At 57.1% G+C, this 111086-nt stretch carries 116 protein-coding genes, 1 tRNA gene and 1 pseudogene (1 of these 118 running past the window's edge); 47 read left to right on the top strand and 71 right to left on the bottom strand.

What is annotated here, in order from left to right; translation table 11 throughout:
- Nucleotides 1-467, top strand: the 3' portion of a protein-coding gene (locus Q0932_RS11995) for a pyruvate dehydrogenase complex dihydrolipoamide acetyltransferase (RefSeq protein ID WP_299353015.1). 832 nt of this gene lie to the left of the window's left edge; only the last 467 of its 1299 coding nucleotides appear in the window; its start codon lies beyond the left edge, outside the window; it ends in the stop codon at nucleotides 465-467.
- Between the two features lie 72 nt (nucleotides 468-539).
- Here the strand turns inward: Q0932_RS11995 and cysE are convergent, their stop codons facing one another.
- Nucleotides 540-1343 (bottom strand): serine O-acetyltransferase, encoded by an 804-nt coding sequence (cysE, locus tag Q0932_RS11990; protein ID WP_299353012.1) that lies wholly within the window; start codon nucleotides 1341-1343, stop codon nucleotides 540-542.
- 85 nt (nucleotides 1344-1428) lie between these two features.
- Between cysE and Q0932_RS11985 the strand changes: the two genes are divergently transcribed.
- Nucleotides 1429-1767, top strand: coding sequence for a TraR/DksA C4-type zinc finger protein (locus Q0932_RS11985; protein WP_299353009.1), 339 nt, complete (start codon nucleotides 1429-1431; stop codon nucleotides 1765-1767).
- Here Q0932_RS11985 and Q0932_RS11980 read toward each other — a convergent pair.
- The 10 genes and pseudogenes from Q0932_RS11980 to fabD all read right to left on the bottom strand — a co-directional run bounded on the left by Q0932_RS11980 (nucleotide 1739) and on the right by fabD (nucleotide 9949).
- Complete coding sequence (locus tag Q0932_RS11980) at nucleotides 1739-2056, bottom strand: hypothetical protein (protein WP_299353006.1); 318 nt, start codon at nucleotides 2054-2056, stop codon at nucleotides 1739-1741. The genes Q0932_RS11985 and Q0932_RS11980 overlap by 29 nt on opposite strands.
- Before the next feature lie 5 nt (nucleotides 2057-2061).
- Complete coding sequence (locus tag Q0932_RS11975) at nucleotides 2062-2988, bottom strand: hypothetical protein (protein ID WP_366141411.1); 927 nt, start codon at nucleotides 2986-2988, stop codon at nucleotides 2062-2064.
- A gap of 591 nt (nucleotides 2989-3579) precedes the next feature.
- Nucleotides 3580-3750: pseudogene (locus Q0932_RS11965) on the bottom strand (ATP-binding protein); the annotation flags it as partial.
- Nucleotides 3725-4075 (bottom strand): hypothetical protein, encoded by a 351-nt coding sequence (locus Q0932_RS11960; RefSeq protein WP_299352997.1) that lies wholly within the window; start codon nucleotides 4073-4075, stop codon nucleotides 3725-3727. The pseudogene Q0932_RS11965 and the gene Q0932_RS11960, both read right to left, overlap by 26 nt.
- 206 nt (nucleotides 4076-4281) lie before the next feature.
- Nucleotides 4282-5433: an endolytic transglycosylase MltG gene (mltG, locus tag Q0932_RS11955; RefSeq protein WP_299352995.1), complete on the bottom strand. Its 1152-nt coding sequence runs from the start codon at nucleotides 5431-5433 to the stop codon at nucleotides 4282-4284.
- Nucleotides 5433-6692, bottom strand: a complete 1260-nt coding sequence (fabF, locus tag Q0932_RS11950; protein WP_299352992.1) for a beta-ketoacyl-ACP synthase II — start codon at nucleotides 6690-6692, stop codon at nucleotides 5433-5435. Before fabF ends, mltG begins: the two co-directional genes overlap by 1 nt.
- Nucleotides 6693-6840: 148 nt before the next feature.
- Nucleotides 6841-7584: a 1-(5-phosphoribosyl)-5-[(5-phosphoribosylamino)methylideneamino] imidazole-4-carboxamide isomerase gene (locus Q0932_RS11945; RefSeq protein ID WP_299352989.1), complete on the bottom strand. Its 744-nt coding sequence runs from the start codon at nucleotides 7582-7584 to the stop codon at nucleotides 6841-6843.
- A 196-nt stretch (nucleotides 7585-7780) separates the two neighbouring features.
- A complete protein-coding gene (locus Q0932_RS11940; protein ID WP_073249626.1) occupies nucleotides 7781-8014 on the bottom strand; it encodes an acyl carrier protein in 234 nt (77 codons plus the stop codon).
- 249 nt (nucleotides 8015-8263) lie between these two features.
- Nucleotides 8264-9001 (bottom strand): 3-oxoacyl-[acyl-carrier-protein] reductase, encoded by a 738-nt coding sequence (gene fabG / locus Q0932_RS11935; RefSeq protein ID WP_299352985.1) that lies wholly within the window; start codon nucleotides 8999-9001, stop codon nucleotides 8264-8266.
- 9 nt (nucleotides 9002-9010) lie between these two features.
- Complete coding sequence (gene fabD, locus Q0932_RS11930) at nucleotides 9011-9949, bottom strand: ACP S-malonyltransferase (RefSeq protein ID WP_299352982.1); 939 nt, start codon at nucleotides 9947-9949, stop codon at nucleotides 9011-9013.
- 161 nt (nucleotides 9950-10110) lie between these two features.
- Between fabD and Q0932_RS11925 the strand changes: the two genes are divergently transcribed.
- Nucleotides 10111-11313 carry a cytochrome b/b6 domain-containing protein gene (locus Q0932_RS11925; protein ID WP_299352979.1) on the top strand — a complete coding sequence of 401 codons (1203 nt, stop codon included), beginning with the start codon at nucleotides 10111-10113 and terminating at the stop codon, nucleotides 11311-11313.
- A gap of 72 nt (nucleotides 11314-11385) precedes the next feature.
- Here the strand turns inward: Q0932_RS11925 and Q0932_RS11920 are convergent, their stop codons facing one another.
- Nucleotides 11386-11961, bottom strand: a complete 576-nt coding sequence (locus Q0932_RS11920) for a YceI family protein (protein WP_299352976.1) — start codon at nucleotides 11959-11961, stop codon at nucleotides 11386-11388.
- Between the two features lie 130 nt (nucleotides 11962-12091).
- Nucleotides 12092-12583: a hypothetical protein gene (locus tag Q0932_RS11915; RefSeq protein ID WP_299352973.1), complete on the bottom strand. Its 492-nt coding sequence runs from the start codon at nucleotides 12581-12583 to the stop codon at nucleotides 12092-12094.
- A 264-nt stretch (nucleotides 12584-12847) separates the two neighbouring features.
- Between Q0932_RS11915 and rpsF the strand changes: the two genes are divergently transcribed.
- From rpsF to Q0932_RS11895, 4 genes are all read left to right on the top strand, one after another.
- Nucleotides 12848-13201 carry a 30S ribosomal protein S6 gene (gene rpsF / locus Q0932_RS11910; protein WP_299352970.1) on the top strand — a complete coding sequence of 118 codons (354 nt, stop codon included), beginning with the start codon at nucleotides 12848-12850 and terminating at the stop codon, nucleotides 13199-13201.
- Between the two features lie 27 nt (nucleotides 13202-13228).
- Nucleotides 13229-13456 (top strand): 30S ribosomal protein S18, encoded by a 228-nt coding sequence (rpsR, locus tag Q0932_RS11905; RefSeq protein ID WP_299352967.1) that lies wholly within the window; start codon nucleotides 13229-13231, stop codon nucleotides 13454-13456.
- A 12-nt stretch (nucleotides 13457-13468) separates the two neighbouring features.
- Complete coding sequence (gene rplI / locus Q0932_RS11900) at nucleotides 13469-14104, top strand: 50S ribosomal protein L9 (protein WP_299352964.1); 636 nt, start codon at nucleotides 13469-13471, stop codon at nucleotides 14102-14104.
- A gap of 128 nt (nucleotides 14105-14232) precedes the next feature.
- A complete protein-coding gene (locus Q0932_RS11895; protein ID WP_299352960.1) occupies nucleotides 14233-14706 on the top strand; it encodes a lytic transglycosylase domain-containing protein in 474 nt (157 codons plus the stop codon).
- Here Q0932_RS11895 and Q0932_RS11890 read toward each other — a convergent pair.
- From Q0932_RS11890 to Q0932_RS11860, 7 genes are all read right to left on the bottom strand, one after another.
- Nucleotides 14701-15138: a DUF1330 domain-containing protein gene (locus tag Q0932_RS11890; protein WP_299352957.1), complete on the bottom strand. Its 438-nt coding sequence runs from the start codon at nucleotides 15136-15138 to the stop codon at nucleotides 14701-14703. The two genes, Q0932_RS11895 and Q0932_RS11890, sit on opposite strands and share 6 nt — an antisense overlap.
- A gap of 104 nt (nucleotides 15139-15242) precedes the next feature.
- Nucleotides 15243-15929, bottom strand: a complete 687-nt coding sequence (aqpZ, locus tag Q0932_RS11885) for an aquaporin Z (RefSeq protein ID WP_299352955.1) — start codon at nucleotides 15927-15929, stop codon at nucleotides 15243-15245.
- Nucleotides 15930-16099: 170 nt separating this feature from the next.
- Nucleotides 16100-17434 (bottom strand): trigger factor, encoded by a 1335-nt coding sequence (tig, locus tag Q0932_RS11880; protein ID WP_299352952.1) that lies wholly within the window; start codon nucleotides 17432-17434, stop codon nucleotides 16100-16102.
- 128 nt (nucleotides 17435-17562) lie between these two features.
- Nucleotides 17563-18675 carry a hypothetical protein gene (locus Q0932_RS11875; RefSeq protein WP_299352949.1) on the bottom strand — a complete coding sequence of 371 codons (1113 nt, stop codon included), beginning with the start codon at nucleotides 18673-18675 and terminating at the stop codon, nucleotides 17563-17565.
- Nucleotides 18676-18855: 180 nt separating this feature from the next.
- Nucleotides 18856-18940 (bottom strand) — tRNA-Leu (locus Q0932_RS11870).
- A gap of 52 nt (nucleotides 18941-18992) precedes the next feature.
- Nucleotides 18993-20591 carry an NAD(P)H-hydrate dehydratase gene (locus Q0932_RS11865; protein WP_299352946.1) on the bottom strand — a complete coding sequence of 533 codons (1599 nt, stop codon included), beginning with the start codon at nucleotides 20589-20591 and terminating at the stop codon, nucleotides 18993-18995.
- Between the two features lie 66 nt (nucleotides 20592-20657).
- Nucleotides 20658-21212, bottom strand: a complete 555-nt coding sequence (locus tag Q0932_RS11860; protein ID WP_299352943.1) for a DUF2314 domain-containing protein — start codon at nucleotides 21210-21212, stop codon at nucleotides 20658-20660.
- Between the two features lie 338 nt (nucleotides 21213-21550).
- On the opposite strand from Q0932_RS11860, the gene Q0932_RS11855 reads away from it, so the two are divergent.
- The 4 genes from Q0932_RS11855 (at nucleotide 21551) to Q0932_RS11840 (ending at nucleotide 25072) form a co-directional block, all read left to right on the top strand.
- The gene (locus Q0932_RS11855) at nucleotides 21551-21889 is read left to right on the top strand and encodes a P-II family nitrogen regulator (RefSeq protein ID WP_299352940.1); all 339 of its coding nucleotides are present in this window, start codon (nucleotides 21551-21553) and stop codon (nucleotides 21887-21889) included.
- Between the two features lie 33 nt (nucleotides 21890-21922).
- Nucleotides 21923-23329, top strand: a complete 1407-nt coding sequence (glnA, locus tag Q0932_RS11850; RefSeq protein ID WP_299352937.1) for a type I glutamate--ammonia ligase — start codon at nucleotides 21923-21925, stop codon at nucleotides 23327-23329.
- A 139-nt stretch (nucleotides 23330-23468) separates the two neighbouring features.
- Nucleotides 23469-24500, top strand: coding sequence for a fatty acid desaturase (locus tag Q0932_RS11845; RefSeq protein ID WP_299353437.1), 1032 nt, complete (start codon nucleotides 23469-23471; stop codon nucleotides 24498-24500).
- A 161-nt stretch (nucleotides 24501-24661) separates the two neighbouring features.
- On the top strand, nucleotides 24662-25072 hold the full coding sequence (locus Q0932_RS11840) for a hypothetical protein (protein ID WP_299352934.1): 411 nt from the start codon (nucleotides 24662-24664) through the stop codon (nucleotides 25070-25072).
- 56 nt (nucleotides 25073-25128) lie between these two features.
- On the opposite strand, the gene purB is transcribed toward Q0932_RS11840, so the two are convergent.
- On the bottom strand, nucleotides 25129-26436 hold the full coding sequence (purB, locus tag Q0932_RS11835) for an adenylosuccinate lyase (protein WP_299352931.1): 1308 nt from the start codon (nucleotides 26434-26436) through the stop codon (nucleotides 25129-25131).
- A 78-nt stretch (nucleotides 26437-26514) separates the two neighbouring features.
- Here purB and Q0932_RS11830 point away from each other — a divergent pair, with 78 nt between their 5' ends.
- The 3 genes from Q0932_RS11830 to Q0932_RS11820 all read left to right on the top strand — a co-directional run bounded on the left by Q0932_RS11830 (nucleotide 26515) and on the right by Q0932_RS11820 (nucleotide 27754).
- Entirely contained in the window at nucleotides 26515-26844 is a 330-nt protein-coding gene (locus Q0932_RS11830) for a hypothetical protein (RefSeq protein ID WP_299352928.1), read from the top strand.
- Between the two features lie 74 nt (nucleotides 26845-26918).
- A complete protein-coding gene (locus Q0932_RS11825; RefSeq protein ID WP_299352925.1) occupies nucleotides 26919-27488 on the top strand; it encodes a hypothetical protein in 570 nt (189 codons plus the stop codon).
- 11 nt (nucleotides 27489-27499) lie between these two features.
- Nucleotides 27500-27754, top strand: a complete 255-nt coding sequence (locus Q0932_RS11820) for a hypothetical protein (RefSeq protein WP_299352922.1) — start codon at nucleotides 27500-27502, stop codon at nucleotides 27752-27754.
- 58 nt (nucleotides 27755-27812) lie between these two features.
- Here Q0932_RS11820 and dddP read toward each other — a convergent pair whose 3' ends face one another.
- Nucleotides 27813-29156 (bottom strand): dimethylsulfonioproprionate lyase DddP, encoded by a 1344-nt coding sequence (dddP, locus tag Q0932_RS11815; RefSeq protein WP_299352919.1) that lies wholly within the window; start codon nucleotides 29154-29156, stop codon nucleotides 27813-27815.
- 124 nt (nucleotides 29157-29280) lie between these two features.
- Here dddP and Q0932_RS11810 point away from each other — a divergent pair, with 124 nt between their 5' ends.
- The 6 genes from Q0932_RS11810 (at nucleotide 29281) to Q0932_RS11785 (ending at nucleotide 33485) form a co-directional block, all read left to right on the top strand.
- Nucleotides 29281-30030, top strand: coding sequence for a DUF3445 domain-containing protein (locus Q0932_RS11810; RefSeq protein WP_299352916.1), 750 nt, complete (start codon nucleotides 29281-29283; stop codon nucleotides 30028-30030).
- A 91-nt stretch (nucleotides 30031-30121) separates the two neighbouring features.
- Nucleotides 30122-30298: a hypothetical protein gene (locus tag Q0932_RS11805; protein ID WP_299352913.1), complete on the top strand. Its 177-nt coding sequence runs from the start codon at nucleotides 30122-30124 to the stop codon at nucleotides 30296-30298.
- Between the two features lie 14 nt (nucleotides 30299-30312).
- On the top strand, nucleotides 30313-30480 hold the full coding sequence (locus Q0932_RS11800) for a hypothetical protein (RefSeq protein WP_299352910.1): 168 nt from the start codon (nucleotides 30313-30315) through the stop codon (nucleotides 30478-30480).
- Between the two features lie 308 nt (nucleotides 30481-30788).
- Nucleotides 30789-31331 (top strand): tetratricopeptide repeat protein, encoded by a 543-nt coding sequence (locus tag Q0932_RS11795; RefSeq protein WP_299352907.1) that lies wholly within the window; start codon nucleotides 30789-30791, stop codon nucleotides 31329-31331.
- Between the two features lie 53 nt (nucleotides 31332-31384).
- The gene (locus Q0932_RS11790) at nucleotides 31385-32443 is read left to right on the top strand and encodes a FliG C-terminal domain-containing protein (protein ID WP_299352904.1); all 1059 of its coding nucleotides are present in this window, start codon (nucleotides 31385-31387) and stop codon (nucleotides 32441-32443) included.
- A gap of 127 nt (nucleotides 32444-32570) precedes the next feature.
- Entirely contained in the window at nucleotides 32571-33485 is a 915-nt protein-coding gene (locus Q0932_RS11785) for a lysophospholipid acyltransferase family protein (protein ID WP_299352901.1), read from the top strand.
- Here the strand turns inward: Q0932_RS11785 and Q0932_RS11780 are convergent.
- Both Q0932_RS11780 and Q0932_RS11775 read right to left on the bottom strand, forming a co-directional pair.
- The gene (locus Q0932_RS11780; protein WP_299352898.1) at nucleotides 33482-34180 is read right to left on the bottom strand and encodes a DUF1223 domain-containing protein; all 699 of its coding nucleotides are present in this window, start codon (nucleotides 34178-34180) and stop codon (nucleotides 33482-33484) included. The two genes, Q0932_RS11785 and Q0932_RS11780, sit on opposite strands and share 4 nt — an antisense overlap.
- A gap of 151 nt (nucleotides 34181-34331) precedes the next feature.
- Nucleotides 34332-37121, bottom strand: coding sequence for a bifunctional aconitate hydratase 2/2-methylisocitrate dehydratase (locus tag Q0932_RS11775; protein WP_299352895.1), 2790 nt, complete (start codon nucleotides 37119-37121; stop codon nucleotides 34332-34334).
- Nucleotides 37122-37415: 294 nt separating this feature from the next.
- Here Q0932_RS11775 and acnA point away from each other — a divergent pair, with 294 nt between their 5' ends.
- Nucleotides 37416-40103, top strand: a complete 2688-nt coding sequence (gene acnA, locus Q0932_RS11770) for an aconitate hydratase AcnA (protein WP_299352893.1) — start codon at nucleotides 37416-37418, stop codon at nucleotides 40101-40103.
- 54 nt (nucleotides 40104-40157) lie between these two features.
- On the opposite strand, the gene Q0932_RS11765 is transcribed toward acnA, so the two are convergent.
- A complete protein-coding gene (locus Q0932_RS11765) occupies nucleotides 40158-41306 on the bottom strand; it encodes a serine hydrolase (protein WP_299352890.1) in 1149 nt (382 codons plus the stop codon).
- A gap of 203 nt (nucleotides 41307-41509) precedes the next feature.
- On the opposite strand from Q0932_RS11765, the gene Q0932_RS11760 reads away from it, so the two are divergent.
- The gene (locus Q0932_RS11760; RefSeq protein WP_299352887.1) at nucleotides 41510-42298 is read left to right on the top strand and encodes an arginine deiminase-related protein; all 789 of its coding nucleotides are present in this window, start codon (nucleotides 41510-41512) and stop codon (nucleotides 42296-42298) included.
- Between the two features lie 2 nt (nucleotides 42299-42300).
- Here the strand turns inward: Q0932_RS11760 and Q0932_RS11755 are convergent, their stop codons facing one another.
- From Q0932_RS11755 to Q0932_RS11730, 6 genes are all read right to left on the bottom strand, one after another.
- Entirely contained in the window at nucleotides 42301-42843 is a 543-nt protein-coding gene (locus tag Q0932_RS11755) for a DsbE family thiol:disulfide interchange protein (protein ID WP_299352884.1), read from the bottom strand.
- A complete protein-coding gene (gene ccmD, locus Q0932_RS11750; RefSeq protein ID WP_299352880.1) occupies nucleotides 42836-42988 on the bottom strand; it encodes a heme exporter protein CcmD in 153 nt (50 codons plus the stop codon). Before ccmD ends, Q0932_RS11755 begins: the two co-directional genes overlap by 8 nt.
- The gene (locus Q0932_RS11745) at nucleotides 42985-43722 is read right to left on the bottom strand and encodes a heme ABC transporter permease (protein ID WP_299352877.1); all 738 of its coding nucleotides are present in this window, start codon (nucleotides 43720-43722) and stop codon (nucleotides 42985-42987) included. Before Q0932_RS11745 ends, ccmD begins: the two co-directional genes overlap by 4 nt.
- A gap of 83 nt (nucleotides 43723-43805) precedes the next feature.
- Nucleotides 43806-44462: a heme exporter protein CcmB gene (gene ccmB, locus Q0932_RS11740; protein ID WP_299352874.1), complete on the bottom strand. Its 657-nt coding sequence runs from the start codon at nucleotides 44460-44462 to the stop codon at nucleotides 43806-43808.
- A complete protein-coding gene (gene ccmA / locus Q0932_RS11735) occupies nucleotides 44459-45085 on the bottom strand; it encodes a heme ABC exporter ATP-binding protein CcmA (RefSeq protein WP_299352872.1) in 627 nt (208 codons plus the stop codon). The genes ccmB and ccmA overlap by 4 nt, the downstream gene beginning before the upstream one ends.
- A gap of 251 nt (nucleotides 45086-45336) precedes the next feature.
- Nucleotides 45337-45834, bottom strand: coding sequence for a lactoylglutathione lyase family protein (locus Q0932_RS11730; RefSeq protein ID WP_299352869.1), 498 nt, complete (start codon nucleotides 45832-45834; stop codon nucleotides 45337-45339).
- Between the two features lie 398 nt (nucleotides 45835-46232).
- Between Q0932_RS11730 and Q0932_RS11725 the strand changes: the two genes are divergently transcribed.
- Entirely contained in the window at nucleotides 46233-47972 is a 1740-nt protein-coding gene (locus tag Q0932_RS11725; protein ID WP_299352866.1) for an adenylate/guanylate cyclase domain-containing protein, read from the top strand.
- On the opposite strand, the gene Q0932_RS11720 is transcribed toward Q0932_RS11725, so the two are convergent.
- From Q0932_RS11720 to yajC, 5 genes are all read right to left on the bottom strand, one after another.
- Nucleotides 47969-48328, bottom strand: a complete 360-nt coding sequence (locus Q0932_RS11720) for an Mth938-like domain-containing protein (RefSeq protein ID WP_299352863.1) — start codon at nucleotides 48326-48328, stop codon at nucleotides 47969-47971. The two genes, Q0932_RS11725 and Q0932_RS11720, sit on opposite strands and share 4 nt — an antisense overlap.
- A 10-nt stretch (nucleotides 48329-48338) precedes the next feature.
- Nucleotides 48339-49091 carry a sulfite exporter TauE/SafE family protein gene (locus Q0932_RS11715; protein WP_299352860.1) on the bottom strand — a complete coding sequence of 251 codons (753 nt, stop codon included), beginning with the start codon at nucleotides 49089-49091 and terminating at the stop codon, nucleotides 48339-48341.
- A complete protein-coding gene (gene secF / locus Q0932_RS11710) occupies nucleotides 49084-50052 on the bottom strand; it encodes a protein translocase subunit SecF (protein WP_299352858.1) in 969 nt (322 codons plus the stop codon). The genes Q0932_RS11715 and secF overlap by 8 nt, the downstream gene beginning before the upstream one ends.
- Before the next feature lie 3 nt (nucleotides 50053-50055).
- On the bottom strand, nucleotides 50056-51717 hold the full coding sequence (gene secD / locus Q0932_RS11705; protein WP_299352855.1) for a protein translocase subunit SecD: 1662 nt from the start codon (nucleotides 51715-51717) through the stop codon (nucleotides 50056-50058).
- A 127-nt stretch (nucleotides 51718-51844) separates the two neighbouring features.
- On the bottom strand, nucleotides 51845-52129 hold the full coding sequence (gene yajC, locus Q0932_RS11700) for a preprotein translocase subunit YajC (protein WP_299352853.1): 285 nt from the start codon (nucleotides 52127-52129) through the stop codon (nucleotides 51845-51847).
- A 210-nt stretch (nucleotides 52130-52339) separates the two neighbouring features.
- On the opposite strand from yajC, the gene serS reads away from it, so the two are divergent.
- Nucleotides 52340-53632: a serine--tRNA ligase gene (gene serS, locus Q0932_RS11695; protein ID WP_299352850.1), complete on the top strand. Its 1293-nt coding sequence runs from the start codon at nucleotides 52340-52342 to the stop codon at nucleotides 53630-53632.
- 145 nt (nucleotides 53633-53777) lie between these two features.
- Here the strand turns inward: serS and Q0932_RS11690 are convergent, their stop codons facing one another.
- From Q0932_RS11690 to Q0932_RS11675, 4 genes are all read right to left on the bottom strand, one after another.
- On the bottom strand, nucleotides 53778-54755 hold the full coding sequence (locus Q0932_RS11690; RefSeq protein ID WP_299352848.1) for a fatty acid desaturase: 978 nt from the start codon (nucleotides 54753-54755) through the stop codon (nucleotides 53778-53780).
- Nucleotides 54756-54871: 116 nt separating this feature from the next.
- The gene (gene der / locus Q0932_RS11685; protein ID WP_299352846.1) at nucleotides 54872-56329 is read right to left on the bottom strand and encodes a ribosome biogenesis GTPase Der; all 1458 of its coding nucleotides are present in this window, start codon (nucleotides 56327-56329) and stop codon (nucleotides 54872-54874) included.
- Between the two features lie 48 nt (nucleotides 56330-56377).
- Nucleotides 56378-57685 (bottom strand): PQQ-like beta-propeller repeat protein, encoded by a 1308-nt coding sequence (locus Q0932_RS11680; protein ID WP_299352843.1) that lies wholly within the window; start codon nucleotides 57683-57685, stop codon nucleotides 56378-56380.
- Between the two features lie 25 nt (nucleotides 57686-57710).
- A complete protein-coding gene (locus Q0932_RS11675; RefSeq protein WP_299352840.1) occupies nucleotides 57711-58394 on the bottom strand; it encodes a hypothetical protein in 684 nt (227 codons plus the stop codon).
- Nucleotides 58395-58601: 207 nt separating this feature from the next.
- Between Q0932_RS11675 and Q0932_RS11670 the strand changes: the two genes are divergently transcribed.
- The 4 genes from Q0932_RS11670 (at nucleotide 58602) to Q0932_RS11655 (ending at nucleotide 64717) form a co-directional block, all read left to right on the top strand.
- Nucleotides 58602-59846: an efflux RND transporter periplasmic adaptor subunit gene (locus Q0932_RS11670; protein ID WP_299352838.1), complete on the top strand. Its 1245-nt coding sequence runs from the start codon at nucleotides 58602-58604 to the stop codon at nucleotides 59844-59846.
- Nucleotides 59843-63604 carry an efflux RND transporter permease subunit gene (locus Q0932_RS11665; RefSeq protein ID WP_299352835.1) on the top strand — a complete coding sequence of 1254 codons (3762 nt, stop codon included), beginning with the start codon at nucleotides 59843-59845 and terminating at the stop codon, nucleotides 63602-63604. The genes Q0932_RS11670 and Q0932_RS11665 overlap by 4 nt, the downstream gene beginning before the upstream one ends.
- A 165-nt stretch (nucleotides 63605-63769) precedes the next feature.
- Complete coding sequence (locus tag Q0932_RS11660; protein WP_299352833.1) at nucleotides 63770-64474, top strand: hypothetical protein; 705 nt, start codon at nucleotides 63770-63772, stop codon at nucleotides 64472-64474.
- A gap of 21 nt (nucleotides 64475-64495) precedes the next feature.
- Nucleotides 64496-64717 carry a hypothetical protein gene (locus Q0932_RS11655; protein ID WP_299352831.1) on the top strand — a complete coding sequence of 74 codons (222 nt, stop codon included), beginning with the start codon at nucleotides 64496-64498 and terminating at the stop codon, nucleotides 64715-64717.
- 51 nt (nucleotides 64718-64768) lie between these two features.
- On the opposite strand, the gene Q0932_RS11650 is transcribed toward Q0932_RS11655, so the two are convergent.
- The 5 genes from Q0932_RS11650 to Q0932_RS11630 form a co-directional block, all read right to left on the bottom strand.
- The gene (locus Q0932_RS11650) at nucleotides 64769-65314 is read right to left on the bottom strand and encodes an N-acetyltransferase (RefSeq protein ID WP_299352828.1); all 546 of its coding nucleotides are present in this window, start codon (nucleotides 65312-65314) and stop codon (nucleotides 64769-64771) included.
- A gap of 11 nt (nucleotides 65315-65325) precedes the next feature.
- Nucleotides 65326-65583, bottom strand: coding sequence for a YjhX family toxin (locus tag Q0932_RS11645; protein WP_299352825.1), 258 nt, complete (start codon nucleotides 65581-65583; stop codon nucleotides 65326-65328).
- Nucleotides 65584-65834: 251 nt separating this feature from the next.
- Nucleotides 65835-66554, bottom strand: a complete 720-nt coding sequence (locus tag Q0932_RS11640) for a nuclear transport factor 2 family protein (protein WP_299352822.1) — start codon at nucleotides 66552-66554, stop codon at nucleotides 65835-65837.
- A 77-nt stretch (nucleotides 66555-66631) separates the two neighbouring features.
- A complete protein-coding gene (locus tag Q0932_RS11635; RefSeq protein WP_299352819.1) occupies nucleotides 66632-68455 on the bottom strand; it encodes an ABC transporter ATP-binding protein/permease in 1824 nt (607 codons plus the stop codon).
- 72 nt (nucleotides 68456-68527) lie between these two features.
- Nucleotides 68528-69712: a LysM peptidoglycan-binding domain-containing protein gene (locus Q0932_RS11630; RefSeq protein ID WP_299352816.1), complete on the bottom strand. Its 1185-nt coding sequence runs from the start codon at nucleotides 69710-69712 to the stop codon at nucleotides 68528-68530.
- A gap of 101 nt (nucleotides 69713-69813) precedes the next feature.
- Here Q0932_RS11630 and Q0932_RS11625 point away from each other — a divergent pair, with 101 nt between their 5' ends.
- Complete coding sequence (locus Q0932_RS11625) at nucleotides 69814-70365, top strand: TIGR00730 family Rossman fold protein (RefSeq protein ID WP_299352812.1); 552 nt, start codon at nucleotides 69814-69816, stop codon at nucleotides 70363-70365.
- Here the strand turns inward: Q0932_RS11625 and rarD are convergent.
- The 8 genes from rarD to Q0932_RS11585 form a co-directional block, all read right to left on the bottom strand.
- Entirely contained in the window at nucleotides 70308-71219 is a 912-nt protein-coding gene (rarD, locus tag Q0932_RS11620; protein WP_299352809.1) for an EamA family transporter RarD, read from the bottom strand. The genes Q0932_RS11625 and rarD overlap by 58 nt on opposite strands.
- Nucleotides 71220-71243: 24 nt before the next feature.
- Nucleotides 71244-72014 carry an enoyl-CoA hydratase-related protein gene (locus Q0932_RS11615; RefSeq protein ID WP_299352806.1) on the bottom strand — a complete coding sequence of 257 codons (771 nt, stop codon included), beginning with the start codon at nucleotides 72012-72014 and terminating at the stop codon, nucleotides 71244-71246.
- Nucleotides 72015-72264: 250 nt separating this feature from the next.
- The gene (locus Q0932_RS11610; protein ID WP_299352803.1) at nucleotides 72265-72864 is read right to left on the bottom strand and encodes a superoxide dismutase; all 600 of its coding nucleotides are present in this window, start codon (nucleotides 72862-72864) and stop codon (nucleotides 72265-72267) included.
- A 114-nt stretch (nucleotides 72865-72978) separates the two neighbouring features.
- Nucleotides 72979-73401 carry a hypothetical protein gene (locus Q0932_RS11605; protein WP_299352800.1) on the bottom strand — a complete coding sequence of 141 codons (423 nt, stop codon included), beginning with the start codon at nucleotides 73399-73401 and terminating at the stop codon, nucleotides 72979-72981.
- Nucleotides 73402-73525: 124 nt separating this feature from the next.
- Nucleotides 73526-74074, bottom strand: coding sequence for a hypothetical protein (locus Q0932_RS11600; RefSeq protein WP_299352797.1), 549 nt, complete (start codon nucleotides 74072-74074; stop codon nucleotides 73526-73528).
- A 116-nt stretch (nucleotides 74075-74190) separates the two neighbouring features.
- Nucleotides 74191-74757, bottom strand: a complete 567-nt coding sequence (locus Q0932_RS11595; protein WP_299352794.1) for a sarcosine oxidase subunit gamma family protein — start codon at nucleotides 74755-74757, stop codon at nucleotides 74191-74193.
- A complete protein-coding gene (locus Q0932_RS11590; RefSeq protein ID WP_299352791.1) occupies nucleotides 74750-77764 on the bottom strand; it encodes a sarcosine oxidase subunit alpha family protein in 3015 nt (1004 codons plus the stop codon). The genes Q0932_RS11595 and Q0932_RS11590 overlap by 8 nt, the downstream gene beginning before the upstream one ends.
- Nucleotides 77761-78090 (bottom strand): sarcosine oxidase subunit delta, encoded by a 330-nt coding sequence (locus tag Q0932_RS11585; protein ID WP_299352788.1) that lies wholly within the window; start codon nucleotides 78088-78090, stop codon nucleotides 77761-77763. Before Q0932_RS11585 ends, Q0932_RS11590 begins: the two co-directional genes overlap by 4 nt.
- 47 nt (nucleotides 78091-78137) lie before the next feature.
- On the opposite strand from Q0932_RS11585, the gene Q0932_RS11580 reads away from it, so the two are divergent.
- Entirely contained in the window at nucleotides 78138-78308 is a 171-nt protein-coding gene (locus tag Q0932_RS11580; RefSeq protein WP_299352785.1) for a hypothetical protein, read from the top strand.
- 14 nt (nucleotides 78309-78322) lie between these two features.
- Here the strand turns inward: Q0932_RS11580 and Q0932_RS11575 are convergent, their stop codons facing one another.
- Nucleotides 78323-79570 carry a sarcosine oxidase subunit beta family protein gene (locus Q0932_RS11575; protein ID WP_299352782.1) on the bottom strand — a complete coding sequence of 416 codons (1248 nt, stop codon included), beginning with the start codon at nucleotides 79568-79570 and terminating at the stop codon, nucleotides 78323-78325.
- 179 nt (nucleotides 79571-79749) lie between these two features.
- On the opposite strand from Q0932_RS11575, the gene ccmI reads away from it, so the two are divergent.
- The 3 genes from ccmI to Q0932_RS11560 are packed head-to-tail and all read left to right on the top strand — an operon-like array spanning nucleotide 79750 to nucleotide 81700.
- A complete protein-coding gene (gene ccmI / locus Q0932_RS11570; protein ID WP_299352779.1) occupies nucleotides 79750-80979 on the top strand; it encodes a c-type cytochrome biogenesis protein CcmI in 1230 nt (409 codons plus the stop codon).
- A complete protein-coding gene (gene ruvX / locus Q0932_RS11565) occupies nucleotides 80976-81458 on the top strand; it encodes a Holliday junction resolvase RuvX (RefSeq protein WP_299352776.1) in 483 nt (160 codons plus the stop codon). The genes ccmI and ruvX overlap by 4 nt, the downstream gene beginning before the upstream one ends.
- Complete coding sequence (locus Q0932_RS11560; protein ID WP_299352772.1) at nucleotides 81455-81700, top strand: DUF1289 domain-containing protein; 246 nt, start codon at nucleotides 81455-81457, stop codon at nucleotides 81698-81700. The genes ruvX and Q0932_RS11560 overlap by 4 nt, the downstream gene beginning before the upstream one ends.
- Here Q0932_RS11560 and Q0932_RS11555 read toward each other — a convergent pair.
- The 10 genes from Q0932_RS11555 to hisD form a co-directional block, all read right to left on the bottom strand.
- Nucleotides 81697-82467, bottom strand: a complete 771-nt coding sequence (locus tag Q0932_RS11555; protein ID WP_299352769.1) for a hypothetical protein — start codon at nucleotides 82465-82467, stop codon at nucleotides 81697-81699. The genes Q0932_RS11560 and Q0932_RS11555 overlap by 4 nt on opposite strands.
- On the bottom strand, nucleotides 82461-83285 hold the full coding sequence (locus Q0932_RS11550) for a sulfite exporter TauE/SafE family protein (RefSeq protein WP_299352766.1): 825 nt from the start codon (nucleotides 83283-83285) through the stop codon (nucleotides 82461-82463). Before Q0932_RS11550 ends, Q0932_RS11555 begins: the two co-directional genes overlap by 7 nt.
- Before the next feature lie 27 nt (nucleotides 83286-83312).
- Nucleotides 83313-84332, bottom strand: coding sequence for a tRNA dihydrouridine(20/20a) synthase DusA (gene dusA, locus Q0932_RS11545; protein WP_299352763.1), 1020 nt, complete (start codon nucleotides 84330-84332; stop codon nucleotides 83313-83315).
- 96 nt (nucleotides 84333-84428) lie between these two features.
- Nucleotides 84429-85550: an alpha-hydroxy acid oxidase gene (locus Q0932_RS11540; protein WP_299352760.1), complete on the bottom strand. Its 1122-nt coding sequence runs from the start codon at nucleotides 85548-85550 to the stop codon at nucleotides 84429-84431.
- Nucleotides 85550-86104 (bottom strand): sulfopyruvate decarboxylase subunit beta, encoded by a 555-nt coding sequence (gene comE / locus Q0932_RS11535; protein ID WP_299352758.1) that lies wholly within the window; start codon nucleotides 86102-86104, stop codon nucleotides 85550-85552. The genes Q0932_RS11540 and comE overlap by 1 nt, the downstream gene beginning before the upstream one ends.
- On the bottom strand, nucleotides 86101-86607 hold the full coding sequence (locus Q0932_RS11530) for a thiamine pyrophosphate-binding protein (protein ID WP_299352755.1): 507 nt from the start codon (nucleotides 86605-86607) through the stop codon (nucleotides 86101-86103). The genes comE and Q0932_RS11530 overlap by 4 nt, the downstream gene beginning before the upstream one ends.
- A 34-nt stretch (nucleotides 86608-86641) precedes the next feature.
- The gene (locus Q0932_RS11525; protein ID WP_299352753.1) at nucleotides 86642-87052 is read right to left on the bottom strand and encodes a universal stress protein; all 411 of its coding nucleotides are present in this window, start codon (nucleotides 87050-87052) and stop codon (nucleotides 86642-86644) included.
- Between the two features lie 27 nt (nucleotides 87053-87079).
- On the bottom strand, nucleotides 87080-88060 hold the full coding sequence (locus Q0932_RS11520) for an alcohol dehydrogenase catalytic domain-containing protein (RefSeq protein ID WP_299352750.1): 981 nt from the start codon (nucleotides 88058-88060) through the stop codon (nucleotides 87080-87082).
- Complete coding sequence (locus Q0932_RS11515; RefSeq protein ID WP_299352747.1) at nucleotides 88057-88818, bottom strand: SDR family oxidoreductase; 762 nt, start codon at nucleotides 88816-88818, stop codon at nucleotides 88057-88059. The genes Q0932_RS11520 and Q0932_RS11515 overlap by 4 nt, the downstream gene beginning before the upstream one ends.
- Complete coding sequence (gene hisD, locus Q0932_RS11510) at nucleotides 88811-90118, bottom strand: histidinol dehydrogenase (RefSeq protein ID WP_299352743.1); 1308 nt, start codon at nucleotides 90116-90118, stop codon at nucleotides 88811-88813. The genes Q0932_RS11515 and hisD overlap by 8 nt, the downstream gene beginning before the upstream one ends.
- Before the next feature lie 220 nt (nucleotides 90119-90338).
- Here hisD and Q0932_RS11505 point away from each other — a divergent pair, with 220 nt between their 5' ends.
- The gene (locus Q0932_RS11505; RefSeq protein WP_299352740.1) at nucleotides 90339-91370 is read left to right on the top strand and encodes a LacI family DNA-binding transcriptional regulator; all 1032 of its coding nucleotides are present in this window, start codon (nucleotides 90339-90341) and stop codon (nucleotides 91368-91370) included.
- 20 nt (nucleotides 91371-91390) lie between these two features.
- On the opposite strand, the gene Q0932_RS11500 is transcribed toward Q0932_RS11505, so the two are convergent.
- The 4 genes from Q0932_RS11500 to Q0932_RS11485 form a co-directional block, all read right to left on the bottom strand.
- Nucleotides 91391-92404 carry a biotin-dependent carboxyltransferase family protein gene (locus Q0932_RS11500; RefSeq protein WP_299352737.1) on the bottom strand — a complete coding sequence of 338 codons (1014 nt, stop codon included), beginning with the start codon at nucleotides 92402-92404 and terminating at the stop codon, nucleotides 91391-91393.
- Nucleotides 92401-93093, bottom strand: coding sequence for an allophanate hydrolase subunit 1 (locus tag Q0932_RS11495; RefSeq protein WP_299352734.1), 693 nt, complete (start codon nucleotides 93091-93093; stop codon nucleotides 92401-92403). Before Q0932_RS11495 ends, Q0932_RS11500 begins: the two co-directional genes overlap by 4 nt.
- Nucleotides 93093-93857, bottom strand: a complete 765-nt coding sequence (locus Q0932_RS11490) for a 5-oxoprolinase subunit PxpA (protein WP_299352732.1) — start codon at nucleotides 93855-93857, stop codon at nucleotides 93093-93095. Before Q0932_RS11490 ends, Q0932_RS11495 begins: the two co-directional genes overlap by 1 nt.
- Nucleotides 93858-93953: 96 nt before the next feature.
- Nucleotides 93954-94742, bottom strand: coding sequence for an SDR family NAD(P)-dependent oxidoreductase (locus tag Q0932_RS11485; protein ID WP_299352729.1), 789 nt, complete (start codon nucleotides 94740-94742; stop codon nucleotides 93954-93956).
- A gap of 138 nt (nucleotides 94743-94880) precedes the next feature.
- On the opposite strand from Q0932_RS11485, the gene Q0932_RS11480 reads away from it, so the two are divergent.
- The 11 genes from Q0932_RS11480 (at nucleotide 94881) to Q0932_RS11430 (ending at nucleotide 107727) form a co-directional block, all read left to right on the top strand.
- Nucleotides 94881-95786, top strand: a complete 906-nt coding sequence (locus Q0932_RS11480; RefSeq protein ID WP_299352726.1) for a LysR family transcriptional regulator — start codon at nucleotides 94881-94883, stop codon at nucleotides 95784-95786.
- A gap of 370 nt (nucleotides 95787-96156) precedes the next feature.
- Complete coding sequence (gene acs, locus Q0932_RS11475; RefSeq protein WP_299352723.1) at nucleotides 96157-98121, top strand: acetate--CoA ligase; 1965 nt, start codon at nucleotides 96157-96159, stop codon at nucleotides 98119-98121.
- A gap of 5 nt (nucleotides 98122-98126) precedes the next feature.
- Nucleotides 98127-98810 (top strand): adenylate kinase, encoded by a 684-nt coding sequence (locus Q0932_RS11470; RefSeq protein ID WP_299352720.1) that lies wholly within the window; start codon nucleotides 98127-98129, stop codon nucleotides 98808-98810.
- A gap of 78 nt (nucleotides 98811-98888) precedes the next feature.
- Nucleotides 98889-99146, top strand: a complete 258-nt coding sequence (locus Q0932_RS11465) for a DUF4212 domain-containing protein (RefSeq protein WP_299352717.1) — start codon at nucleotides 98889-98891, stop codon at nucleotides 99144-99146.
- Between the two features lie 15 nt (nucleotides 99147-99161).
- Nucleotides 99162-100925 carry a sodium:solute symporter family protein gene (locus Q0932_RS11460; protein ID WP_299352714.1) on the top strand — a complete coding sequence of 588 codons (1764 nt, stop codon included), beginning with the start codon at nucleotides 99162-99164 and terminating at the stop codon, nucleotides 100923-100925.
- A gap of 107 nt (nucleotides 100926-101032) precedes the next feature.
- A complete protein-coding gene (locus tag Q0932_RS11455) occupies nucleotides 101033-102856 on the top strand; it encodes a DUF294 nucleotidyltransferase-like domain-containing protein (protein ID WP_299352711.1) in 1824 nt (607 codons plus the stop codon).
- A gap of 63 nt (nucleotides 102857-102919) precedes the next feature.
- Nucleotides 102920-103450, top strand: coding sequence for a hypothetical protein (locus Q0932_RS11450; protein ID WP_299352708.1), 531 nt, complete (start codon nucleotides 102920-102922; stop codon nucleotides 103448-103450).
- Between the two features lie 2 nt (nucleotides 103451-103452).
- The gene (locus Q0932_RS11445; protein ID WP_299352705.1) at nucleotides 103453-104871 is read left to right on the top strand and encodes an exonuclease domain-containing protein; all 1419 of its coding nucleotides are present in this window, start codon (nucleotides 103453-103455) and stop codon (nucleotides 104869-104871) included.
- Between the two features lie 89 nt (nucleotides 104872-104960).
- Nucleotides 104961-105458, top strand: coding sequence for a flavin reductase family protein (locus Q0932_RS11440; RefSeq protein ID WP_299352702.1), 498 nt, complete (start codon nucleotides 104961-104963; stop codon nucleotides 105456-105458).
- A 137-nt stretch (nucleotides 105459-105595) separates the two neighbouring features.
- Nucleotides 105596-106564 (top strand): bifunctional enoyl-CoA hydratase/phosphate acetyltransferase, encoded by a 969-nt coding sequence (locus Q0932_RS11435; protein WP_299352699.1) that lies wholly within the window; start codon nucleotides 105596-105598, stop codon nucleotides 106562-106564.
- A complete protein-coding gene (locus Q0932_RS11430) occupies nucleotides 106561-107727 on the top strand; it encodes an acetate/propionate family kinase (RefSeq protein WP_299352696.1) in 1167 nt (388 codons plus the stop codon). Before Q0932_RS11435 ends, Q0932_RS11430 begins: the two co-directional genes overlap by 4 nt.
- 313 nt (nucleotides 107728-108040) lie before the next feature.
- On the opposite strand, the gene Q0932_RS11425 is transcribed toward Q0932_RS11430, so the two are convergent.
- Nucleotides 108041-108730 (bottom strand): DUF1045 domain-containing protein, encoded by a 690-nt coding sequence (locus tag Q0932_RS11425; protein ID WP_299352693.1) that lies wholly within the window; start codon nucleotides 108728-108730, stop codon nucleotides 108041-108043.
- An 80-nt stretch (nucleotides 108731-108810) separates the two neighbouring features.
- On the opposite strand from Q0932_RS11425, the gene Q0932_RS11420 reads away from it, so the two are divergent.
- Nucleotides 108811-109950 carry an alpha-D-ribose 1-methylphosphonate 5-triphosphate diphosphatase gene (locus Q0932_RS11420; RefSeq protein WP_299352690.1) on the top strand — a complete coding sequence of 380 codons (1140 nt, stop codon included), beginning with the start codon at nucleotides 108811-108813 and terminating at the stop codon, nucleotides 109948-109950.
- A 96-nt stretch (nucleotides 109951-110046) separates the two neighbouring features.
- Here Q0932_RS11420 and Q0932_RS11415 read toward each other — a convergent pair whose 3' ends face one another.
- Nucleotides 110047-110283, bottom strand: coding sequence for a hypothetical protein (locus tag Q0932_RS11415; protein ID WP_299352687.1), 237 nt, complete (start codon nucleotides 110281-110283; stop codon nucleotides 110047-110049).
- Nucleotides 110284-110383: 100 nt separating this feature from the next.
- Here Q0932_RS11415 and Q0932_RS11410 point away from each other — a divergent pair, with 100 nt between their 5' ends.
- Nucleotides 110384-110623, top strand: coding sequence for a hypothetical protein (locus Q0932_RS11410; protein ID WP_299352684.1), 240 nt, complete (start codon nucleotides 110384-110386; stop codon nucleotides 110621-110623).
- An 85-nt stretch (nucleotides 110624-110708) separates the two neighbouring features.
- On the opposite strand, the gene Q0932_RS20570 is transcribed toward Q0932_RS11410, so the two are convergent.
- Nucleotides 110709-111011 (bottom strand): outer membrane beta-barrel protein, encoded by a 303-nt coding sequence (locus tag Q0932_RS20570; RefSeq protein WP_366141413.1) that lies wholly within the window; start codon nucleotides 111009-111011, stop codon nucleotides 110709-110711.
- Nucleotides 111012-111086 lie beyond the last annotated feature (75 nt).

The following is a 111086-nucleotide window of genomic DNA, read 5'->3' as shown; positions in this document are numbered from 1 at the left end:
CCGACGCCAACGCAGTCTGGGCTGGGGATCGCGTGCTGAAACTCACCCCCTCGGACGTCGCCGTGGCTGTGGCGATTGAGGGCGGGCTGTTCACACCCGTCATTCAGGATTCCCATACCAAATCGCTCTCGATCCTGTCGGCAGAGATGAAAGACCTTGCCACGCGGGCCCGAGACCGAAAACTGGCGCCACATGAGTACCAAGGCGGCAGTTTTGCCATCTCGAATCTCGGCATGTTCGGCATCGATAACTTTGATGCCGTGATCAACCCACCGCATGGAGCAATTCTCGCAGTCGGTGCCGGTGTCAAAAAGCCTGTTGTTGGCAAAGACGGAGCGCTGGAAGTCGCCACCGTGATGTCCGTGACACTGTCAGTCGATCACCGGGTTATCGACGGTGCACTGGCGGCCGAGCTGCTGCAACACATCGTGGACAACCTCGAGAACCCGCTCACAATGCTGGTCTGAGGTAGTACTCTCGATACATAAAGAAAGCGCCGCAACATCTTGCGGCGCTTTTATTTTCCCGGAAGGTAAGTCTTAGTGTTCCAGGATTTGGTCCATGCTAATCGCAGGCTGGTCACATCCCGCTTCACCGACAATTCGCGCCGGAACGCCTGCCACGGTCTTGCACGGCGGCACCTCTTCCAGCACCACTGATCCGGCCGCGATACGGCTGCAATGGCCCACTTTGATGTTGCCAAGCACCTTGGCGCCAGCGCCGATCAGCACCCCATCGCCAATCTTGGGGTGGCGGTCCTCTTCTTCCTTACCGGTTCCACCTAGTGTCACCGAATGCAGCATCGACACGTTGTCACCAACAACCGCCGTCTCGCCGATCACGATGGAATGGGCATGGTCGATCATGATGCCTTTGCCAATTTTGGCGCCCGGATGGATGTCGATGCCAAAAATCTCTGACGTGCGCATCTGAATGAAATAGGCAAGGTCCTTGCGACCCTGACGCCACAGCCAGTTGCCGATGCGGTAGGCTTGCACCGCCTGGTAGCCTTTGAAATAGAGGATCGGCTGTAATAAGCGGTGGCTTGCGGGATCACGTTCAAAGATCGCCATCAGATCAGCCCGCGCTGAAACAGCTAGCTCCGGATCCATCGCAAACGCTTCATCACCAATTTCGCGCAGCACAACCATCGACATCTCGTTCGAGGCCAGCTTGGCGGCAAACCGATAGCTCAGCGCACGTTCAATGGTTTTGTGATGCAGCACACAGGCATGAACCAAACCGCCCATCAACGGTTCTTCACGAACGGCCTCTTCCGCCTCGGCGGTGATCCGTTGCCATGTCGGGTCGATCTCAGTGATCTTTGTGCGTGTTTCAGCCATAGCCTTAGGTCCTCTCTTGGCTTTAGACTACACTACATAGTCGCACCCCGGCAAATTCAAAGAGGTGATCGCAAGGATCAGGAACATGAATGTGAACATGTCGGAAGAATACCGCACCTTGATCGCAGATCAGCTGAAAGCTTTGGCTGAAGACGATCAACTGGGCCAAGACAGTCAATCCGTGGTCACGTTGGATCAGCAGGCGGTTGGCCGCCTCAGCCGCATGGATGCCTTGCAATCTCAGGCGATGGCCAAAGCCAATCAGGCACGCCGCGACGCCAAAAAAATGGCGTTACAATTGGCCTTGCAGCGACTGGCTGACGGCGAATTTGGCTATTGCGATGATTGCGGAGATGAGATCGCCGCCCAGCGCCTGCGCTTTGATCCCTCTGTGGTCAGGTGCATTTCCTGCGCCCGCGGGTGATCTGACGGGCCGCGCGCCACTCGATCAACTCGTGCAAAACCATTTCAACGCACCCGCAATACCGCGTGTCCGAAAACCCCGGTTCCGGCAACAAAACCCGTTTGTGGGCTGTCGCCATGAGGGACCCATCCCCCCACAGCGCATGTGCACGCCCGAACCGACGCATGTAACGATGTGCGCAATGCGCCTCATGGATCATGCGTTGGCAGGCACGGCGGCGGCCACTTTCCGGCAGCGCCAGCAAGGCCCTTGCTGCCGCCACCACATCGCCATGCATCACCCGTCGCATTCGCCTCACCCCTCCACTGTCAGCGTGGCGTACAACCCCGGCCCGTAGCGCGCCGATACCTGGGCAACCTCTATGTCAAAAGCGCCGCTGATACCGTCCGCCACCTGCTCTGAGGCGCCGTAGACCCATGCCGGCTCCCCAACAGTGGTTTCTCGCAAGACCGCCCCGCCCTGCACCACGCGTAAATGGTAGCTTTCAGTGTCTTCCCCCAATGGCACCTCAAACAAATCCCAACTGTCTCCGTCAATTCGGGTCCGGCGCACCCAATTGATTGCCAGCGCGCCAGCAGCATCTGTCGAAGCCCTCAGATGGCAAGGGCTGTAAGGCCGTAGCCCATTACCTGAAAAGGCCTCTATGCGATGCTCATAAGAAGGATCATCATACCCCCTCTGGGCAGGCCCGATGCGATAGTGGCGCGCCACGTTGCGCAGAGTGCTGGCCAGGGTGATCTGCGTGACCTCTTCACCAAACAAAACCACATATGACCCGGTGGGCCAAATGGGTGGCATCAGAGCGTCCGACCCAAGTTGGCCGCGCAAACGACGACTTAGCCACCAGGTGTCTGGTGCGATCAATTCGGCCTGCTCAAACTGAAACACTTCCCAGTTCCCGGAACTGCCATCTCCGATCATGGCAAGGTTACCACCCGCCAACAGACCGTCATGGCTAATGCTCTCGAGCGCGCCTGAGATCAGTTTGACCTGCAAGGCATCTCCGCGATCAATCAGACCGGCGGGCGCAGCCGCAAGTGGGGATTGCGTCGCCCCGATTACGGCCCGCTGGCTCAGGGTGCTGTTCAGGCCATAGTTGTCATCTGTGGTCGAGTCGTAGACCGCAACCGTCCCCGGCCAGGGTTTGGCCGTCAGTGCTAGATGCGGAGCAACCGGGTCTTCGTTCCCGGTCAGCAAAGGCAGATCCAGAAACAGAGGCAACACGGGCCTCGGTCAGCAAGCGTTCCGCCACCTGTCGTACTTCGACCCGCTTCATGACAAAAAGCAATTCCGTGGAAGATACACCATGCGTTGCCTCGTCTGGCAATACGGACTCTTCTGTCAAAACGTCGAAGTCCCCATCCGCTTGGACAAACTTTTTTAATCGGGTCCCTGTCCACACCTTCCTGCGCAATGGACAATAACTGGCAAGCCTAAAAGGTAAACTGAGGTATGCAACTGCCAAACCATGCCAGTTTCAAGTGCTTCACTACCACGTGCCGTGCTAATACAGGTTAGCACGATGCTTGCGCCCTCGCCGACTTCCATCAAGGGATTAACTTGTTGACCGGTGGTGCCCTGATAGCCCCACATGTTTAGGACATTTGGCGTGGTATTGACACCATCGGCCCAAATCTTGCCAACACTGGTCACTTGGCATTATCCCCGCACAATGGTTAGAGATGCATAGTAACTGTACTCGGTTGTCTTGGTTTGCAGCGCCCCCCCTTTGCCCCACTGAAGGGGCGTCTGGACTCGGTCAACTCTATGGCCGAGATCACATGCCCGGCAATGCGCACGCGGCCAAATATTTGCGCGGACCCACTCGGCCCCGGCACGGGTCTTGCCCGCCCCGCGCCCCCCAAGAATGACCCAGGTTTTCCAATCCCCTTCCGGCGGAAGCTGGTGGTCAAAAGCCCAGAATTCGAACAGGTAGGGCAAAGCCAACAACTCACCTTCATTCAGACTGTCCAGAAACGACATCTGAGTTTCTTGCGTTGCGCAAGCTAACCAGGCGGCACTGGATCGTAGCCCGTGCTGCGTCAAGGTCGAGCCTGTACTCGTGGACGATTCCGGCTTTTTGTTTTCGGCGCTCTTCAAATCTGCTCTCCGTGTCCATCGTTGTGCGGATCATGTGGCGCAGTTCCGTCAGAACCTTGCCCAACTGTCCACCAACGGATGTTTCGTCCTGTTCCAACCGGTCGCGCAACTCGGCCAACGCGACCCTCATGCTTCGCAACAGGCGCCTCACCTCCGCCACATCCTGATCAAGTGGCGACTCGCCCGTGGGCGCTGTGAATTTGCTCATCTATGGTCCTTGCCTCTCCTGCGTGATGCCCTCCGCAAAGAGCCGGGGACTTGCCCCGTCTGGCTATTACAGATTGCCCTCAAGGTATCACCACCAGCTTAAGCCACCGCACGGTCACCCGACGCGGACTAAAGACAGCGCACAAGAAAAAACCCCGCATCCCAAACGGGACACGGGGTTTTAAACTGGTTGTTGGTATGAACCGGCTACTGGTTCGCGCGTTCCGCCTCAATTTGCCGCCACTTTTTGACGTTCGCATTGTGCTCGGCCAGCGTCACTGCAAAGGCATGGCCGCCGGTGCCATCCGCGACAAAAAAGATGTAATCGGTTGCGTCGGGATTTACGGCCGCCTCAAGGCTGGCGCGTCCTGGGTTCGCAATCGGTGTGGGTGGAAGGCCAAAAATTACGTAGGTATTCCAAGGTGTTTCGCCACGCAGCTCACTTTGACGCAAGCCGCGCCCAAGAACCCCCTCACCTTTGGTGATGCCGTAGATCACTGTCGGGTCGGTCTGTAATTTCATGCCCCGCTCAAGACGGTTGGTAAAGACACTGGCCACTTGCCGACGTTCTTCAGGAACGCCTGTCTCTTTCTCGATAATCGAAGCCAGGATCACCATTTCTTCTTTGGTCTTCAGGGGTGTGTCTTCGGCGCGCGATTCCCACGCAGCGTCCACCAAGACCGTCTGGGCATCTATCATCTGTTGCAGCACGTCCGTTCGCGCATCTCCGGCCCGAACTTCGTAGCTATCTGGCGCCAATGATCCCTCTTCCGGCACCGCAACTTCACCCGACAACAGATCGATGTTTTTCAAAGCATCAACAACTTGCCAGCTGGTCACACCTTCGGCCACCGAGATGCGATAGCGTGTGTCTGGTTGCTGTCGGATTTGCGTAAAAACGTCAGGAATCTCGTCTTCGGCCGGGTTGAACGCTGCGACCTCCACAAAGCGTTTGGTTTCAGGATCCAGCTCGCGCACTTGCACGCCTTGGCGGGTCACACCAACACGATAGACAATTTCCGTGCCGCAAGTGCTCGCGCCACCGCGAGTCACGATATCTGCGATCTCTTCCATTGTGGCGCCCGGAGGCACAAGGAACGACCCAGCCTTGAGCTTGTCAGCCTTTTCGGCATATTCCGTACCAATTCGAAAGATGGACCCATTCGAGATTGCGCCTTGTTTTTCAAGACGTTCTGAAACACGGCTCATGTTCGATCCGCGCTCAACCTGCAGGCAGATTGCATTCTCTAATGGGCCTTCAGCGCGGTATTGCGCCTGCCCCCAGAGAACCACGCCTCCCAACAGGAAGATGATCACGATCAAGAGCGTGATCGCGTTCGAGGCGATATGCCGCCACATCAGCTGACCTTTCCAAAGATCACCGAAGCATTGGTGCCGCCGAACCCGAACGAGTTCGACAGGGCGACGTTGATCTCGCGTTCAACTTTAGCATTTGGCGCCAGATCAACCGGCGTCTCAATGGCCGGCGTGTCCAGATTGATCGTCGGAGGAGCCACCTGATCGCGAATGGCCAGGATCGAGAAGATGGCCTCAATCGCGCCAGCGGCGCCCAAAAGGTGGCCGGTCATAGATTTGGTCGACGACATCGTCACCTTACCGGCAGCGTCGCCCATCATGCGCTCAACCGCACCCAGTTCAATGACATCTGCCATCGTCGAGGTGCCGTGTGCATTGATATAGTCCACGTCCTTCGGCTCAAGCCCAGCATTCTTCAGGGCTGCCCGCATCGAGCGTTCACCCCCCTCCCCGTCTTCGGATGGTGCAGTGATGTGATAGGCGTCACCAGACAGGCCATACCCCAGTACTTCGGCGTATATCTTGGCGCCGCGTGCGACGGCGTGTTCATACTCTTCCAGCACCACGACGCCAGCTCCTTCACCCATGACAAACCCGTCACGGTCCGCATCATAAGGGCGGCTTGCAGATTTTGGATCTTCTTCGCGCGAGGTCGACAACGCCTTGCAGGCGTTAAAGCCGGCAATACCAATCTCGCAGATCGCTGCCTCGGCGCCACCTGCAACCATCACATCCGCATCGCCAAACATGATAAGACGCGCGGCATCACCAATCGCATGGGCGCCAGTTGAACAGGCCGTCACAACCGCATGGTTTGGCCCTTTAAAGCCATACTGAATGCCCACCTGACCCGAGATCAGGTTGATCAGCGCACCGGGAATAAAGAACGGCGACACACGACGCGGGCCGCGTTCAGCCATCAAAAGTGTTGTCTGTTCAATGGATTGCAGCCCACCGATGCCGGAGCCGATCATGACGCCAGTGCGCTCAAGCGACTCGTTGTCTTCGGGCTTCCAACCGGAATCTTCAACTGCTTGGGTGGCAGCGGCAATACCGTAAAGAATAAAGTCATCTACCTTGCGGCGCTCTTTCGGCAACATCCAGTCGTCCGAGTTGAACGTGCCATCCGTGCCATCCCCATAAGGGACTTCGCAGGCGTACTTCGTGGTCACACGCTCTGGATTGAACCGCGTGATCGGGCCAGCTCCGGATTGACCATCCAGAATTCGCGACCAGCTTTCTTCAACTCCGCAAGCCAACGGGGTGACCAGACCAAGCCCAGTAACAACGACACGACGCATATTGCTGCCCTTTCCTCAATATCTTGAACGCTATTACCGTGCCTTGACCCCAAGGGGCAAGAGGGACAAACCCCATCGGCAAGCATCCTCCAAAAGAAACGGCGCCGAACCAAGTGTCAGGCGCCGTAAAAACTTGATGGTCCAGGCTTTACTGAAAGCTGGCTTTGGGTTCTGGGACAGGTTGCGCCACATCCAGTGCTTCGGCCAAATCCACGTCTTTTGAGTGCAACGCGCGTCCAACCAGTGTGCCACTGATGTTGGCCACATACTTCAGGCGCGAGATGTCATCCAAAGTCCGAACAGTTCCGCGCGCAATCACGGGATGGCGGGTGGCTTCTGCAACGCCCGAGATTACACCCAACTGGCCCTCTTGATCGCCGATATCGGCGTCAATGTCGGTGACGATCACACCAGCCAGAGGCGCATTATCATAGGCGCGTACGAAATCCGCCGGTTCCATAGCCCCGGCATTGCGCCAGCCTTCGGTCATCAGCTTGCCCTGATACACATCCACAGCCAGAACAATCTGATCAGGATATCGCGTGGCCAGGTCCTGAACCGTGCTCGGGTCCTGAACCGCCAAAGTGCCAATGACCACGCGGCCAGCCCCCTTGTCGATCCACTCTTCAATCCGCTGCCGCGTCCGAAACCCGCCACCCAGCTGAATTGAACTGCCGGCACTTTGGACAATTTTTTCGATCAGCTCATCATTGTTGCCTGCGCCCACAACTGCGTCCAAGTCGGTCACGTGAATGAACGTAGCCCCAGCGCTGGCATAGCTCTGCGCCGTCTCAACCGGGTCCACGTGCCAAATCGACGGCTCTTCAAAGCGGCCGCGAGTCAGGGAGACGCACTTGCCTCCCTGCAGTTCGATAGTCGGATAAACGATCATGATGCCCTCCAAGCAAATCCGGTCCGCTGTGAAACCGTCCGGGGAAGCTTGAAAGCCTATCATCAGCGCGAGATATCACCAAATCGGCAAAACACGGTTCGAATCCGGCAATTCTGTCTTGAGGGTGCTTCTTTGCAACGAAAAAGGCCCCTGCCGGTTGGCAGAGGCCCTTTCAACGCTGTTAAGGCGTCTAAACTCAGGAAGCTTCAGTGATGAACTTCACTGCGTCGCCAAAGGTCTGGATGGTCTCGGCGGCGTCATCGGGGATCTCGATGCCGAACTCTTCTTCGAAAGCCATAACCAGCTCCACGGTATCCAGGCTGTCTGCGCCCAGATCGTCGATGAACGAGGCGTTTTCAACAACCTTGTCCTCTTCAACACCCAGGTGCTCTACAACGATCTTTTTCACGCGGTCTGCGACGTCGCTCATGTCAATTCCTCATTCGTCATGGGCACTTTGGCCCTGTGATGACCCACCCGTGACAGGCAGGCATTGGTTTGTGCCCCGAGGGGCGGTTCTTGGCTCCGGTTGCCCGGAAGATCGTGGGAACCATATGGCACCCTCGGAAAATATTCGCCGCCTATAGCATATCCACCTGCCAAGGCAAACGCTTTCGCATCAAAGCGGCAAATGGTCCAACGTGGTCAGAGCCGCAAGACTGGGCCCTATCACGATGGCTTACAACATGGCCATGCCACCGTTCACATGCAAGGTGGTGCCAGTGACATAGCCCGCTTCGGGGCTTGCAAGGTACAGCACGGCTGCCGCGATCTCTTCCGGTGCACCCATGCGAGAGGCCGGGATCTGAGCGTTGATTTTGCCCTTTTGATCATCAGTAAGCTTGTCAGTCATGGCCGTGGCAATAAAGCCCGGTGCCACGGCGTTGGCGGTGATGCCGCGGCTCGCAACCTCGTAGGCCATCGATTTGGTCAAGCCCACCATACCCGCCTTAGAGGCGGCATAGTTGGCCTGACCGGGATTGCCGGTGGCGCCCACGATGGACGAGATATTGATGATCCGCCCCCAACGCGCCTTCATCATCGGGCGCATGACGCCACGGCACAGACGCATCGTCGAGGTCAGGTTCACATCCAGAACACTTTGCCACTCATCATCCGACATCCGCATGAAAATCTGGTCACGGGTGATTCCAGCATTGTTCACAAGGATATCGACGCTGCCCATCGCGTCTGCCGCTTGCTTGGGAAGCGCATCGACGGCCTCAGCATCACTGAGGTTACATGGCAGAACATGAGCGCGCTCGCCCAGCTCAGCGGCCAGTGCTTCAAGCGGCTCAACCCGTGTCCCAGACAGACCTACGGTCGCGCCTGCCGCGTGCAATGCTTTGGCAATCTCGCCACCAATGCCTCCAGAGGCCCCGGTGACAAGCGCACATTTTCCAGTCAAATCAAACATATTAGCTCCTTAGCTCAGGCTTTCCGCCGCTGCTTTCACATCATCAGGGGTGCCGACAGCGCGGCAGGCAATCGACCGGTCAATCCTGCGGATCATGCCCGACAACGCTTTGCCCGCACCGATTTCCCAAATCTCATCCACGCCGTTGCCAGCCATCCACATCACCGATTCGCGCCAGCGCACCGATCCTGTCACCTGATCCACCAACAAGGCGCGGATCGTGTCCGATGCACTGACTGGCTCTGCAATCACGTTGGCAACAACCGGCACCTTGGGTGCGTTCATCTCAACCTGCGCCAGAGCGTCTGCCATGGCTTCGGCCGCAGGCTTCATCAAGGCGCAATGGAAAGGCGCGCTGACCGGCAACAGTACGGCGCGCTTTGCGCCATGCTCTTTGGCCAGTTCAACCGCACGCTCTACCGCGCCCTTGTGGCCTGAAACCACAACCTGGCCCGGATCGTTGTCATTTGCGGCCTGACAAATTTCGCCTTCAGACGCTGCAGCAGCAACATTTTTTGCAGCTTCAAAGTCCAATCCCAGCAACGCGGCCATAGCGCCGACCCCGACGGGCACCGCAGCTTGCATCGCCTCACCGCGTATCCTTAGCAGTCGGGCCGTATCGGCAATGCTCAACGCCCCTGCTGCCGCCAACGCCGAATACTCACCCAATGAGTGGCCTGCGACGTAGGAGGCCGCTTCAATGCTGACGCCTTCTGCCTCGAGTGCGCGCATAGCCGCCAGCGAGGTCGCCATCAGCGCAGGCTGCGCGTTTTGCGTCAGCGTCAGTTGGTCCTGCTCGCCGTCCCAGATCAACAAACTCAGGCTTTCCCCCAGGGCTTCGTCGACCTCGTCGAAAACGGCTTTGGCCTCAGGATAGGCTTCGGCCAGAGCCTTGCCCATTCCGATGGTTTGGGCACCCTGCCCGGGAAATACAAATGCGCGGCTCATGCTGCCCCCCAATAGTTTTGTGTTTCTGCCGGAATACCTCGCCGCGCGAGCCTGTGCAATCTCCTTGCGCAGAACTGCACAGGCCATGTGTGTGTAAATTCATTTTGGTTACAGCCGTTTCGCCCTAACTTGGTGAAAAGGAACAGACCCCGGAGACTTTCATGCCTCTATCTAACACGACGCGAGACTATGGCAGCGTCACCAAGACATTTCACTGGCTCACCGCCCTTTTGATCCTGACGGCGTTGGCGCTCGGGCTTACCGCACAATGGGCTGCGATGGGCGACGGAGAAGAGATTTTACGCAAAGCGTGGCTCTTCTCTTTGCATAAAACCGTTGGTCTGAGTGCGTTTTTCGTAGCTCTTTTGCGAATTTTCTGGAGTTTCTCCCAAACAAGGCCGGGACTCCTGAACAACGACCACCGACTTGAAGCCACCGCTGCACATACCGCGCATTGGCTGCTTTATGGCTCGATGGTTCTTGCCCCGCTGACGGGATGGCTCCATCACGCTGCCACAACAGGTTTTGCCCCCATCTTGTGGCCGTTTGGGCAATCCCTGCCCTTCGTTCCAAAATCTGAAAGTTTGGCCGAGTTGACCGCATCATTGCACTTTCTGTTCATCCTGGTTTTGGCAGGCAGCATTTTGGCCCACGCTGGCGGTGCCATGAAGCACTTTGTCATTGACCGCGACCAGACTTTGCAACGCATGCTACCAGGGCAGCACACTGCGCCAACACCCAGCCCTGAACCCAAGAGCCGCTTGCCCCTTGTTGTTGCTTTGGGTGTATGGGCGGCCGTCATAACGGGCGGCATCTTCTCTGGTCAGTTTTCGCAACATCACCAGAGCCAGGATACAACCACGACCTTGGAGGCGGCCCCCTCGGACTGGCAAGTCACATCGGGAACGCTCGAAATCTCTGTGCATCAGTTTGGGTCGGACGTCACCGGATCGTTCTCAGACTGGCGGGCAGCCATTACCTTTGAGGATGACGCGCGCGACGGCAAGCATGGTACCGTCGCAACTCAGATCGCAATTGGATCCCTCACGTTGGGGTCTGTGTCGGAGCAAGCGCTTGGCGCAGATTTTCTCGACGCGACAGCCTTTCCAACCGCGACGTTTGTTGCAGACATTCTGTCGGTGGAGTTAGGGTTCGTGGCCGAAGGCACATTAACCCTCAAAGGCGTCACCATCCCTGTGATCCTGCCCTTTACCCTGACACGCGATGGCGACAAGGCGGTGATGCAGGGAGAAACAACACTGGACCGCAGGGACTTTGCCATCGGCGCCTCGATGCCAGATGAAAGCTCGCTCAAGTTTGCGGTGGTCGTCACCATCAATCTCGAGGCCACCCGTAGGCCATAAAACCCAAGACACTACAAAAAAAGCCGCCGGTTTCCATCAGGACACCGGCGGCCATTGCATGGAAAGGCTTGATTACTCGGCCTTCATCGCTTCGATCGAGATCATCACCTCAACCTCGTCTGACGTGAACGGGGCGAACTGGCCAACGCCATAGTCGCTGCGCAAGATGGTGGTCGAGGCGCTGAAGCCTGCCCAGTCCTTGCCCGCCATAGGGTGTGCGCCCGCCTTGTTCAGAACAGCATCCAGCACGACCGACGCGGTTTCGCCATTCATTGACAGATCACCAGTGATCTTGGCGGTGGTCTCACCCGTGACTTCTATCCCGGTCGAAGTGAACGTCACCATGTCTTCGTCCATCGCTCCGAAAAAGTCAGGCGACATGAAGTGATTGAAACGATCATCCCAGCCTGTAATCATCGACTTCAGTGGCATCGACACAGAAACGGACGACGACGCCGGATCTTCCTGATCAAACATGATCTCGCCTTCAAAACCCGAGAACATGCCCCAGTTGGTCGAATAGCCTAGGTGATTGTATGAGAACACGATCTGGCTGTGCGAAGGGTCCAGCACATATTTTTCAGGGGCGGCAACAGCGGCGGTCACTAAAGTCGTAGCAAGGCCCGCGGCCAGGAGTGCAGTTTTCATTGGGGTCTCTCCATTGGAATACTTGTTGCCCTAATATTGGGGCTTTTCATGACATCGCAATTACGGAGAATTCACATATTCTGTTCAAAAAAACACAGAACTTTGATCGACTTGTGATGGACTTTTAGATTTAGGCGACTTGCAGAGATTGGCTGCGCAGATGGGCAATGGCGTCCAGACGCGCATGCGGGCCATCCAAAGGCAGTTCAACCAGGATTTTGCCCTCGTCGTTCAGCATGACCAGATCAGCATCTGACACGTTGACGCGCGCAATGTCTTCGTAGTTGACGGTTTTGACAACATGGCTGCGACCGCGAGGCAAACCTTCGATGAGACGAGCCTGACGATGCTTGGGGTCAAACTGCAATTCGCAATGAGGGCGTTCCGTGGCGATCTGTGTCATGCCGACACCGCCGGTGACCAAAAGGACCGAAACAAACATCTTGGCCAAAAGGATCGAGGGTTCCAGGTCAAGGCCCGGCACCATCCAGAGACCTGCGCCTGCCCAGATAAAGGCAAATCCGAAAAAGACAGATGCGGCACGAACCGGTGTGGAATGCCCGCGGGCGATGCCATGTGCCGTTGTGTCTGCTGTGATTTTCATGGACTGTGCGACCGCCATGCCCCTGACTCCTGAAAAAGCGCTACGATGATTAGAGTTTTGCGTCGGAATCAGGCAAGATTGCGGCAGCAGTTGGGAAATTCCGCGAAGCCCTGTGTGATAAGGCTGATTTCCGCCTAAACAAGGGCTTGCACCATCGCCGATTTCGGCTATACAGCGCCATCCTTTTGCAAAAATCTGAACCGCGCAGTCTCTCGTGGGTGGGGCGCAAAAGGTGTCAATGCCCTGCTCTTTGAAATGCGCCTGAAAATGAATGGAGTACACATGCCTTTGTATGAGCATGTATTCATCTCGCGTCAGGACTTGTCCAACACGCAAGCTGAAAGCCTTATCGAACATTTTGGCACCGTTCTTGCTGACAATGGCGGCACCGTCACGCTCAGCGAGTATTGGGGCGTCAAAACGATGGCCTACAAAATCAACAAAAACCGCAAGGGCCACTATGCCTTCCTGCGCACCGATGCACCTGCAGCGGCCGTCCAGGAAATGGAACGCCTGATGCGCCTGCATGACGACGTAATGCGCGTTTTGACCATCAAGGTCGACGAACACGCCGAGGGTCCCTCGATCCAGATGCAGAAACGTGACGAACGCGACAACCGTCGCGAGCGCCGCTGATCTAGCTTGAAGAAAGGACACTAAGTTATGGCTTCGAAACCATTTTTCCGTCGTCGCAAAGTCTGCCCCTTCTCGGGCGACAATGCACCAAAGATCGACTACAAAGACACGAAACTGCTGCAACGCTACATCTCTGAGCGTGGCAAGATCGTGCCTTCGCGTATCACCGCCGTATCGGCTAAGAAGCAGCGTGAACTGGCCCGTGCTATCAAGCGCGCCCGCTTCCTCGCTCTTCTGCCCTATGCCGTGAAATAAGGAGAAAGCATCATGCAAGTTATCCTTCTTGAACGTGTGGCCAAGCTGGGCCAAATGGGCGACGTTGTTGACGTCAAAGCCGGTTACGCACGCAACTTCCTGCTGCCACAGGGCAAAGCTCTGACTGCTTCGGCCTCGAACATCGAGTCCTTCGAAGCACGCAAAGCACAGCTGGAAGCCAACAACCTGGAAACCAAAAAAGAAGCCGAAGCACTTGGCGAACGTCTGGCTGGCCAGCAGTTCATCGTGATTCGTTCCGCTTCCGACGCTGGTGCACTTTACGGGTCCGTCACACCACGTGACGCCGCTGAAGCCGCCACTGCCGGTGGTTTCACCGTCGACAAAAAGCAGATCGCTCTGGCCCGTCCGATTAAGGATCTGGGTCTGCACGACGTGCACGTGATCCTGCACCCTGAAGTCGATGTGACCATCGAACTGAACGTGGCCCGCTCGGAAGAAGAAGCTGAGCTGCAAGCCTCGGGCAAATCGATCCAGGAATTGGCCGCAGAAGCAGAAGCCGAAGCAGAATTCGAAATCGCCGAATTGTTCGACGATATCGGAGCTGCCGCGTCGGAAGACGATGAGCTGGTTGCATCTGACGATGCCGAAGCAGAGGCGCCTGCCGAAGAAGAAGAGATCAAAGAGTAAGCCCTCTTTTCTCTAACAGGATAGAAACCGGCGCTTTTCCGCGCCGGTTTTTTTTGTGCCAGGCCGAGGCGGCTTTCTTCTGCCCACTCCCTCTATATAAGGGAGCATGTGACAGGAGGAGGATCCTTATGACACGCGCCCTACCGCGTCGGACCATATTGATGTTTTTTGCATCCACGCCTTTGCTTTCGGCCTGTGGCGGGCGGAGTCGTGTTACTCAAAACGCCCCCCCCCTCTATCCCAACGAAACACCTGAACTGCGCCGCCTGATCAACCAATACGCTGACCACTACGGTGTGCCGCGCGATCTTGTTCAGCGCGTCATCATCCGGGAAAGCACACACCGCCCCCACGCCGTGAACGGCCCCAATCTGGGACTAATGCAGATCCAGCTGCCAACCGCACATACGATGGGCTATCGTGGCGACGCAAAGGGGTTGTTGGATGCCGAAACCAATCTGAAATACGCGGTCAAATATCTGCGCGGCGCTTACATCGTTGCAGATGGCGACTATGACGATTCAGTAAAATGGTATGCGCGCGGCTACTACTATGAGGCTAAGCGATTGGGATTGCTCGAGAAAACCGGCTTGAGATCATAAAGCGCTACCTTCCGATGCTGCTCCTCCGAAATTTACCCCAGCGTCCTGCGGTTGCATCCGGATCAGTCGGCTGTCTTCCACGGCCGCCTGTCTATGCGCCATCGCTATCCGGTAATCTGGGTCAGAGATCATGTCGACAAAGGCTTGAACGCGCGGATACTCTGCAATGAAGCACAGGTCCCAGGCCTTATCCGGACCAATCAACATCTGCTCCATCCTGCCTTGCCAGACGATTTTCCCGCCAAGCCGCGCGAAGATCGGACCCGACTCGCGACCATAGGCGGCGTAGGCCTCGGCACCCGTCGCCTTGCGCCCATCATCATACTGCGCCTCTGCGCGTAGTTTTACGAGGTTCAGCATCTGAATGGGTCCGGGACGATCATTCTCGGCAAACGCTTTGAACCCGTCCTTGTCAAAACCTGTGTATGGCATTCGCGATCTCCTTTGACCTGACCCTAACAAAATCCCCTTCCAAGACAAAAGAAACGGGCCGTGACGTCACGGCCCGTTCCCAAAATCTTACCCTGAAGGGGGACCTAGTCGGTCGATAGAGTTTTCCAGATCATCGCGCCCAGTGCCGCACCGATCAACGGCGCGACCCAGAACAACCACAGCTGCCCCATTGCAGGTGCATCGGCAAACAATGCCACACCAGTCGAACGCGCAGGGTTAACGGATGTGTTGGTCACAGGGATCGAGATCAGGTGGATCAACGTCAGGCCCAGACCAATTGCAATAGGCGCAAACCCTGCGGGTGCCTGTGCAGATGTCGCCCCAAGGATGATGATCAGAAAGACCGCCGTAAGGACGATTTCAATCACCAATGCAGCGATCATCGAGTAGCCTTGTGGAGATGCATCGCCATATCCGTTCGATGCAAACCCCCCAACCCCGTTGAAATTCGCACCGTTTGACACGATCACATAAAGCACGAGGGCCGCGAAAATCGCACCGGCAACCTGTGCCACCCAATAAGGCACCATCTCTTTGGCGTCATGCCGTCCACCAATCACCAAACCCAAGGTGACTGCCGGGTTGAAATGGCCGCCCGAAATATGTCCGACCGTGTAGGCCATCGTCATAACCGTCAAACCAAAGGCCAGACTTACTCCCAGCCAGCCGATGCCGACATCCGCAACGCCAGCAGCAAGAACTGCGCTGCCACAGCCTCCGAATACCAACCAAAATGTTCCAACAAATTCTGCCAATAATTTTTTGCTCATAAGTGCCTCCTCCTGGTCACGCACACAGGAACTTTAACACAGGCGAGCAAAATTTCTTGGGGGAAATTCAAGCTGCGTTTTGCAAATGTGGTTTGGCAGGGGAATGCATCGAGACTCCAACAAAAAAAGGCCGCCCGAAGGCGGCCTTTTTCATAATGAGGTCGAAAGACTTAATCTTCGTCCATCTCTTCGATTGCTTTTTCGAGATCGTCTTTTGAAACTTCTTTTTCAGCCACTTCAGCCAGTTCAAAGACATAGTCGACAACTTTGTCCTCAAACAGTGGCGCACGAAGCTGTTGCTGCATCTGAGCGTTTTGCTGAACGAATTCAAAGAACTCACGTTCCTGACCAGGATACTGACGCGCCTGGTTCATGATCGCTTGGGTCATCTCGGCATCAGACACTTCAACCGCAGCCTTCTGACCCAGCTCTGCGAGCAAGAGGCCCAAGCGCACGCGGCGTTCGGCTAGAGCGTTGTGCTCATCGGTGGCTTCGATCTCTGGGTGATCGTGACCTTCAACTTCGGGGTTCTCGTCATGCCACAACTGATGTGCGATCTGGCCGGCTTCGGCTTCGACCAAGGAAGGCGGCAGATCGAACGAGACCAGCTTGTCCAACTCGTCCAGCAAAGCACGCTTCATGACAGCGCGTGCCGCGCCCGCATATTCTGCTTCAAGACGCTCGCTGATTTGGCCTTTCAGACCGTCAAGATCCTCAGCGCCGAATTTCTGTGCCAGCTCGTCATTGATTTCGGCGGCAACCGGCTCTTTGACTTCTTTGATGTTGCACGAGAACACGGCTTCTTTGCCTGCCAGATGCTCGGCCTGATAGTCTTCAGGGAACGAAACAGTGACGTCTTTTTCTTCTTCGGCTTTCACGCCAACCAGTTGCTCTTCAAAGCCGGGGATGAACTGGTTCGAGCCCAGCACCAGCGGGAAGTCGTCGGCAGAACCGCCTTCAAACGCTTCGCCATCAACCTTGCCAACAAAATCCATGACAACTTGGTCGCCATCTTTGGCTTTCGAACCCTTGCGACGACCTTTAAAGTCTTGCGCGGTTTCAGCGAGGTTGCCCAACGCCTCTTCGACAGCAGAGTCTTCAGGCTTCACAACCATCTTTTCAAGCTTGATGCCCTTCAACTCAACTTCGGGAATCTCGGGCAGCGCTTCGTAGGACATATCGACTTCAACGTCGTCGCCCTGTTTCCACTCTTCGCCGTTTTTCATTTCGATTTTCGGCTGCAGAGCAGGTTTGTCGCCGGACTCTTCAAAGTGCTTGTTCATGGCACCATCGATGGCTTCTTGCATGGCTTCGCCCAAAAGACGCTCACCAAATTGCTTTTTTAGCAGCGGCATCGGCACTTTGCCTTTGCGGAAACCTTTCATTTCGATTTCCGGCTGAGCCTCGGCCAGCTTTTCGTTCACTTTGTCTTCCAGTTCGGCAGCGGTAACAACAATGTTGTAGCCGCGCTTCAGACCTTCGTTCAGCGTCTCAGTGACCTGCATTTCAGTTTCCCATAGGTTACGGCGCGCGTAAGCCGCGCGCAGGCGAAAATTTTTGCCCTTCTATTGGCAGGCGACTGGCTGTGCAAGGGGCTGAACGATGCTTTTCGCACCCATTCGTCGGTTTTCGATCAGGATTCCCACAATCCTTCGAAAAGGCTGCGATGCCGCTCAAGTCTGCGGAACTGCCAACGTACCCCAAACATAAAGGTATCGATGTCGCGAAACGCCACTGCACCTGTCCCCCAGTAGCTATGTCGCCGCAAGCCAACAAAGAAGTCTGTGTTCAAGCGATCCACGGTTTGAACCAATCCCAATCCAATGGATTCCGCACGTGACCCGGCCTCAACCGTGTCGTGGGATTCGTAGAAATCAATGGCAAAAGCCGAGTTTCCGATTCCAAAGAAATTCCGCCTCACACCCAGCTTAAGATAGACGTAGTGCCCTGCCCCGTCACGCGACCCGGCAGCAACGGTGCCATTGATCCCTGTCGGTTGGTGCAACAGGCTGAATGAACCCGCTGCCTGAGGCGTCGCGCCTTCGCCGATCACCTCTGCTAGAGACACCCCGGCACTACCTGCAATGGCAATCTGACCAATGCTGTTGCGATAGAAAAGACCCATATCTTGCAATGCATCGTTAAGGGTCACGTTCCGGTCGATATCTTCCTTCCCAACGGAGCCGACGAATCTCAGGCTTCCAAGAACGCCGAACTTGATTTCAGGACTGTCCCAACGAAGCCTTTGTGACCGACCGCCATCAAAGGTCGGAAAGGCATTCTTAATCGTCACGCCAGACAATGTTCCAGCGGCGGTTCGAAAGAAGAAGCCACCGGCTGTATCCTGAATACCAACATAGTTGGCCAGAGACGTCCCCGACAAATCAGATTCGGTGACCCCATCAGATCCCATACTGCCTTGGCCAAACGACAGCTTCCCCCACTTTGGCGTTTCCAGAATAACTTCGCCTTTGCGCAAAGTCTGTGAGTTGAAATCAAACAGATCCGGTTCAAAAATCTGGTTGATTGACGCCGAAGGGCGAACCCCCAACGCGAATTCAACATTGGCCTTGAGCATGTAGTCGCCCCAAGGGTTTGCAAACCACATCCCAACGCGGCCGCCAGAGTTGGAATTGTCTGCGACGTAAGCTTTCGTGGAAACGCCATCATTGACGGTTAGAATTGTCGGTGAGAAGTGGCCATAGAACCGAAACCTTTGCGGTGTTTCATCTTCTTGACTAACCACACTTCCCGCCACCACAACCAAGCCCGCCGCCAAAAGGTAGGCAGGGCGGATGAGGGTCGCAAAAAAGCGCAATAACGAAAGACATCGTGCCATGGCATGAAAGATGACAGAGCCTGTCTTTGCGAACAAGCCTCGCACGTCATTCGCTGCAGCGGTGTTGTTTGATTTTTTTAAGAAAGTTGGTGCGGGTGAAGGGACTCGAACCCCCACGCCTCGCGGCGCCAGAACCTAAATCTGGTGCGTCTACCAATTCCGCCACACCCGCACTGCGCGGCTGAATAGCAAAGCTCTGTCCGGGAAGCGAGCGGAAAATGCGTCTAGACTTCCAGTTTTCGAAACACCGCTGGAAGTTGTTCAGGCAAGTCCTCCGCAATCAGACCGGGGCCAAACTCCAAGGCACATTCCACGTGCAGCCAGGCCGCGGTGGTGGTGGCCTGCAGCGGCTGAAATCCCCGCGCCAACAACCCTGTGATGAACCCCGCCAACACGTCCCCTGATCCCGCCGTTGCCAGCCAGGGCGCCGCACGGTCATAGTGTGCCGAGTTGATGCTGCATTGCCCCTTTGGGTCGGAAATCACCGTATCCGGCCCCTTGAACAACACAACGCACCCTGCCCTCTGGGCCGCTTCGCGCGTGGCGTCGACTTTGGAATAGGCCGGCCCTTTTGCGGGCACCTCGACCAGCTTGGCGTGAATATCCGGGAACAGGCGTTTGAACTCGCCCTCATGCGGGGTCAGGACGCAAGCTTTGTGCAACATATCGAAAAGCGCCTCGGGATCATCGGCAAACGCACTGAGCGCATCCGCGTCCAGTACTGTCGCACGACCGGTTGCCAAAGCGACCGGGACCAAAGCCCTTGCCCGTTCCAGCCCCAAACCCGGCCCCAGACACAACGCATTCAGCCGGTCATCTTCCAACGTCTTTGCCAAAGCCCCGGCATCGCCAAACTCGCACATCATCAGCGCCGTGATCTGCGCCGCCACCTCGGCCTGCGCCTCATGAGGGACACCCAACGTGACCAGCCCTGTCCCGATCCTGAGCGCGCCCCGCGCCGCTAGGCGAGCAGCGCCGGACTTGCCCGCACCGCCTGAGACGATCAGCGCGTGGCCGTGGATAAACTTGTGCGTTCCGGCCTTTCCCAACAATCCTGTCGGGCCGTCAAAGATCCGGACTATCTCGCCCGGTGATACCGTCGGGCAAAGCCCGTCCTGCCCCCCACGGGGTGGGCGCTTTGCATCCTCCTCGTCGGGCGAGACGCCACCCTTGAGGCCGATATCGACGATTACCACCTTACCGCCCTTGGAGGGCCCCCAGTTCAGGTAATGCCCCAGCTTCTCCCGATGGAATGATACCGTCAGCCCTGCAAGAACCGTTTCTGTGCCATCCGACAATTCGTGCCCGCTGTCACTGCAAAGGCCCGAAGCGATGTCGACGGCAACGGTTTTTGCCGCGGCATAGGGATCGGAAGCTCTATCTTTCGCCCATTCCAACAAGGTGCCATCCAATGGGCGAACAAGGCCGGTGCCGAAGATCGCATCAACATACAAGTCCGCTTCGTGAGCGAACTTAGGCGCGTCAGGAAGCGCACCAACGTCGCCCATTTCACACCACCGCTCATAGTTCGCCTGGGCATCCGGTGGCAGTTTCTCGGCGTCGCCATAGAGAAACACCTCTACCTCCCAGCCCCACTCTTTCAGCAATCGCGCCACGACGAACCCGTCGCCGCCGTTGTTGCCGGGACCGCACAGAACCACTGCGCGGTGAGAGGTTTTGGCCAGTTCTGGCCATTCCTCAAAGATCGCCTCGACGACGCCGCGCCCGGCCCGCTCCATCAATTCCAGCCCGGTCACCTCACCGGATTCGATCTCCGCAGTTTCGATGGCGCGCATTTGGGCGGCGGTCAGCAATTCAGTCATGAGACCCTCAACAAAAAACCATGCCCCAGAACGGGACATGGCCATTTTACGCCTCTGCGCGAAAGCTTACCAGCTTGTCGGCATGGGATCCTTGGACAAAAAGGCCATTACTCCTGCGGCCTGATCCTGATCCATCATCGGCAGCATCGCCCGGACCGAATAAAACCCATAACCGGTGCCGTTCTCGATATAGGCCCAGTCGTTGATCTGGTCATAGTCAAACGTCACCCTGTCGCCGGCCTTGAGGCCCGGCATGTCAATGGGATCATTGCCCAACACGCCCGAGTATTGGGTACCTTCGATGTTTTGAAACCCCATAACCCAGATGTTTTCGATCTGGTTTTCACCCTGCATCGCCACTTTGATCGAGACATTCTCCCAATCAGCAGGAGGGGTTTCGGCGGCTTTCAGAAACGTTGGTAAGCCTTGCTTTGCGTCGGCTTGCGCCTTGAGCATCGCCTCATCTGCTTCATGCACTTGCATGACATTGTTTTGGGCATTTGTGCCACTGACTTGAGTGTTGGCACCACTGCCAATAATTCCGGTCTGTTGCCCAACCCAGACAGCCAGGGCAAGACCACCCCAAAAGGCAACACGTTTAATGGGAAACTTAAAAGACATTTTTAAAAAATTCACTCCGCAACTGGTTAATTTCGTGAGTTCATGACATCGCAATGAGATGCGGCAATAGTTTGACAAAGACGGGTCAATATGGCCGTGAATAGCCATAATTATTAACGGCGCGGGCACGCTGTGAGACAACGCAGTTCACATTGGTTTTGCCCGCATGAGGGCATATGCGATTCAATTCAGCGCGAAATTCATGCAATTTGCCTAATTTTTAGGCATCCACCTCAAAAACCCATGCATTGAGCACCCCGCGTCACCTTAGCCAATTGTCGCCCTCAGGTGAAAGTGGTCTGTGCAAAACCAAGAACCTGAGGAGGGAGATTCCCGTCATGAAAAAGATCGAGGCCATCATCAAGCCATTCAAGCTGGATGAAGTAAAAGAAGCGCTGCAGGATTCCGGTATCCAGGGTCTGAGCGTGATCGAAGTCAAAGGTTTCGGGCGCCAAAAAGGCCATACCGAGCTTTATCGCGGTGCGGAATATGTCGTGGACTTCCTGCCCAAAGTGAAGATCGAAGTCGTTCTGGACGATGATCAGGTGGATGGTGCGATTGAGGCCATCGTAGACGCCGCGAAAACAGACAAAATCGGCGACGGCAAAATCTTTGTCAGCCCCGTCGAACAAGCCATTCGCATTCGGACCGGTGAATCCGGCTCGGACGCGCTGTAATCCAACTATTCTTGTAACAGAAGGAACCAGAGAATGAGCGCAGACGCAGTTCTCCAGATGATCCGCGACGAAGACGCGGCTTATGTTGACATCCGTTTCACCGACACGCGCGGCAAGCTGCAGCACGTCACAGTGGACGTTGACCTTGTCGACGAAGATTTTCTCGAAGAAGGCTTTATGTTCGACGGCTCGTCGATCGCTGGCTGGAAATCGATCGAAAACTCAGACATGAAACTGATCCCCGACACCACGTCGGCCTATGTTGATCCGTTTTACGCAGAGAAAACAATCTGCATCCATTGCTCGATCGTCGAGCCCGACACCGGCGAAGCCTATGAGCGTGACCCACGCGGCACAGCCGAGAAAGCCGAAGCTTATCTGAAAGCGTCTGGCATTGGTGACGTGGCTTACATGGGCCCCGAAGCCGAGTTCTTCCTGTTTGATGACGTTCGTTTTTCGAACACGATCAACAAGGTTTCTTACGAAGTCGACGCGATCGACGCCTCGTGGAACACCGACACTGAGTATGAGATGGGCAACATGGGCCATCGTCCGGGCGTCAAGGGTGGTTACTTCCCTGTGAACCCCACCGACGACGCACAGGACATCCGTTCGGAAATGCTCTCGACCATGAAGCGTCTGGGCATGAAAACTGACAAACACCACCACGAAGTGGCGTCCTGTCAGCACGAACTGGGTCTGATCTTTGACAGCCTGACCAAACAGGCCGACGAGCTGCAGAAATACAAGTACGTGATCCACAACGTGGCGCAGTCATACGGCAAGTCGGCGACCTTTATGCCCAAGCCGATCTATGGCGACAACGGCACCGGCATGCACGTGAACATGTCGATCTGGAAAGACGGCAAGCCCCTGTTTGCAGGCGACAAATACGCCGACCTGTCTCAGGAAGCGCTGTACTTCATCGGCGGCATCCTGAAGCACGCCAAGACTCTGAACGCCTTCACCAACCCGTCGACCAACAGCTACAAGCGTCTGATCCCAGGTTTTGAAGCCCCCGTTCTGCGCGCCTACTCGGCTCGTAACCGCTCGGGTTGTGTTCGTATCCCATGGACCGAAAGCCCAAAAGCCAAGCGCGTTGAGGCCCGTTTCCCTGATCCGGCCGCAAACCCCTACCTGTGCTTTGCAGCACTTCTGATGGCTGGCCTCGACGGTATCTCGAACAAGATCGATCCCGGCGAAGCCATGGACAAGAACCTGTACGATCTGCCCGCTGAAGAGCTGGCCGATATCCCAACCGTCTGTGGTTCGCTGCGCGAAGCCATGGAAGCTCTGGAAGCCGATCACGACTTCCTCTTGGCTGGCGACGTGTTCACAAAAGACCAGATCGAAGGCTACATCGAACTGAAGATGGAAGAGATTGAGCTCTATGAGCACACCCCTCACCCCGTCGAGTTCGGCATGTACTACAGCTGCTAAGATCTGCTGCGGTAACGAAAACAAAGGGCGCCTTTCGGGGCGCCCTTTTGCTCTCTATGACGCAGTTCTGCGCTTAGGCGTTGCTTACCAGCGCCAATCCTTTATCAAGCGCATAGAGCAGCCGAAAAAGCAGGGCAACATGTACCACTCTCACAAAGACCTCGGGCACCCCCCGAAACCGTCGCATCCCCGGGATTGGGTCAAAGTCCTTGCGTCTTATCGCGAACCCAGCACAGCGCGCAGCTCGTTTGAATTGGCCGTGACTTTAGGGCCTTTCATCGCGCTCTGGGCGATGGCGTGGTACGCACTCTCAATCAGTGTCTGGCTGTCTTTGGCGCTGTCGCTCTGCAATGCGGCTTTTCTGCTACGTCTCTTTGCGATCCAACATGATTGCGGCCACAGCGCGTTTTTTAAGAGCCGCACCGCTGGCGACTGGCTCGGACGCGGGCTTGGGGTTTTGACACTCACGCCTTATGACGTGTGGAAACGCACGCATTCTTATCATCACAGCGCAGCCGGTAACCTAGAGCATCGTGGCATGGGTGACATTCACACACTCACGGTCGAGGAATACCGCGCCCTGAGCCGGTATCAACGCCTGATGTACCGCCTCTACCGTCATCCCGTTGTTTTGTTCGGCCTTGGGCCGGGATACCTGTTCTTTTTGCAAAACCGTCTGCCACTGGGATTGACGGACAAGGCCCGTTATTGGGTCAGCGCAATGGGAACCAATGCAGCCATCCTGTTCGCTTTGGCGGTGATCCTGTATTTTGGCGGGCTGATGCCTATCCTTCTGATCTTTGTGCCTTCGACCTTGCTCGCAGCAACGGCCGGCATGTGGCTCTTCTATGTCCAGCATCAGTTTGAAAGCACCAACTGGGACACCAACGAAGAGTGGGACCTGCACCATTCCGCCATGCACGGAAGCTCGCACTATGTGCTGCCCTCGGTCCTGCAATGGCTGAGTGCCAACATCGGCATTCACCACGTTCACCACCTTTACAGCCGCATCCCCTTCTATCGCCTGCCCGAAGTGCTGCGGGATCATCAGGACCTTGCCCAAAGCAATCGCATGACGATCCGGGAAAGCCTCGTCAGTGCAAAGCTGCATTTGTGGGACGAAAAGAGCAAACGCTTGCTGTCCTTCGCACAGGCCAAGAATCTGCCCTGACGCAGCGGCGACCTGATTGCATCGGCGCACCCGCCAGGACAATCTGTGGAAAGACACGAATAGCAAATCACCATTTTGCGGGGTGACTTAATCTGCTTCGCGGTTAAAGTGTCACGATTAATGCATTCAATAATCTACAGATTTTTTGCGTCGGAGAGAACATGATCCGCTATGTCCTGGCCACTGTGGCAACCCTGTGTATTTCCGCCGGAGCATTGCTGGCTTGCGACACAGCGTTTGACTATGGTGACGATCTATTTGATCGCGGCATCTCGTATGCCAACTCGGCTCGCGACAAATTCAACCGGGCGGCAGACATTCTCGAATCTGACCGAGTGAGCGCCTGTGAACTCTTAAGTGACTCGGAGAACCTGTATCGCAAGGCCGTCGATGAGTTTTACGGCGCGGTCAATGATTACACCGACGCAGTCGACGACTGTAATCTGGATGGTCGCAGATCAGATGCCCGCGCAGCCCGCGAAAATGCCGAAATCTCCCGCGAAAACCAAATTCAGTTCCAGGAAAACCAAGAGCTTGTCCGAGGTGCCTGGGTGAAATTCTGTGCGGGATAGCGTGCTGTTTGACGGCAAACCGAGCGCACTGGTTTGCCGTCAGAATGTTCTATGATTTAGCTTTCGCCAAAAACGCGGCGGAAAATCGTGTCGACATGTTTGGTGTGATAGCCCATGTCGAATTTCTCATTGATGCCATCCACACCCAAAGCCGCGACCACTTCGGCGTCGGCCAGCAGCAACTCGCGGAAATCAAGGCGTTCTTCCCAGACTTTCAGCGCATTGCGCTGCACCATCGAATAGGCGTCTTCACGACTGACACCGGCTTGGGTCAGGGCCAGCAACACGCGTTGTGACATCACCAAACCTGGGAATTTGTTCATGTTGTCCAGCATGTTGTCGGGGAAGATCAGCATCTTCTCGACCACACCGGCCAGACGGTTCAGGGCAAAATCCAACGTCACGGTAGCGTCCGGACCGATGCCGCGCTCTACGGACGAGTGCGAGATATCACGCTCGTGCCACAGGGCGACGTTTTCCATTGCCGGGATCACGGTCATGCGCACCAGACGCGCCAGACCGGTCAGGTTCTCGGTCAGAACCGGGTTTTTCTTGTGCGGCATTGCGGATGAACCCTTTTGGCCCATCGAGAAGAACTCAGCCCCTTCCAGCACTTCGGTGCGCTGCATGTGGCGAATTTCAATCGCAATGTTTTCAATCGACGAGGCAATCACACCCAGCACGGCAAAGAACATCGCATGGCGGTCGCGCGGGATGACCTGCGTGGAAATCGGCTCGGGGCTCAGACCCAGCTCAGCGCAGACATGCTCTTCAACGGCAGGGTCGATATTGGCAAACGTGCCCACAGCGCCGGAAATGGCGCCGGTGGCGACCTCTTCACGCGCTTGTTGCAGACGCGCCTTGTTGCGGTCCATCTCAGCGTAGAAACGAGCGAATGTCAGACCCATCGTCGTGGGTTCTGCGTGGATGCCGTGGCTGCGTCCAACGCGCACCGTATCTTTGTGCTCAAGCGCGCGAGTCTTCAGCGCAGCCAGCACGCGGTCCATGTCGGCCAGCAGGATGTCTGCAGCGCGTACAAGCTGTACGTTCAGGCAGGTGTCCAGCACATCCGACGAAGTCATGCCTTGATGCACAAACCGGGCCTCTTCGCTGCCCACGTGTTCGGCCAAGTGCGTCAGGAACGCGATGACATCATGTTTGGTGACAGCCTCAATCTCATCAATGCGTGCCACATCGAATTCGACATCCTTGGCCCTCCAGACCGCATCCGCGTTTTCCTGCGGGATCACGCCCAGCTTGGCCATGGCATCGCAGGCGTGCGCCTCGATTTCATACCAGATACGGAACTTGGTGGCGGGTTCCCAGATGTCGGTCATCTCTTTGCGGGCATAGCGAGGGATCATGTCACGGCCTTGTGTATAGGATGGGTTCGCGCGCGGTTTAGACTGATGCACAGGTGGCGGCAAGACAGGAGAGCCAAAGTGAGACGGATTGCCCTGATTTTTATGCTTTGTGCGACCCCCGTTCTGGGGCAGAACTGGCAGACACTCGATAACGCAGGCATTCAAGCCGTTCTGACAGGTCAAACCGTGGACTACGAGAACGCCTGGCAAGAGTTCCTGCCCTCCGGACGAACGCTCTACAACGCGGGCGAGGACAGCTGGGGGTATTGGGAAGTTCGGGGTGAACAGTATTGCAGTCAATGGCCGCCAGCCGACGGGTGGGCGTGTTACGACGTCGAGCGCGACGGGCAGAAAGTCCGTTTCATCGGTGAAAGCGGTCATGCCACTTTCGGGACGGTGCGCAACTAGGTATCGGGGTTGCTGGCGCTGGACACACCCGGCCATTGTTCTAGAATGACCGTATTCCTCAAGGAGCATTATTGATGGACTTGTTACAAAAATCCCAAAACTTGCTGGGGGCGATCACGGCAGCGGTCATTTTGATGTCTGCATCGCTGGCTGGCGCCCAAACTCCGGTGACGTACACCGAACATGGCAAAGCATTGTTTCAGGTCAAGGTGCCTGATTTCTGGTCGGTGCGCGTTGGTGGACCGCGGACGCTCTCGCCGTCAGACGACGAAGACACGCGAAATGTTTCGCGCGTTCTGGGCATGCAACCTGAAGCGGCTGACAACATTTGGGTCGGCTTCATTGTTCCTGACGGTGTGCGCAATCTCGAGGAAGGCGCCGACTATGTACGTGATATTGGACCCCAGCTTTTGGGTGAGGCCGAGGTCACCAAACGCGAAGTCCGCAGAATTGGTGGTCGCACCGCTCACAGCATCACCGGCAAAGGTCGACGCAACGGCAAAGGCGTTCAGTTTACAGCCCTGTTGATCGACCTACCCGGCCCACGAGTCGCGTTTTCTGTGACAGTTCTGCAGGACGGCTTTGATCCCGACCTCTTGGGTGGCATCAATTCCATCTATTCTTCGTTCCGTGTCGCACAGTAAGGGGGCCAGTCATGATCCGTAGCAAATCCGCAATCGCCCTGACCGCGCTCAGCCTTGGTGCCATGTCCCTCAGTGCGTGTGATGATGTCTATACCACCGGCAGTGTCGGGGTGGGCGTCTATTATGACTCGATGATGTGGAACGATTATTATCGTCCCAATCCGCCGGCGCGTCCCAATCCGCCTCCAGGACGTCCAGTGCACCCGATTGCGCCGGCCCCAAGACCACAGCCGCCGATGCATCGACCATCACCGCGCGCGCGCTAAACCAAACATTACAATCACCCCGCACCTGTTGCGGGGTGTTTCGTTTTGACTGATCTGATCAGACTTCGCCCATCAGCCGTGGATCAAAGGGATAGGTCGACAGGTTTTCAAAGCCGTCTTCCGTGATCAGCACCTGATCTTCCAGCTTGATGGAGAACGCGCCTTTCTCAGGGCTGACAAGCGCTTCAACGCACAAAACCATGCCAGGTTCGAGTTCATAGTCAAAGGCGCCTTCGACCATCGCGTCGGGATAGGCAATCAAGGGCCATTCATCACACAAACCAACTCCGTGCATCATGCAGCCATATTTCTGCGCCTGAAAATTGTCATCCAGCTTGTGACAATTTAGGCTGATATCCTGCATATTCACACCGGGCTTTAACAACTCCATGTTGGCCATGATGTGGTCATGCGCGTGCTGCATGGCATAGACCATGTCTGCGGGTGGTTTTTGGTCGCCAATCCACCAGCTTCGGGAAATATCAACGCATATGCCATAAGAGCCGACCAGATCGGTATCAAAACTGACAATCTCGTTGTTCTGCACGATCCGGGGTCCGCATTCTTGGAACCACGGATTGGTACGCGGCCCCGAGGCCAGCAGGCGCGTTTCGATCCACTCGCCACCGCGCCGGATATTTTCCGCATGCAACACGGCCCAGATGTCGTCCTCACTCATGTTGCCATTGGGCACACCTTCACGTGCTGCACGTTCCATCTCGGCCACGGCGGTTTCACAAGCATGATTGGCGCAGCGCATGGCCAGAATCTCGTCCACGCCTTTGACTGAGCGGGATTTCTCGGTGACCTCTTCACCTTCCATGATCTCAAAACCCTGAGCCTCCAGAGCCCGCAGGCCGTGGATCATGATCTTGTCGACTGCCAGCCGTTTGTTGCCTGGGCTGTGTTCTTCCATCAGCTTGCGCACTTCGTTGGAAAACACATCTGCTGCCACATCAACCTTGTCGCCGCGGTCAAAGTAGAACAGGTCCGCCCCTGCCCGCTGTTCTTTCACAAGCGGGTTGAATGTGCTGAGAAACGGCGATTGCTTATAGTCCCAGATCACCATGTAACCATCGGCGCAGAGCAGAAGCGCGCGGAACGGATTGTGGGTGTTCCACAGCTGCATGTTGGTTGAATCCGTGGTATAGCGAATGTTGAGCGGATCAAACATCAACAACCCACCATACCCCCGATCCACAATGTGCTGCGTCAGGCGTTCCCAGCGATAGCGCCGCAACGCCTGCAGGTCAGGCAGTTGCAGTCCAGCCTTTGCCCATTCTGCAAAAGCCAGCTGTGTCGGGCCAATCTCAACCCGATCCTGATCGTTCGGCGTGTTATCCCCGGTCCGCTCTCCGCGGGTTGGATCGATCTTTCGGATATCGCGGTAGTGATCTCGCATGGCCTTCTCCTCTTGTCTTACGGGAATTGTGGGGGGCAATACGGGGGTATTTCCTGCCTGAAACCGACCTCAAACCTGTCTTTTTTGGTTACTCACCACGCACCGCTATTGTAAATCTCATCACATGACAGACGTTTTGCAGACCGCGATCCCCTTTGATCCGCTTGCGCCAAAGCCCTTGCCCGGCATTTCGCCGTTGGCGGAGCAGGACTGGTTGATCATTGACGAAGCCTATGCCGGTCAAATGGCACTCCGAGCACGATTGTTGGCCGAACAGCGCAAGGATGTTGTGGCAATGCTCCCCGAAGCACTACCTGCAGCGCAGGAGCTTTTGGACAAGGTTTTGGGCTTGCTGTTGTCGCGGCCCGAGGGCGACTTTACATGCACCAACGACGTGGTAACGCGTCCAGATAAGGCTGAGGTCATCCTTGATAGGAACGACCCTTTGGCGACGCTGGGCCGGCTTGTGCAAGAAGACATTTGCATATTGCAAAAACAGGGCGATGAGCACGTGATGACCGGCGCCGTCCTTTGTTTTCCCGCCAGTTGGCTGTTGTCCGAGAAATTCGGCCGCCCGCTGGTTGGCATTCACGTCCCGGTCGACAGCTATACTGATGATGTGGCCAAGCGGGTTCAGCGATTGTTCGACGGCGTGCGACCCGAGCGCCCTTTGTGGCGATCAAACGCGCTCTGGTATGCCGACACCGTCCTTCACCAACCAAGATCCGCCAACCAGCGCCGCCCTTATGCTGATCCGAAAACCGCACCCTACTTGCGCAGCGAAAAACAATCGATCCTGCGATTGCCGGAAACAGACGCGGTGATCTTCTCGATTCACACCTATATTCTGGCACGGGCGCATGTGTCGTTTTGACAGTTTCGTGATACCTTAGTGACAGGGTGAAGTGATCCAGAGGGCAAGTCTGAGCGTAACTCTTTCAGACTTACCCATAATGGAGCCTATCATGTTTCTAAGAATTGCCCTTTTGCCGCTGATCTTTGGCCTGTCCGTCCCTGCCATTGCAAATGCCAAACCATCACACTCATTGGTGATCCACTCCGAGGAAAACCGCAAATACTGTAATGATGGGTACACTTGGGACGCGACCGACAAAATGTGCATGGCCGATCCACGCCGCTAAAAATGAGGCCGACAATGAAAACGCTTCTATCCGTAGTGGTTATTGTCCTATTGCCTGCGGTGGCATCTGCCGGTGGAGCAAACACCAAGACCGGATTTGGCGACAAGAATGGTCCTGAATGCGATCCTGGTTTCTATCTCGATAAATCGGCAAACCTATGCGTTGCAGCAAACTGGAAATGACTCATCAACTGTCTGAACATGTGCATTTTCGTAACACATGGTCCGATTTGGTGACGCAAAGGTGATGAATTGTCGGGTTCTGATCTCTATCAGGACCCGCTTTTGTGACTATACTCGTGGCAGGAGAGAAAATGACCATGTTTTTCAAACCAGCCTTTGCCTTGATGATCTTGTCCCTTGTCCTCGCTCCTTTGGCGGCGACAGCAGAACGCAAGTCCTGTCCTCCTGGGGCATATTGGGACCAACGAGATCAGATGTGTATTTATGGCAATGGCAACTGACCATATAGAGTGACGGGAGTCCCCCAAATGCAGTTGAAGCCCCTTATTTTAATAGCCGCAATTGGCCTTGGGCCACAGTCAGTTTTGGCTGCTGGCGGCAACGAGTCGATGGTTCCTGCTCCAACGCCGACCACCAAAGAATGCAAGAATGGTAAGATCTGGAGCGAAAAGAAAAACCGCTGCGTGAAGCCCGAAAACGCAAGTCTGGACGATGATCTGCGCTATGATGCGGTACGTGAATATGCCTATGCGGGACAGTTTGACAGCGCTCAGGCGATCCTCGCGACCATGACGGATCAAAGCGACGACAGGGTGCTGACCTATTGGGGGTTCACCCATCGCAAAATGGGCAACGTCGATTTGGGCATACAGTTCTATCAACGCGCAATTGCCGAAAACCCGGATAACCTATTGGTGCGTTCATATATGGGTCAGGCCCATGTCGAAGCGGGCGAAACTTATCTGGCTTGGGTGCAACTCCAGGAAATTCGCACACGCGGTGGTGGCGGCGACTGGCCTGAAGCATCACTCGCCTCGGCGATCAAGACCGGCACGACCTACAATTACTAAGGTTTTTTTCACTCTTCGGTGCTTAGCTGCGCCCGGAGTGAAGGAGACCGGCAATGATTGAAAACACCGGCGTGGCGCCAATGGCGCCCCAGCCGACCGGATTGTCGCGCCGTCAAAAGGCAGCGATCATCGTTCGATTTCTCTTGAATGAAGGGGCCGAGTTGAGCCTGTCTGACCTGCCGGATGATCTGCAGGCGCAGTTGACCCAGATGATGGGCGACATGAGTTATGTCGATCGCCAGACCTTGGCCAGCGTTGTGATGGAGTTCGCCGCCGAACTGGAATCCGTTGGTCTGTCGTTTCCACGGGGGCTGTCCGGCGCGTTGTCTGCCCTTGAAGGCCGGATCAGCCCGCTCACCGCACAGCGTCTGCGAAAAGAGGCCGGGGTACGCATGGCCGGGGACCCGTGGGATCGTTTGTGCGCCCTGTCCGTTGAGCAACTGGCGGACATTGTTGCGCGCGAAAGCCTTGAAGTTTCGGCTGTATTGATGTCCAAACTGGACGTTGCCCGCGCTGCAGACCTGTTAGGGTCAATGCCCGGCGAACAGGCACGCAGGATCACCTATGCGATTTCTTTGACCGAGGCGATCACTCCAAATGCTGTTGCGCGCATTGGCTTGTCCTTGGCGACGCAATTGGATGACATGCCCGAACGGGCCTTTGACAAAGAGCCGGAATCGCGTGTCGGCGAAATCCTGAACTATTCCGCCTCCACCACACGCGACGATGTCTTAAGCGGGCTGGACGAAACCGATCAGGGATTTGCCAGCGCGGTGAGGCGTGCAATCTTTACCTTTGCCGATATCCCTGCCCGCCTCGCCCCACGCGATGTGCCGTCGGTGTTGCGGGATGTGGACCAGGCCATCTTGGTCACGGCGCTGGCCGGAGCGGTCGACGACACTGCACAGACAAGCGCAGAGTTTTTGCTGGAAAACATCTCCGGTCGGTTGGCTGACCAGATCCGGGAAGACATCGAAGATCGGGGCAAGGTCAGTACACGGGATGCCGATACCGCCCAGACGCAAGTGGTCGGCGCAGCGCGACGGCTCGCGGATGCCGGAGAGATCCAATTGATCCTGCCGGAAGACAGCGAAGACGCTGAAACGGATTGATCTTTGCAAGACCTTGCGGTCTTTTGGTTTTCCCCGAACCCCAAGGCGTCTGGACAAATGGCCGAGCGCTTGTGATTGTCGCAGCAGGCCCCTATGTCTGGCACCGCGCAACATTCGCTGAGACCCAATGACAAAACAACCAGACAAATTCTCCCAAAAGGTGACGGATTACACCGTGAACCTCGTTCTGAAGGGTGCGATTGGGCTGGCGCTGGCGCTGCCCTACAAGACGCGTGTGCGTATGATGGGTTGGCTCACGTCCCACGTTTTTTCGCCAATTGGTGGGTATCGCAAACGGGTTCGCAACAATCTGAACACCGTCTTGCCGGATTTGCCCGAGGACGAAGTACACCGCTTGTCTCGTGTTGTCCCGAACAACGCCGGACGCACTCTGATTGAGATCTATTCCGGGGAAGAATTCGTCCAGCGCGCAATCCAGGCACCGATCGAAGGACCAGGATTGGAGAGGCTGGAAGCCGCACGTGCCGAAGGGCGCCCCGTGATCCTGGTGACAGGGCATATGGGCAATTACGATGCGGTACGCGCGAACTTGATCCATCGCGGTTACAACATGGGTGCTTTGTACCGGCCTATGGCAAACCCCTATTTCAATGCGCATTACGTGGCCTCGATCTCAAAAATCGGCACTCCGCTGTTTGAACGCGGTCGCAAAGGCATGATCGAGATGGTGCGCCACATCAAATCCGGCGGCATTCTTGGTATTCTGACCGACCTGCACGCAAATCAGGGCGTGCCGCTTGATTTTCTGGGGAAGCCTGCTCGCACGTCGCTGGTCACCGCGGAACTGGCTCTCAAATTCAACGCCGCATTGATCCCGGTCTATGGATTGCGAGAGCCTGACGGATTTTCATTTCGCATTGTGGCGATGGAGGAAATCCCTCATTCAGACCCCACAACAATGACACAGGCCGTCAATGACGGGCTGGCAAACCTTGTACGCGCGCATCCCGAACAGTGGTTTTGGATTCATCGCCGGTGGAAGTATAAACCGCCGGAAGATATTGAAATTTCAGAAGATTAACGCAGCCGCGCTGCCGCAAGGATCGGGCCGTGGTCGCGGCCCTGCACAATGGCGACAACCGGCAAATCGCCACGAGCTGGCGCGCGGACGCGGATCGGCTTTTTACCATCCCATTCAGCGACAACGTCCCAGCTATCGACGATATTGGAATAGGCCAACTCGCGGCCGGCATTTTCACCGCGCTTGATCGCGACCTTTTCCATGGGGCGATACCGCACGATCTGGATCACCATCGGGCCGGGTGCTGCCGATGTCTCAGCCTCAACCACAAAACGCCCACCCTGTTTCTTGATCGACACATCAACAACAGGCGCATTGCGTTTGTGGGCAGCAATCAGATCTTTGACCTCATAAGGATGATTGCCAACAACATGATCCGTTCCGCTGACAATCATTTGCGGGGTATAGACCGAGCGATGTCCAGCCGCCCGCGCATAGTCCTTTTGCCTTTTGGTAAACTCGGGCGAAGCAAAGTTATCCTTCCAGCCAAGGTAGTCCCAGTAATCCACATGCAACGCCAATGCGATGACATCATCGCGTTTTGTCAGCGTGTCATGAAAGAATGCATCCGCTGGCGGGCAGGACGAGCACCCCTGCGAGGTATAAAGCTCAACAACAACAACTCTGTCCTCGGCCATCAGCGGAGCTGACATTGCCATCCAGAGAAACATTGCGAAACGAATTGCGGTGCGCATGTAGATCACTTTCTTTGCAGTCCATCCAACTGATATTGAATTGCCGTTCAACTGGCCAATAAAGGTTTCGAGAGCGGATTGTTACAAATCAACGAAAAAGGGCATCACCATTGACGGTGACGCCCTCTTAGGACTGTTTTGTTGTCTCGCTTTAGAAGTGGACTGACTTTGCTCCAGCTGGTTTTTCCAGCGGTGGCGCGAACTTGGTCAGGTCGATCCCTTCAACGGCGGTTTTGTATTCTTCCATAGTCGGTGTGCGACCGAGAATTGCAGACAGAACCACGACCGGGGTCGATGCCAAAAGGCTCTCGCCTTTCTTCTCGGCACTGTCTTCTACAACGCGGCCTTGGAACAAGCGGGTCGAAGTGGCCAGAACCGTATCGCCTTTTGCAGCTTTTTCCTGGTTGCCCATGCACAAGTTACAGCCGGGGCGCTCAAGATAGAGAATGTTCTCATACTCGGTGCGTGCTTGGCTTTTCGGGAACAGATCATCAAATTCAAAACCCGAGTACCGTTGCAGGATTTCCCAGTCGCCCTCTTCTTTCATCTCATCGATGATGTTGTAGGTCGGAGCAGCAACAACCAACGGCGCCTTGAACTCAACTTTGCCCGAGGCTTTCTCGAGGTTCTTCAGCATCTGAGCGACGATTTTCATGTCACCCTTGTGCACCATGCACGATCCAACAAACCCAAGGTCCACCTTTTTCTCGGCCTTGTAGAACGAGATCGGGCGGATGGTGTCGTGTGTATAGCGCTTGGACACGTCAGCGTTGTTGACGTCAGGGTCTGCGATCATCGGCTCATCAATGGCATCCAGATCAACAACAACTTCGGCATAGTACTTGGCATTGTCGTCCGGTGTCAGGGCGGGCTTTTCGCCCGACTTGATCTCGGCAATCCGTTTGTCCGCGATGTCGATCAGCTTTTGCAGCATGCCATTTTCATGCTCCATGCCTTTGTCTTTCATGATCTGGATGCGGGATTTTGCCAGCTCCAACGATCCAACCAGTGTTTCGTCGTTCGAGATACAAATCGAGGCCTTGGCCTTCATCTCGGCAGTCCAGTCAGTGAAGGTAAAGGCCTGATCCGCCAGCAAAGTGCCGATATGCACTTCGATGATGCGCCCCTGAAAGACGTTGTCGCCGTGCTGTTGCAACATCTGCGATTGCGTGGCGTGCACCACGTCGCGGAAGTCCATGTAGTCCTTCATTTCACCCTTAAAGGTCACCTTGACCGATTCTGGGATCGGCATCGAGGCTTCACCAGTGGCCAGAGCCAGCGCGACGGTGCCTGAGTCTGCACCAAAGGCCACGCCCTTGGACATACGGGTGTGGCTGTCGCCGCCGATGATAATCGCCCAGTCATCTACGGTGATGTCATTCAACACCTTGTGGATCACGTCGGTCATCGCATGGTATTCGCCTTTGGGGTCACGCGCGGTGACAAGGCCAAAGTCGTTCATGAACTTCATCAGGCGTGGCGTGTTGGCTTGCGCCTTGGCATCCCAGACTGACGCCGTGTGACAGCCCGACTGATAGGCACCGTCAACTGATGGCGACAACACGGTGGCGGCCATGGCTTCCAGTTCCTGGCTGGTCATCAGGCCGGTTGTGTCTTGCGAGCCAACAATATTGACCTGAACACGCACGTCCGAGCCCGCATGCAGCGTTTTGCCGGGCGTCGAACCCTTGGCGTTCTTGTTGAAGATCTTTTCAACCGCGGTCAGGCCCTGACCTTCGTGGCTGATTTCTTTCGATGGGGCAAAAACCTGTGGTGCTTCAACGCCCAAGGTTTCAGCCGCAAAGGTTTGCAACTTTTTACCAAAGACGATGGCATACGAGCTGCCCGCCTTCATGAATTCCATCTTTTGCGGGGTAAAGGCCGAGGACACATCCGCCAGCTCTTTGCCATCTTCGCTCAGAAGCTTATGAGACTTGGTGTCGATCTTAAGAACCGTGCCGGTTTCGACCGAGTACTTCTGCTCGAGGATCGGGTTGCCGTCATTGTTCAGGATCCCCTTGCCATCTTCATCGACCTTTTTGACCCAGTTCTTGAGGTCCAGACCGATACCGCCGGTCACGCCAACGGTGGTCAGAAAGATCGGCGAAATGCCGTTGGTCCCGGCAACTACCGGGGCATAGTTCACGAACGGCACATAGGGGCTGGCCTGTTTACCGGTCCAGAGGGCCACGTTGTTGACGCCCGACATCCGCGACGAACCCACGCCCATCGTGCCCTTTTCTGCAATCAGCATGACGCGCTTGTCTGGGTGCTGAAGCTTCAGCGCCTCAATCTCTTTCTGCGCCGCTTCCGACATCATGCACTTGCCGTGCAACTCGCGGTCAGAGCGCGAGTGTGCCTGATTGCCGGGGGACAAGAGATCCGTCGAGATGTCGCCCTCAGCCGCGATGTAGGTCACGACTTGGACTTCTTCGTCGATCTCAGGAAGCTTGGTGAAGAACTCTGCCTTGGCATAGCTTTCCAGAATGTCGGTGGCGACGGCGTTACCTGCGGCGTGAGCAGCGGCCAGACGATCCGTATCCGCCTCGTAAAGGAAGACTTGTGTTTTCAGAACCTCGGCGGCTTGCGCTGCAATCGCCGCGTCATCACCCAGGGCCAGATCCAGAAGCACATCGACCGAAGGGCCGCCTTTCATGTGCGACAACAGCTCAAAGGCAAATGCCGGTGTGATCTCTGCGACCACTTCCGTGCCCAGAATGATCTCTTTCAGGAACTTTGCCTTCACACCCGCTGCACTGGTTGTGCCCGGCAGCGTGTTGTAGATGAAAAAGTTCAAAGAGTCTTCGCGGTGCGCGTTGCCCGTGTCTTTGATCTGCGAGACCAACTCGGCCACAAGAGCCCCATCATCAATGGGTTTGGGGTGCAATTCTTGCGATTTGCGCGTTTCGATCTCTGCGAGGTAGTCTGTGTACAAGCTCATAATGATCCCTGCCATAGTGTGTCAGAAATGCTTGAGATCAGGACCGTGTAAACCTTGGGTGATCCGACTCTCAAGTCCGTTGTATGCCGATGTATACCAGAGTGATATTGGTTGCAAGGTGCCCAACGGTGGCAGGATGCCCCACCTATATGCTTGGGTCGAAGAACTGTCTACTGACCTCTGCGTCGCAGGCCTCATGGACAATGCCTCGCAATGCGTTAAATTTTGTCTGCACCCTATTCCAGATGAGCCGCTCAGGCTCGGTACAGTTTTCAACAGTTTCGGAGCTCGCAAATGACTATTCAAGTTGGACAGGACACCGCCAAAACCCGCAGCAAGATCACGGTCAACGGCAAGACGCTCTCTTACTACTCAATTTCTGCCGCCGAACGGGCCGGTCTGGGTGATTTCTCGAAACTTCCCGCCGCGCTGAAAGTGGTCCTGGAAAACATGCTGCGTTTTGAGGACGGCGGGTTTTCCGTGTCGACCGATGACATCAAAGCCTTTGCCGAATGGGGCGCCAACGGGGGAAAGAACCCGCGCGAGATTGCCTATCGCCCTGCCCGCGTGCTGATGCAGGATTTCACCGGTGTTCCAGCAGTGGTCGACCTCGCCGCCATGCGCGACGGGATCAAAGCGCTGGGGGGAGATGCGCAAAAGATCAACCCGCTTAACCCCGTCGACCTTGTGATCGACCACTCGGTCATGATTGACGAATTTGGCAACCCGCGTGCGTTCCAGATGAACGTTGACCGTGAGTACGAACGCAACATGGAGCGCTATCAGTTCCTGAAATGGGGCCAAGGCGCATTCAACAACTTCCGCGTTGTGCCGCCGGGCACCGGGATTTGCCATCAGGTAAATCTTGAATATCTCGCCCAAACCATCTGGAGCGATGTCGATCAAAACGGCGAAGAGGTGGCCTATCCGGATACGTTGGTTGGCACGGACAGCCACACGACGATGGTCAACGGAGCCGCCGTTCTGGGTTGGGGTGTTGGCGGGATTGAGGCCGAGGCTGCGATGCTGGGCCAGCCGATCTCGATGCTGATCCCTGAAGTTGTCGGGTTTGAGTTGACCGGCGAGATGATGGAAGGCACGACCGGCACCGATCTGGTCCTGAAAGTCGTTGAAATGCTGCGCGCTAAAGGCGTGGTTGGCAAATTCGTCGAATTCTACGGCGAAGGCCTGAACCGTTTGCCACTGGCCGACCGCGCCACCATCGCCAACATGGCCCCCGAATATGGCGCCACCTGCGGGTTTTTCCCAATCGACGGTGAAACCCTGCGCTACATGCGCACCACGGGTCGCGACGAAGACCGCATCGCGCTGGTTGAAGCCTATGCCAAGGAAAACGGCCTGTGGCGGGATGAGGGGTACGCCCCAGTCTACACCGACACTCTGACGCTCGACATGGGCAGCATCGTTCCGGCCATTTCCGGCCCCAAACGCCCGCAAGATTTTGTCGCCCTGACCGAAGGACAGACAGCCTTCCGGCGCGAAATGGAAGAGACTTTCAAGCGTCCGATGAACAAGGAAGTGGTGGTAGACGGCGAAGACTACACCCTGTCTTCGGGCGACGTGGTGATCGCGTCGATCACATCCTGTACCAACACCTCGAACCCTTACGTAATGATCGGCGCGGGTCTGGTGGCGCGCAAAGCCGCCGCCTTGGGGCTGAACCGCAAACCTTGGGTCAAAACCTCTCTGGCACCGGGCTCGCAGGTTGTGTCGCATTACCTTGAAGCCGCTGGTCTGCAGGAAGACCTCGACAAGATCGGGTTTAACCTTGTGGGCTATGGCTGCACCACTTGTATTGGCAATTCGGGACCCATTCAGAAAGAACTGTCCGAGGCCATTGCCAAGGGCGATCTGGTGGCCGCCTCGGTTCTTTCAGGCAACCGCAATTTTGAAGGCCGGATCAGCCCGGATGTGCGCGCCAATTATCTTGCCTCTCCGCCGCTGGTTGTGGCATATGCGCTGGCCGGCACGATGGACATCAACCTTGCGTCAGACCCTATCGCGCAGGACAAGGACGGCAATGACGTCTATCTGAAAGACATCTGGCCCAGCACACAGGAAATCGCAGATCTGGTGCAACAAACCGTGACCCGCGAGGCGTTTATCGAGAAATACGCCGATGTCTTCAAAGGCGATGAGAAATGGCAATCGGTTGAGACCTCGGACAGCGAAACCTATGACTGGCCTGCGACCTCGACCTATATCCAGAACCCGCCTTACTTTCAGGGCATGGGATCAGAGCCTGGCACCATCAGCAACATCGATGATGCCAAGGTTCTCTTGGTTCTGGGCGACATGGTCACCACCGATCACATTTCACCCGCCGGGTCGTTTGCGCAATCCACCCCGGCCGGTCAGTACCTGATCGATCGTCAGGTGCCTGTGCGCGAATTCAACTCGTATGGGTCGCGGCGCGGCAACCACGAGATCATGATGCGCGGCACCTTCGCCAACATCCGCATCAAAAACGAGATGCTGGACGGCGTTGAAGGGGGTTACACCAAGGGCCCCGATGGCGCGCAGACCTCGATCTTTGACGCCTCGATGGCCTATCAAGAGGCCGGCACACCGCTGGTCGTCTTTGGCGGTGAGCAATATGGCGCTGGCTCATCGCGTGATTGGGCCGCTAAAGGGACCGCGCTCTTGGGTGTCAAAGCGGTGATCGCCGAAAGCTTTGAACGTATCCACCGATCAAACCTTGTGGGCATGGGCGTGATCCCGTTTGAGTTCACCGGTGGCGACAATCGCAAGACACTAGGGCTGACCGGCGAAGAAACTGTGTCGATCTCAGGATTGGATACAATCGAGCCGCTGCAAGAAGTGCCATGTTCAATCACCATGGCCGACGGGACGGTCCACGAGATCACCCTCAAGTGCCGCATCGATACGGCCCCCGAGATTGAGTATGTCGAACATGGCGGCGTGCTGCACTACGTGCTGCGAAATCTGGCAAAAACCTAACTTGGCGGTTTCAGCAGACGAAAACCTCGCTTTCGAGCGGGGTTTTTCTTTTGCTCAAGGTGACAGGCTGCGGGCGATCTGTTGAAACAGGCAGAGGGTTTCAAGCGTACGCATTGGGCCGTCCTCAGTGTAACTCGGATAGGCTCCGTTCATGGCGATAACGACTTTGCGGACCGGGTTCACATAGAGGAACTGGCCATAGATCCCGATGGCGCTGAAATCGCCGCCATCAGGCCGCATCGGGATCCACCACTGGTTTTTGTAGCCGTATTCACTTTCGGCATGCGGCAGCCCGACGCCGGGCATCAGGGGATGCACATCCGGCACAGCCATGGTTTTGATCCAGTCTTCGGGCACAATCTGGCGACCATCCTGCGCCCTGCCCCCGTCCAGAACCATCTGGCCAATGCGTGCCAGATCACGCAGCCGCATGAACATGCCGCCAAACACCATCGGTTCACCCTCTTGATCCACCAGCATGTGCATGTCGCCTTCGACACCCAGTGGCTGCCAGAGCCGCGTGCGCAGGTAGTCTGCAACCGTCTCGCCCGTCGCGCGGCGCAGCACCCACCCCAGAACATGTGTTTCAATACTGGCGTACTGGCTAAAAGTGCCGGGCTCCCGTGCCCGCACCATCTCGCGGGCGAAATCGTCCTGCGCCCCGGTCTGGAACGATGTGATTGAACGCACGACCTCAGAGGTTGGATCATCATAAGCCTCTCGCCAACGAATGCCGCTTAGCATGTCCATCACCTGCTGCACACTGACCCCATCAAACCCGGTGCCGTTGAGCTCCGGGACATAGTCAGTGACCAGCACCTGAAAGTCCGGCAGCGCCCCTTCGCCTTGCGCAATCCCTAGCATCAGCGCTGTGACGGCCTTGCTGACCGACCAAAGGATAGAGACATCCTGTTCGCTGCGCCCCCGACCATAAACCTCATGCACCAGTTGACCCCGATGCAGTACCGCCAGCCCACTCATCCGCATGGTGCCCAGATGTGCCTGTGTCTCCAGACAACGCCTGCCCACCTGAAAGGTCTCGGGCAACGCAACAGGGTTCCCATTGGGCAGTGGCAAAATCTGGCCATCCCGAGCCACCGTCAGCGAGGGCCAAGTCTGCCACAAGTCGCGGAAATTCTGATCGATGGTCGCGGGATCAAAAATCCCCTCCCAGCGTTTGACCGCCTCATCCTGCGTCAGCATTTGCGCCTCCTGTCCCTCGACTTACGCCTTACCAAGACAGGCCGCCGACCGGATGCCAAGTGTTTTCCTCAGGCGCCAACCGCTTTGCCCGATCGGGGCAAAGCAAACACTGATGTGGGCCGCAAGGCCCACGCCGCCTGATAGCGCTTGCCACGACCGGCGACATCCGCCATTTTGCGTCGACTTAACCCAAGAGATGTCGAATGGCCAACCACAGCTTTACCTTCACCCACGCGCTTTGCCGCACACCTTCCAATTCGGTCACAGATGGTCTGAGGGCCGAGGATCAGGGTGATCCCAGCGCAGATGTGTTTCGCAGCGAACACGCGAGTTATGTTGCGGCCCTTCGCGCAACTGGTGCCGAGGTTGAGGTATTGCCCGCCGATGAGCGGTTCCCTGACAGCGTGTTTATCGAAGACGCCGCTTTGTGCTTGAAAGGTCAGGCCATCGTCCTGCGTCCCGGCGCCGAAACCCGTCTGGGAGAGGCTGCAGCTCTGCGCCCTGATCTCACACGGATCATGACGGGCGTGATCGATCTGCAAACCGAGGGCTTTGTCGATGGTGGCGATATCTTGTGTTCTGATCACGAGGTTATGGTCGGCCTATCGGCCCGTACGGACCGCACTGGTGCCGAAGACCTTGGTCCGATCGTGTCCGACCTGGGCTACAAACTGCGCATTCTCGAAACGCCGGCTGACATTCTGCATTTCAAAACTGAAAGCAGCTTGCTGGACGCCGAGACCATCCTCGCCACCCCCAAACTGTCAGCGTCGGGTTGTTTTGACGATTACCGCGTGATCCACACCGCTGAAGGCGAAGACCTCGCCGCCAACGCGATCCGGGTCAACGACACTGTGTTTCTGTCCTCAGGCAATCCGCGCACGGCAGATGCACTGGACAAAGCGGGCTATAAGGTGGTGGTGCTGGACACAACGCAGGCCACCCTTGTTGATGGCGGCCTGTCCTGCATGTCTTTGCGGTTCTCGATCTGAGATCAGGAGCCCGCGGCCAGCTCGTCGATCTTGGGCTGCAAGCGTTCCAGTAGTTTTCGCTGGGTCACAGGCCCTGCGATGCGCGTGATGATCTTGCCGTCGCCGTCGATCAGGAAAGTTTCCGGCACGCCGTAGACGCCCCAGTCAATCCCAATCCGACCAGTTCTGTCCGCGCCCGCAGCGATATAGGGATCGCCAAGCTCAGCAAGGAAGGTCAAGGCGTTGCCAGGGTCATCCTTGTAGTTCACACCGTAAACCGGCATGCCCTCGGCCTCTAGCTGCATCAGAGTGGGATGTTCTACGCGGCATGGACCACACCAGCTTGCCCAGAAGTTCACCAGCTTAACCTCGCCATTCGTCAGAACCGAAGAGTCGAACGTCTCAAGTGACCCCAGTTGCGTGACGGGCAGTTCCGGCGCGGGTTTGCCAGCAAGGTTGGTGGGCAATTCATCGGGGTTTTCCCGCTGCATGCCAATAAAAAACAGGGCTGCAAGCCCGGCAAAGACCAGGGGCGGTGCGATCATCAGAGGAGAGATTCTAGCCATTGCGACGACCCTCGATTTGTTCCAGTTCCGCCCGCGCCTTGCGCGCGGCGCGGATGCTGACAGCGACAAGCACGATCAACAGCAAGATTGAGACGGCATAAGACGACAGCACCGCATCGGCGTATTTTCCCAGATCAGGCATCATCCCAGTCTCTCCCGTGCTAACAGCGCCTTGGTGCGCCGTTTATGAATTTCGGTACGCGTACGCAGGAATACAAGCGCGACAAACAGTAATATGAACCCTGCAATGCACACATAAAGCGGGGTCGAGAACACATCCGCCACGTTTTCCTCTTTGTCGAGGCTCAGCGACGCGCCCTGATGCAGACCTTGGTTCCAGAAATTCACCGCATAGCGGCTGAGGAACGCAAAGACCGAACCGACGATACAAAGAACAGACGTGAGATCTGCGGCCGTGTCCGGATTGTCGATCGCCTCCCACAAGGCAACATAGCCCAGATAGAACAGGAACAGGATCAAGAATGACGTCAGACGCGGGTCCCAAGCCCACCACGTGCCCCACATCGGCTGCCCCCAGATTGCGCCAGTGGCCAATGCAATCAGCGTCATAACAATACCAATGGGCGCTGCGGCCTTCGCCGCAAGTGCCGAGACGTGGTGACGTCGGATCAGCCAGATCAGCGAGGTCACAAGCATCATAAACCACGCCGAGATCGCCATCATTGCGGATGGCACGTGAATAAAGATGATCTTGACCGTCGAGCCTTGGCGGAAATCATCCGGGGTAAAGAAAAACCCCCAGATCAACCCGCCCACAAGAGACACGAGCGCCAGCACCGACACCCAGGGCAACACCAGGCTGACGGTTCGGCTAAACTTAACGGGATTGGCATATTCCCAAAGTGCATTCATGTTCATTTTGGTTTCGTTTCCTTGCCTTTGTGGCTTCCAATGCCCGTTGGGCGTCAGCCTGTCTTTGACATGGGTTAACCCGGACCGTCCTATCGCAAATTCACTCGTAACACCAAGGCAGACGCAAAGGGAAGTAACGCAATTGTGCCTGCGGAAATGCCAGCCAGCATCAGGACGGGGGTGGTGGTGGTTAGGCCTTCGGCCCCGCGTCGGGCGACTTCGGCCCCAAAAATCAATGTTGGCACGTAGAGTGGCAGAACCAGAAGCGACAGCAACAGGCCTCCACGTTTCAGCCCGACGGTTAGTGCGGCGCCAAATGTGCCGATCACAGAGAGCGCTGGCGTGCCAAGAACGAGCGAGACAATGAGCCATTTGTACCCCTGCTCTGGCAGGCTCAGCAGCAACCCAAACACTGGCGATGCAAGACACAGCGGCAACCCTGTCGTCAGCCAGTGCGCCAGCGCTTTGACCGTTACCACGCCCTCCATCGGCAGGGGCGATGTGGCCAGCAGGTCAAGCGAGCCGTCCTCCCAGTCCAGGGCAAAAATCCGGTCCAGGGACAGCAGGCACGCCAAGAGCGCGCCAAGCCACAGAATTCCCGGCGCGATCTTGGCCAAAAGCGCGCTTTCAGGACCGACGCCAAAAGGCACAAGTACTGTAACGATAAGGAAAAAAGACAACCCGAGGCCAAAGCCGCCCCCGGCACGCATGGCCAGTCGAAGATCACGGATGAGAAGTGAAATCATAGGAAGCTCTCATCCAATCCGTCGAAGCCACCGGTGCCGGATTTCGGCTTGGCCCGGAAGGGACCGACGTCCAACACTTCGGCATCAAGCCCGAGGTCGATGTGGGTGGCAATGAGGGCCGAGCCGCCCTCGGCCAGATGGGCACGCACCGCGTTGGCAAACAGCTCAACCGAGGCCACGTCCAAAGACACGGTGGGCTCATCCAAAATCCAGACCGGACGCCCAGTAACCAGCAGGCGCGCAAGGCCCAGACGACGCTTCTGTCCAGCGGACAAAGCCCCTGCGGGGCGATCCACAAGACCATTCAAATCAAAACCGTCCAGTGCTTGCTGAATGCCTTTGGTACCAAAGACATCCGCCCAGAAATGCAAGTTTTCCGAAACACTTAGCGTGGCTTTCAAACCATCCGAGTGGGCCGCGTAAGCAAAGGATTCCGGGGCGGCTTGAACCTCGCCTTCGACAGGTGGCTGCAGCCCGGCAACGGTGCGCAACAAAGTGGTTTTGCCGACACCGTTTGGTCCCCGCAAGATCAGGGCATGGCCCGGCTCGAGCGAGAAATTCAACCCTTCCAGAACGGGAATACCGCCGCGGGAAATGGTGAGGTCTTTTACGGTCAAAGTCATGCGTCATGCCTTAGCGCAAAGGGGTCTTCGGCAAAAGCATCAATTGCCGCGCATCGCTGTGTAACGCCCCCCTGCCCGCCTGCGCCTTGAGATGTATCAAGGTGTTAACCAATTGTTCAGAAAGCGTGAAAGAGGCGCAAACTGTGCAGTTTGTTCAAAACTCTACGGGCAATTTGGTCATATTGTACAAATGGAAAGGTGTTGCGAGGGGCCGCATGGCGCCCAGACTATCCCTTCTTAGGATACAAATGTCAGGTGTAAGCACCGGATGAATAGGTCAGCTCGTAAGAGTGGCTGTACAGTTCGAAGACAATGCCAAACGGGTCTTCCACATAGACCATTCGATAGGGTTTCTCACCTGGATAGTAGTGGCGGATAGGCATCCGCTGCTTGCCCCCTGCTGCCACAATCTTTTCTACAAGACCTTCAACGTCGGGATCCTGGATGCAAAAGTGAAAAGTGCCATTGCGACGGAAATCAATGTTGTTTTCTGGCGCATAATTTCCGTCAAACTCAAAAATCTCGATGCCAACACGGTCTGCAGTAGCCATATGTGCGATACGCAATTTTCTCCACTCTGGTCCAAATACGTCCGTGCACATCACTCCAATGTCACTGTCATCCTCCAGCACATCAGTGGGCGGCATGATGACGTAGAATCCCAGCACTTCAGAATAGAATTTAACGGCTGCATCAACATCTGGCACTGAGAGCCCTATGTGAGAAAATGAACGTGGGGTGCGAGACATGATGACTCCTTAAAACTATTGGGGATTGATGCTGTGTAGTGCAGTTGCATTACACAAGTTAGAACCCTGCCGATCAAAAGCACATTCTTTTAAACCGAAAACTCCCCTGTCATTTGTCCTTTAGTACAGCGGTGACCTAACTTTCACTCTTTGGCTTACGTGCCTTCATTCTTGGTGGCGACACTGGCGAGATTGCTATCGTACACTCAAAGTTAGTCCAGGCCTCGTCGCAGGATCGCTCCGGGTAGTAGTTCTAGCCTTGTGGGCGATACTTTCTGACGTGACCCATTTTTTGGTTGCATAGCCACGCTGCCCATCTGGGTAATAGCCGCGCGCAGAAACATGTTGTGGAGCGCCATCCCCCGCGCGATGATGACACTCTGATCAGAGGTGACTTCTTGGAACGCAGACTGGCCGCCATACTCGCCGCAGATGTTGTTGGCTATTCTGCGCTGATGGCAGATGACGAGGCCATGACCCTGACGCGGCTCAAAAAGCATCGCGAGGAAGTCTTTGACCCAAAACTTGACGCTTACAACGGTCGGCTGATCAAGCTGATCGGGGATGGATCACTGGTCGAGTTCCCCTCGGTGGTGGAGGCCGTGCGCTGTGCCATCGACATCCAGAAAACCCTCGCAAGCCATCCGTCAGAGATCACGCTGCGCATCGGCGTGCATCTGGGCGATGTGATTATCGATGAGGATGACGTCTATGGCCATGGTGTGAACCTTGCCGCGCGGCTTGAGGGAGAAGCCGAGACCGGTGGGGTTTGCATCTCGTCCATCGTGCATGAGAGCCTTGGCAACCTGATCGAAGACCCGTTCGAAGATGCAGGCGAAAGGCGCCTCAAGAATATCTCGCGCCCGGTCAACCTGTTTCAATGGCGCCCTACTGCGGCGCCCAAGGCGATGCCTGTGTCCAAGGGTCGTAAAAAACCCTCGGTCGCGGTGCTGCCGTTTTCGAACCTGAGCGGCGACAGCGATCAGCAGTTTTTCAGCGATGGCATATCCGAAGACATCATCACCGGGCTTTCACGCTTTCGGACCCTGTTCGTGGTGTCGCGCAATTCGTCCTTTCGGTTCCGGGAGTCGGATCTGAGCGAACGCGAGATCGCGGACAAGCTGGGGGTGCAATATCTGGTCGAAGGCAGTGTCCGAAAGGCTGGCAACCGTGTGCGGGTTTCGGCGCGTCTGATTTCGGTCGACACGGGCAGGCACCTTTGGGCCGAACGCTATGACCGCGACCTTGAGGACATCTTTGCCGTTCAGGATGAAGTGACCCAGAGCATCGTCGCAGTGCTACCGGGGCTGGTGCAAAGCGATGTCGCTGACAATGTCACGCACAAACCCACCGACAAGATGCAGGCCTATGAGCTGTTGTTGAAGGGCAAGGCCCTGAGGGACGGGTTGAACGCGATCGACAATGCTCGGGCCAAGACCTGCTTTGAGCGGGCGCTGGAAATCGACCCCGACTATGCCCGTGTCTATATGTATCTGGCCGACACCTACGTTGTAGACCTGTGGTTGGGCCTCGCCGACACCGATGCGCCGACATACGCCCTGGAAATCGCCCGCAAGGGGGCGGCGCTGGACAATCGCGACGTCTATATTCAGGACCAGCTGGGCTATGCGTACCTGTGCGCGCGCCAATGGGACCAGGCGGACAAACAGTTTCAAAGAACGCTATCGTTGATTGAAAACGAAGCGGAATCAATGGCCTGGTGCGGTTATGGCTTTCTGCTATTGGGGCAAGCAGACAAGGCTCGAGACGTGGTGGTCGAGGCCATGCGGCTGGATCCGATGCATCCGCCATCGCTGGATTGGATCATGGGCCAGATCTATTTCTTTCTGGGGCGGTATGACGATGCCGTCTCCAAACTGATCGGTGAAGCACGGCTGAACTCGCTTGCGGATGCGGTGCTTGTTGCAGCCTATGCACAGTCCGGACGGCAGGAAGAGGCCGAGACAGCCTTGCGCGCCTTTGTGGACCATCGTCAGCGCGAGTATGCGTCGCGCGGGCTGGCGGCACCCAATACCACATTGACTGAGCTTGCCGGAGGGTTCCGGGCCATGTGGCGGCATGGACGGCATTGGGACCGGTTGGCCGATGGATTGCGGCGCGCCGGATTGCCGGACTAGCCCTCGATTGGGACCAGTACGGCGGCGACACGACGCCCTTCGGAAACCAGCACGTTATAGGTGCGACAGGCCGATGGCGTGGCCATGGGCTCAATCCCGATTTCAGCTTCTTGCAGGGCCATGCGGAAAGCGGCCGGAACCGGCGTCATGGCGTCTCCGGTGCCGAGGAGGATGAAATCAATCTTATCCTTCATGGCCAGAACTGTTGCCGTATCTTCAAAACCGCCCCAGCCTTTTGCCCCGGCGGCGTGGATCAGCGCGCCACCTTCAATGACCTCACCGGCGATGCGGAAGAACCCGGGCCCATAGCTTTCGATCGGCACCGCTTGGGTATAGAGAACTTCGCTCAGGTTCATGTCACTCTCCTCAGGACCAAAACGGCAGGCTGGAAATCGCAGTGGCAGCAACCAAAAGGTAAGCGACCGCCCGGTAGACGCGCTGGTAGTCAGGGTTAAAGATAAGCCCACCGACGTAATTGCCAAGCATGTTGGGAAGGGTCAAGAACAGCCCCAGCACCAAAGGTACGCCATTCAGCAGCCCCTGCACCGCCACCATGGCCACCAGAATCACGTCATAGCCGACCAGAAACAGGGTGGCATTGGCGCGGATCACGGCGACGGGCAATGTGCTGGTCATGTAGAACATGATCATCGGTGGGCCGGGAATACCCGCGACGCCCCCCAGAAAGCCGGACGCGCCGCCAATCCCGTAGAGCATCGAGGGGCGCACAGCGCCGCGATAGCGAAACCCACTCAGCAAAAGCACCAGCAGCAATAAAGCCAGAATCGATACCGTGTAGCGAAAGACATTGGGGTCTACCATAGTCAGCAGGGCCAATCCGATGGGCAGTCCAACCAGCACCCCGACAAACATGCGTACCAGATCGCCAGAGGTGCGATCTTTCCACACTTTTGGCAGGTTCGGGGCTGGCCCCGCAACGTCCATCAGGGCAATCGTGATAATCACCCAGATCGGAGACAGGTATTGTGCGGCAATCGGGACATAGATCAGGGCCGTGCCAAAGCCGGAAAAGCCGCGCACCAGCCCTGCCAAAAAGGTTGCGCCGATGATCCAGGCCAAGCCCTCAAGCGCGAGGACTTCGGCCAGAATATCAGGCATCGATGTTGGCGAATTGATTGCCACCAGTATTTGATGGCTTGGACCAGTCGCGTTTCACACCCAGTTTCAGCAGAACCGCCGAAGCCACGAAGATCGACGAATAGGTACCGACAATCACGCCCCAGATCATCGCAAAGACAAAGCCACGGATCACGTCGCCACCCAGCACAAACAGCGAGATCAGCGCCAGAAGCGTGGTGACCGAGGTCATCACTGTCCGGCTCAGGGTCTCGTTGATCGAGAGGTTCAGAACCGCCTTGAGGTCAAGCTTTTTGTACTTGCGCAGGTTTTCGCGGACGCGGTCGAACACGACCACGGTATCGTTGAGCGAGTAGCCCACAATTGTGAGAAGCGCTGCGATAATGGCGAGGTCAAATCGGATTTGCAGTTCTGAGAACACGCCGATAGTCAGGATCACGTCGTGAACAAGGGCGGCCACCGCCCCCAGCGCAAACTGCCACTCAAACCGCAGCCAGATGTAGACCAGAACTGCCGCGATAGCCAAAAGAACAGCGATCACAGCGGTCTGGATCAACTCGCCCGAAACCTTGGGCCCTACGGATTCGACCGAAACAAAGGAAATGTCCGGTGCCACAGTTTTCAGGGCAGCCTCGATGTCGCGCACCACGTCAGCGGTGACCGCTTCCTGCCCTTCCTGAGCCTGAATGCGGATCATTGTGACGTATTGGTTGTCTTCAAAGGTCGGATCGAACACTTCGGTGATCGATACATCGCCCAGTTCAAGCGGCTGGATGGCATTGCGATAGTCGGCAACCACAACCACTTGCGTGCTTTCGGTCCGGATCGTGGTCCCGCCCCGGAAGTCGATGCCGTAGTTCAGACCTTGAAGGAAGAACGACACAAGCGCGAGGACAATCAGGACGCTGGAAATACCCAGCCACAGGGTCGGACGCGAGAAGAAATCCCACTTGGTGTCTTTAGGAACAAGTCTCAGACGCATGGATCAAACCTCGATTGTCTTGGGACGGCGGCGTTCAAACCACGTCACGATCATCAGACGCGTCACAAAGATCGCGGTGAAGACGGATGTGGCGATGCCAATCATGAGCGTCCAGGCAAAGCCCTGAACAGGACCCGAGCCCATGACCAGCAGGATCACAGCGGTGATCATGGTGGTGATGTTGGCATCGAGAATGGCGCTGAGGGCTTTTTCGTAGCCCAGTTCAATAGCGCGGGCTGGCCCTTTGGCGGTCTTAAGCTCTTCACGGATGCGCTCAAACACCAAGACGTTGGCGTCAACCGCCATCCCGATGGTCAGAACGATGCCCGCGATGCCCGGCAGGGTCAGCGTTGCGCCAATCATGCTGAGCAACCCGAAGATCAGGCCGACGTTGATGATCAGCGCTACGTTGGCAAAGATGCCAAACAGGCCATAGCTGAGCACCATAAAGACCAACACTGCGGCAAAGGCGACGATACAGGCAATGCGGCCCGCGTCGATGCTGTCTTGGCCCAACTCCGGACCAATGGTGCGTTCTTCGAGGAACTCGAGCCCCGCAGGCAAGGCGCCGGCCCGCAGCAAGATGGCCAGATTGGTGCTTTCTTCAACGCTGAAACGTCCGGTGATGATGCCCGAGCCGCCAGGGATATGTGACTGGATCACTGGTGCCGAGACAACTTCGCCATCCAGCACGATGGCAAAGGGCGAGCCGATGTTCTCAGCCGTATAGTTGCCGAACTTCCGTGCCCCAGTTGGGTTAAATCGGAAAGAAACCGCAGGCGTGTTGTTCTGATCAAACGAAGGCTGCGCATCAACCAGCTCTTCGCCGGTAACCACGGCGGCACTTTCTACGGTGTAATAGGTGCCTTCTTCGTCAAGCGATGGGAAAATCTCATTGCCCGGTCCGGGGTTGACGTCGGGGTCAGACCCGCGACCAATCACGGGGTGAAAGGTCAGCTGCGCCGTGGTGCCGATGATCTCTTTCAATTCCGCGGCCGAACCGATGCCAGGCACTTGGATCAGAATACGATCCGCGCCCTGCCGTTGAATGGTCGGCTCACGGGTGCCGACCTCATCAATCCGGCGACGAATGATTTCCAGTGATTGCTGAACCGTGCGCTCATCTGTGGCCAATTTCTCGGCTTCAGAGAGTTGCACGATGAACGTGTCACCGTTGATGGTGACAACAATGTCGTTCTGACCTGCCCCGGTGACCGAGATCACAGGGCGCGCGAGACCACGCACTAGGGACGCGGCACGGTCAATCTGTTCGGGTTTTGAGATCTTCACGACCAGCTTGTCAGGCTCAGACGGTTGCAGGCGGATTGTGCCGATGGTGGCACGTTCCTCGCGCAGCATGTCGCGGATTTCCGGCCACATGGATTTAACGCGTGTCTCATAGACATCTGCCACCTGCACTTCGGCCAGCAAATGCGCACCGCCCCGCAGATCAAGCCCAAGGTTCACAAGGCCAGAGGGCATCCAACTGGGCCACAAAGCGGCCTGTTCTTCCAGCCCGTTGCCTTCGTATCCCAGTTCCAGTGAGGCCACGGCGTCATTATGCGCCTCAACCCGTTCATAAAAGCCATTGGGCGTGGCCATTAAAAGGCCAAGCGCCACAGCGGCCCAGATCAGAACCCGTTTCCAGAGGTCGATTTGCAGCATCGAAGCGGCCTTGTTTTGCTTTGGGGCATATCCGGATCGAACGAGGGTTCAACCAGCACGCCGCCTGGTGTTTACGTGAAACGACCGGGGGCCAGTCCGGTGTCAGACTGGCCCCCTGTGGCGTTGACTAGCTGTTGGCAGCGGGTTCGGTCTTGGACAGAACCTGCGCGATGGTCGCCTTGACCACACGAACCTTGACGCCTTCGGCGATCTCGACTTCGATTTCATTGTCTTCTTTGACTTTTGAGACCTTGCCGATCAGACCACCCTGGGTCACGACCTGGTCTCCACGACGGACCGCATCAACCATCGCGGCGTGCTCTTTCACTTTTTTCTGCTGCGGACGGATCAGCAGGAAATACATGATCGCAAAGATCAGGATGAGGGGCATAAACTGGCCGATGGCTTCCATGTCGGTCTTTCCTTTTTACGGTGCGCGGGACGCACCCGCAAAGTCGCTGGGAACCTATGGGGCATTGCGCCCGGTTGCAAGGTGGGAAAGGGCTGTTTGCGCGTGAATGCAACAGATTTGACGCGACGCACGACGGCCCCGCTTACGATCCGTAAAAAAATGCGCCATAAGCGGGTTTGCAAGTGATTCACCAGCTCAAGGACACCTGACATGCATGACATCCGTGCGATCCGCGAAAATCCCGCTGCTCTCGATGCCGCCCTCGCCTTGCGCGGGGCCGAGCCGATGTCGTCAGAGGTTCTGTCACTGGACGCCGAGCGCCGCGCCAAGATCGCCGCCGCCGAAGCTGCACAATCTGAGCAAAAGAAGGCCGCCAAAGAGGTTGGCGCCGCAAAAGCCAGCGGCAATGACGCCGAGTTTGAGCGTCTGCGCACCCTTGTAGGTGAGAAAAAGGCCGAAACAGCCGCCATGCAGGTCGAGGCCAAGGAACTGGATGCCAAGCTCACAGATATGCTGGCCCGCATTCCAAACTCGCCCGCCGAGGACGTGCCCCAGGGTGGTGATGAAAACGACAACGTCGAGGTGCGCACGTGGGGCACCCTGCCCGCGTTTGATTTTGACCCGAAAGAGCATTTTGAGATCGCAGGCGTGGCCAAGTCGATGGACTTTGAATTGGCCGCCAAGATCTCGGGCGCGCGGTTTGTCATGCTGAAGGGTGCCGTGGCGCGCATTCACCGGGCACTGGCGCAGTTCATGATCGACACGCATGTGGATGAAAACGGTCTGACCGAAATGAACAGCCCGGTGTTGGTGCGCGACGAAGCGATGTACGGCACAGACAAATTGCCGAAGTTTGGCGATGACAGCTATCAGACTACAAACGGCTGGTGGCTGGTGCCCACGTCAGAAGTGCCGCTGACCTTTACCGTGGCGGGCGATACGCTGGAAGAAAGCGCCCTGCCCATTCGCATGGCCGCGCATACCTTGTGTTTTCGCTCGGAAGCAGGCTCAGCTGGTAAAGACACCACCGGCATGCTGCGCCAACACCAGTTCGAAAAGGTCGAGATGGTGTCGATCGTGCACCCGGAGAAGTCCGACGACGAGCAAAAACGCATGCTGGGCTGTGCCGAAGGTATCTTAGAGAAACTGGGCATCCCCTACCGCACGATTGTCTTGTGTACCGGTGACATGGGGTTCGGTGCGCGTCGAACCTTTGACATTGAAGCCTGGGTGCCCGGTCAAAACACCTATCGCGAGATTTCCTCGGTATCGACCACCGGTGACTTTCAGGCACGCCGCATGAATGCGCGCTTTAAACCTGCCGATGGCGGCAAGCCTGAGTTTCTGCATACACTGAACGGCTCGGGTCTGGCCGTGGGCCGGTGCTTGATCGCCGTTTTGGAAAACGGACAGCGGTCGGATGGCTCGGTCGAGCTGCCAGAGGTTCTGGCGCCTTACTTGGGTGGCAAGACCATTTTGGGCGCGGATGGGGTTCTGGCCTAAGCCAAGTGCTAAAGAAAACCAAAGAGCCGCACCCTCGGGCGCGGCTTTTGTTTTGAGTATCTTGACCAAAATGAAGAAAGACGTGCGCTTCATTTTGGCGCAAATACTCCGGGGGTGAGGCCAGTGGCCGAGGGGGCAGCGCCCCCTACTCTGCCGGAGTGGCGATTGGTGCGTCTTTTGGAAATGGCACCAGCCGTTCCTGATCTTCGTCCCACAATTTCAACGTGAAAGACCGCAAGGCCTCGGGCCATTTGATCGTCGGCAGCCCGTATTCGTCGCGGATCATCTGGTGGCATTTGCGCAGGTTATAATGCGGGATACGGGCGTTGTAGTGGTGGATGTCATGATAGGCGATATTGGCCGAGGCCAGATCCATCCACCATCCAAGATCCAGAGCGGACGAGCCCTGAAGCGCGGCAATGCGCGGATCAAGATCGGGTTTGCGGTCCCAATAAGTGTCTTCAAAATTATGCTGCAGATAGACCATGAACACGCCAACCATGCCGCCCATAAACGAGCTGAGGAACCAGATCAGAATCCCGGTCCAGCCGAAAAGCGCATACAAACCGATCATATAAGCCGCGATGGCGACATTGTGCAGGAACACACTACCGACCATGTCTCCGGCGTTCTTGGGCCAACGATAGCGGATGAAATAGGTGAACAGGCTGCCTGCCGGGATCAGGATAAAGGGATTGCGATAAAGCCGGTATTGCAGGCGTTGCCAGAACCCGGCCTCGGACCACTCCCGCACGGTCATGGTAAAGATCTCACCAGTTTCGCGCGCTTCAAGATTGCTCAGATGCGAATGATGCAGATTGTGGTTGTGGCGCATCGCGGCGTAAGGCGCGAATGTCAGGATCGACAACGCTTCACCCGCCCAGTCATTGTGCTTGCGGCTTTTGAACAGCGACGCGTGGCCACAATCATGCTGCAACACGTAGAGCCGCACAGCGGTGAGCCCGTTCAGCACCATCATGGGGATCAGGATCAGCGGCGCACTCACATAGGAGATCGCCAGATACAGGGTCAAGAAATAGACAGCAAAGGTCGGGAACAGCGCGAGCGCGCCGATACGATCGTCTTTGACTGTAAACGGTTTCAAACGTTCGCGAATTTCCATGTCGCCACCCTTTTGTCACCCAAATAAATGAATCGAAATAGACTATGCAGTACGCGCTGCTGCACGAGATATAGCGTGTTTTTCGCGATGGCAAAACACCTCTGCGGCGATTGGGCTCAGTCTGGGCTGCGACCCTTGATATGCTTGCGCAAACGCGACGGCGTTGCCTTTTTGCGGCCCTTGTAAGGGTTCTTGTCATTCTGACCGCGCATATGCAGCCGGATTGGTGTTCCGGGCATATCAAAATCTTCGCGTAACCCATTGACAAGATAGCGAGAATAGCTCTCGGGCATTTTGTCTGGATGACTACACATGACGACAAATCCCGGAGGCCGGGTCTTGGCCTGGGTCATGTAGCGCAACTTAATACGTTTGCCTTGCGGTGCGGGCGGCGGGTGCTGTTCCAGCATCCCCGTCAGCCAGCGGTTCAAATGCGCGGTTGTCACACGGCGATTCCAGACATCATAGCCACGCATGATCGCATCGTGCAGACGCTCAAGCCCGCGACCGGTTTTGGCCGAAACCGTGATCAATGGTGCGCCGCGCAACTGCGGCAACAGACGCTCAAAAGACTCTTTCAAATCCCTGAGTTTCTGTTGTTTTTCGTCTTCGATGTCCCATTTGTTCACCGCAACAACAACCGCCCTGCCTTCGCGTTCAGCCAGATCGGCAATGCGCAGATCCTGTTGCTCAAACGGGATCGCGGCATCCAGCAAGACAACAACGATCTCAGCAAATTTCACGGCCCGAAGACCGTCCGAGACCGACAGTTTTTCAACCTTGTCCTGAACTTTGGCCTTTTTGCGCATGCCGGCGGTATCAAAAATGCGCACCGGTGTGCCGGACCAATCGGTCCGCAGCGAGATCGCATCGCGCGTGATCCCGGCCTCGGGTCCGGTCAACAGGCGGTCTTCGCCAATGATTTTGTTGATCAGCGTGGACTTACCCGCATTAGGGCGCCCGACCACGGCGATTTGCAGCGGTTTGGCCTGAGTCGGCTTGGGGGCCGCCCCCTCTTCATCATCTTCGTCCAGGTCGATGTCTGTTTCTGGCGCGTGATCCTCGGCTCGCTTGGCAAACTCGTCCGCCAGAGGCATGAGTTGGCCATAAAGATCGTTCAGACCTTCGCCGTGCTCCGCGGACAAGCGGATCGGCTCACCAAGCCCCAGTGAATAGGCATCAATCATACCCGCATCTGCAGCAGAGCCTTCGGCCTTGTTCCCGGCGAGGATCACATGGGCCGAGCGTTTGCGGAGGATTTCGGCAAAGATCATGTCCGTCGGGGTAACGCCGGTCCGGGCGTCGATCATGAACAGGCAGATATCTGCCATGTCCACGGCACGCTCCGTCAAACGACGCATCCGCCCCTGCAAACTGTCATCGGTGGCATCTTCCAGACCTGCCGTGTCGATCACGGTAAAGCGCAAATCACCCAGACGCGCTTCGCCTTCGCGCAAATCGCGCGTTACGCCGGGCTGGTCATCAACCAACGCCAGTTTTTTGCCAACAAGGCGATTGAATAAGGTGGATTTGCCCACGTTTGGGCGCCCCACAATGGCGAGTGTAAAACTCATCTGATGTCTCCGACACGTCTGAAGCGATGCCGATATATCATTTCCGCGTCAACGGAAAGCGTGCAATTGACCTTTGCCGCCCAGAACGTAAAGAACGCCGCCCGCGACAACCGGGTTCGACGACGCGCCGTTGGGGATTTCCACCGAATGCAGCAATTTGCCCTCGGTCGGGTCAAAACTGCGCAACAGGCCATCCGACGACGCCACAATCAAACGTCCGCCGGCAATAATGGGACCGTAATGCGAGAAAAAGGCGGCTTGTTTCTTTGGCTTTTCCTTAGTGAACAGTGGCAGGTCTACGGCCCAGATCGCTTCGCCCGTGCTAGCATTCAGGCGCACCAGTTTGTTCAGGTCGCTGACCAGAAAGACCGAGTCGCCAACAGGCCAGATCGGGCTGAGCGCGCCCTGCTCTGCGGTCCATTTCCGTTCCCCGGTTTCAAGATCCAGCGCCACGACCCGTCCCGAGTGGTTGGCCGCATATACTGTGCTGCCCGAGATGACCGGATCGCCCGAGATGTCACTGACCTTGTTCAGGGCGCGGCCCAGACGTTCGCCAGCAATCCCTGCATCCCAAAGTCGCAGACCACCGCGACGGAAAGTTGCTTGTAGTTCGCCAGAGCCAAATGGGAAGACGACCAGCCGGTCATTGACAGCCGGTGCCGCCGGGCTTTGAACGTTCGTCACGGAGGGCACCGAGTTCACTTGCCATTCGACCTTGCCGGTTTCCGTATTGATCGCCCAACCACGTTCATCACCTGAAACAAGGTAGACAAGGTTGCCGTAGACGGTGGGGGTACCACTGCCGATCGATTCAAGGCGTTGTTCCCAAAGAGTAGCACCGGTCTTGGGGTTCACGGCCTCAAGTCTGCCAAATCCCGTCGTGACGTAGAGTTTGCCATCGGCATAGGCCAGGCCACCACCAGCAGCATCGTCTTCTTTGTCGCGTGGTGGTGTGAGGTTGCGGCTCCAAATCTGCGCCCCACCCAGAGAGGTGGCCGTCAGAGTGCCTCGGGAATCCATCGTGTACACGCGACCGTCTGCTACCACGGGGTCCGCAGTCAGGCGTTGCTTGCGCTCGTTACCCTGCCCGATATCGGCGCTCCACAAGAGTTTGGGCGCTTGCGACAAAGCTGCGTTGGACGTCCGATAAGAGGGTGAGCCGGGACGGTGTGTCCAGCTGCTGTTGGTGGTTTGACCCGGGATGCTGATCGAACGCGACTGATTGACGATTTCGGATGCGGTTTCGGTTTCGCGAAGGTCTTCGCGTTTGCCCGGCAGGATCGTTTCTTTGGTATCGCACGCTGTCAGCAGCAAGGCTGCGCCTGCTGCACCTAAAATCCAAGTTCGCGTTTTCACTGCCCGGGCCCCCACGGTCCTGTTTTTATTCCGATGCGGTCAAACCGGCGACTGCCGGAGGTGTTCCGCCCAACGCTACAATCAACTGAGTTGCGCGACGAAGCAAGCCCGGTGTAACCGAAGAATCCATGGAAATTGCCTCGAGCTGAGCCAGCGCGGCATCGATGTTGCCTTCTTCAATCTCAAGAAGCGCAATCTGCTCTTGCGCCATTAGTGCCAGCGGCGCCCCTGGGGCTGCCAATGCTTCAAGTGTCGAGCGGCGAGTCGCGGCGTCCATGTCCGGGCCACGGGCCACAACCGATTTGAACAGCGCAACCTGACGATAGATCTCGGGCACGTCGGTGCCACTGGCATTCGCCACGCCCTCTAACGTGTCAGCGGCCGCGGGGTTTTCGCCCTGCAACAGCTGGTGCGACGCCAACAGGAAGTCGATCATCATTTGCGCCTCGGGAGAGGCCGGTTCAATCGCCTGCAACGCAGCGATACGTGCCGCGTTATCGTTTTGCTCAACGGCGGCAAAGATCTCATCACCAGTCGCTTGAGCATCCGCACGCGCCTGCGATTTGCGGATTTCGTTGTAAGACGCGCCGCCCACAATCAGGACAACGGCCAGAACAGCAATCCAGCCATATTTGCGCATATAGCCGAACAAACGGTCGCGGCGGACCTCTTCGCTGACTTCTTCGATGAAACTGTCGGTATCGCTCACACCGCTACTCCCTTGATTTGCCCCCTCTTACAGCGTTGCCGCAACAGTGCCAAGACCTGCTGCCCAACCTCTGGGCGGACGGCTTGATACCTGACCTCAATGTGACTAAACTGAACCGATTAGTTTAGAAAAACGCAGTCATTGCTTGCATTATCGCATAATACCATTAAGTGGCGTGAAAACAGGACATAAACAGGGAACAGATCCATGCGCATCGTGCCCGTGCTGACCGCAATATTGGTGGTGGCATTTCTTTTCTTCCTCGTCGTTGAACGCGAGGCGCTGTTGGCCTTTGCCGGCGCTGGACCGGAATCCGAGTCTACTGAGGCAACATCTGAGACAGAGGTTGTTGACGCTGCTGCCGAGACTGGCGCGGCCACTCTGGTGAGAGTCGTCGCAGTAAAATCCACGGCGTCGGCGGTCGATAGCGCGGTGATCCTGCGCGGCCAGACCGAAGCGGACCGTCAGGTCGAAGTGCGCGCGGAAACCTCGGCACAGGTGATCTCGCAACCACTGCGGCGTGGCACACATATCGAGGCTGGCGATGTCCTGTGTCAGCTTGATCCTGGCACCCGTGAAGCAAATCTGGCCGAGGCCCAAGCAAGGTTGTCCGAAGCCAAGGCCCGCGTACCGGAAACCAAGGCCCGTCTGGACGAGGCCGAGGCCCGCCTTAGCGAAATGCGCATCACATTCAACGCGGCCACGAAACTTATCGAAGGCGGTTACGCGTCTGAAACCCGTGTCGCGTCGGCCAAGGCTGCCGTCCGGGCTGCCGAAGCGGGTGTGCAATCTGCGCGGTCTGGTTTGCAAACCACCGAGGCCGGCATTCAATCTGCCGAAGCCTCTGTCGCCGCCGCCGAGCGCGAAATTGAGCGCCTGAAAATCACCGCGCCCTTCTCTGGTCTTTTGGAGTCTGATACCGCGGAATTGGGCAGCCTGATGCAGCCTGGTTCGCTCTGCGCCACCGTTATTCGCCTGAACCCAATCAAGTTTGTTGGGTTCGTGCCGGAAACGGCTGTGTCGCAAATTCAGCCCGGCGCCCTGGCAGGCGCGCGCCTGACGACCGGCCATGAAGTCACTGGTCAGGTGACGTTCCTGTCCCGCTCTGCTGATGAAACAACACGCACCTTCCGTGTAGAAGTCGTAGTGGCAAACGACGACCTCAAGATCCGGGACGGGCAAACAGCGGAAATCATGATTGCTGCAGAAGGTGCCGATGCGCATCTTATCCCGCAATCATCATTGACCCTGAATGATGAGGGCACGCTGGGCGTTCGCGTTGCGGACGAGAACAACATCGTGCGTTTCAGTCCGATCAACCTGTTGCGCGACAGTGTGGACGGAATCTGGGTCACGGGTTTGCCACCAGAAGCCAATGTCATCGTCATCGGGCAGGAATTTGTTGTTGAAGGTGTTGAGGTCGAGCTGGTCTTTCAGGAGGCTGAGCAATGACCGGCATCGTCGACTGGGCCGCCTCGCGCGCCCGGATGGTGATGGCCTTTATCGCCTTGTCGCTCCTAGTGGGCGGCTTTGCCTATTCGACCCTGCCCAAAGAAGGTGAGCCGGATATCCAGATCCCCGGTCTTTTTGTTTCTGTCCCCTTCCCCGGCATTTCTGCCGTTGACAGTGAAGCTTTGCTGATCAAGCCTATGGAAACCGAACTGTCCGATCTGGACGGGCTCGACAAGATGTCCGCCACGGCCGCAGAGAACTATGCGGGTATTTTCCTTGAGTTCGACTTTGGCTGGGACAAGTCCAAGATTATCGCTGATGTCCGCGATGCCATGAACACCGCCGAGGGGAATTTCCCCGAAGGCTTCGAAAAATATTCGATCAACGAGATTAACTTTTCCGAGTTCCCGATCATCATCGTGAACCTGACAGGACAGGTGCCGGAACGCACCATGTCACAGTATGCCAACCGGCTGCAGGATCGTCTGGAGAGCATGGACGCCGTGCTCGAAGCAGGTCTGGCGGGTGGCCGTGATGAGATGGTTGAGGTGATCATCGATCCTTTGCGTCTGGAATCCTACAACGTTACCGCGGGCGAGCTGATCAACGTAGTGGTCAACAACAACCAGCTGATCGCAGCGGGTGAGGTCGAAACCTCAAGCGGTAAGTTCTCGGTCAAGATCCCGTCATCCTTTGATGAGCCGCGCGATATCTACAATCTGCCAGTCAAAACCAACGGCGACCGCATTGTCACGCTGGGCGATCTGGCGACGATCAATCTGACCTTTGAGGACCGTCTGGGCACCGCGCGTTTTAATGCGGAAAACACCGTGGCCCTGCAAGTGGTGAAACGCAAAGGGTTCAACCTGATCGACACCGCCGCGCTGGTCAAAGCCGAAGTTGAGAAAGCCAGTGCAGAGTGGCCCGCGGAACTGAGCGCTGCTGTAGAAGTGGGCACCTCAAACGATCAGTCCCGCATCGTCGGATCCATGGTTAGCCAGCTGGAGGGATCGGTTCTGACCGCCATCGCGCTGGTGATGATCGTGGTTCTGGCATCCTTGGGTTCGCGCGCCGCATTGTTGGTGGGTTTTGCGATCCCCACCTCGTTCCTGTTGTGCTTTGCGCTTTTGGCGGCGATGGGAATTACCATTTCCAACATCGTGATGTTTGGCCTGATTCTGGCCGTGGGTATGTTGGTGGATGGCGCCATTGTTGTGGTGGAATACGCTGACAAACGTATTCGCGAGGGCACCGGCCCGATGCACGCCTATGTCGAGGCGGCCAAGCGCATGTTTTGGCCCATCGTGTCGTCTACTGCGACAACACTGTGCGCCTTCCTGCCGATGCTGTTCTGGCCGGGTGTGCCGGGGCAATTTATGGGCATGCTACCTGTTACGCTGATCTTTGTTCTTTCGGCGTCTCTGGTTGTGGCACTGATCTATCTGCCAGTTCTCGGCGGTGTGACGGGACGTCTGAGCCGGTCGTTTGGCTTTATGTCGGAGTGGCTGCGCGACCATGTGCATTGGTCAATCCGCATGGCGCTTGTGCCTCTTGCGATGTACCTGATGTTTGTGGGTGCCATGCAGAGCCTGAACCCCGGCTACTTGTTCGGTGGCCCGGACTCAGAGATGGGAACATTGGGCACGCTTATTGGCTTTACGCTTTTTGTTTTGGGGGCCTTTGCCTCCTCTGTCACGATGGGAGCGGCCCGTCTGGAGCGGCGCAAGAAACCGATCAAGGCAGGGCGTCCGCTTTCAGCTTTTGGCTGGTTCATCAAAGCTATTGTCGGCAACCCAATTATGCCAATCGTCACGATCGTCGCTGTCATTGCCTTTGTGATGTCCGTGTTCACGTATTTCGGCGCGAACAACAAAGGCGTCGAGTTCTTTGTGGAATCCGAGCCGGAACAGGCCATCGTCTATGTCAAAGCGCGGGGCAACCTGTCGCTTGATCAAAAAGACGCGTTGATGCTGCAGGCCGAACAAATCGTGTTGGCGCATCCCGGCATCAAAACCGCCTTTGCCTTTGCCGGCGAAGGGGGATTGGATCAAAACACTGGCGGCGCGCAACCACCCAAGGACACAATCGGTCAGATCCAGTTGGAAACTATCCCTTGGGAAGATCGCCCCAACCGGACAGAAGTGCTGTTTACCGTGCCTTTGATCGGCTACGACCTCACGCGCACGGCCAAGGACGAAGACTTTGACGGTGATCTGATCCTAGAGCAGCTTGAGGCTGATCTGGCCATGATCCCCGGAGCCCAGATCGAGATTCTGGCGGCTGACCGTGGGCCAGCTTCGGCCAAGCCTGTGCATCTGCAGCTGAGTGGGGATGATTGGGAAAGCCTGATTGAGGCCACCGAAATCGCACGTGCCCAGTTTGATGCGACGCCGGGCCTGGCGCGGATCGAAGACACGCGCCCCCTGCCCGGTATCGACTGGCAGATCAACGTCGATGTGGCCAAGGCTGGCCGCTATGGCGCCGATGTGGCCACGGTGGGCGGCATGGTGCAGCTGGTAACCCGTGGCATCTTGTTGGACACGATGCGGGTTGATAGCTCGGACGAAGAGATCGAAATCCGCGTGCGCCTCCCGGAAGAAGACCGGGTTTTGTCGACGCTGGATACACTTAAGGTCCGCACCCAAGACGGGCTGGTTCCGCTTTCAAACTTCATCACCCGCGAACCGGTGAAGAAACTGGCGGAAATCCGGCGGGTCAATCAAAAGCGGATCTTTGACATCAAGGCCGCTGTGACGCCAAATCTGACCGTGCTCAGCAATGCGGAAACCGGTGAACGTGAGGTTGTGGACACTGACGTCTGGGCGGCAGACGATCTGATGCAAGCAGAGTACACCGAGCGCGGCTTTACCGCCGCCGTGCTGAATCCTGCGGAGCGCATTGCCACGCTGACCGAGTGGCTTGAGACCAAGCCCCTGCCCGCTGGTGTGAGCTGGGTCTGGACCGGCGACGCTGAGGATGAGGCGGAAAGCCAGGCATTCCTGTCTTCCGCATTCATGGGCGCGCTTGGCCTGATGTTCATTATTCTCTTGGCGCAGTTTAACTCGTTCTACAACTCGATCCTCGTGCTTTTGGCGGTGGTGCTTTCGACAACAGGCGTACTGATCGGCATGTTGGTGATGGATCAGGCATTCTCGATCATCATGACCGGGACGGGCATCGTGGCGCTGGCGGGGATCGTGGTGAACAACAACATTGTTCTGATCGACACCTATCAGGAATACTCGCAATATATGCCGCGGATTGAGGCGATTGTGCGCACCGCACAGGCCCGTATTCGTCCGGTTCTGTTGACCACTATCACCACGATGGCCGGTTTGGCGCCGATGATGTTTGGCCTGAGCCTCGACTTTATCAACGGCGGTTATTCCATCAACAGCCCGACATCGCTCTGGTGGACACAGCTGGCGACAGCCGTGGTCTTTGGCCTTGGCATTGCCACGGTCCTCACGCTGGTCTTTACGCCGTCACTGCTGGCGCTGCGGGTGTGGTTCTCAACTTATGTGGTTTGGGGCTTCCGGGCGCTCGCGAAAGTGACCTCCGGCTCGTCCAGCCGCGCCGCGCGTGACTGGGAGCTGCGCTACGCAGCCAAAGAAGTCAAAGCGCCCCTGTTGCTGTGGGACGAGCCAGACCCGGTTGAACCGGTCGAGGATGTGGTCTCTGCTGAAGTACCGGACACTGGGGAAGAGCCGGAAAATACGCCAGCACCATCCGACAAGGACCTGCGCGCCGCCGAGTGATCGCCCTGCATTGAAGTTGTCAGGCCAGCCCCATCCAGGGCTGGCCTGTTTCATTTTATGCAAACCTGTGTGACATTGGCGGTGATCCTGTGGGCTCTATGTGCAGGACGACCAAGGTTTACAAGTAAACCCAACCTGCGCCCCGTTGGGCAAGAAAGGTCTGAAATGAAATCCCTGTTCTCATTGGTCCTGGCGACGTACCTCTGCTTAACCCTTGCCACCGGAGGCAACGCGCAAGAACGCCGCTGGATAGAATGGACCGGCGAGGCGATTTACATGGGAGAGGGCGTAGAATTCCTGAGAGGCTGGCTCTACGAGTCTCCAGGCCTGTTGCCGGGGGAAATGGCTTTGATGGCCATTTTCGTGGACAAACGCGCCAATGACCCGGACGATCAGTTCGAGTTGATGAGCACATTGGGCGTCGCATTCGTGACCATTCTGGATGTCGCAGGTACCTATCCGGGCCGCACCATTGTCCCGCCAGTGGACTTTGGATTCTGCGAAGATACCGGCAATGGGTGTCAGAATTTTCGACCCATCGCTGAGCGCATAAAGGGAGGTGAAACCCATTCCTTCAACGAAGGGCTGCGCGGCCCCATTGTGTCTGCATTTGCTTTTTGCTTTGGTCACATCGCGTCACAAGGTCAAAACTCTGAGGACGAAATCTGCGGCCAACGAGCAACGCAAAGTATTCGGACTGGCGCCTTGACGCCGCTCTATGAGTTCATGGAGCTCTCGGGCTATCCCAACCATGCCAACACCGAAGTGGCGCTGCGTTTGAACGAATTGGAAGATGGAGAATTGTCCCACGTGACGGTGACCTTTCCGCTCGGTGACTTCATGACCACGCTCGCGGGGTATGACAACTGACGCAGAGGGGCCATCCCAGCCATGACCAAGAACACCGTCCTGCAGTCGATCAACCTCGACGGGGAAACTGTCTGCGTGGACATTTTCAAGCGTCCGGACGGCAGTTTTGGCTTTGAAGAGTTCCGCCGCGATCCCGAAGACGGGCGCGGCTGGTTTGCGATTGGGCATTACAGCGGGCAGATCTATCAGAGCGAGTCTGATGCCGAGGTCGCCGCCAGAAAATCCGTCGGGTGGCTAGACTGATAAACTGTTTCCCCAGCCCCCAACAGCGTGGAGGCTGGGAAAGGGTCTGGATCACTCGACCCACAAGTCACGGTGTATCCACGGGTCTGGTACTTGCAGTCGCCCAGCCCCCGGTTTGGCCGCAGGCGTCAGCAACAAGGATTGCCAAGCATCTTTCCAGTCCTCTGGCAGATCATAGGGCGGCACTACGGCACGTTCCGGGTCAAACCCGAAACGACCGTAGTAGCCCGGATCACCAAGCACAAAGAGCTGGTTAAGTCCGGCCTGCGCCAAACGTTCAATGCCCTCGCGGACGATCATCCCGCCCAGACCTTGGCCCTGATAGGATGGGATCACGCCTAACGGCCCTAACAGCGCATCTTTAGGCCTCGATTGCTGCACTGAGCACAGGGTAAAGATGACATGGGCGATCACCTCGTCCTTAAAAGAAATCGCCAAGGACAGGATGTCATCGTCGCCGCTCATTAGGGCCGTAACCACCGGCCTCAGCTCTTCCTCAGGAAAGGTTTGTGGGTAGAGCGCCAAGACCTGATCGAGATCCTGATGCGTGGTTGCGCGCAGGATTGCGCCTGCTGGTAAAGTTGCATTTGTCATCATTTTTCAAACTCTTATCTGTTATCGAGTTGCGCTCTGACCGAGGTGATCCCCAGCTTTGTAACCCGGTAAGGTTGCCCCCTAACCGATCTGATCATGCGGCGTTTCTTTAGACGCTCAAAGACCTCCAGCGTGCAGTCACTCAGGACGTGGAGATCGCGGTTAAAGCAGGTCACATCGGACACTTTTCCATTGGGCAGCCGTTCAAAATGAATCGCGCCGCCCTGAGCCAGCACGTGTAAAACACGTTGCTCGACTTTTGAGATGTTCATTGGTTTTCTCGTAGACTTATGTCAGCACAAAAAGAGCTTCCGGCGTCACGCGCGGAAGGTCTTGGAATGAAACAGGTCCAAACATTGGGACCTAGCGGATGCCCGCAATCTCTAACATAAAATCTCCATCACTTCCGTGTAGGCCCGGAAGACGTGACACCTAGGTAGGTCTACAAACCGTCTTAGGCAAGACGGTGACGTGCAGATCTTGGCAACTGTGACGGCGTGGTCACGCTGAGCCAGGCCTCCGCTTAGAACTTGCCGTTGGTGTTCTTCCATTCACTGCGGGGCGCGATGGCTTCAACCGTGTCCCAGTGCTCCACGATCTGCCCGTCTTGCAGGCGGTAGAGGTCATAAAAGCTGCTGTGCACGCCGCCCCGGGTCCCTTCGCACATGGCAAGAACAAAGTTCCCTTCGGCCAACACCCGATGCAGATGCTCATAGCGGACAGCGGTGTCGCTGAGATACCCACGCAAGGCCTTACAGCCATCTTCAAGGTCCGGTGCATGCTGGATCAGGCCTGCATCAATAAAGCGCGGCAACTGACTGAAATCACGCGATATCAGAACCTGTTGAACATAGTTCTGCACCACTTCCCGGTTGGCTTCGGTCTTGTCGACATCTGCGATCTCAGTGGCGCCGCCCAACATGGTGCGCCCAGAGGGGTTAGGCCCCTTCATGGGCTGAATATTGTCCCAGTGCTCTACGGCCTGCCCGTCCTCAAACCGGAACACCTCAAAGGCCACGCGCAGCGATGCAAAGTCATACTCGTTATGAGCAAAGGCGAAATCACCGTCCTCAAACACGCGCACGAATGTGACCTTGGGCTTGGTCTTGGCGAGGCGGGCAAAAAGTACGGCCAGCCCCTCGCTGCCCTCATGAGTTTGCGGATTGTGTTGGATGTACTTGTCTTCATTCACCACAGCAGCAGAGGCCGGATCGCCAGTTTCAATGCCCTTTAGCAGGGTCATGAGAAGCTCTTTCTTTGACGTCAAACTGTGCCTCCCTGCTCGCAGATGGGAAAATTTCCCGACCTGCCCAGTCGCCTTTAGGCTGCCAGATCGTCCTCTGACTGCTGTTTCAACCACAGCTGGGAATAGCGTCCGCCCTTGTCCAGCAATGCGGCATGGGTACCTTCCTCGACGATTTGCCCCTGCTCCAGCACAATGATGCGGTCCGCCTCGGCAATGGTCGACAAACGGTGCGCGATGGTGATCACGGTGCGTCCTTCGCCTGCACGCGCCAGAGCTTCTTTGATCTCTTGCTCGGTCTCGGTGTCGAGCGCAGAAGTGGCCTCATCCAGCAACAGGATCGGTGGGTTCTTTAACAGTGTCCGTGCAATGCCGACGCGCTGTTTTTCACCCCCCGACAATTTCAACCCCCGCTCGCCCACGGCAGTTTCATAGCCCTCGGGCAAGGTCATGATAAAGTCGTGGATCTGCGCGGCTTTTGCGGCGTCTTCGATGTCGGTCATCGTGGCCCCATCGCGACCATAGGCGATGTTGTAGCGGATCGTGTCGTTGAACAGCACCGTGTCTTGAGGCACCACACCAATCGCGTCGTGCAGGCTGACCTGTGTCACGTCCCGCACATCCTGCTCGTCGATCTTCAACGCGCCATCACCAACGTCGTAAAAGCGGAACAACAGCCGCCCAATGGTGGACTTGCCCGATCCCGAGGCACCGACGATGGCGACGTTATTGCCAGCGGGCACTGTCAGGCTGACGCCTTTCAGAATGGGCCGTTCCTCGTCATAGCCAAAATGCACGTTGTCGAGGGTGATCCCGCCACCATTGACCACAAGCGCCGGGGCATCAGGCTTGTCAGACACCTCGGTTGGTTGTTCGAGGAGGTCGAACATTTCGCCCATATCCACAAGGCTTTGGCGGATTTCACGGTACACAGTGCCCAGAAAGTTGAGCGGCATGGTGATCTGGATCATGTAGGCGTTGACCATGACAAAATCGCCGACGGTCAGCGTGCCATTTTGCACCCCCAGAGTCGCGAGAACCATTACGCCAACCAGACCCGAGGTGATGAGAAAGGACTGGCCAAAGTTCAAAAAGGCCAGCGAATACGAGGTTTTGAGTGCGGCAGCCTCATACCCCTTCATTGCTGAATCGTACCGCTGAGCCTCACGTTGCTCAGCGCCGAAATACTTGACTGTCTCAAAGTTCAGCAGACTGTCGATGGCCTTTTGGTTGGCATCCGTGTCTTGGTCATTCATCACCCGACGCAGGCGCACGCGCCATTCGGTCACCTTGAAGGTAAACCAGATGTAGACGGCAATGGTTCCGGCGACGACCGCGAGATACCAGACGTCAAACAGCCAGAACAACACCGCTGCGATCATCAGCAATTCAAGCATCAAGGGCCCGATTGAGAACAGCATAAAGCGCAACAGAAACTCAACGCCCTTAACACCGCGTTCAATGATGCGGCTCAGACCACCGGTCTTGCGCGTGATGTGATACCGCATCGACAGGCGGTGAATGTGTTCAAAGGTTTCCAGCGCAAGCGTGCGCAAGGCACGTTGGGCAACCTTGGCAAACACCGCATCCCGCAACTGCTGAAAGCCGTTGGTCATCAGGCGGGCCATGCCATAAGCCACGGTCAGGCCAATCGCTCCCAATGCCAGCTCTGAGACGCCTTCCCCGGCAAGCGTGTCGACGGCTTGCTTGTACAAAAGCGGCGTTCCAACGGCGATCACCTTAGAGGCAATCAATGCCAACATCGCCAGCACAACGCGATACTTTACCCAAGGTTTGTCGGCAGGCCACAGATAGGGTGAGACCTTGCGGACCGTGCGCCAGCCAGAGCGTCGCTCGTTGCGTTCAAGTTCCTCGTCCGAGGCCGTGTGCCATGTCGCCATTCGTCAGTCTGTCCTGTTCGTTAAGAACAGAATTAAGCACGGTTCACCGGAATGACCAGAGGTCGGTGGGAATTAGTCTTGTGGGAGGTTAAAGACCTGCCCGGGATAAATCAGGTCCGGATCGCGGATACGGTCGCGGTTGGCCTCGAACACGCGCACATAAAGCGTGCCCTCGCCGTAGCGGTCCGTGGCAATCGCCCAGAGGGTGGACCCCGGTTGAACGGTCACGGCCTCGGCGGCGCTATTGCCTTGACGAGACGCTTGCAGCACCTCTTCTTCTTCTTTTTTGAAAGGTGTCTCAACGCGGCTGACCACGGTGCCGTCGGAATTCACTTCATCGACGCGCAACGTATAGACGCCGGTGTCGACGTCCGGCAGTTCCGTGCGCCAGTTGCCATCCTCGGCAATACGCGATGTGGTGATTGGGGCGTTGTCGAGATAAACGCGCACAAAGCCCTCTTGGCCAGAGCGACCGGAAAGCTCTACGTCCCCTTCGGGGGAATAGGTGATCGCATCCAGCGCCACATTCGACATGACCTCGGGCGAGTCTTCCCACGGCCCCTGTAGTACGGTCACGCCCTCTTCGTCCGCCAGAATCACGGTCGTAGACGTTTCGGGCTGCTCTTCGGAGGCCGCTTGACTGGTTGCGGCCGCCACGGTCTCTTCAGCCTCTACGGTCTCTTCAGCCTCTACGGTCTCTTCAGTCTCAGATGTTTCAGGCAGGTCCGCTTCGGCAACAACCGGGGTCGCCGCCAGAATGACAGTGGCGTCCGAGGCCAGCTCTTGCCCATCGATACGCTGTAAGAGGCTCAGCACACGGGGTGCCTCAGAGGTCGGGATATTCAGAAAGGTCGCGAACTTGCCGGCGCTGTCAGTACTGGCATTGGCCACCGGTTGGTCGTCCAGCAGAATTACGATCTCAGCGCCAATCATGCCGCTGCCGGCGATCAGCGTGCTGCCATTTGGCTCAACCCGCACAATGTCAAACGCGGGCAATACTGCGGGTGCAGCTTCGGGTTCAGCAGGAAGGGGTGTTGCTTCTGTCTCGCCAGTGGCCTCAGCTGTGGTCTCAGACACCTCAGGCGTTGTCGGGTCTGAGGGCGCGGGTTGGGCGGCTGGGGTGGGCTCTGGTTGCGGGACCGGATCAGGGCTGCGAAAGACGCCACTGGCGACAACAGCCACGACAGCGACCACTGCTGCTGCGCCTCCGCCGACAACCGCCGCATTTCCACTTAGGAAAGACGCAAATTTGCTCATGGCAGCATTTCCCCCAAAACTCCGCCCGCCTTAACGGTTGAGTGACCATATCAACCCGTTTAACAGTAATCAAAACTGCTTTGAAGATATTGGAAAAATCAATGCCACAACGCTCAATCTGTGTCTTTTGCGGCGCACGTGACGGGAAATCCCCCGCCTATCGGGCCGCAGCCGAGGACCTCGGGTCGCTGATGGCTGCGCGCGACTGGCGTCTGGTCTATGGCGCCGGGGACATTGGCATTATGGGCGCAGTCGCCAATGCCACCCAAGCCGCAGGGGGCGATACCTTTGGTGTGATCCCTGACCATCTGGTGCAATGGGAGGTCGGAAAAACCGATCTCACCCGCTATGTGGTGACCGAAAACATGCATGAGCGCAAAAAGGTCATGTTCATGAATTCCAATGCTATCGTGGTGCTTCCGGGTGGCGCTGGGTCATTGGATGAGTTCTTTGAAGTGCTGACATGGCGTCAGCTTGGCCTGCACGAAAAGCCCATCTTTCTGGTCAATATCGAAGGCTATTGGTCGCCGCTGGTCGACCTGATGGATCATGTGATTTCACAAGGGTTTGCCGAGGCATCGATCAAAGACTTTGTTCAGGTGGTCGAAGATATCGACGCGTTAGAGGCCGCCCTGACGCGGGCTTTTTCCTGACGCCAGGCTGACCAACTGTAAAGCGCCAACGCAGCCCAGATGAGCGGGAAACTGAGCGCATGCCATAGCCCGAAAGGTTCGGCAAAGATCACAACAGCACAGAAGAATTGCAACGTGGGGTTCAGGTATTGCACCAGCCCCACCGTCGACAGCGATGCCCGGCGCGCGGCATAGGAAAACAGGATCAGGGGCGTTGCGGTAAAGGCTCCGGAAAACACCAAGAGAACTGTGTCTTGCAAGGGCCCGGACAACCGCGTGGATGGGTGCGAGGCCATGCCCAGCAAGATCAGCGCGATCGGCACCAGCATCACTACCTCGGCCGTGACCGAGACCACGGGGCCCAGATCAAGGGCCTTTTTGATGACGCCGTATGCGCCAAAACTGCAAGCCAGCACCAGAGCAATCCACGGCGCCACACCCAATCCATAGGTCAGCAAGACGACGGCCGCCGCAGCCAATGCAACAGCCATCCATTGCAGCTGCGCCAATCTCTCGGAATAGATCACCCGCCCCGCGACCACAGCAACAAGGGGAAACAGGAAGTATCCCAGACTGGCCTCGGTCGCATGCTCGTGCCCCACGGCCCAGATAAAGATGAGCCAATTGAGCGAAATCATCAGGGCGGCGGTCATTATTATCAACAAGTTACGACGTGAAGATAACGCGGCACGCAACGCGCCCAATCGTCCTTGCAAAAGCAACAAAACGAGAAACGTCACGGCAGACCAAAAGGTGCGATGCGCGATCACATCGATTGCCGGAATATGCGATAACCGCACCCAATAGAGCGGCCCCAAGCCCCAGATGGTGCAGGCGATTACCATCGCCAGAATGCCTTTGCCGGCGTCACTCATTTACTTGGGTCCAATTCGCGTAGGCTATGTGTCAGCCCAGGTGTCACGTTCATGGGCAATGCGCAATGGGTCCATGAAATGTCCCAGCATCGTATCTCCGGCCGTCTCGTAAGCCTGTGCCAAAGGCTGTTCGATTTGCGCATAATAATTTGCCTTACCGGTGGCGATTGCCGGGGCGTGGCGCGTGGCGAGCGCCGTTGCAAACCCCATGACTTCATCAACAAGGCTGTTGGAGGGCACGATGCGGTTGATCAGGCCAACCGACAGCGCCCAATCCGCATCATATGCATCCCCTGACAGGGCCATTTCCATCGCGTGTTTGCGCGACATGGCGCGCCCGACAGCAACTAGAGGCGTGGAACAGAACCCACCATTGTTAACCCCCGGCAGGCTGAACGTCGCGCGTTCCGAGGCAAAGGCCAGATCACAGGCGGCCACGATCTGCGCACCAGCAGCCGTAGCAATGCCATCTACCATCGCAATGGTCGGCTTCGGACCAGTGGTCAGACGCTGCATGACCTCGGCGCAGTCATCGAACAATTGCCGGAGGTAAGCTTCGCCCAAATCGGTATCCTGTCTGTGGCGCGCGATTTCCTTGAGGTCGTGGCCCGCACAAAAGATGTGGCCGGGTCCGTGGATCACGATGACTTTGACGGCCTCGTCCTCTGCAGCCCGCTTCAGCGCGCCATTCAGCGCCTCCAGCATGGCGCTGGACAGCGCATGGGCCTTACCCGCACCCAGTGTCAGGGTCAGAACGCCTTGGGTATTGGTTTCGGTGACAAGCGGCTCAGTCATTGGGGCTCCTCCTTGGCAAGAGAGTGGCCCGCTTTTGCAAAGCTGGCAATTGAAAAGCCGCGTCTGGGTCTTCTCTAGGTCGTGAGCCAGATCAGCAGCGCCAATGTAAGGCCCAATGCCAAGGCCCAGATGAGGGTCGCATAAATCCTAAGTAACAGTTTGCGTCGTTTGTTCATCCCGATCCCCCACTTAAATCGCAAATGCCGGACCTGTTAGGGCCCGGCATCCATGCAAATCTGGCTGCTACGGATTACATCCGGCTGGCGACGTTTTCCCAGTTCACGAGGTTGTCGAGGAAGTTCGTGAGATACACGGGGCGTTTGTTGCGGAAGTCGATGTAATAGGAGTGTTCCCACACATCACAGCCCAACAGAGCGGTTTGGTTGAAGCACAAGGGGTTCACACCGTTTTCGGTTTTGGTAACTGCCAGTGAGCCGTCGGCGTTTTTGACCAGCCAGCACCAACCCGAGCCGAATTGCCCAGCGCCTGCGGCGGAGAACTGCGATTTGAACTCGTCAACCGAGCCAAAGTTCTCGACCAGAGCCTTTTCCAGCTCGCCCGGCATGGCATTGCCGTTCGGACCCATCATTTCCCAGAACTGGTTGTGGTTCCAAAGCTGCGAAATGTTGTTGAAGATACCATTTTGCGCCACGGCGCTCGCGTCGTAGGTGCCGGTGATGATCTCTTCCAGCGACTTGCCTTCCCACTCGGTGCCCGCAATGGCCGCGTTGCCATTGGTGACATAGGCGTTGTGGTGCAGGTCGTGGTGGAATTCCAGCGTCTCGGCGCTCATGCCTTTGTCGGCCAGCGCGTCGTGAGCATAGGGAAGATCGGGAAGTGCAAAAGCCATTGTCGGGCTCCTTTGTTTGTGTTCGAGCGGTTGTCTTAGTCTGAGATGTGGCAAGCGGGGATGCAAGGTCAAGGGCAAACCTGAGAAATTTCCTCAGTATCCCGCCAAAAGTCGTTATTTCCGCTTACAACTGCCGCGGGCGTTGAAGTTTCCGCCAGCGCGGCTGGAATTTCGGTAATCCTGCAACTCCGGTGCGCTGCCCGTGAATGTCGCGCGTCCCGTGTCTTTCACAACGGTCATCGTATACCGGATGCGGGGTGCATAGCTGTGGCGCAGCTCAACTCGCTTTAGGTCCCACTTAAGGGTCATCCGAGCTTCATTGTTCGTGGGAATTCTGGCGGCAATCGCCTCGCCATGTTCTTGATTGATCAACGAGTCAAAGACCGTTGCCTCTTCGCCAGACGTGGTAACGAAAACCTGCCCCCGCAGCCAGCCATCCAGTTGTTGGTTGGGAAAGGTACAGACCCAATTGTTGGCCAATGCGCCCGAGGCGGGGAACAGTGCCATCAGCGCCAAAGTGGCGATGGTTGATTTCATGTGGGCCTCTCTCTGTGCGAGCAAAACTTGAATTGGTGTCTATAGTCATATCTGAGCAGCATGGTGAAGAAAATCAACTCTTCGAACGTCGCAGGTAACGCAACAAGAAAGCTTTGCCGCAATCTCACTCGCAGTCTGAGAGATCACTGGGATTCACAGCCCCTCCACAAACGCCACGCTTCGGTGCGTCGCGGTTAATTACCTTGTCCGACGGATTCGACGTGCCCAGACGTTCTGCGTCCGCCACCTCACAGACACCTGTCCCCTGGATCGTATTAATCGGATCAACCCAGGCCGAAATGGACATACGCATTGTTTTTCTATTCAAGCGTGCCTTGTACTTGAGGTCATAAGACAAACCGTCGTGATAGTCTGTGGCGGATACTGCCCGCAACGTCCATGAGGCGATGATTTGTTTGGAATTGTATCGGCTCAGAGTGCCCGCGGCGGGCACTTGCCCGTAGTGCGCCAGGACACCATCGGCGACCAAAACACGTTCCTGTTCGGCGTCCACATCAAAGATTATCTTGTCAGCAATCGCAAAATACGGGCCGTGGTTTGTCACGGCACAATAGATGATTTCAGCCTGAGCTGCAGAGGGCACTGCAAGGCACGGAGCCACAAAGGTGTATGACAACAGAGATTTTAAAAGACTCTTAGGGTTCAGGGGCACCACAACGACTCCACTTATCGTCAACTGGACAGAAGCAGGCGTCCGCCGTTTTCGCAATTACAAAAGCGCCACTCCGGCTGGGAGTGGCGCTTTTTCGCATCAAGTTGTTGCAGAAGTCAGAGAAACCCGACCTCTCCACCCTCTTGGGCCGAGACTTTCAGCACGTCAAAGACGTATTGCGCGACCGAGCGGAAACAAACCACTTCGAAGCTGTCATCGCTGTTCATCCAGAAAGCCGCCGCCACTTGAGCAATACGGGTGCGGCGGAAGTCATCAGGTTGGAACCCCTCTGTTGAGAGATCGACAGGTGCAACTTTGGCCAGCACCTCGCGGGCGCCGTCCCCTTCAATGCGGAACACGGCGCGGGCGTCAGAGACGTTGACCGCAAGGGCATGGGCACCATCCAAAGCTGCCAGCAAAGTCGTCACGACCTCGTTGGCCGCCCGGTAGTCACAGACAATCAGCAATTCGTCCGGGGACATCCACGCGACATCACCTATTGAGCCTCGTGACATGCGGCGAACATCGGGCACTTCGGCACCTGTTGACGCAATGACCGCATCTTTCACGGGCTTTGAGGACAGATCGCCACGCAGGGTGATCATCCCCCGCAAGCCTGTTTCCGAGACCTTGGCAAAGCCTTCAAAGCTGGTCTTTTCCAGAGCGCTGACAGCATTAGACATTTTGCTTCTCCCCGTCCTCGTCATAGAAAACCGGATCACAAATCTCGGCTTTGACAGTTGAGCCGTCGACCTTGTTGAACTCGATCACCTCTCCCATGCGGTCTGGCCCGTTATGCACCAAGCCCATTGCGATGCCGCAGTCGAGCGTTGGTGAATAATAGGTCGAGGTAACCCGCCCTTGAGTATTGCGCTGACCATTGGCGTTGTCGCCGTCAGCTATCGCATATGAGCCATCCGGGATCACCGAGCCATCGACAGTTTTGAGGCCCACCAGTTTCCAACGGTTCGGATCGGTCATGTGATCGCGAAGCTGGGCGCGTTTGCCAAGAAAATCCTCTTTCTTCTTGGAAATCGCCCAGTTGAGGCCCAGATCCTGCGGAATGATCGTCCCGTCGGTCTCATCCCCGATCATGATGAACCCTTTTTCGGCGCGCATCACGTGCAGGGCTTCGGTGCCGTAAGGCATGATGTTGAATTCGGCACCGGCCTCCATCAAAGCATCCCAAAAGGCGCGGCCTTGCGACGCTGGCACAGCGATTTCATAAGACAGCTCACCCGAGAAAGAGATGCGATAAGCGCGGGCGTCGAAATCGCCAATCTTGCCGTCTTTCCACTCCATAAAGGCCAGACCCTCTTTCGAGACATCCATGTCACCGCCAAGCTTTTCGATCACTTTGCGGGCGTTCGGGCCGACAACGGCGATCTGCGCGAATTGCTCGGTCACATTGGCGGTGAAGACCTTCCAGTCCCACCATTCGCATTGCAGCCAGTCTTCCATCCAGCCGTGGATACGCTCGGCGCCGCCGGTCGTGGTGTGGCAGAGGAAGGTCTCTTCATCGATGCGCGCAACCACGCCGTCGTCGCTAAGGAACCCATTCTCGGAACACATCAGGCCGTAGCGGCATTTGCCGGGTTTCAGGTTGGACATCATGTTGGTGTAAAGCATGTCGACAAACTTGCCCGCATCGGTGCCTTTGACGATGATCTTGCCCAACGTCGACGCATCCAAGAGGCCGACGCTGGCACGAGTCTGGTTGATCTCGCGCTTCACTGCATCCGCGTGGCTTTCTCCGGCTTTGGGGAAGCAGTAAGGACGACGCCACTGGCCAACCGGCTCAAAGAAGGCCTTTTGGTCTTCGTGGTATTGATGGATCGGCGTACGGCGCAGAGGCTGAAATACCTCGTCACGCGCTTCGCCTGCAATCGAGCCCATCGAAATCGGCGTATATGGCGGGCGGAACGTGGTGGTGCCGACAGCCGGGATCGGTGCGTTCAATTGACCGGCAAGTGTTGCAAGGCCGTTGATATTGCTGAGTTTCCCCTGATCGGTCGCCATGCCCAACGTGGTGTAGCGCTTGGTGTGTTCGACCGACTCATAACCCTCTTGGGCGGCAAGGCGCACGTCAGACACTTTGACGTCGTTCTGATAGTCGAGCCAGGATTTGATCCGCAATTCGGGGCCTGCGCCTTGCGGCATCATCCAGACCGGCTCCATCGCTTGTTCAGGCTCCTCCCCTGCTTTTGGAGCCGCCTTGCGCGTGGCTTTCAGGCCGGCCGCTTTGGCGGCTGCCTTACCTGCCTCATGTGCGTCCGCGGCTACCGCAGCCAGATCCAATGGACCATTGGCCGATCCGGCGGGGATCACGAAACCAACGCCATCCTGATTGGTCGGTGCGCGGCCTGCGTCTGGGCGGAAATGGGCCTGATCTTCGTCCCAGATCAGTTTACCACCGCAATGGGACCACAGGTGCACCACCGGCGACCAACCGCCGGACATGGCGACCGCGTCACAGGCAATCTCTTCGACCGCAGCGCCTTCGCCGGCCTGCATGCAGATCGCGACGCCGGTCACGCGCTTGCCGCCTTTGACCTTGGCGATGCCTTTGCCGTTCTCAACACGGATGCCCATAGCGCGCGCTTCATCGACCAGCGCCCCGCCACCCATCGCGCGGGCGTCGAGGATAACTGGCACTTCAAGCCCGGCGTTTTTCAGAGCAATAGCCGTGCGATAGGCGTCGTCGTTGTTGGTCACAACCACCGTTCGGTCGCCAGAAGACACACCATAGTCCACCACGTAGTCACGCACGGCCGAGGCCAGCATGACGCCGGGAATGTCATTGCCCGCAAAGGACAAGGGGCGTTCAATCGCACCAGTTGCGGTGACGATCTGTTTGGTGCGGATGCGCCACAAGCGGTGACGCGGGCCTGCGTTCATTGGCGTGTGGTCATTCACGCGCTCGTAACCCAGCACATAGCCGTGGTCATAGACCCCTGCCCCCATCATGCGCGTGCGCATGGTGACATTGTCCATCGCTTCGAGTTCCGCCACCAGGTCAGCGATATGATCGGCCACGGGCTTGCCGTTGACCTCACCACCATCAACCGGCGCGCGGCCACCCCAATGCGGGGTTTGCTCCATCAAGAGAACCTTGGCGCCCGAAGCGCCTGCTGCACGCGCAGCCTGAAGGCCCGCGATCCCGCCGCCCACGATCACCACGTCCACATAGGCATAGAAATGTTCATAGGTGTCCGCGTCGCGGTCTTTGGGCACTTGGCCCAGTCCAGCAGACTGGCGCACGATGGGTTCAAAGACGTGTTTCCATGCGAATGCCGGGAACATGAAGGTCTTGTAGTAGAACCCTGCCGGGAAGAACCGCGTCATGTAGTTGTTGATCGCGCCCACATCGAATTCGAGGCTCGGCCAATGGTTTTGCGAGGTTGAGGTCAGACCGTCAAACAATTCGGTCGTGGTGGCGCGCTGGTTCGGTTCGAACTTGCCGCCCGTACCGAGATTGACCAGCGCGTTCGGTTCTTCGGCGCCCGAAGCGACGACGCCGCGCGGACGGTGATACTTGAACGACCGGCCCATCATCATCTGGTCATTGGCCAGCAATGCCGAGGCCAGCGTGTCGCCCTCAAACCCGGTCATCTGCTTGCCGTTAAAAGTGAAATGCAGCTGCTTGCCTTTGTTCAGCAAACGGCCACCGTTGGCGAGACGTGTGCTCATGAGAAGTCCCTCCAGGACCAGCCGGGGTATTTGGCCGAAATCTTGTCTTTGATGTCTTGCGGCGGCTCATAGGTCTGCGCGCTATAGGTGCCAAAAACCTCAAGTGTGGTCGTCGAACGGGCGGCGTGAAAAAACTTGCCGCAGCCGTTGCTGTGCCGCCAGCGCTCAAAATGCACGCCCTTGGGGTTTTCGCGCATGAACAGATAGGTCTCGAACTCGTCGTCCGACGAGCCGGGGCCAAAACGCTTCAGATGCGCCTCGCCTTCGGCGTGCAGTTCGGTTTCCTCGGCGTCGACGCCACAATAGGGGCATTGAAGGGTTAGCATGAGGTCGCTCCCTTGAAGACAAAACCATGCCGACATAGGTCAGATACATGGATTGGTTGATTTACATAGTTGGTGCGCTTGTGGCCGCTGGCGCCGTTCTGGCGATCTACGAAAAGCGCAAGGGGCTGCGCATTCACGACGAACGGGGCGGAGAGTTCCACAAAGAGACTGACAGAGATATTGAGCGTGCGCGCGACGCGTTTCGCGCAGATCGATAGGGACTTAGCTTGCATCAGTGAGCCACCCCCGCAGCCACGCTCTCATCAATGAAGCGGCCTTCGATGAAACGGTCCATACCAAATTCCGCACTCAGCGGTCCCGGCTCGCCCTTGGCGATCAGCTCGGCCGTGGCCCAGCCGCCGCCGGGGATGGCTTTGAAGCCGCCGGTGCCCCAGCCTGCGTTGATAAAGCAGTTGCCCAAAGGTGTTTTGCCGATGACGGGCGAGCGGTCTCCGGTTACGTCCACGATGCCGCCCCATTGGCGCAGCATTTTCAGGCGCGACACGATGGGGAAGGTTTCGCAGAGCGCGCGCACGGTTTCCTCAATGTGGTGGAACGATCCGCGCTGGGTGTAGTTGTTGAACCCATCGGTGCCGCCGCCGATGACCATCTCGCCCTTGTCCGATTGCGACATGTAGCCGTGCACGGTGTTGGCCATCACCACGACATCCATGCAGGGTTTGATCGGCTCTGAGACCAGCGCTTGCAAGGCGACCGACTCCATCGGCAGACGGAAGCCCGCCATATTCGCCAGATCGCCCGAGTTGCCGGCAACCACAAGACCCAGCTTGTCGCAATCAATCGGTCCCTTGGTGGTGTCGACGCCAGTGACCTTGCCGCCCTCTTGGCGCACGCCGGTGACTTCGCATTTCTGGATGATGTCCATGCCCATATCGGAACAGGCCCGCGCATAGCCCCAGGCCACCGCGTCGTGGCGACCGGTGCCACCACGTGCCTGCCAGAGACCGCCCAGAACCGGATAGCGCGGCCCATCGATGTTGATGATCGGCACCAGCTCTTTGACGCGCTCGGGGCCAATGAATTCAGTCGTCACGCCTTGCAGGGCATTGGCGTGTGCCGTGCGTTCGTAGCCGCGAATTTCGGACTGGGTCTGTGCCAGCATGATGACGCCGCGCGGGCTGAACATGACGTTATAGTTCAGGTCCTGAGACATGGTCTCATAAAGCGAGCGGGCCTTTTCATAGATCGCCGCCGAGGGGTCCTGCAGATAGTTCGACCGGATAATCGTGGTGTTGCGGCCTGTATTGCCGCCCCCCAGCCAACCCTTTTCGATGATCGCCACATTGGTAATGCCAAAGTTCTTGCCCAGATAAAACGCGGTGGCGAGGCCATGGCCCCCTGCACCGACGATAATCACGTCATATTTCTTTTTCGGTTGCGGCGAACGCCACGCACGTTCCCACCCTGTATGATAGCGGGCGGCTTCGCGGGCGATGGCAAAAGCTGAATAACGTCTCATGGTCCATGATTCCTGATGCGGAAAGGGTCTGAATTGGGTTTAACTTTTGCACAAAGCTCTACCCGGTTTAAACCGCCTCTTTGCAGTCCGGTTGCGACATGTACGTCGCTCACGGTGTTTTGCCCTTTTGCAATGACCCCACAGTATATAAATGGAGGGCAAACCTAGCAGGAGCCGTCATGTTATTCTGGATCGTTGTCAGCCTGATCGCCTTGGCCATCACCGGCCTCTTGATTCTGGCCCTGATGCGTGGTCGCGCCGGGGAAGAGCCGCCTGCGGCTTATGACCTGCGTGTCTATCGCGACCAGTTGAAGGAAGTGGACCGCGATCTGGCCCGTGGCGTGATTGCCGAGGAAGATGCAGATCGAGTGCGCGCCGAAGTCTCGCGCCGTATCCTTGCGGCGGATGCGCAGCTGAAAGAGGGCGGCGACACGGGCGGACAACCTCGCACTGTTGGGCTGATCATGGCGGCACTTATGGCGCTGGTTCTGATCGGTGGTGGCTTGGGTCTGTATTGGAATATCGGGGCGCCGGGTTACGCGGATTTCCCGCTGGAAGCCCGCATTGATGCTGCCAAGGAAAAACATGCCAACCGCGCCAGCCAGGCAGACTATGAGGCTGACCTGCCCCCGGTGACGCCAAATGTTCCCGAAGGTGATTACGCCGACTTGATCGAAAAGCTGCGCCAAACCGTTGCCGACCGCCCTGACGATTTGCAGGGGCATCAACTGTTGGCCCGCAATGAGGCCAACCTTGGCAATGACAAAGCGGCCTACATTGCGCAGGGCGAAGTCCTACGCCTCAAGGGCGACGACGCCTCGCCCAACGACTATGTCAGCCATGCAGAGCTGATGATCTCTGCCGCGCAAGGCTATGTCTCGCCCGAGGCCGAAGCTTCGTTGCGCAGCGCCATGGAACGCCAACCCGGCCATCCGATTGCACGCTATTACTGGGGCCTGATGCTGATCCAGAACGACCGTCAGGATCTGGCCTTTGGCCTGTGGGAACAACTTTTGCGCGAAGGCCCGCATGACGCCCCGTGGCTTGGTCCGATCCGTGCCAACATCGAACAGCTGGCATGGGAAGCAGGCGTCAAGTTTGAAATGCCCGCGGTTGAAGCCCCTGCCCTGTCTGGCCCCAGCGCCGAGGACATGCAGGCCGCCGGAGAGATGAGTGCTGAAGACCGGCAGGAAATGATCCGCGGCATGGTTGAAACCCTGAGCGAGCGTCTGGCGACCGAAGGTGGCAGCCCCGAGGAATGGGCCCGTCTGATCGGGGCCTACGGAGTTCTGGGCGAAGGGGAACGTGCCGCCGCGATCTGGGCCGAGGCCCAACAGGTCTTTGCGGGCAACGACGATGCCATCGCCACTGTGCGTGCCGGCGCACAGAGCGCTGGCGTGATCCAATGATCCACATATTCGAGGCTATCGAAGATCTTGCCGCGGCTTTGCCCCGCACGCAGGCTTTGATGGGGCTTGATCTCGGCACCAAAACCATCGGGGTTGCGGTCTCTGACAGCTTTCAGTCTGTGGCGACGCCGCTAGAAACCGTAAAACGCAAGAAATTCGGCGTCGATGCCGCGCGTTTGCTGGTTGTCATCGACAAGCGCAGCATTGGCGGCATCATCCTTGGATTGCCGCGCAATATGGACGGCTCGGAAGGTCCACGCGCGCAATCGACCCGCGCCTTTGCCCGCAATCTGGCCCAGCTCACGGCGATTCCGATTGGCTTTTGGGACGAAAGATTGTCCACCGTTGCTGCCGAAAAGGCGCTTTTGGAGGCGGATACGACTCGCAAGCGTCGCTCAGAGGTAATCGATCACGTTGCCGCGTCCTATATCCTGCAGGGAGCATTGGATCGCTTGGGACATCTAAGGGCCGCATCATGAGCAGCAAGGCAGAAAAAGACAGCGTCTGGCAACGACAAGAGGTCGAGAGCCCGTGCATCCAGATTTGTGTGGTTCATCCCGAAGAACGTATCTGCACAGGCTGCCTGCGCAGCATTGACGAGATCACACGCTGGTCAAAGATGGACAATGACGAGCGCAGCGCAATTCTGGATGAACTGCCCGCTCGCGCCCCACGTCTGCGCAAACGCCGCGGCGGCCGTGCATCGCGCATGGCCCGCTAGGACTGCTCGATCCAGTCTTGCGCTGATGTCATCGCCGGGCGGAAATAGGCGATCCTGCGATCCCCGTGATCAGGCCCTTGCCACGGCGCCACGCCATGCAAGGACAACCGGTGCATGAGATACCCCTCTCCCGGACGGGCATGGATTGGGACACGGGGGCAGGTTTCAAACACTTCTCGCCGTGCGGCTTGATAGATGTCGGTGATGTCCACGTCGCCCCAAGTCTCGGTGGGATGAGGGCTTAGCGCATCATTAATTGCGCGGCGCATGATCTCATGGCTTCCTTGCCACACCACTAAAGGCGCGGCCTCGGGCGGGGCGTCATTCAGTGGCAACCCAAGGACATAGGCATGCGGCTCTTTGATCATGCGACGCCGCTCAGGACCTTCGGGCTTAACCCCATCCACATGCGCCGCAGCTCGGTTCAAACGATAGCGAAACCCCGCCTCACTCTCGCCTACACGCGGCTTTGGATAACCCGGAGTCGCGACGGAAACTTGTGCCTTGTGAAAGGGATAAACGCCGAAGCTGTTGCTCAAGTCACGGGCCAGAGCTTTGGGTAATGCGGTGCCGTCAGGCAAGGTTCCCACCGAGTCATTGTTCAGCGCATCGACGCCAACGAACCACGTGTTCTCGCAAACCCACCACTGCGCCAGCGCCGGATCGGACATGGCTGACTCGGCATAGTGGTTGGCCCTTTCGGCCCATCGCTTTAGCTCAGGATCAAACGGCAGGGATACCCAGCCTTTTGCCCCAAGGCTTACCATCCAAAAGCTTTGCGCAGCATGTTGAGCGCCACCAAGGTCAGGAATACCGCAAACACGCGCCGCAATGGTTTTGGGTCCATCGCATGAGCAATTTTAACCCCAATGGGCGCAGTCAGAAGCGTCATTGCGATGATCAATAGAAAGGCTGGAATGTTCACGGCACCCAACGTGAAAGGTGGGCGCGAATCCTCTGAAACATCGAGCAAAAGAAAGCCTGCCACCGAGGGCACTGCGATCAGCACACCAAACCCGGCTGCGGTGGCCACGGCACGGTGGATGGCAACATTGTGCAGCGCCATCAGCGGCACGCCAAAGCTGCCACCGCCAATGCCCATAAGAACCGACATGAAGCCTACAATCGGGCTCAGCACTGCACGCTTGAGGCCCTTGGGCATCTCTGGTCCAAGACGCCAGTGTTCTTTTCCGAACCCCAGATAGAGGCCGATTACAATCCCGAGACAGCCAAAGATCGCCTGCAAAGTTATGGATCGCAGCGAGGCCGCGACCAGCACGCCCAAAATCGCGCCAACCGCAATGCCCGGTGCCCAGGTGCGCAGGATCGACCAGTCAACGGCGCCCTTCTTGTTGTGACTGAGCACAGAGCGGACCGAGGTCACAATGATCGTTGCTAATGATGTCGCAAGACACACCTGCATCAATTGCTCACCACCGTACCCAAGCACCTGAAAAGCATAGAAAAAGGCAGGTACGAGGATAATTCCGCCGCCAACTCCCAACAATCCGGCCAGCACGCCGGCAAAGGCCCCGATGACCATCAACATGGCCGTCAGCGGCAGCAAAATACTCATTTCAGGCATGATGCCCCTTCCCTCTTGGCGCGCGGATTACGCCGCACCGTGTTCTATTGCGGTCTGCACATGAGCCAACGCTTCGAGCACCAGTTTTGGCCCTGCACCGGGACGCGAGGCGCCTTCGGACAAAGTCCGGCGCCACATCCGTGCACCGGGACGTCCGGCAAACAGCCCCAGCATGTGGCGGGTAATCTGGTGCAGACGTCCCCCGCTGGCAAGGTGGCGCTCAATATAGGGCAGCATGTCCAGCACAGATTGTTCAGCCGTAGTGAAATGTCCAGTTCCGTAAATCTGCGCATCCGCGTTCAACAGAATGTCAGCGGGCGCGTGATAGGCCGCGCGCCCAATCATCACGCCATCCAGCCCCGCATCAAGGAACTCTTGCGCGGTATCCAGCGAGGCGATGCCGCCGTTGATCGAAAGGTGCAGGTCCGGAAAGGCGGATTTCATCGCCAGGACCAGCGGGTAGTCCAGCGGCGGGATCTCGCGGTTTTCCTTGGGGCTCAACCCCTGCAACCACGCCTTGCGCGCATGGATAGTGAACCGGCTGACCCCGGCGGCGCGGACGGTCTCAAGAAACGCGGGCAAAACCTCATGCGCGTCCTGATCATCAACCCCGATACGGCACTTGACTGTGACCTCAACCGAACTGGCGCCGATCATGGCTGCGACACATTCGGCCACCAAATCGGGCGTTTTCATCAGAACGGCGCCGAAAGTTCCCGATTGCACACGATCCGAGGGACAACCAACGTTAAGATTGATCTCATCATAGCCAAGCGCCGCGCCAATTTGGGTCGCCTTGGCCAGTTCGACCGGATCCGAGCCACCAAGCTGCAAAGCAACCGGATGTTCTTCGGGATTAAACTCTAACAGATGCACAGCCCCACCCCGAACCAAGGCCGGTGCAGTGACCATTTCGGTGTAAAGTAAAGTCTCGCGCGACATCAGCCGGTGCAGATAACGGCAATGACGATCCGTCCAGTCCATCATCGGGGCGACAGACAGTCTTGCGCTTTGGCGCAGGGATTGTGGGGTTTTCTGATCGCCCATGTTCAACTCATCGCAACGTCGCTGGGTGTTTCAGACACACAACGGCTGTTCAAAAACCATATCTGGATGGCACAAGCTGGGACCTAACACAAATTTTCAAAGCTGCAAGGCAGAGGTCAGGTTCTCGTGACGACGCAATGACGTCCGCCCTGTCTGGGCCATTGCGATGCTCAACTCGTCGCTAAGGGTTTCCCACAGAGCGTTCAGACCGCGTTCACCCGCTGCTGCGATGGCAAATTGCAGGATACGGCCCACAAAGGTGAAATCCGAGCCAAGGGTGATCGCCTTGAGGATATCTTCGCCTGAGCGAATGCCACTGTCATAAAACAAGGGAAAGGAGTCGCCCAGTTCAGCACGGAGCGCTGCCAAGGCCTCAATGGGTGCCGGTGTCGCCTCAAGCTGGCGCGCGCCGTGGCTTGAAACCTGGATCGCATCGACCCCGGCCGCGACCAGGTCCTTGGCGTCCTCAACATCCAGCACACCTTTGACCACAAGCTTGCCGGGCCACGCGTCGCGCAATCGCGCAAGGGTGTCCCAAGTGGCCCGCGCGCGGCTTTCGGTGCGGTCGAACTCGTATCCAGGCTCAAGAAAATTCGCCATCTGCGGCTTGCCATGTACAAGGTTGGAAAGCGACCAGCGCGGATGCAGGGCAAAGTCAACAAGCTGCCGGGGCCCAATGCGAAACGGCATTTTGAAGCCGTGGCGCAATTCGCGCGGACGCCGCCCGACCTCGGGCACGTCTACGGTCAACACCAGCGTTTGATAACCCGCCACCTTGGCCCGGTCGACCAACTTGAACGTGCCAGTGCCATCGCCGCTGAAATAGAGCTGGAACCACGCGTGACCTTGCGCTTCTTCGATGATCTCTTCCAGTGGAGTTGAGGCCACGGTCGAAACCCCATGAGGCACGTTGTAGCGCGCGGCCAGACGCGCAAGCATCAAGTCGGCACCGGGTGCTGCGAGATTGCACATCCCCATCGGCGCAATACCAAAGGGGCGTTCTGCCGGGGCACCAAAGAGGTCAACCGCCAGTGACCGCTGGCTGACGTCACGCAAAATGCGCGGACGCAACGTGACCGTGTCCAACGCCTGACGATTGCGCGCGGCGCCGGTTTCCTGCCCTGCCGCGCCGTCGATATAATCAAACACCATCCACGGAAGCCGCCGCCGAGCAAGGCGACGGGCATCCTCGGCAGAATGGATGGCGCTGGCGCTCATTAACTTGCGACGGCTTTCATGAACCGATCACGGATCACCACTGGATCCATCGTGATCACCGGCAGCTTGATGTTGCCACTGTCACATTTGCACACGATGATGGTCATCTCGTCGCTGTCGATCGCGGATTGCAGAACCGGACCAAGGTCTTTGTCCTGCACTTCGATCACGTTGTCACACCCGCAGGCCTTGGCGACCGCTGCCAGCGAGGTTTTCTTGCCCGCATAAGTCGGCTGATCCCCGGTTGACCCATATGAGCCATTGTCGATGATCAACAGCGTGTAGTTTCCCGTCGCGTTGTTGGCGATGGTTGGCAGAGTGCCAAGGTTTGTCAGGACAGACCCATCGCCGTCGATAGAAATGACAGGCTTGGATTGTGCCAGCGCAAGGCCAAAGCCAATGGATGAAGACAGACCCATAGTCCCCAACATGTAAAAGTTGGTGGGTTGGTCGTCGATCATATGCAGCTCTTGGCTGGGCAGGCCGATGTTACAGACCACAAGGTGATCCCGGATAATGGGCGCGATTTCTTTTAGAATTTCAGAACGGATCATTGGTCGCCATAGCCTCCCCAAAAGTTGGCATCCGTCAGGATGGCCACGGGTTTGTTGCACATGAAGGTGTACTTCAGGATGTTGTCGAATTCCTCGACATCCTTTTGCCAGTGGAAATGGTAGGTCGGGATGTTGAGCTGTGCCAACAACGCCTTGGTATGCACGGCCATTTCAACCTGACAAGCCACCGGTTCGCGCAACTCGCCGCGATATGAGATGATCATCGGCAACGGCATGCGGTAGTACTGAATCAGCGTTGCCAGCGTATTGATCGTCACGCCAATCGCGGTGTTCTGCATGATGATGGCTGGGCGCTTGCCGCCCATCCACGCACCAGCACAAAGGCCCATACCTTCGTCTTCCTTGTTAGACGGAATGTGGAACATGTCGTCGCGCTGTTCGATCTCTTCAATCACACCGGCCAGCTGTTTGCAGGGTACGGTTGTGACGAACGAGACATCGTTGGCGACCAGATCATCTGCGATCTTTTTGTCGATATTCATTGTCGTTGGCCTTTTGTTTCTAAAGAGAATTGTTTCAGGAGCTTCGATAGACGTGAACCGCACAGGGGGCATGGCGCACCACGCGCGCCGCCGTAGTCCCCAAGAGATAGTCGCTCAAACCTGGTTTATGGGATCCCATGACAATGCAACCGACGCCATTTTCAGCTGAATAGTCAATAATCGTACGATAGGTATGGCCGGTGATGATCTCGGCTTTCAGGCCCTCGATCCCGTTGGTTTTTTCCGCGAGCAACGCTTTGGCCCGATCAAATGCCGCCTGCACTATTTCTTCGTCGAGATAGCTTTTGACGGTTCCTTCAGGTGCTTCATAAACGTGCAATGCAACGATCTCGCCGCCCGGTTTGCAGAGCGCCTTGGCGACGGCGAGCGTGGATTCCGAAAGATCGTGATCCAGCGCCATTGGGACCAAAATTTTATCATACATGTTGGTATTCCTTCTATTTGGTTTCCATCAGGCCCAAGGGCCCAACACGATTTTTGGCGCGGCAACGCTGCCATAGCGAAGATCACGGAACGCCTGAGCCCCGTCTGAGAGCGGCCGCTCTTCAATCCAGTCCAGCGGACCGAGCCTGCCATCAAAGATCGCCTGCGCCGTATCGCGGAAGTCCTGCGCAGTATAAGTGTAAGTGCCAATAAAAGTGATCTCTTGGAGAGTCATGCGCCGGATGTCCAATCCCCCGGCATCCTCGCCCAACCCGACGTGAACCACGACGCCGCCAGGTTCGACCGCTTCAGAGGCTGTGGCCCGGGTGGCGGCATATCCAACCGCATCGACAACCAAAGTGGCCGTGGAATTCAGCGTCTTAGTCACCTTCTGCCCACAACGCTCGGCCAGAAAGGCACGGCGCACATCATTGGGTTCGACAATGGCAACATCCTCAACGCCCATCGCATTGAGTGCCAGTGCCGCAGCAAGCCCAATGGCCCCGCCTCCCAACACAATGGCCCGGCGATCACCGTCCGGATGCAGCGCCTCAAGCCCCAGACGCACCGCGTGCCAGCTAACCGCAAGGGGTTCAGCCAGCGAAGCTTTTGCAAAGGGGATATCCTCGGGCACCGTCACCAGATTGCTGTCCGGCATGCTGACAAACTGCGCAAACGCGCCTTCACGTGGTGGCATGGATATGATCTGACGCGTGGGACAGAGGTTTTCGCGCCCAGACGTACAGGCAGCACAGGTGCCACAGGTGACCAGCGGATTGATTGTCACGCGGCGTCCGGTCTGTGGCCCGCACTCAACAGTGCCTGACGCTTCGTGCCCCAGAATCAGTGGCGCCGGTCGACGCGCATCATGGCCCAAATAGGCATGCATGTCCGAGCCACAAATGCCGACAGCTTCCACCCGGATCAGGTGTTCATCTTCTTTTGAAATGACCGGGGACACATCAACATAGTCTAGCGTCTCAACTCCTTGATAAACGAGCGCTTTCATTTTGCCGTGAACCCTCCGTCAACCATCAACACCTGCCCCGTGACAAATGACGACGCGTCGGAACAGAGAAACAGCAATGGCCCTGTCATGTCGTCTAAACGCCCGTTGCGCCCGATGCAGGTTTGCTCGGCATTTCGCGCCGCGCGGTCGTCATCCTGAAACACAGCTTGCGTCAGTTCGGTCGGGAAAAATCCGGGCCCGATGGCATTTGCCGTGATGCCAAATGGTGACCACGCTTCAGCCATTGCGCGGGTCAGCTGGGTGATCCCACCCTTGGTAGCGCCATAAGCGATGCCGCCGGGAAAGGCGCGGCTGCTTTGCAACGAGGCATAGGTGACGATCCGCCCCCAGCCTTTGGTCTTCATAGCCGGCACAAATGCCTGGCTAAGGAAAAACGGCGCCGAGAGGTTCAGTGCCAATGTTTGGTCCCAGCCCTCTGGGGTCACATCATCCGCCGCCTGCCGTGTGTTTACGCCCGCCGCATGCACTAGGATGTCGGGCGAGCCAAAGGGCGCGGCGATCCTGTCACACAGGTTGCCCAACTGATCGCGCGCTGCGACATCCGCCGTGACATAAGCTGCGGTATCGCCGATCTCGGCTGTCAAAAATTGCAGCGCGTCTTGGCGCCGCGCCACGACCACGACCTGCGCCCCAGCCGCCGCCAGATCCAGTGCCGCCTGCCGCCCAAGGCCAGAGCTGGCCCCGGTCACGCATGCAGTTTTGCCGGTAAGATCAAAAAGGGCTTTTGGATCAGCCATTTGCAGTCAAATCAAAGGTTTCATCTGGGAAGTACTTCGCCAGGCGGACATCGGCTGAGCGCGCATGCCCCTCCATGCCTTCCAGACGCGAAATCCGTGCTGTCGCCTCGGCCACGGGCTTGTACCCCTCGCGGGTGCCGCGCTGCCATGTCACGATCTTCATGTATTTGTGGACACTCAGGCCGCCGGTGTAGTTCGCCGCACCCGACGTGGGCAGCACGTGGTTGGTGCCCGCGGCCTTGTCGCCGTAAGACACGGTGCTTTCCTCGCCCAAGAAGAGCGAGCCATAACAGGTCAGCCGATCAAGCCACCAATCGATATCCTCGGCCATGACGGTGAGATGCTCAGGCGCATAGTCATCAGACGTGGCGGCCATTTCCTCACGGTCAGCACAAAGGATCACCTCGGCATAATCGCGCCAGGCAGCGGTGGCGTTCTCGCGGTTTACATCTGGTAAATCGTTGATGTAGTCCGGCACCTGCGCCATCACCTTTTCCGCCAATGCCCGGTCATCCGTGACCAACCACACTGGCGAGTTATAGCCGTGCTCAGCCTGGCTGACCAAATCAGTGGCAACGATATGAGCATCGGCGTCTTTATCGGCCAGAATAAGGCTGTCGGTTGGCCCCGCAATCATGTCGATGCCGACACGGCCAAACAGGATGCGCTTGGCTTCTGCCACGAACTGATTGCCAGGTCCGACCAGAATTTTTGCCTTGGGCAGACCAAAAAGCCCAAAGGTCATTGCCGCAACGCCCTGCACGCCCCCCATCGCCATGATCTTGTCGGCGCCACAGATGTGTGCCGCATAGATGATCGCCGGGGCCACGCCCTCGTCGGCGCGCGGCGGCGAGCAGGCGGTGATGTGTTTGCATCCTGCCACCTTGGCAGTGGTCACCGTCATGATGGCACTGGCGATGTGGCTGTAGCGCCCGCCGGGCACGTAACAGCCCGCGGCATCCACCGGAATTGCCTTTTGCCCTGCAATCACGCCCGGCACGACCTCGATCTCAACATTGGTGAGCGTGGCTTTCTGGGTCTCGGCAAAGCGTTTGACGTTGTTATGGGCAAACTGAATGTCCTGTTTGAGCTTTTCTGGCACCTTGGCACAAGCGGCTTCGACTTCTTCAGGTGTCAGCAGAACGTTGCCTTCGTACTTGTCAAACTTGGCCGCGTATTCAAGTGCTGCTGCATCTCTGCCCGCTTCGATGTCATCCAGAATGCCTTTGACAATGTCATGGGTCTCGGACGCGTTGGACTTGGCGGTCAACGAAGCCTTTTTCAGATATTCACGAGTCATTGCAGGAGTTTCCTATGTGTAGATGTCGGTCAAAGACTAGGCCAGGACTGCCAAGGCTTTGGAATGGTCAATAACAAATCCAACCCTTTTGCGATTCCCCAGAGTCAACGTATTTGACCTTCTTGTAAGCGCTTACATTGATTATGCAAGCGCTTACATTGATTTCTGGCTATTATTCATTTTTGTGATATGAACCCTCAAAAATTTGGAAACACAGACCATGTCTGACAGCCGAACGGCCCCAACATTGAACGACGTCGCACGGGAGGCCGGTGTCTCCACAGCGACCGTGTCGCGATGTCTGAACGCCCCTGACAAGGTGGTAGAGAAAACCCGCATCCGCGTCCTGAAAGCCGTCGACAGGCTGGGATACACGCCGAATTTCGCGGCGCAAGTCATGGCCGCCAAGCGTTCCTTTACCATCGGGGCGATTATTCCCACGATGGACAACGCCATCTTTGCGCGGGGGTTACAGGCGTTTCAGGATGAATTGCGTGACAGGGGATATACGCTGTTGGTGTCCAGTTCAGTCTATAGCCCTGAGATTGAGCAAGAACAGATCCGAGCGCTAGTGGCACGTGGTGCAGACGGGTTGCTTCTGATCGGACACGACCGCCCGAAAGAGGTCTATGACTATCTGGACCAGCATCAGGTGCCAGCGCTTGTGGCCTGGTCGCATCTGCCCGATGCCCTTCTGCCATCTGTCGGCTTTGACAACCACGGCGCGCTGCGCGGGATCACGGAGAAGGTCATTGATATGGGCCATCGCAACATTGCGATGATCTCGGGCGTAACAAAGGGAAATGATCGCGCTCGCGACCGAGTCAAAGGGCTTAGGGATGCTCTCAGAGAAAACGGATTGGACCCCGAACAGACGACGGTGATTGAAACCTCATATGACATTGAACAAGGGGCTTTGGCCTTTCGCGATCTGATGGCATCCACACCAAGACCTACCGCGATCATTTGTGGCAATGACGTTCTTGCCGTAGGGGCGATACGCGAAGCCCATAAACTGGGTATTGCGGTTCCGGATGAGGTCTCGATCACCGGGTTTGACGACATGGAACTGGCAAACGTCGTGACACCGTCCGTGACAACCGTTCATGTGCCGCATCGCGAAATGGGCCGCAAAGCAGCCCGTGAGTTGACCGAAATGGTCGCTGGGACTTCGAAAGGCCGCTCAACCTGCCTCGACACCTCGGTGGTGATGCGCGAGTCTTTGGGGCCACCGCCAAGCCAGGCCCGCTGACACTAGAAGGGCATGACGGCTTAGGGGTCGTTGTCCGTGACCACGCCGCTGATCAGGTTTTCACGCATCAAGCGTTGTTCAAGGGTGCCCTTTGGCACGGCAATTGCGTCCAGATATGACTGGCAGTTTGTCGCAAAAGCGCGCGTTTTCCGGATCCCCTCTTCCGGGGCAATCGCAGAAAATCTCACCTCGTCCCGCGCCCTCAATTGTCCCAATCGGTCTGCCTCATAAGACAGCAGCGTGGCTATCTTTGGGTAGCCTCCTGTCGTCTGGTGATCGGCCAAAAGTACAGTCGCGATCCCCTCTCCAGACACTTGAACGGATCCACGGGCCACGGGTTCGGAGGGAATTGAAAGCGCGCCGAGCAACGGCAGTTCCGGTCCAGTCAAACGCACGCCCATTCGGTCAAAGGCGTCTGACAACGCAAATTGCGCGGACACAAATTCGCTTACGGTCTTAGGTGAAAAATGCGCGTCCTGCGGTCCCAGAACCACTTGGAAGGTCGAGGTGTCCTCGACAAAGCTCGGGCGAACAATCGGGCCATGGCGATCATCTCGTCGCTGGGTCTGGGTGATCTCCAGAACCTGCCCGGACTGGAGCTGCCCGCCCCCAAAACCGGAACTGGCGTGAGTTGCAGCGTGTCCAAGCCATTGTTTTGATGACAGGTTCCCGGAAAACGCCAGATAGGTCCAACTGCCTGACATCCCCGGACGAATGCTGAGTTTGTCACCTGATTCAAGCGCAAAGATCAGCCAGCCCTGATCCTTTTCGCCGGACCGATCGACCGAAAAATCGCCTCCAGCCACAGCAAGCGAAAGGCTGCCCGAGATACATTCCAGCATCAAACCACCCATTGAAATCTCAATGCAGGGTGCGTCTGCCGGATTGCCCAGTGCAATGTTGGCAGCGGCAAAGGACAAACGATCCATCGGCCCAGACCCAGGAACACCAAAGCGCATCTGCCCTTGGCGTCCGGCATCCTGAACCGTCACCAATGGCCCAGCAAACTGAACCTTGAGGGTTGCCTCGCTCATCTTTCACCCCCGGTCTGTGCGCGCTCAAGCGTGGAACGGTCAATACGGACAAACTTCACACGGTCTCCGACATCGAACGGGAACGGCCGTGCAGGATCATCGCGCAAGATACGGGTCGCAGAGCGCCCTATGATCGACCAGCCCGTGGGCATCTTGAGCGTGGTGACCAGACATTGCGGTCCTGCAATCAGAACACTGCCGGCAGCGATGTCGCGAACGGCGGCGGGCTTGCGCGGCACCTGCAGTTTCTCGGGCAAGCCAGAAAGATAGGCATAACCTGGAGCGAACCCATACATGCCGACGCTGAACTCAGCGGCAAGGTGCATGTTAATCGCTGCCTCCACCGACTGCCCGGTGGCCTCGGCGACGCGCATCAGGTCTGGTGCAAGATCATCTCCGTCATAGCAGACCTCGACCTCATGGGTACGTCCAGTACTCTCAGCCTTGCTCGTGTTTTTGAGTAAGGGCCGGATCGCCGCTTCAATACGGGCATGGTCCGTGACCAAAGGATCAAATTCGACCAGCAGATTGACAAAGGCAGGTATCGTTTCCTGCACGCCTTGGGGCATTTGCGCATTGATAGCACGATCAAGCGCCTGCACACGCGCAGTCAGATCATCGCTGATCTGGTCGCCCAATTGCACCAAGACCGCGTGATCCGCGACGGGTTTAAAAACTGCAGCAGTCATCAGGTCGGCGACAGGAATGGCTTCAGCGCTACGCCTTCGGCCTGCAGGCGGGCTCGGACCTCGCGCGCCATGGCCACGGCACCGGGGCTGTCCCCATGCACGCAGATCGACTGCGCCTTGAGGGGGATCGGATCGCCGTCAATCACCGGCATCTCACCACTTTTCAGAAAGGCAACCAAGCGGTCTGCTGCCACAGCAGCGTCATGAATCATGGCGCCGGGCTGGTCACGCGGCACAAGCTGGCCGGTGCTCAGATATCCGCGATCGGCAAATATCTCTGAGAAAACAGGCACATCCGCGGCGCGCGCAGCCTGTTCAGTACACGTGCCGGAAATCGCGAGGATGGCGAGTGTCGGATCAATCTGGCGCACGGTCTCGGCGATGGCGCGGGCAACGTCCGGATCACGCGCAGACAGGTTACCCAGCGCGCCATGCGGTTTCACATAGCGCACTTTGACAGGCACCATACGGGCAACCGATGTCAGCGCGCCTATCTGTGCCGCGACCATACGGCCAATCTCATCCGGGTTCATCGGGATGACCCGACGGCCAAAGCCTTCGCGGTCATTGAACCCTGGATGCGCGCCAACACAGACCCCGCGTTCGGCCGCGAGCTTTAGCGTGGTGAACATGGTTTCCGGATCACTGGCATGGCCGCCACAGGCGATATTGGCGCTGTTGACCACATCCAGCATGGCCGGATCATCCCCCATGTTCCAGGGGCCAAAACTTTCGCCGAGGTCAGAATTCAAATCAATCTGCATGACACACTCCGAACTGCTGATTGTCACAGGCTCTGGTCATATCGGTATCACGCCGGATCGGGGGCGTCTGCCCCCTTTTGGTCTGATCCCCCGGGGTCAGTCGGGCGTTACGGCCAATTCAGCAAGAGCTGTCATCACAGCCTTGCAGTGCTCTGGGTCCTCGGCGGCCGGATGCGGTGCTGCAAAGGCCCCGGAATCATTATCAAAATAGCGCCCGGACATATTTGCAAAACTGTCATCCAGTGCTGCGCGGCGCAGAATGTCTGCCCCGATGCCCAAGTCATTGCCTGCAACACCAAAGCCCTCTTTCACCATCTTTGAGGCCAGCAAAGATCCTGGATTGACCGAAACGATCACGGGTCCCTCTGGCAGGGATTTGGCGCATTCTTGCGACCAGATTGTCAACGCCAGTTTTGATTGCGCATAGGCCGCGAAGTCGTCCAGTTGCCCCTGACCGGACATGGCGGCAATATCCACCGGCGCTTGCGCGGCAGTTGAGAGGTTCACGACGCGCCCGGTTGACGGGATGATCGGCATCAATAGGTTGGTCAGCAAAGCTGGCGCAAAACTGTTGACGACAAAGCGCGTATCGAACCCGGTCTCTGTTCGTGTGTGCGGGGTTTTGTAGACACCGGCATTGTTGATGAGGACATCCAGCACGGGATGATCTGCCTTAACCTGCTGCGCCAGCCCCACGACCGCCTGCAGGTCGGACATATCGGCCAAATACCCCTGCGCATGCCCATCGAGACCGTCCAAAGCCGCCTTTAATCGCTCAGGGTTGCGCCCATGCAGCAAGACCTTGTGACCCTCGCCCGCAAGCCGCTGGGCCGTCAACAGCCCGATCCCATCAGTTGAGCCTGTGATGAGAATGGTTTTTGTCATGGCGTTAATCCTTTGTCTGATACCTTCAGGGATCCGCTACTCGCGGTCCGTCTAACTCGCTTCACCCTGACATAGCCACTTCAACTTCTATATAAATACCGTATTCTCGTAATTATAATTCGAATTTTGGATATAATCATGGATACAGATGCCCTGCGTTTGTTTGTTTTGGCCGCCGAAAAGCTGAACATCAGCGCCGCTGGGCGTGAGTTGGGACTGGCCCCTGCCGTGTCGAGCGCACGATTGGCCAAGCTGGAACACACTCTTGGGGCAGACCTTTTGCACCGGTCGACGCGCAAAGTCTCGTTGTCTCAGGAGGGGGCTGACTTTCTACCTTTTGCGCGAGAAATTCTGGCACAGGAAGATGCAGGACGCGCGGCCTTGGGTCTGGGGCAGCCGGATGTGACAGGCACCCTGCGTTTCACCGCGCCCAGCACGTTTGCCCAACTCTACATCGCGCCGATCCTCGCAGACTTTCAGTGCCAGTATCCGGGCATCACGCTGGACCTGCGTCTTTCAGACCGGCAATTCGACCTGATCGAAGGCAGCTTTGACCTCGCAGTTCGCAATTTGCCGATGGAGGACACCAGTCTCAAAGGGCGCAAGCTGGCAGAAGATCCTCGCGTTCTGTGCGCCGCCCCCGCCTATCTTGAGGCCAACGGCACGCCTGCGACGCCCGAAGACCTGATGCAGCACCGGCTTGTGGCCTTTCGCGATCAATCCCCAAAGACGCTGCAAGGACCAGAGGGGCAGACCGGCGCATTCGATCCTCGGAGATCCAAGGGAACGCTCATCGTGGATGACGGGCTCACGCAGAAACTGGTCACGGTCGCGGGTGCCGGGATATCTGCGAATTCTTTATGGAGCGTGCATCAAGAGTTGGCAACGGGAACGCTGGTACGTGTGCTGCCCCAGTATGACATTGCCGATCGCTCTGCGCTCTGGCTGGTCTACCCAAAGTCGAATGTCCTATCCGCCAAAGTCCGGGTGTTCATGGATTTCCTGCTAAGCAGGATCACGACGCCATCGGAATGCGGACGGTAATCTGCAATTCTGTGAATACGATTCCGTACAGCCTCTGGTGCATACATTTGTATACCGAAACACTTTGTCACACCTCCGTAGTTCTGGGTATCTGCGCTAACAGTCCGGACCATTGACAATGCGTTGCAAACCTTGGGCTTCGGGTTTGACTCATAATCGATTGCTTTTCTTGGGAATTTTCACTCACAAACCCGTGAGTTTACAAAAATCACCCTAAAACTGGAAAACTTTTTACAAAAACTTCCTTTCCTTTCGGCATGTTATTTCAAAATTTTCAGTCTCGACTATGATCCTTGCAAAGCTGGATAACCCGTTTTTTGCATCTGTTCGGCCCCGTATGGGCCCTAAATTTCTAGAGGGAGGAGCCTCAATGTCTTCTGATGCCACTGTAAACCCCACCTACCCACCGTCTGCTGAGATGGTCGCCCGCGCCCATGCGGACGAAGCGAAGTATAATGAGATGTACGCAGCGTCGATCAATGATCCCGAAGCGTTCTGGGGCGAGCATGGCAAGCGTGTCGACTGGATCAAGCCCTTTACCAAGGTGAAAAACACATCGTTCGAGCCTGGCAAGATCGACATCAAGTGGTTCGAAGACGGCACGCTGAACGTGTCTGCCAACTGCATCGACCGTCACCTTGAGACCCGCGGCAACCAGACCGCGATCATCTTTGAACCTGATGATCCCAAAGAGCAGGCCCAGAGCATTTCCTATTCGGACCTGCACCGCCGCGTCTGCCGCATGGCCAACATCCTTGAAGATCTGGGCGTGCGCAAAGGCGACCGCGTCATTATCTACCTCCCGATGATCCCCGAAGCGGCCTATGCGATGCTGGCCTGTGCCCGTATCGGCGCGATCCACTCTATCGTTTTTGCAGGCTTCTCCTCGGACGCCCTGTCGGCTCGCGTCAATGGCTGTGACGCCAAAGTTGTCATCACCGCCGACACTGCACCGCGCGGTGGCCGCAAGACGCCGCTGAAGTCGAACGTCGATGCTGCGCTGCTGCACTGTAAAGACACAGTGAAGTGCCTTGTCGTAAAGCGCACCGGCGATCAAACCACTTGGATCGATGGTCGTGACTACGACTACAACGAGATGGCGTTTGAAGCCGACGACTACTGCAAGCCCGTTGAGATGAGCGCCGAAGATCCGCTGTTCATTCTCTACACTTCTGGTTCGACCGGTCAGCCTAAAGGCGTTGTACACACAACCGGCGGCTACCTCGTTCAGGCGGCTATGACCCATGAATATGTCTTCGACTACCACGATGGTGACATCTACTGGTGTACCGCTGACGTGGGCTGGGTGACTGGCCACAGCTATATTGTCTATGGCCCGCTGGCCAACGGCGCGACCACGCTGATGTTCGAAGGTGTACCGACCTACCCGGATGCGTCGCGCTTCTGGCAGGTTTGCGAAAAGCATAAAGTAAACCAATTCTACACCGCCCCAACCGCACTGCGCGCGCTGATGGGTCAGGGCAACGAGTATGTTGAGAAGTGTGATCTGTCGAGCTTGCGCGTGCTGGGCACCGTGGGTGAGCCGATCAACCCTGAAGCCTGGAACTGGTATTACAACGTCATCGGCGGCGGCAACTGCCCGATCGTTGACACATGGTGGCAGACCGAAACCGGCGCCCACATGATGACCCCCCTGCCCGGCGCCCACGCAACCAAGCCTGGCTCAGCGATGAAACCGTTCTTTGGAGTGCATCCGGTTGTTCTGGATCCGCATTCGGCCGAGATCATCGAAGGCAATGGCGTCGAGGGTGTTCTGTGTATGGCCGACAGCTGGCCGTCGCAAATGCGCACCGTTTGGGGTGACCACGAGCGTTTTGAGAAGACCTATTTCTCGGACTACAAAGGCTATTACTTTGCCGGTGACGGCTGCCGTCGCGACGAAGGTGGCGACTATTGGATCACCGGTCGTGTCGATGACGTGATCAACGTCTCGGGTCACCGTATGGGCACCGCCGAAGTTGAAAGCGCACTGGTGGCACATGCTGCCGTGGCCGAAGCCGCCGTGGTCGGCTACCCGCACGACATCAAGGGTCAGGGCATCTATTGCTACGTCACCCTGATGAATGACCAAGAGCCAACCGAAGAGCTGCGTCAGGAACTGCGCAAATGGGTCCGTACCGAGATTGGCCCGATTGCCAGCCCCGACCTGATCCAATGGGCCCCCGGCCTGCCAAAAACCCGTTCGGGCAAGATCATGCGTCGCATCCTGCGCAAGATTGCTGAAAACGATTATGGCTCGCTGGGTGATACCTCGACTTTGGCAGAACCCGCCGTGGTTGATGACCTCATCGAAAACCGTATGAACAAAGGTTAATTCCCATGCTCGACAATGTTGGAACCGCAGCGCCGGTTCTGATCCTTCTCGGCCCTCCCGGGGCCGGGAAAGGAACCCAGGCGCGCGTATTGGAAGAAAAATTTGGCCTTGTGCAGCTCTCGACAGGTGACCTTTTGCGGGCCGCCGTGGCCGCGGGTACCGAGGCTGGCCTGGCCGCCAAGGCCGTGATGGAAGCCGGTGATCTGGTCAGCGATGAGATCGTGATCAACATCCTGCGTGATCGTCTTCAGGACGACGATTGCGCCAAGGGCGTGATCCTTGACGGCTTTCCACGCACGACCGTTCAAGCAGAAGCCTTGGACGTTCTGCTGGCTGAAAGCGGTCAAAAGATCAACGCCGCGATCAGCCTTGAGGTTGAAGACGCAGCCATGGTGACCCGGATTTCGGGCCGCTACACCTGTGGCGCTTGCGGCGAAGGATATCACGACGAGTTTAAGCAGCCCGCCAAGGATGGCGTCTGCGACAAATGCGGAGGCACGGAGATGAAACGCCGCGCCGACGACAATGCCGAAACCGTGGCCAGCCGACTTGAGGCTTACCACGCGCAGACGGCACCGCTTATTGCCTATTACGATGGCAAGGGCGCCCTGCAAACAGTCGATGCGATGGGAGACATCAAAGCGATTGCAGGAAATCTGAGCGCGATTGTCGAAAAGGCAACCGCGTAAAGGGGAAGTTGTAAGGCAGGCCCCTACTGCATGGGGGCTGGTCTTATGGAGGAAACGGAAAAGAGGGAGGAGCCTTTCATGGCCGACAACTCATCCAGCAACGCATATTGGTCCGCCAACTTGCGCATCATTAAAATCAGCCTCGTTATCTGGGCGCTGGTTTCTTTCGGGTTCGGCATCCTGCTGCGCCCACTACTGTCCGGCATTTCTGTCGGCGGGACTGACCTGGGCTTTTGGTTTGCCCAGCAAGGGTCAATCCTGGTCTTTCTGGCGCTGATCTTTTTCTACGCCTGGCGGATGAACAAACTCGACGCCGAACACGGCGTAGAAGAGTAAGGGGCACAGGGACAGATGGATCAGTTTACTCTTAACTGGATTTTCATTGGCGCGTCCTTCGCGCTTTACATCGGCATCGCAATCTGGGCTCGCGCCGGATCGACGTCGGAATTTTATGCGGCGGGTCGCGGCATTCACCCGGTCACCAACGGTATGGCGACAGCGGCTGACTGGATGTCAGCGGCCTCGTTCATCTCGATGGCGGGTTTGATTGCCTTTACCGGCTATGACAACTCGTCCTTCCTGATGGGTTGGACCGGTGGTTACGTTCTTCTGGCACTGCTGCTTGCGCCATACCTGCGCAAATTCGGCAAATACACCGTGTCGGAATTCATCGGCGACCGTTTCTACAGCCCGACCGCCCGCATGGTGGCCGTGATCTGTTTGATCGTTGCCTCGACCACCTACGTGATCGGTCAGATGACCGGTGTTGGTGTTGCCTTTGGTCGCTTCCTTGAAGTGGACAAAACAACCGGCCTGTTCATCGGTGCCGCAGTTGTGTTTGCTTACGCCGTTTTCGGCGGCATGAAGGGTGTGACGTACACTCAGGTTGCGCAGTACTGCGTTCTGATCATTGCCTACACCATTCCGGCGATCTTTATCTCGCTGCAACTGACCGGCAACCCGATCCCGGGTCTGGGTCTGTTTGGTGACCACGTTGCGTCGGGTGAGCCTCTCTTGGCGAAACTGGACATGCTGGTCGAAGAGCTTGGCTTTAACAGCTACACCGGACACCATGCGGACACGCTCAACATGGTTCTGTTCACGCTGTCGCTGATGATCGGTACCGCCGGTCTGCCACACGTGATCATGCGCTTCTTCACCGTGCCAAAAGTGGCTGACGCCCGTTGGTCGGCTGGTTGGACGCTGGTGTTCATCGCATTGTTGTACCTGACGGCTCCTGCTGTTGGTGCCATGGCGCGTCTGAACCTGATCACAACCGTTTATCCGGATGGCACAGCATCGGCTCCGATCGACTATGAAGCCCGTCCTGACTGGATGGCGACATGGGAAACCACAGGTCTGCTGAAGTTCGAAGACAAGAACGGCGACGGCAAAATCCAGTGGTATAACGACAAGTCGGACTCCTTTGCCGAAACTGCTGCTGAGCGTGGCTGGGAAGGCTCTGAGCTGAACGTGAACCGCGATATTCTGGTTCTGGCCAACCCTGAGATTGCACAGCTTCCGGGCTGGGTGATTGCGCTGGTCGCTGCCGGTGGTCTTGCCGCCGCGCTGTCGACAGCTGCGGGTCTGTTGCTCGCGATCTCGTCTGCGGTGTCTCACGACCTTATCAAGGGCGCGATCAACCCCGGCATTTCGGAAAAAGGCGAACTGTTGTCCGCCCGAATTGCGATGGCCGTGGCGATCTGTGTGGCAACCTATCTGGGTCTCAACCCTCCGGGCTTTGCAGCGCAAACCGTGGCTCTGGCCTTTGGTCTGGCCGCTGCGTCGATCTTCCCGGCTCTGATGATGGGTATCTTCACCAAGGTGAACAACAAGGGTGCCGTTGCCGGCATGCTGACCGGCCTGATCGTGACCCTGGTCTACATCTTCATGCACAAAGGCTGGCTGTTCATTCCGGGCACCAACCAGTTCACAGATGCTGACCCACTCCTTGGTACGATCAAATCGACCTCGTTCGGTGCGATCGGTGCACTGCTTAACTTTGCAGTTGCCTTCGCTGTTTCGAAATCGTCGGATCCAATTCCCGCCGAGATCGAAGAGCTGGTCGAAAGCGTTCGCGTCCCCAAAGGCGCTGGCGCCGCTCAGGACCACTAATCACCATGGCGGGCCGCCCAACTGCGACGGCCCGCCATCTGTTAAATCAGTCCTGTCCGGTGTAAACTGGGCAGGACTTTTTTCTTTATCTTTCAAGGCCGTTTTCCATGCCCCTCACCCAAGATCAGGTCATTCGATTCCTGAAATCCGTCCATCCCTATGATGCCTTGCCCGAAGGCGCTGTTGAGACGCTCGCACCGCTCTTTGAGCCTTGGGAAATCGAGCAGGATTTCTCGGTCTACGATTATGGTGAAAAGCTGCCCGGACTGTTTCTGGTCTATGAAGGTATGATCGAAATTCGCGACGAAAATGACGTCGTGGTCTCGCATTTAGGCATTCGCAATTCTTTTGGCGAGCGCGGCCTGCTGCGCGATGGTGTCGCCGTCACCAGCGCCCGCGCAGATGAACATTCCGTCGTTCTGGTTCTGCCGCCCATCGCGTTTTACAAGCTCATCGAAGAGCACGCGCCAGCCAAGAAATTCTTTGACCGTACCCGCATTGAAAAGCCACGCGAGGCCTCGCTGGCGACCAGTTTGGTCGACACGCTGATGGCCCATAATCCGGTATCCTGCGGTCCGGAAACCACGGCGCAGGACGCCGCCAGTTTGATGCGAGACAAACGCATCTCATCGCTTTGTGTCACTGAAGGCACGGCGCTGACAGGCATTCTGACAACCCGTGATCTGTCAGGCAAAGTTCTGGCCAGGGCCATGCCGGTCACCACCCCTGTCCGTGACGTCATGACGGCCAATCCCGTGACTCTAGCCCCCAACGCCATTGGTTCAGACGTGTTGCACACGATGATGGAAATGGGCATCGGCCACGTGCCGATTGTTGAAGGCGGCAAGCTCGTCGGCATCGTCACCCAGACCGACCTCACCCGTTTTCAGGCTGTCAGCTCGGCGGAGTTGGTCAGCGAAATCGCTCATGCCAAGACGCCCGACGAGATGGCCGAGGTCACGGCACGTATTCCGCAACTCTTGGTGCAACTGGTGGCTGGCGGCAACCGGCACGAAGTGGTCACCCGTCTGATCACCGACATCGCCGATACTGCTACGCGACGCCTGTTGACGCTGGCCGAAGAGAAACTGGGCACGCCCCCGGCCCCTTATCTGTGGCTGGCCTGCGGCAGTCAGGGGCGTCAGGAACAGACCGGCGTCAGCGATCAGGACAACTGCCTGATCCTGCACGACATGGTCACAGACGACGACATGCCATATTTCCATGCGCTGGCAAAGTTCGTCACCGATGGGTTGAACACCTGCGGTTACGTCTATTGCCCCGGCGACATGATGGCCACGAACCCACGCTGGTGCCAGCCGATGAGGGTTTGGAAAGAGTATTTCTCGGGCTGGATCAACACCCCCGACCCCGAGGCGCAAATGCTGGCCTCGGTCATGTTCGATCTGCGCCCGATCGGAGGCCACAAGCATCTGTTCGAAGATCTTCAAGAAGGCACCCTGAAACGCGCAAGTGAGAATTCGATCTTTGTTGCACACATGATTTCCAACTCGCTGAAGCATCAGCCGCCTTTGGGGCTGTTGCGGGGGTTTGCGACGATCCGCTCGGGCGAGCACAAAAACCAGCTGGACATGAAACACAACGGCGTTGTGCCGATTGTCGATCTGGCCCGCATTTACGCGCTGCAGGGGCAGCTGACCGCCGTTAACACACGGGCGCGGCTGGAAGCGGCCGAAGCCGCCGGAGTCCTATCAAAATCCGGCGCCCGCGATTTGCTGGACGCCTATGATCTGATCGCCGAAACACGGCTGTTGCATCAGGCCAATCTGGTCAAGGATGGCAAAGCGCCGGACAACTATCTGTTGCCCGCCGAACTGTCAGATTTCGAGCGCAGCCACCTGCGCGACGCTTTCGTGGTGGTGAAAACACTGCAATCTGCCATCGGACATGGCCGGGGCATGCTAAGTTAAAGGACACGCGGTTCGACCCCGCCTCGGAGGAGTGGCGGGTGTCAGAGCTTTGGGAGGACGCAAATGTTTATGACACTGGTCGCCACTTTTCTGGCGGGGATCGCAGCAGCAGGTTTGGTCATGCTGCTCAATCACTTGCTGGGAAAAACCACGGGGCGCACCCTGCCCCGCTGGTTCACGCCCATTGCCGCTGGCGCCGCGATGATCGTTGCCACAATCTCAAATGAATACGGTTGGTATTCCACAACCCGCAGCAATCTGCCGGATGAGTTTGCCATCGTGCAAACTGTTGAGAGCCAAGCGTTCTATCGTCCCTGGACCTATATCAAACCCTTCGTGGATCGCTTTGTCGCGGTTGATACGGCCTCAATCCGCACGCATGACGCCCAGCCAGAGATGCGTTTGGCAGACACCTATTTCTATGGACGTTGGGCACCAATCAACAAGATCTCGGTCCTTGCCGATTGCGCGAACGGGCGACGGGCAGCATTGATGGATGCCATCACCTTTGAGGAGGATGGCACTGTCAGCGGCGCAGACTGGATCGCTGCACCGCAAGACGATCCCGTATTGACCACAATCTGTAGAGGTTAGCGATGTTTACGTCTCTGAGTTTGCGCGTTCGGATATTCCTGTTTTTCTGCCTCATTGGGTTGGGCGGCGCGGCCTTGGTGTTGCTGGCCATCTATGTCGGCTACCAACGTTCATTGGACGGAGACGTGATGTCTGCCTTTGTGCTGACTGGAGCGCTGTCAGGTTTTGGTCTAATCGCCCTCACGGTCGGGGTCTGGATGCTGTTTGACGAAAACGTCGCCAAACCCATCGAGCGGCTGGCCGCCACCATGCGCACCCGCGCCCACGCCGGGGTTGAGCAACAGGTTGATACCCATGCCGCACGCTATCTGGGTGATCTGGCACCTGCCGCAGAAGCGGTCTCGACAGTGCTAAGCCAAACCGCGCTGGACACGGCAGAAGCAGTGGCGGCCGAAACCTCGCGACTGGCCTCGGAAAAAGAGCGCCTGACTGCACTTTTGACCGAGATTCCGGTGGCCATGATTTTGGTCAGCCCGAACCACCAGATCGTGCTGTATGACGGTCAGGCCGCCGAGGCACTGAGCCAGATTCACACACCCCGCCTGAATGCGTCGGTTTTTGATTACTTCAAGGAAAAATCTCTCAAGGCGGCCTATAAGAAGCTGATCACAACAGGCATGGATGTGTCCTTCATTGCGGAAGGCACCGAAAACAAGCTGACCTTTGATGCCCGCCTGAAACCCTTGGGGCATGCGCCGGGATACATGATCCTGATTGACGATGAGCACGCCCAGATCCTGCCAGACGCGGCCCGTCCTCTGGTCTATGATTTTGACCTAATGGAACGCGAAGTTCAGGCTGAGGCCGCGATTGAAGATACACCGCTCAACAAGCTGACATTTGCGGTTTTTGACACCGAAACCACCGGGCTTTTGCCACATAAGGATGAGATCGTACAAATCGGTGCGGTGCGTGTTCTGAATGGGAAGATGGTGCCGGGCGAAGAGATCAACCAACTGGTCAACCCCGGCATGAAGATCCCACCTGCATCAACCAAGGTGCACAAGGTCACAGATCAGATGGTGGCCGAAGCGCCTGACATCCACATCGCCTCGCAGCGGTTTCATACCTTTGCCAAAGAGGCGGTGATTGTGGCGCACAACGCGCCGTTTGACATGGCCTTTCTGCGCCGTCACGGCAAAACCAACGGGTTGGATTGGAACCACCCGATCATCGACACGGTTCTCTTGAGCGCGGTTCTGTTTGGCGCGAGCGAAACCCACACGCTGGATGCGCTATGCGAACGGTTGAACGTGACGATCCCGGCCGAGTTGCGCCATACGGCCCTGGGGGATGCAGTCGCCACTGCCGAAGTGCTCTGTCTGATGCTGCCAATGCTGCAATCGCGTGGCTTTCATACCTTTGGACAGGTTGTTGAACAGACACGAAAACATGGTCGACTGCTCGAAGATCTGAACTAGTTCACCGGACAAACCGCTTGCGCATGGCTGGTTTTCGCGTAAAGGCGGTCGGACACGCGCAGATCAGATCATCAGTGGCAGGCTAAGACATGGCACGACACTTCGCCCCCGGTTCAGAAAACACCCGCGATTTTCGCGACGCCTTGGGCTGTTTTGCCACTGGCGTGACCGTTGTGACGGCCCCCGGCGACCCCAGTGGGATTGGTATGACCGCCAATTCGTTTTCGTCGATTTCACTCACGCCACCATTGGTGCTGTGGTCGCCATCAAAACACTCGCTGCGCTACCCGTTTTTTGCCAAAGCCGAACGGTTCGCAATTCACGTAATGCGATCGGATCAAAAGGACCTCGCATTGGATTTTGCCCGTCGCGGTGATGCCTTTGACCGTGTCGATCATGAGATTGGTAAGAACGGCCTACCTCTGATCAACGATTGCCTTGCGCGCTTCGAGTGCCGCACCAGCGCACTGCATGATGGCGGCGATCACGTGATCATCGTCGGACATGTCGAGCAGGTTCTGTTGAACGAAGGCACACCGCTGGTGTTTGCCCAAAGCGGCTATGGGGCTTTTGCACCGGGCGACTAAACCTTGCCGATGCACCGACCTTGATTTCCTTGCATAACGGGATTTCGCGATCGTCAGAAAAAATTCACTGGTACGGGGTCACTGGGCGGCTCATATGAGGCATAGTTGTTCAATGCGCCGCGAGACAGGAGACGCCCGTGACTTTGCCAAATGATGCCGCTGACATAGGGGCTCTGCCCGAGATGGGGGATCGTTTCGCAACGATGCTCAAAGCCACGCGCCCATTGACGCCGATTGTGACGGCTGTTGTTCACCCTTGTGACGCCGCCTCTCTCAAAGGAGCTCTGGTGGCGTGGGATCAGGCACTCATCAGCCCGATCCTTGTTGGCCCAAAGGCCCGCATCGAAAAAGCCGCAGTAGATGCGGGGCTGGATATTTCAGATGTAGAGATCGTGGCCTCAGAGCACAGCCACGACTCGGCGCGTAAAGCAGTTGAACTGGTGCATGCTGGCCGCGCCGAGGCCCTGATGAAAGGGGCCTTGCACACCGACGAAGTCATGAGCGAGGTGGTGCACCGCGAACGTGGCTTGCGCACAGCTAGACGCATGAGCCATATCTTTGTGCTGGATGTGCCACGCTATTCCAAGCCGCTGCTGATCTCGGATGCGGCGATCAACATCTTTCCGGACTTGCAGACCAAAGCCGACATCATTCAAAACGCTATTGAGCTGGGACATGCCCTGGGTGTCGACCTGCCCAAAGTGGCGATCCTCTCGGCGGTGGAAACCATTTACCCCAAGATCCCCTCAACCGTGGAAGCCGGCGCGCTTTGCAAAATGGCAGATCGTGGTCAGATCACGGGCGGCTTGCTGGACGGGCCTCTGGCCTTTGACAATGCTGTCTCGAAAGACGCCGCCGAAGCCAAGGGGATTGTGTCCGACGTTGCCGGGGACCCGGATATCCTGATTGCCCCTGACCTTGAGGCGGGAAACATGATCGCCAAACAATTGATGTATCTCGCAGGCGCCGAAAGCGCGGGCATCGTGATGGGCGCGCGCGTACCTGTCATGCTGACCAGCCGCGCTGACGGCACCCTGTCGCGCCTGATCTCGGCAGCCCTTGCTCAACTGGTGGTCCACCACCGCCTAGGAAAGACCATCCTGTGACCAAAGCCATCCTTGTTCTGAATGCTGGGAGCTCCTCGGTCAAATATGGCGTGTTCCGGGCCGAGGCTGGAAACGAATTGCTGATGAAAGGCGTGATCGAACGGATTGGTGCAGGCGCTGAATTGCGCGAGGGGGAACGCCACGAAAAGCTGCCCTTGTCCGAGACAGCTGGCCATGTGGACGTTCTGCAATGGCTGGCGACGGACCTTTCGGGGCGTATCGGCAATATCGAAGTGGTCGCGGCCGGGCACCGTGTTGTGCATGGCGGACAAGAGTTCGACCACAGCACTCTGATAACAGCAGACGTGATCGAACAAATCCGACTGTTGTCACCGCTTGCCCCGGCGCATCAGCCACATAACCTCGCTGGGATTATCGCGTTGGGGTCGGTCTGGCCGGACATCCCGCAAGTCGCCTGTTTCGACACCGCCTTTCATCGCACACAACCGCGGTTGGCGCAGATGTTTGCCCTACCCCGTGCTTTGACCGCCGAGGGCGTGCTGCGCTACGGCTTCCACGGGTTGAGCTATGACTACATCGCCTCGCAATTGCCCAAACACTTGGGTGACGCAGCCAACGGGCGGGTGATCGTCCTGCACCTGGGCCACGGCGCCAGCATCTGCGGAATGGTCAATCGCCAAAGCATGGCGACCACGATGGGATTTACCGCGCTCGACGGGTTGATGATGGGCAAACGCTCGGGCGACGTCGACCCCGGCGTGATTTTTTTCCTGATGCGAGACAAGGGTTTATCTCTGAAAGAGGCCGAAGAGGTCATCTCGAACGAATCCGGTCTTTTGGGGGTTTCGGGAATCAGCAGCGACATGCGCGATCTGACCGCCAGCAATGATCCTGCCGCAACCGAAGCCGTGGATTTGTTCTGCTATCGTGCCGCGCGGCAGGTCGGATCCATGGCCGGGGCTATTGGCGGTGCCGATGCGATTGTCTTTACGGCAGGTGTTGGGGAAAACGCCATCGCCGTGCGCGAAAAGATCCTGGCACGGTGCACATGGCTTGGGCTTGAGATTGACTATGCGGCCAATGCCAGCGGCGGGCCGCGGATCACGACCCATGACAGCGCGATCAGCGCTTGGGTGATCCCCACCAACGAAGAACGTGTGATTGCCGCACAGACTTATGAGCTGATCGACGGCCTGTCTTAGCTTTTGGCGAGATGATGCGGCGATCGTAGAAGCGCTGGAGGTGGCAACAAGACACCTCCAGCGGTTCCACAATCAGACCGCGTCGTCCAGAGACACAGATGCGGAGCGGACTTTGTAAATCAGCGCCACACTGAACACGACCAGAAGAATGTTCGTAATAGCAAACATGGTTTCTATTCCTTCACTTTTTTCTAGTTTCGCCCGCATTGCCTAGCGCAAGAAAGCGGCAAGAAGATGATCGAAACACGCTGAAAATCAGCCCCGATGTGTCAGATTGTGTCCCTTTGATGCCACGCTAGGACGCAAATTGTGGTCAGCCGGTCAACGCAAAACGGCGCAATACGTGAAAGCGCCCAGCCTCACCTTCACCAAACAGGCACAGGTCTTTAAGCACGAACGGACGCGGCAACAATGGGGCCAGAACGGGCGTCAAAGACGTGCGGACCGGATCGATCATGGCCTTGGGCAACTTGCCGGTCAGCGTCAGATGGAAACGAAAATCGTCCATCACGTAAGGATAGCCCCAGCGCATCAGGTTGGCCTCTTGTCTGGCGCTTAGCCGGGCAGCCCGACGCCGAGCCAACTCTTCGGGTATCAGGTCGGCGCGGTGGCCATCAAGATCGCGCACCACCTCTGACGCAAGAGCCGCGAGCTCGGTCGTATCCCCAACGGGCACCAACGCCAAAAACCGACCAATCTGGTTCAGCTCCAAGCCTTCCATCGAGACAGGGGCCTGACGTTTTGCCAGCGCTGCAAGGTCGTTCTCAAGCGCTGCGCGGGTGCTGGTCTTCGCCAGTCGAAATGGCGGTTTCAACGTACCATGAAACCCGTATTTGCGCGGAGTGGCCGTGATATCTTCGAAAGTCATCGGCAGACCGGACATGCTCGGAGGTTGACAGGATACCCCGCGCGTCGCGTCCCAGCCCAACCATCGGTTGGCAAAATCACTAAATGCGCCTTCTTGAGGGGCGAAATAGACTGCAAATCGAGTATACTCTGTCATAAGACCGGACCTAGCGCTTTCTCATCACACTTCGATGACAGAGGCGTGCCAGTCAACCGGTGACGTAAACAGGACCAGCCATGCGCGACATGATTTTGACCAACGCCCGCATCGTTTTGCCGACCGAGGTCATTCATGGCACGCTGAGAATCCGCGAGGGCTGGATCTCTGATGTGTCCACCGGCGCAACCGCTGTGTCTGGGGCTGAGGACATGGAAGGTGACCTGGTGATCCCCGGTCTGATTGAATTGCACACCGACAACCTGGAGCGGCATATTCAGCCTCGCCCCCATGTAGATTGGCCCCACGCCGCGGCAATCCTGGCTCATGATGGTGAGATGGCCAGCGTTGGCATCACCACGGTCTTTGACGCCATGCGGGTTGGATCCGTCCCATCCGGTCACAATCGGTACGCCCAATATGCCCGCAAGCTTGCGACGGAACTCTGGGAAATTCGCGCGGCCAATGGCTTGCGGATATCTCATTTCCTGCATTTGCGCGCTGAGGTTTGCTCGGAAACGCTGGTCGAGGAGTTGTCAGAGTTCAGTGCTGATGATCGTGTGGGCATTGTCAGCCTGATGGATCACACCCCCGGCCAACGCCAGTTCCGCGACTTGGACAAGCTAAAGGCCTATGTGCAGGGCAAACAAGGCATGAATGAACGCGAATACGAAGAGCACATCGCCCTGCTCTATACCTTGCGAGAAACCAACGGCGACACGCACGAAGCTGAGGCAGTCGCCGCCGCCAAGCGTTTTGGTGCGGTTCTGGCCAGCCATGACGATACCACCGCCGAACATGTGGCCAAGAGTGCCGCGCATGGCATCCAGCTGGCCGAGTTTCCCACCACGGTTGAGGCTGCAGACGCGTGTCAGGCCCAAGGTATCGCCGTGATGATGGGTGCGCCAAATCTGATCCGCGGTGGATCACACTCTGGCAACGTGGCCGCACATGAATTGGCGGGCCGTGGGGTTCTGGACATCCTGTCTTCGGACTATGTCCCTTCGGCCCTGATGACCGGTGCCTTTTTGCTGGCAGACCTATGGGACGACCTGCCCCGTGCAATCGCGACCGTCACCAACGCGCCCGCACGAGCCACCGGTCTGACCGATCGCGGCCGCCTTGAAGTGGGATTGCGGGCTGATTTAGTCCGGGTTGGCAATACTCTGGGCAATCCGGTCGTGCGTGGCGTCTGGGCTCATGGCCGCCAGATTGGTTGAACACAGAAGCATTTCAGACTGTCTGCGGGTTGGAAAACCCAACAAAACCTACTCAGTACCGCGGCGATGATGAACTGGCTTCTCGTTTGCACCCTTCTAGAGAACCACGATCGAGTCGTAAACATGAACGGCTCTCAGATTTTCACCAGTTGAAAGCACGTTGAAACCGCGATTGTGGTACCAATGGTGGATGTCGTCGATCATAGACTTCACTACAGTCATGAAGCTGCCGCGTGTCTGGTAGCCACCGGAGTAATTTGCCCAATAGGAAGCGTGTGTGTCTTCAATCATGTAGAGACCGCCATCACTCAGTTTGGGGAATAGAACGTCCAAACTCTCTCGTATGTGTACGGAATCATGACTGCCGTCATCAAGAACGACGTCTGACGGAGGCGCGGATACTTTTGTGTTCCGGGAAAGCAACGGGTACTTCATGGACACAATCACCGATATCCAAGGTTTTGGTGTGCATCGAGATCAGATTGACGTCTCCGATTTTGATATTCTCGCAGGATATGTGGACCGTGAAAGCTGGCAGGAAGAAAACGTATCCCGCGGCTCTGATGGTAGCGTTGTGATCAGACTGTCCAATTCGCAACGCATTTCAGTCCTGGATCACCAAGAACGCGGGGATAGTTTTGAAGAGTATGTCATGGATCTCTTCGTCTTTTAGACCGGAGTTCCCCGTTTGAATTGCAAGGATGACATCCAGAGAACTCTGGGTGTCATCGTTTTTTTGGGGGGTTGGAAAGAGCTGGTTAGTTTAGGTGGATTGTAACTCCAAGTCCAAACGTGGCACCTGCATAATCACGCAAGAAGATATTGGACTCATTCTCATCCCATCCGACACGTGCAAAGCCTGTGATCCGATCAGAGAACCTTTTTGTAACTTCAACCTCTGCTTTTAATCGCATCTCATCCCGATCTATCGGAAGAAGGGCTGAAAAAGGCCCTTTGTAGGCCCGTTGGTAAACTGCAAATCCGCCGCTGATCGAAAGATCCTTGCGAAGGGCGCGTTTTACCCGAAAGCGCAAACCATACTCGTCGTAACTGTATTTGATAGTGAGCAGCCCTATCTGACGGGTCCAAGTTGATTGTTAGTGCATGATCGGCCTGGGTTCCATTGGTATGATGGT

The sequence above is a fragment of the uncultured Shimia sp. genome, assembly GCF_947498095.1.
Lineage (GTDB): Bacteria > Pseudomonadota > Alphaproteobacteria > Rhodobacterales > Rhodobacteraceae > Shimia.
The sequence above is the reverse complement of the archived record's forward strand: the minus strand, read 5'-3'. Positions and strand labels throughout refer to the sequence as shown.

What these genes read in the sequence shown, in the direction of transcription:
- Q0932_RS11455 (WP_299352711.1), top strand. Translation starts at nt 101,033, where the DNA reads ATGCCCCTCACCCAAGATCAGGTCATTCGATTCCTGAAATCCGTCCAT.
- Q0932_RS11640 (WP_299352822.1), bottom strand. Translation starts at nt 66,554, where the DNA reads ATGACCCTGCTAAAGGGCATTGAAACTGGCGATCCGGCCTCTGCTGCT.
- Q0932_RS11530 (WP_299352755.1), bottom strand. Translation starts at nt 86,607, where the DNA reads ATGAATATCGACAAAAAGATCGCAGATGATCTGGTCGCCAACGATGTC.
- Q0932_RS11925 (WP_299352979.1), top strand. Translation starts at nt 10,111, where the DNA reads ATGCCTCTATCTAACACGACGCGAGACTATGGCAGCGTCACCAAGACA.
- Q0932_RS11440 (WP_299352702.1), top strand. Translation starts at nt 104,961, where the DNA reads ATGGCACGACACTTCGCCCCCGGTTCAGAAAACACCCGCGATTTTCGC.
- rpsF (WP_299352970.1), top strand. Translation starts at nt 12,848, where the DNA reads ATGCCTTTGTATGAGCATGTATTCATCTCGCGTCAGGACTTGTCCAAC.
- Q0932_RS11820 (WP_299352922.1), top strand. Translation starts at nt 27,500, where the DNA reads ATGATCCGTAGCAAATCCGCAATCGCCCTGACCGCGCTCAGCCTTGGT.
- rpsR (WP_299352967.1), top strand. Translation starts at nt 13,229, where the DNA reads ATGGCTTCGAAACCATTTTTCCGTCGTCGCAAAGTCTGCCCCTTCTCG.
- Q0932_RS11730 (WP_299352869.1), bottom strand. Translation starts at nt 45,834, where the DNA reads ATGTCTCGCACCCCACGTTCATTTTCTCACATAGGGCTCTCAGTGCCA.
- purB (WP_299352931.1), bottom strand. Translation starts at nt 26,436, where the DNA reads ATGATCCCTCGCTATGCCCGCAAAGAGATGACCGACATCTGGGAACCC.
- Q0932_RS11665 (WP_299352835.1), top strand. Translation starts at nt 59,843, where the DNA reads ATGACCGGCATCGTCGACTGGGCCGCCTCGCGCGCCCGGATGGTGATG.
- Q0932_RS11980 (WP_299353006.1), bottom strand. Translation starts at nt 2,056, where the DNA reads ATGCGACGGGTGATGCATGGCGATGTGGTGGCGGCAGCAAGGGCCTTG.
- Q0932_RS11590 (WP_299352791.1), bottom strand. Translation starts at nt 77,764, where the DNA reads ATGAGCACACGTCTCGCCAACGGTGGCCGTTTGCTGAACAAAGGCAAG.
- secD (WP_299352855.1), bottom strand. Translation starts at nt 51,717, where the DNA reads ATGCTGCAAATCGACCTCTGGAAACGGGTTCTGATCTGGGCCGCTGTG.
- Q0932_RS11670 (WP_299352838.1), top strand. Translation starts at nt 58,602, where the DNA reads ATGCGCATCGTGCCCGTGCTGACCGCAATATTGGTGGTGGCATTTCTT.
- serS (WP_299352850.1), top strand. Translation starts at nt 52,340, where the DNA reads ATGCATGACATCCGTGCGATCCGCGAAAATCCCGCTGCTCTCGATGCC.
- Q0932_RS11495 (WP_299352734.1), bottom strand. Translation starts at nt 93,093, where the DNA reads ATGACTGCTGCAGTTTTTAAACCCGTCGCGGATCACGCGGTCTTGGTG.
- Q0932_RS11890 (WP_299352957.1), bottom strand. Translation starts at nt 15,138, where the DNA reads ATGCCATACACAGGTTTTGACAAGGACGGGTTCAAAGCGTTTGCCGAG.
- Q0932_RS11560 (WP_299352772.1), top strand. Translation starts at nt 81,455, where the DNA reads ATGAGCAGCAAGGCAGAAAAAGACAGCGTCTGGCAACGACAAGAGGTC.
- Q0932_RS11800 (WP_299352910.1), top strand. Translation starts at nt 30,313, where the DNA reads ATGAAAACGCTTCTATCCGTAGTGGTTATTGTCCTATTGCCTGCGGTG.
- Q0932_RS11515 (WP_299352747.1), bottom strand. Translation starts at nt 88,818, where the DNA reads ATGGCTGATCCAAAAGCCCTTTTTGATCTTACCGGCAAAACTGCATGC.
- Q0932_RS11580 (WP_299352785.1), top strand. Translation starts at nt 78,138, where the DNA reads ATGGATTGGTTGATTTACATAGTTGGTGCGCTTGTGGCCGCTGGCGCC.
- Q0932_RS11645 (WP_299352825.1), bottom strand. Translation starts at nt 65,583, where the DNA reads ATGAACATCTCAAAAGTCGAGCAACGTGTTTTACACGTGCTGGCTCAG.
- Q0932_RS11840 (WP_299352934.1), top strand. Translation starts at nt 24,662, where the DNA reads ATGATCCGCTATGTCCTGGCCACTGTGGCAACCCTGTGTATTTCCGCC.
- fabG (WP_299352985.1), bottom strand. Translation starts at nt 9,001, where the DNA reads ATGTTTGATTTGACTGGAAAATGTGCGCTTGTCACCGGGGCCTCTGGA.
- dddP (WP_299352919.1), bottom strand. Translation starts at nt 29,156, where the DNA reads ATGCGAGATCACTACCGCGATATCCGAAAGATCGATCCAACCCGCGGA.
- Q0932_RS11500 (WP_299352737.1), bottom strand. Translation starts at nt 92,404, where the DNA reads ATGAGCGAGGCAACCCTCAAGGTTCAGTTTGCTGGGCCATTGGTGACG.
- Q0932_RS11660 (WP_299352833.1), top strand. Translation starts at nt 63,770, where the DNA reads ATGAAATCCCTGTTCTCATTGGTCCTGGCGACGTACCTCTGCTTAACC.
- Q0932_RS11585 (WP_299352788.1), bottom strand. Translation starts at nt 78,090, where the DNA reads ATGCTAACCCTTCAATGCCCCTATTGTGGCGTCGACGCCGAGGAAACC.
- Q0932_RS11810 (WP_299352916.1), top strand. Translation starts at nt 29,281, where the DNA reads ATGACAGACGTTTTGCAGACCGCGATCCCCTTTGATCCGCTTGCGCCA.
- Q0932_RS11425 (WP_299352693.1), bottom strand. Translation starts at nt 108,730, where the DNA reads ATGACAGAGTATACTCGATTTGCAGTCTATTTCGCCCCTCAAGAAGGC.
- rarD (WP_299352809.1), bottom strand. Translation starts at nt 71,219, where the DNA reads ATGAGTGACGCCGGCAAAGGCATTCTGGCGATGGTAATCGCCTGCACC.
- ccmB (WP_299352874.1), bottom strand. Translation starts at nt 44,462, where the DNA reads ATGATTTCACTTCTCATCCGTGATCTTCGACTGGCCATGCGTGCCGGG.
- Q0932_RS11460 (WP_299352714.1), top strand. Translation starts at nt 99,162, where the DNA reads ATGGATCAGTTTACTCTTAACTGGATTTTCATTGGCGCGTCCTTCGCG.
- Q0932_RS11895 (WP_299352960.1), top strand. Translation starts at nt 14,233, where the DNA reads ATGACACGCGCCCTACCGCGTCGGACCATATTGATGTTTTTTGCATCC.
- der (WP_299352846.1), bottom strand. Translation starts at nt 56,329, where the DNA reads ATGAGTTTTACACTCGCCATTGTGGGGCGCCCAAACGTGGGCAAATCC.
- Q0932_RS11625 (WP_299352812.1), top strand. Translation starts at nt 69,814, where the DNA reads ATGCCACAACGCTCAATCTGTGTCTTTTGCGGCGCACGTGACGGGAAA.
- Q0932_RS11615 (WP_299352806.1), bottom strand. Translation starts at nt 72,014, where the DNA reads ATGACTGAGCCGCTTGTCACCGAAACCAATACCCAAGGCGTTCTGACC.
- Q0932_RS11780 (WP_299352898.1), bottom strand. Translation starts at nt 34,180, where the DNA reads ATGCGCACCGCAATTCGTTTCGCAATGTTTCTCTGGATGGCAATGTCA.
- Q0932_RS11865 (WP_299352946.1), bottom strand. Translation starts at nt 20,591, where the DNA reads ATGACTGAATTGCTGACCGCCGCCCAAATGCGCGCCATCGAAACTGCG.
- Q0932_RS11795 (WP_299352907.1), top strand. Translation starts at nt 30,789, where the DNA reads ATGCAGTTGAAGCCCCTTATTTTAATAGCCGCAATTGGCCTTGGGCCA.
- Q0932_RS11465 (WP_299352717.1), top strand. Translation starts at nt 98,889, where the DNA reads ATGGCCGACAACTCATCCAGCAACGCATATTGGTCCGCCAACTTGCGC.
- ccmI (WP_299352779.1), top strand. Translation starts at nt 79,750, where the DNA reads ATGTTATTCTGGATCGTTGTCAGCCTGATCGCCTTGGCCATCACCGGC.
- cysE (WP_299353012.1), bottom strand. Translation starts at nt 1,343, where the DNA reads ATGGCTGAAACACGCACAAAGATCACTGAGATCGACCCGACATGGCAA.
- Q0932_RS11630 (WP_299352816.1), bottom strand. Translation starts at nt 69,712, where the DNA reads ATGAGCAAATTTGCGTCTTTCCTAAGTGGAAATGCGGCGGTTGTCGGC.
- Q0932_RS11480 (WP_299352726.1), top strand. Translation starts at nt 94,881, where the DNA reads ATGGATACAGATGCCCTGCGTTTGTTTGTTTTGGCCGCCGAAAAGCTG.
- aqpZ (WP_299352955.1), bottom strand. Translation starts at nt 15,929, where the DNA reads ATGAGCAAAAAATTATTGGCAGAATTTGTTGGAACATTTTGGTTGGTA.
- Q0932_RS11610 (WP_299352803.1), bottom strand. Translation starts at nt 72,864, where the DNA reads ATGGCTTTTGCACTTCCCGATCTTCCCTATGCTCACGACGCGCTGGCC.
- ruvX (WP_299352776.1), top strand. Translation starts at nt 80,976, where the DNA reads ATGATCCACATATTCGAGGCTATCGAAGATCTTGCCGCGGCTTTGCCC.
- Q0932_RS11715 (WP_299352860.1), bottom strand. Translation starts at nt 49,091, where the DNA reads ATGCCTGATATTCTGGCCGAAGTCCTCGCGCTTGAGGGCTTGGCCTGG.
- Q0932_RS11690 (WP_299352848.1), bottom strand. Translation starts at nt 54,755, where the DNA reads ATGGAAATTCGCGAACGTTTGAAACCGTTTACAGTCAAAGACGATCGT.
- Q0932_RS11540 (WP_299352760.1), bottom strand. Translation starts at nt 85,550, where the DNA reads ATGAGCGCCAGCGCCATCCATTCTGCCGAGGATGCCCGTCGCCTTGCT.
- Q0932_RS11635 (WP_299352819.1), bottom strand. Translation starts at nt 68,455, where the DNA reads ATGGCGACATGGCACACGGCCTCGGACGAGGAACTTGAACGCAACGAG.
- Q0932_RS11720 (WP_299352863.1), bottom strand. Translation starts at nt 48,328, where the DNA reads ATGAACCTGAGCGAAGTTCTCTATACCCAAGCGGTGCCGATCGAAAGC.
- Q0932_RS11445 (WP_299352705.1), top strand. Translation starts at nt 103,453, where the DNA reads ATGTTTACGTCTCTGAGTTTGCGCGTTCGGATATTCCTGTTTTTCTGC.
- Q0932_RS11520 (WP_299352750.1), bottom strand. Translation starts at nt 88,060, where the DNA reads ATGAAAGCGCTCGTTTATCAAGGAGTTGAGACGCTAGACTATGTTGAT.
- Q0932_RS11650 (WP_299352828.1), bottom strand. Translation starts at nt 65,314, where the DNA reads ATGATGACAAATGCAACTTTACCAGCAGGCGCAATCCTGCGCGCAACC.
- Q0932_RS11855 (WP_299352940.1), top strand. Translation starts at nt 21,551, where the DNA reads ATGAAAAAGATCGAGGCCATCATCAAGCCATTCAAGCTGGATGAAGTA.
- mltG (WP_299352995.1), bottom strand. Translation starts at nt 5,433, where the DNA reads ATGTGGCGGCATATCGCCTCGAACGCGATCACGCTCTTGATCGTGATC.
- Q0932_RS11525 (WP_299352753.1), bottom strand. Translation starts at nt 87,052, where the DNA reads ATGTATGATAAAATTTTGGTCCCAATGGCGCTGGATCACGATCTTTCG.
- Q0932_RS11470 (WP_299352720.1), top strand. Translation starts at nt 98,127, where the DNA reads ATGCTCGACAATGTTGGAACCGCAGCGCCGGTTCTGATCCTTCTCGGC.
- Q0932_RS11760 (WP_299352887.1), top strand. Translation starts at nt 41,510, where the DNA reads ATGGCCAACCACAGCTTTACCTTCACCCACGCGCTTTGCCGCACACCT.
- Q0932_RS11940 (WP_073249626.1), bottom strand. Translation starts at nt 8,014, where the DNA reads ATGAGCGACGTCGCAGACCGCGTGAAAAAGATCGTTGTAGAGCACCTG.
- Q0932_RS11505 (WP_299352740.1), top strand. Translation starts at nt 90,339, where the DNA reads ATGTCTGACAGCCGAACGGCCCCAACATTGAACGACGTCGCACGGGAG.
- Q0932_RS11805 (WP_299352913.1), top strand. Translation starts at nt 30,122, where the DNA reads ATGTTTCTAAGAATTGCCCTTTTGCCGCTGATCTTTGGCCTGTCCGTC.
- rplI (WP_299352964.1), top strand. Translation starts at nt 13,469, where the DNA reads ATGCAAGTTATCCTTCTTGAACGTGTGGCCAAGCTGGGCCAAATGGGC.
- dusA (WP_299352763.1), bottom strand. Translation starts at nt 84,332, where the DNA reads ATGGGCGATCAGAAAACCCCACAATCCCTGCGCCAAAGCGCAAGACTG.
- fabF (WP_299352992.1), bottom strand. Translation starts at nt 6,692, where the DNA reads ATGCGTCGTGTCGTTGTTACTGGGCTTGGTCTGGTCACCCCGTTGGCT.
- Q0932_RS11490 (WP_299352732.1), bottom strand. Translation starts at nt 93,857, where the DNA reads ATGCAGATTGATTTGAATTCTGACCTCGGCGAAAGTTTTGGCCCCTGG.
- Q0932_RS11960 (WP_299352997.1), bottom strand. Translation starts at nt 4,075, where the DNA reads ATGAGCAAATTCACAGCGCCCACGGGCGAGTCGCCACTTGATCAGGAT.
- Q0932_RS11550 (WP_299352766.1), bottom strand. Translation starts at nt 83,285, where the DNA reads ATGCCTGAAATGAGTATTTTGCTGCCGCTGACGGCCATGTTGATGGTC.
- Q0932_RS11745 (WP_299352877.1), bottom strand. Translation starts at nt 43,722, where the DNA reads ATGAACATGAATGCACTTTGGGAATATGCCAATCCCGTTAAGTTTAGC.
- fabD (WP_299352982.1), bottom strand. Translation starts at nt 9,949, where the DNA reads ATGAGCCGCGCATTTGTATTTCCCGGGCAGGGTGCCCAAACCATCGGA.
- Q0932_RS11655 (WP_299352831.1), top strand. Translation starts at nt 64,496, where the DNA reads ATGACCAAGAACACCGTCCTGCAGTCGATCAACCTCGACGGGGAAACT.
- Q0932_RS11595 (WP_299352794.1), bottom strand. Translation starts at nt 74,757, where the DNA reads ATGTCTAATGCTGTCAGCGCTCTGGAAAAGACCAGCTTTGAAGGCTTT.
- Q0932_RS11755 (WP_299352884.1), bottom strand. Translation starts at nt 42,843, where the DNA reads ATGGCTAGAATCTCTCCTCTGATGATCGCACCGCCCCTGGTCTTTGCC.
- Q0932_RS11790 (WP_299352904.1), top strand. Translation starts at nt 31,385, where the DNA reads ATGATTGAAAACACCGGCGTGGCGCCAATGGCGCCCCAGCCGACCGGA.
- Q0932_RS11450 (WP_299352708.1), top strand. Translation starts at nt 102,920, where the DNA reads ATGTTTATGACACTGGTCGCCACTTTTCTGGCGGGGATCGCAGCAGCA.
- Q0932_RS11860 (WP_299352943.1), bottom strand. Translation starts at nt 21,212, where the DNA reads ATGTCTTTTAAGTTTCCCATTAAACGTGTTGCCTTTTGGGGTGGTCTT.
- yajC (WP_299352853.1), bottom strand. Translation starts at nt 52,129, where the DNA reads ATGGAAGCCATCGGCCAGTTTATGCCCCTCATCCTGATCTTTGCGATC.
- Q0932_RS11920 (WP_299352976.1), bottom strand. Translation starts at nt 11,961, where the DNA reads ATGAAAACTGCACTCCTGGCCGCGGGCCTTGCTACGACTTTAGTGACC.
- Q0932_RS11605 (WP_299352800.1), bottom strand. Translation starts at nt 73,401, where the DNA reads ATGAAATCAACCATCGCCACTTTGGCGCTGATGGCACTGTTCCCCGCC.
- ccmD (WP_299352880.1), bottom strand. Translation starts at nt 42,988, where the DNA reads ATGATGCCTGATCTGGGAAAATACGCCGATGCGGTGCTGTCGTCTTAT.
- acs (WP_299352723.1), top strand. Translation starts at nt 96,157, where the DNA reads ATGTCTTCTGATGCCACTGTAAACCCCACCTACCCACCGTCTGCTGAG.
- acnA (WP_299352893.1), top strand. Translation starts at nt 37,416, where the DNA reads ATGACTATTCAAGTTGGACAGGACACCGCCAAAACCCGCAGCAAGATC.
- Q0932_RS11785 (WP_299352901.1), top strand. Translation starts at nt 32,571, where the DNA reads ATGACAAAACAACCAGACAAATTCTCCCAAAAGGTGACGGATTACACC.
- hisD (WP_299352743.1), bottom strand. Translation starts at nt 90,118, where the DNA reads ATGACTCGTGAATATCTGAAAAAGGCTTCGTTGACCGCCAAGTCCAAC.
- Q0932_RS11555 (WP_299352769.1), bottom strand. Translation starts at nt 82,467, where the DNA reads ATGGTAAGCCTTGGGGCAAAAGGCTGGGTATCCCTGCCGTTTGATCCT.
- Q0932_RS11845 (WP_299353437.1), top strand. Translation starts at nt 23,469, where the DNA reads ATGTACCACTCTCACAAAGACCTCGGGCACCCCCCGAAACCGTCGCAT.
- Q0932_RS11915 (WP_299352973.1), bottom strand. Translation starts at nt 12,583, where the DNA reads ATGGCGGTCGCACAGTCCATGAAAATCACAGCAGACACAACGGCACAT.
- Q0932_RS11775 (WP_299352895.1), bottom strand. Translation starts at nt 37,121, where the DNA reads ATGAGCTTGTACACAGACTACCTCGCAGAGATCGAAACGCGCAAATCG.
- Q0932_RS11985 (WP_299353009.1), top strand. Translation starts at nt 1,429, where the DNA reads ATGAATGTGAACATGTCGGAAGAATACCGCACCTTGATCGCAGATCAG.
- Q0932_RS11410 (WP_299352684.1), top strand. Translation starts at nt 110,384, where the DNA reads ATGGACACAATCACCGATATCCAAGGTTTTGGTGTGCATCGAGATCAG.
- secF (WP_299352858.1), bottom strand. Translation starts at nt 50,052, where the DNA reads ATGCGTCTGAGACTTGTTCCTAAAGACACCAAGTGGGATTTCTTCTCG.
- ccmA (WP_299352872.1), bottom strand. Translation starts at nt 45,085, where the DNA reads ATGACTTTGACCGTAAAAGACCTCACCATTTCCCGCGGCGGTATTCCC.
- comE (WP_299352758.1), bottom strand. Translation starts at nt 86,104, where the DNA reads ATGATCCGTTCTGAAATTCTAAAAGAAATCGCGCCCATTATCCGGGAT.
- glnA (WP_299352937.1), top strand. Translation starts at nt 21,923, where the DNA reads ATGAGCGCAGACGCAGTTCTCCAGATGATCCGCGACGAAGACGCGGCT.
- Q0932_RS11825 (WP_299352925.1), top strand. Translation starts at nt 26,919, where the DNA reads ATGGACTTGTTACAAAAATCCCAAAACTTGCTGGGGGCGATCACGGCA.
- Q0932_RS11945 (WP_299352989.1), bottom strand. Translation starts at nt 7,584, where the DNA reads ATGATCGTTTATCCGACTATCGAACTGCAGGGAGGCAAGTGCGTCTCC.
- tig (WP_299352952.1), bottom strand. Translation starts at nt 17,434, where the DNA reads ATGCAGGTCACTGAGACGCTGAACGAAGGTCTGAAGCGCGGCTACAAC.
- Q0932_RS11485 (WP_299352729.1), bottom strand. Translation starts at nt 94,742, where the DNA reads ATGACAAAAACCATTCTCATCACAGGCTCAACTGATGGGATCGGGCTG.
- Q0932_RS11765 (WP_299352890.1), bottom strand. Translation starts at nt 41,306, where the DNA reads ATGCTGACGCAGGATGAGGCGGTCAAACGCTGGGAGGGGATTTTTGAT.
- Q0932_RS11420 (WP_299352690.1), top strand. Translation starts at nt 108,811, where the DNA reads ATGCGCGACATGATTTTGACCAACGCCCGCATCGTTTTGCCGACCGAG.
- Q0932_RS11575 (WP_299352782.1), bottom strand. Translation starts at nt 79,570, where the DNA reads ATGAGACGTTATTCAGCTTTTGCCATCGCCCGCGAAGCCGCCCGCTAT.